This window comes from Leifsonia soli, from assembly GCF_013408745.1.
Lineage (GTDB): Bacteria > Actinomycetota > Actinomycetes > Actinomycetales > Microbacteriaceae > Leifsonia > Leifsonia soli.
In genome coordinates, this window is sequence record NZ_JACCBJ010000001.1 from 57,672 (window position 1) to 170,269 (window position 112,598).

Sequence of the window (112,598 nt, forward strand, 5' to 3'; positions counted from 1 at the left end):
ACACCCTCGTCACGGCGATCATCACGCCGCTGTACGACGCCACCGCCTGGTCATACCTCGACAAGCTGTTCGAGTCGGTCATGAAGGGCAGCGCGTCCGTGGCCTTCTCCTTGGCGGACACCTACAACAACCGTCAGGCCGACGGCACGTACTCCGACAACTCCACCGAGGCGTTCGTCGCCATCAACTGCCTCGACTACACGTACGACGCCGACCCGGCGCTGATGCGCCAGCAGGCGGCGGAACTCGCCAAGGCGGCCCCGGTCATCGGCCCGTACATGGCCTACGGCGACATCGGCTGCGCCAACTGGCCCTATAAGGCGACCGGACAGCGGGGCCCGATCTCGGCGGACGGCTCCGCGCCCATCCTCGTCGTCGGCACCACGAACGACCCCGCGACCCCGTACGTCTGGGCGAAGAACCTCGCCTCCGAACTGCAGAACGGGCACCTGCTCACCTACAAGGGTGAGGGGCACACCGCGTACAACAAGTCCAACTCGTGCGTGAACGACACGGTGGACGAATACCTCGTCAAGGGGACCGTGCCGGCGGAGGGGAAGACCTGCTGATCCGACAGGGTCCGATGTCCGGGTGAGTGGTGCAATTTTGCAGGGAATGAAATAATCGTAGGCGTGTCAGTGGCCCCCGATTCCACGGTGAACGAGCTCGGACTCCGCGAGCGGAAACGCATAGCGACCCGCCGCGCGATCCAGCTCGCCGCCGTCGAGCTCGCCAGCGAGCGCGGGTTCGACCGTGTCACCATCGACGAGATCAGTCACGTCGCCAACGTCTCACCGCGGACCTTCTTCAACTACTTCCCGTCGAAGGAGTCCGCGATCATCGGAGAGCTTCCGGAGCTCCCCGACGAGCAGACCGTCGAGGATTTTGTCTCAGCCGGCCCGAGCCAGCCGATCCTCGACGGGATCAGCACCCTCCTCATCGCCGCGATCGACGTGGGCGAGCCCGTCGACGGCGAGGACGACGACGCTCAGCAGGCGCCGGAGAGCGTCCACCGGCTCCACACCCTGCGCCGTGCCCTGCTCAAGGACAACCCGGAGCTGTTCGCGCTGCGGATGGCCAGCATGCACAAGTTCGAGGATGCGCTGAGCGGTGTCGTGCAGCGCCGTCTCGCTCACGACGATCCCGCCCTCGCGGCCGATGAGGAGGCGCTGCACCAGCGTGCCCGGCTGGTCACCTACGTCGCGTTCGCCGGCATGCGGCACGCGTGGTCGTGCTGGGCCGATCACGGAGGGGTCGAACCTCTCTCCGACCGCCTGCGCAGCTCGTTCGAGCAGCTCTCGGCGCTGGGAACGCAGGTCCGCTGACCCGGAGCCGGCATGGTCCGCAGCATGCCGCGCGATCGGGTAAGCTATCTTCCTGTGCGCCGGGCGGTAGCCCGGCCCACGCCGCCCTAGCTCAGTCGGCAGAGCATCTCACTCGTAATGAGAAGGTCAAGGGTTCGATTCCCTTGGGCGGCTCCATCGCATCCCTCTCCCGCGCTCGAGGATTCGCTCGTGCGCCCGCGCCCTGCGCGGAGTAGCCTGAAGGCACAAACTGAGGATCGATCAAGTCTGCCCGAGGCTGTCATGGATGCAACATCGAAGTCCCGCCGGGCGCGTGCGCTCGGGTTGCTCACCGCGGTGCTGAGCGCACTGCTGCTGGTCGGGGGAGGCGTTGCGGGCCCGGCCTCCGCGGACACGATGCCGCCCGATCCGAACGATCCCGCCTCGCCGCCCACGGTCGGGGCGACCGCGCTCCCGACCGTGCAGATCGACGGCGTCGCCTGGGCGCAGACGGTGGTCGGAGACACGGTCTACGTCGCGGGCAAGTTCGGCACCGCGCGTCCGGCCGGTTCGCCCGCCGGCTCGAACACCACCCCGCGGAGCAATTTCCTCGCCTACAACATCACGACCGGCGCGCTCATCACGAGCATCAACGTGCCCCTCAACGGGCAAGCCCTCGCGATCGCCGCATCGCCGGACGGCTCCCGGGTCTACATCGGAGGCGACTTCACGAGCGCGGGCGGCGCCACGTACTACCGCATCGTGGCGATCAGCACCGCGACCGGCCAGCCCATCGGTTCCTTCCGGCCCGTCATGGAGAGCCAGGTCCGGGCCATCGCCGCGACGAACACGGCCGTCTACGCGGGCGGGACGTTCTCGAGCGTCAACGGCGTCTCCCGCGGGTACATCGCGAAGATCGACGCATCCAACGGATCGCTCGTCACCTCGTGGAGCGCGTCGGCCGACAACGTGGTCGATGCCATCGCGGTGAGCCCCGACGGCAACCGCGTCTACGCGGGAGGCCGCTTCAAGAACGTCAACGGGGCGGCGCACTACGGGCTCGCGATGCTCAGCGGCTCGACCGGCTCGGCTCTGCCGTTCCCGGCGAACAGCGTCGTCAGAGACGCCGGGGCGAACGCCAGCATCACCTCCCTCCAGGCGACGAGCGACCGCGTCTACGGGTCCGGGTACGTGTACGGCAGCGGCGGCAACCTCGAAGGCAGCTTCGCGGCGGACGGCGTGACCGGGGCCCTGATCTGGCTCGAGGACTGCCACGGCGACACGTACTCGATCGTCCCGCTCGGCAACGCGTTGTACGCGGCCGGTCACCCTCACGACTGCCGCAATGTCGGCGGCTTCCCCGAGACCAATCCGCGTACCTTCCACCACACGATCGCCTTCTCGAAGGCCCGCACCGGGACGCTGACCAACGACGGCAACGGCTCGTACGCGAACTTCCGGGGCCAGCCGTCGCCGACCCTCCTCAACTGGTTCCCCGACTATGTCACCGGTTCGTACACCGGGCAGGGTCAGGCCGCCTGGAGCGTCGCGGGGGACAGCCGCTACCTGGTCGTCGGCGGGGAGTTCCCGGCCGTCAACGGCACAGCTCAATACGGGCTCACCCGGTTCGCGGCCGACTCGGTCGTCCGCAGTACGACCGGCCCGAACAACAACACGGCGCTGACGCCGAACGCCACCTCGCCCGCCGCCGGACAGGCCAGGATCAGCTGGACGGCGACCTACGATCAGGACAACGTCGCGCTCACGTACGCGCTCGCTCGGGACGGCGACACCGCGCATCCCGTGTCGCAGGTGACGCGGACCTCCACCTTCTGGAACCGGCCGGCGATGTCGTTCACCGACACGGGCCTCGCCGGCGGCAGCGCGCACACGTACACGCTCACGGTGACGGACCCGGACGGCAACCGGATCGCCCGCACCGGCAACCGTGTCGTGATCGCCGGCGGGGGAGCGAACCAGCCGCCGACGGCGAGCTTCACGGCCGGGGCCAACGGCCTCGCGGTCGCCGTCGACGGCAGCGCGTCGAGCGACCCGGACGGAGCGATCGCGTCGTGGAGCTGGAACTTCGGGGACGGCGGAACGGCAGGCGGGTCCACCGCCGGACACACCTACGCGAACGCGGGCACCTACACGATCACCCTGACCGTCACGGACAACGTCGGCGCGACGGCGTCGACCACGCGCCAGGTGACCGTCGCCGCGACGAGCGGCAGCAGCATCGCGAAGGACGGCTTCGAACGGACGGTCGCCAGCGGCTGGGGATCGGCGGAGACCGGGGGCGCCTGGACGGCGGCCGGCACCGCATCCTTCTACACCGTCGCCTCGGGCACGGGCCGCATGAACGTCCCGGCCGGCTCGACCCGGACGGAGACGCTGGGCAGCGTGTCGTCCAGCCGCACGGACACCACGGTCACCGTCACGACCGACCTCGGCCCCTCCGGCGGCGGGATCTTCATCTCGGCGATCGGCCGCCAGGTCGGCTCGGCGGCGTACGAGGGGCGCGCGTGGCTGAGTGCCAGCGGAAGCGTGCAGGTGCAGCTGCTCGCCAACGGCACGACCCTGCAGGCGGTTCCGGTGAGCGGGCTGACCTACAGCGCCGGACAGCAGCTGTCGCTTCGCGTGCAGGTGGTCGGCTCGTCCCCGACGACCCTGCGTGCCAAGCTCTGGTCGTCGACGCAGGCCGAGCCGGCCGCCTGGCAGGTCACCGCGACCGACTCCACGGCGGGTCTGCAGTCGGCGGGCGGCGTCGGCCTCCGCGCCTACCTGTCCGCCTCGGCGACGGCCACCCCGGTCAGCGCGCGCTTCGACAACTACCTCGTCACCGCGGTGCCCTGATCCCGGGCGCGTAGCAGCATTCAGAATCGCCAGGTAACATACCCGGATGCACGAATCGGATGAGCCGGTCACCGGACCCGACCCGTCGACACCCCCGACCTCTCCCACTCCGTCCGCCGACTCCGCAGCCGACTCGGAGCCGCCCGCGACCGCGGGCTCCGGACGTCGCGCCGCGGTGCGCCCGGCGAAGGCGTCCGGTTTCTCGGGCGTCGCCGCGGGCGTCCTCTCGGCGATCCGGAAGCACCCGAAGACGTGGATGGCCGCAGCGGCCGCCGTCGTCTTCCTGCTGCTCGGAACCGGCAGCGTCGCTCTCGGTGCCACGATCGGCTCGCCGGCCGCAGCGGCCGGGCGGACTTCCACGGCGACCCCGACGCCGACGCGCACCTCCACGCCGACCCCGACGCCGACCGTCGACCCCGAGCGTCCCGTTCCCGCGAACCAGGCGGCGGCGACACGCATCCGCACCTGCTCGGTCGCCGGGCTCGCGGGCGACCGCCGGCTCGGCAACCTCGAGGCGCAGGTCGTCAACGCGAAGACGGGCCAGGCGTTGTTCGACCGCAACGGGACGAAGGCCGGACCGACGGCATCCGTGCTCAAGACGCTCACCTCGGCGGCCGCCCTGGCCACCCTCGGACCGGACTATCGGGTCTCCACCACCGTCGTGGCCGGCAGCACGCCAGGACAGGTCGTCATCGTCGGCGGCGGGGATGTGACGCTCTCGCGGCTTCCCGACGGCCAGGCGTCCTTCTACACCGGCGCGCCCAAGATCCAGGACCTCGCAAACCAGGTCAAGCAGGCGATGGGCGGCCAGCAGATCACCTCGATCGTCGTCGACGCCTCGCTCTTCGGCGCGCCGTTCTGGCAGCCGAGCTGGGACGAGCGCGAGGAGCGCGTCGTCGAGGGGTCGACTCCGTACATGACCGCCCTCATGGTCGACGGCGACCGCGACGACCCGACCGCGGTCGAGTCGCCGCGCAGCACCGATCCGGTGGGCCGGGCGGTGCAGTACTTCCAGCAGTACCTGGGCACCAACGTCGGCGTCAGTCAGGGCGTCGCAACCGCCGGCGCCCGCCAGCTGGGCGTCGTCCAGTCGCAGCCGGTCACCACGCTGATCGACCAGGCGATGCGCGTCTCCGACAACACGATCATGGAGGAGCTCGCCCGGCTCGTGGCCATCAAGAACGGCGCGGGCAACACCTTCGACGCCCTCAACGCCGGTGTGCTCGCCGGGCTCAAGGGCTACGGGATCGACACCGCGGGCATCCACATCGCCGACGGCTCCGGACTCAGTGGAGACAACGCGGTTCCCCCGTCGTACCTGACGCAGCTGTTCATCAAGGTCCTGAACCGTCAGAACGGACTCGGCGTCGTCTACGACAGCCTGCCGGTGGCCGGTAAGTCGGGAACGCTCGGGCCGGGTTACAACCGGTTCACCGGCGCCAACTCGGCTGCCCGCGGCGCCGTCCTGGCGAAGACCGGCTGGATCGACAACGGGTACACGCTGTCCGGCATCATCAACGCGGCCGACGGCACGCCCTTGACGTTCGCCGTCTTCGCGCTCGGACCGGTCAGCGACAACGCGAAACAGGCGATCGACACGCTCGTCACCGGGTTCTACAAGTGCGGTGACAACCTCTCCAACGGCTGAGCCGGCCGGCGCAGCGACCACGACCACCGGGAGGACGGGATGGGCAAGGCGCTCTTCATCGTCGACGTGCAGAACGACTTCACCGAGGGCGGGGCGCTCGGCGTCGCGGGAGGGGCGGCGGTCGCGGAAGGCGTCACGGCGTTCCTCCGCGAGCACGCCGACGACTACGCGGTGATCGTCGCCAGCCGCGACTGGCACGACGCCGACAACGACAACGGCGGCCACTTCGCGACGGACGACGAGCCGGACTTCGTGGAGAGCTGGCCGCCGCACTGCGTCGCGGGCACGCCCGGGGCCGACTACCACGCGGCGTTCGACACGTCGCGGGTCACGTTCCACGTCCTCAAAGGGCAGGGCGTCCCGGCGTACTCGCTGTTCGAGGGCAGGACGGAATCGGGCGCGACGGTGCACGAGATCCTGGACGAGCGGGGCATCCACACCATCGACGTGGCGGGGATCGCGACCGACTACTGCGTCCGGGCGTCCGCCCTCGACGCGCTGGCGCACGGTCAGCACGTCCGCGTGCTGACGTCCCTGGTGGCCGGAGTCGCTGAGGCGAGCTCGCAGGCGGCGCTCGCCGAACTCGCGCACGCCGGTGCCGAACTGGTGGACTGACCGGACGACGCCTGCCCGTGGACGCCCGGCGGCATCCACGGTACTGTAATTGCTAGCTCATCTAGTAATCAGGAGGCGTAGTGTCGAAGGAAGCTCCCGACCGGACGGCCGCTCCCCGCGTTCCCGCCCGCTGGCTGCGGATCGTCGTGCCGACGGTCCTGGTGTTGATCTGGCTGGTGCTCGCCGGAATCGGCGGCCCCACCTTCGGCAAGCTCTCCGGGGTCTCCAGCAACGACCAGGCCGCATTCCTCCCGGCCAGCGCCGAATCGACCGAGGTGCAGGACTGGCAGAAGCGGTTCACCGACTCCGGGTCCATCCCGGCGATCGTCGTCGTGGAAGCCGATGAGAGCATCCCGAAGAGCGAGCTGGGCACGACCTACGCCGACCTCGGTGCGAAGCTCGGAGCGGTCGACGGCGTCGAGGCGCCGCCCGAGGGGCAGACCACCAGCGTCGCGGGGCCCATCCCGTCGGAGGACGGGCGCGCGGTCGAGTACATCGTGCCGATCTCCGACTCGGACGAGCTCAAGACCGTCGTCGCGGATCTCCGCGCTGCGGCCGACGACGCCGTGCCCGACGGCGCCCGGGTGTGGGTGACGGGCCCGGCCGGGCTCACCGCGGACCTGGTCAACGCGTTCGGAGGCATCGACGGCATCCTGCTGCTCGTCGCCGTCGCGGCCGTGTTCCTGATCCTGCTGCTGGTCTACCGTGCCCTGCTGCTGCCGTTCCTGGTGCTGCTGACCTCGGTGTTCGCCCTGTGCGCGGCGATCCTCATCGTCTACCTCTTCGCGCTCTGGGGATGGATCAAGCTCTCCGGGCAGAGTCAGGGGATCCTGTCGATCCTGGTGATCGGTGCCGCGACCGACTACTCGCTGCTGCTCGTCTCGCGCTACCGGGAGGCGCTCGAGGTCGAGGAGTCGCGCTGGGTGGCGATCCTGCGGGCCTGGAAGGCCTCGTTCGAGCCGATCGTCGCCTCCGGCGCCACCGTCATCCTGGCCCTGCTGTGCCTGCTGTTCTCGGACCTGAACTCGAACAAGAGCCTGGGCCCGATCGCCGCGATCGGCATCGTGTTCTCGCTGTTCTCGGCGCTGACCCTGCTTCCCGCTCTCCTCGCCGTGTTCGGCCGGTCGGCATTCTGGCCGTTCCGTCCGGTCGTCGGGGCTCACGCGCACAAGCATGCCGACGGCGTGACCCTCACCGGGCTCGAGGGGGTGCGGGGCGTCTGGCGACGCGTCGGGGGTCTGATCGCCCGCCGGCCCCGGGTCACCTGGATCGTGTCGTTCGTCCTGCTCGTCGCGTGCGCTCTGGGGCTGACCCAGCTCAAGGCGAACGGCGTGCAGCAGACCGACGTGATCCTGTCGCAGTCCGACGCCGTCGACGGGCAGGCGGTGGTCGCAAAGCACTTCGACGCGGGCTCGGGATCGCCGGTGCTCATCGTCGCACCCGAGAGCCAGGGGGAGGCGGTGCTCACGGCGACCGAGAAGACGGACGGCATCGCTTCCGCCGCCTTCTTCACCGGCGGCGGACGCCCCCAGCCCGGTGCGACCCCGGAGCCGGTGGTCAAGGACGGCCATGTGCTGATCCAGGCGACCCTCGCCTCCGAGCCTGACTCGGCCGAGGCGGAGAAGGTGGTGAAGGGGCTCCGCGAATCGCTCTCCACCGACGGCTCCGTGCTGGTCGGCGGCGTGACCGCCATCGCGCTCGACACGAACGAGACCGCGCAGAGCGACCTGATCAAGATCATCCCGATCGTGCTTGCCGTGATCCTCCTCATCCTGATGCTGCTGCTCCGGTCGATCGTCGCGCCGGTGATCCTGATCGGCAGCGTCGTGCTGTCGTACGCGGCGGCGCTCGGCGTCTCGGCCCTCGTCTTCAACCACATCTTCGGGTTCCCCGGGGCGGATGCGGCGGTGCCGTTGTTCGGGTTCGTCTTCCTCGTCGCGCTCGGCGTCGACTACAACATCTTCCTGATGACCCGCGTGCGGGAGGAATCGCTGCGCATCGGCACCCGGCCCGGCATCCTGCGCGGTCTGGGACTGACCGGAAGCGTGATCACCTCGGCCGGGATCGTGCTGGCGGCGACCTTCGCGGCGCTCGCCGTCATCCCGATCCTGTTCCTGGTGCAGATCGCCTTCATCGTCGCGTTCGGGGTGCTCCTCGACACCGTCGTCGTGCGGTCGCTTCTGGTGCCGGCGGTGTCGTACGACATCGGCCGCACCATCTGGTGGCCGTCGAAGCTGGCGCGTAGCAAGATGCATAGCGAAAAGGCCGAAGTCTCGTCCTGATCGGACAGTCTGACCAGCTCAGACTGTGCGTGTTGCTCGATCATGAGCGGTGCGCGAAAGTGGCGTCATGACCATGACCACCACCGAGCGCGCCGCCGCGGCGCGCCCCGACGACGCGGCGCTGCTCCGGCGGCTGTACCGGACGATGGCGACCGTCCGGCGCCTCGACCTCGACGGGGTCGCGATGCAGCGCCAGGGCATCATCCCCGGCTACGCGCCGATGCGCGGTCAGGAGGCCGCCCAGGTCGGCAGTGCCGCCGCGCTCGACCTCACCCGCGACTTCGCCTTCCCGACCTACCGCGAGCTCGGCGTCGCCGTGGCCATGGGCGTCGACCCCGTCGCCTACCTGGCCTCCCACCAGGGCGCCTGGCACGGCGGGCTCTGGGATGCGGCGGCCGCACGCCTCGCTCCGATCAACGCCGTCGTCGGCGGCGCCGTCACCCACGCCGTCGGCTGGGCACTCGGCGCGAAGCTCGACCGCACCGGGGGAGTGGCCATCGCCTACTTCGGCGACGGCGCCAGCTCGCAGGGCGACATCCACGAGGCCATGAACACCGCGGGCGTCTCGCAGCTCCCCGTCGTGTTCTTCTGCCAGAACAACGGCTGGGCCATCTCCGTGCCGACCGAGCAGCAGGTCGCGGGCGGATCCGTCGCGGCGCGCGGCGCCGGGTACGGCATGCCGGGCGTGCGCGTCGACGGCAACGACGTCCTCGCCGTCTACGACGCGACCGCCGAGGCTCTGGAGCGCGCGCGCACCGGCGGGGGTCCGACCGTCATCGAGGCGATGACGTACCGCATGGGCCCGCACTCCACCTCCGACGACCCAGGCCGCTACCGCACCCTCGACGAGGAGCAGAGCTGGCTCGCCCGCGACCCGCTCGCCCTGTGCGAGCAGCAGCTCCGCCAGACCGGGACGGTCGGAGACGAGTTCTTCGCCGAGGTCGCCGACACGGCCGGCGCCCTGGCCGATCGCGTGCGCGACGACGTCGCCGCCCTGGGCGGACGCCCGGCGGAGGAGATGTTCGACTTCGTCTTCTCGGACCCGCCTGCGGCCCTGCTCGGGCAGCGGCGCGCGTGGGAGGAGTCACGCCTTGGCTGAGCTCACCACCATGCAGCGGGCGCTCAACCGCGCCCTCGACGACGCGCTCGCCGCAGACGACCGCACCCTCGTGTTCGGCGAGGATGTCGGAACGCTCGGCGGCGTCTTCCGGGTGACGGACGGCCTGAAGGCCAAGTACGGCGCCGACCGCGTCTTCGACACCACGCTCGCCGAGTCCGGGATCATGGGCATGGCGGTCGGGCTCGCCATGGCCGGATGGCGCCCGGTGCCGGAGATCCAGTTCGACGGCTTCTCGTATCCCGCCGTCGATCAGATCGTCAACCAGGTGGCGCGCATGCACTACCGCAGCCGCGGCGCCTTCGGGATGCCGATCACGCTGCGCCTGCCCAGCTTCGGCGGCATCCGTGCACCGGAGCACCACGGCGAGAGCCTGGAGGCGCTGTTCGCGCACGTGCCCGGCCTGAAGGTGGCGGCGCCGTCGACGCCCGCCGAGGCGTACACGCTGCTGCGGCAGTCGATCGACGACCCGGACCCCGTCATCTTCCTCGAGCCGAAGTCGCGCTACTGGCACAAGGACACCGTCTCGCTCGACGAGCCGGAGGAGTGCCTCCCGGTCGGGACCTCGCGCGTGGTCCGCACCGGCACGCACGTCACCCTGGTCGCCTGGGGCGCCATGGTCGCGCGCTGCCTGCAGGCGGCCGAGCTCGGCGCGGAGGACGGCGTGGAGATCGAGGTCGTCGACCTGCGCTGGCTGAAGCCCATCGACGCCGACGGGCTCGCCGCCTCGGTCGCGCGGACGCGCCGAGCCGTCGTCGTGCACGAGGCGCCGCTGACCGCCGGCCTCGGCGCCGAGGTGAGCGCCCTCATCACCGAGCGCTGTTTCGACGACCTGAAGGCGCCCGTCCAGCGCGTCACCGGATGGGACGTGCCGTACCCGTCGCCGGTGCTGGAGGATGAGTACCTGCCGTCCATCGACCGCATCCTGGACGCCGTCCAGAAGACCCTGGAGTACCGCCGTGGCTGAACGAACCTTCGACCTCCCCGATCTGGGCGAGGGCCTGCAGGAGGCGACTGTGCTGGAGTGGCTGGTCGCCGAGGGCGACCACGTCGAGCGCAATGCGCCGCTCGTCGAGGTCGAGACGACGAAGTCGGCCGTCGAGCTGCCGTCCCCGCAGTCCGGCGTCGTCGCGCGCTTCCACGTCGCCGAGGGCGAGGCTCTCGAGGTGGGCGCCCCGCTCGTGACCTTCACCGTCGAGGACGACCAGGCGGGCATCGTCGGAACCGTCCCGACGGAGGAGGCGCCGCGCCGCCGTGTTCGACTGTCGCTGCCGGAGGACTGAGCCGGGATGCGCATCCACGTCGAGAGGCACCCCGGCGACGACCCCGTCCTGCTGGTGCACGGCTTCGCCTCTACCGGCTCGCTCACCTGGGAGGCGACGGGCTGGGTCCGCGCGCTCGCCGAGGCGGGCCGTGGCGCGATCGTCCCGGACCTCCGCGGCCACGGCGCCAGCGAGGCGCCGCACGACGCCGACGCGTACTCGCCCGACCTCCTCGCCGGCGACCTGCTGGCCGTTCTCGACGAGCAGGATGTGGACCGCGTGGATGTGATGGGCTATTCGATGGGCAGCTGGGTGTCCCTGGCGCTCACCGCCCTCGCCCCCGACCGCGTGCGGCGGCTCGTGATCGGCGGAGTCGGCACGGTCGAGCAGTTCGGCCACTGGGGTGTCTCGGCGGTGCAGGCCGCCCTCCACGACGACGCCTCAGCGCTCGACCCGGCCAGCCCGCTTGCGCCGCTCCTCGCATCCCTCCGCCAGGCGCCGGGCATCGACCGCGAGGCGCTCGCCGCCTGCGCCGCCGGCATGGCCGCGCATCCGCTCCCGCTGGCGAGCTCCGTCCCGACCATGCTCGTCGTGGGCGACGCGGACCCGGTCACCGAGGGCGCCGACGAAGCGGCCCGGCTGCTGGGGGCCGAGCTGGTCGTGCTCCCGCGGCGCAACCACGTCACCACCCTGAGCGCCCGCGCCTTCAAACAGGCTGCCCTTCCGTTCCTGGGAGCTTCGGTCAGCGTGCCGTAGGCGCGTACCCTGCGTCGTACGATGTGCGAGGACCGAAGGAGGCCGCATGATCGACAAGCTCGACGCCGATCTGATCGCGCTGCTGACCGAGGAGCCGCGCCTCGGGGTGTTCGAGGCGTCCCGGCGTCTCGGGGTGGCGCGCGGGACGGTGCAGGCCCGCCTGGACCGCCTGCAGCGGTCGGGGGTCGTCCGCGACTTCGCTCCGACGATCGACACCGACCGGCTCGGGTACCCGGTGACCGCTTTCGTGACCGCGGAGATCGCCCAGGGCGACCGGGATGTCACCGTCGTCGAGCATCTGCGGGCCATCCCCGAAGTGCTCGAGGTGCACACCATCACGGGCGCGGGCGATCTGATGATCCGTGCGGTGGCGCGGTCGAACACCGACCTGCAGCGGGTGATCGACCGCATCGTCAGTGATCCGGGCATCATGCGGACGTCGACGGTCATCGCGCTCGCCACCAAGATCGACCACCGCGCGGTGCCGCTGGTGCAGGCCGCGGTCGCCGCCGAGAACGCGGACGACGACACCGACGAGAACGCGGACGACGACGCGAAGAACGAGGAGGAACGCGGCTGATGGATGAGAAGGCTCTGCTGGATCGTGTGCCCGACGGGCTCTACATCGGAGGGGAGTGGACCGCCGGATCGGCCGGGACGTTCCCGGTGTACGACCCGGCGACGGGCGACACCCTCAAGCGGATCGCCGATGCCTCGCCGGAGGACGGCATCCGTGCGCTCGACGCCGCCGTCGCCGCCGCAGACGACTGGGCCGCGACGCCGCCACGGGCGCGCGGCGAGATCCTGCGCCGCGCCTTCGACCTGCTGCAGGAGCGGCGCGACGATTTCGCCCTGCTGATGACGCTGGAGATGGGCAAGCCGCTCGCCGAGGCGAGCGGCGAGGTCACCTATGGCGGCGAGTTCCTCCGCTGGTTCTCGGAGGAGGCCGTCCGCATCACCGGACGCTACGGGAGCAACCCGGAGGGCACCGGGCGGATGATCGTCTCCCAGCATCCCGTCGGCCCGTGCTTCCTGATCACACCGTGGAACTTCCCGCTCGCGATGGCGACCAGGAAGATCGCGCCGGCGCTCGCCGCGGGATGCACCGTCGTCATCAAGCCGGCGGAATTGACGCCGCTGACGACGCTGTACTTCGCCCGGCTGCTCGAGGATGCCGGACTGCCCGCCGGAGTCCTCAACGTCGTCACGACGACCACCTCCGGAAAGGTCTCCGCCCCCATCATCGCCGACCCGCGGCTGCGCAAGCTGTCGTTCACGGGCTCGACGGAGGTCGGCCGGACGCTGCTGAAGCAGGCGTCCCAGAACGTGCTCCGCACCTCCATGGAGCTCGGGGGCAACGCGCCGTTCGTCGTGTTCGACGACGCCGACCTCGACAAGGCGGTCGACGGCGCGATGCTGGCCAAGTTCCGCAACATCGGCGAGGCCTGCACCGCGGCCAACCGGTTCATCGTCCATGAGGCCGTCGCCGACGAGTTCGCCCGGCGGGTGACAGAGCGCGTGAACGGCCTGAAGGTCGGCCGCGGAACCGACGACGGCGTCACCATCGGCCCGCTCATCAACGAGGACGCGGTCAGGAAGGCATCGGAGCTGGTCGAGGATGCCGTCCGTCGCGGGGCCGCGGTACTGACCGGCGGCTCCCGCGTCGGCGGCACAGGCACCTTCTTCGCGCCGACGGTCGTGGCCGACGTCGCGGCGGGCAGCGAGATCCTGCGCCAGGAGATCTTCGGTCCGGTGCTGTCCATCGTCCGCTTCTCGGACGAGGACGAGGCGGTGCGGATCGCGAACGACACCGAGTACGGGCTCGTCTCGTACGTCTTCACCAGGGACCTGGCCCGCGGACAACGGATGATCGAGCGCCTGGAGACGGGGATGATGGGCCTCAACGTGGGAGTCGTCTCCAACGCGGCCGCGCCGTTCGGCGGCGTCAAGCAGTCCGGACTGGGACGCGAGGGCGGATTCGAGGGCATCCGCGAGTACTTGAACACGAAGTACACGCTCACCCCGAACCCGTTCGGAGCCTGACGTGTCGCGATCAGAAGCGGTCATCGTCGACGTCGTCCGCACCCCCTCCGGGCGCGGCAAGCCGGACGGCGAACTGTCCGACATCCATCCCGCCGACCTCCTGGCGGGCGTGCTCCTCGAGCTGGTGGGGCGCACCGGCATCGACCCGGCGGTCGTGGACGACGTCATCGGCGGATGCGTCACCCAGTCGGGAGAGCAGGCGGGAAACATCACGCGCACGGCGGTGCTGAGCGCCGGCTTCCCGGAGAGCGTTCCGGCGGTGACCATCGACCGGCAGTGCGGATCGAGTCAGCAGGCGGCGGCGTTCGCCGCCCAGGGCGTGCTGTCCGGCGCGTACGACGTGGTCATCGCGTGCGGTGTGGAGTCGATGAGCCGTGCGCCGATGGGATCGAACGCGCAGGGCGCATCCCTCGGCGGCGAGCTGCTGAGGGCGCGGTATCCGGAGGGCCTGGTCACCCAGGGCGTCGCGGCCGAGCTGATCGCCGACCGCTGGGGGTTCAGCCGGGCGCAGCTCGACGACTACGCCGCCGACTCGCACGGCCGGGCGGCCTGGGCCGCGGCGAACGGCGCGTTCGAGGGCGAGCTGGTCGCCGTGCCGACACCGGACTCCGGCAGCGTCAACGCGGATGAGACCATCCGGCCGGGCACGACCGCGGAGAAGCTGGCGCAGCTGCAGCCCGTGTTCCGCACCGACCGCTTGGCGGAGCGCTTCCCGCAGCTGGAGTGGCGCATCACCGCGGGCAACTCCTCACCGCTGACCGACGGCGCCTCCGCCGCCCTCATCATGAGTGCCGACGCCGCGAAGCGGCTGGGCCTGCGCCCACGCGCCCGGTTCCACTCGTTCGCGGTCGCCGGCAGCGACCCCCTGCTGATGCTCACCGGCATCCTGCCCGCCACGCGCAAGCTGCTCGAGCGCAGCGGTGTGCGGCTGGATGAGATCGACGCGTACGAGGTCAACGAGGCGTTCGCGCCCATCCCGCTGCTGTGGCGGGAGGAGTTCGGCGCGGACCCGTCGCGGCTCAATCCGCGCGGCGGCGCGATCGCGCTCGGGCACGCGCTCGGCTCGTCGGGCACGCGCCTGCTGGCGACGCTGCTCAACGAGGTCGAGTCCCGCGGCGGCCGCTACGGCCTGCAGACGATGTGCGAGGGCGGCGGCACCGCCAACGCGACACTGATCGAAGTGCTGCGCTGACGGCGCGGCACCGGATGATACGAAGGAGAACCATGCAGCTCGACGGATGCTCGGCCATCGTCACCGGCGGAGCCAGCGGACTCGGCAACGCCACCGCGCACGCGCTCGCCGAGGCGGGCGCCCGCGTCGTGATCGTCGACCTCCCCCGCTCGGAGGGCGAGAAGGCCGCCGTCGCGCTGGGTCCGCACGCGCGGTTCGTGCCGGCGGACGTGACCAACGAAGCGGAGGTGCAGGCGGCGGTGGACACCGCGTCCGGACTCGCCCCGCTGCGCGTCGTGGTGAACTGCGCCGGGATCGCCACCGCCGAGAAGGTGCTGGGGCGTGACGGCGTCATCCCGCTCGAGCACTTCGAGCGCGTCATCCGGGTGAACCTGATCGGAACCTTCAACGTGGTGCGCCTCGCGGCGGCCGCGATCGCCCAGACCGAGCCGGTCGGCGAGGAGCGCGGCGTGATCGTCAACACTGCATCGGTCGCGGCGTTCGACGGCCAGATCGGCCAGCCGGCGTATTCGGCGTCGAAGGGCGGGGTGGCCGCCATGACGCTGCCGTTGGCGCGGGAGTTCGCGCGCAGCCTCATCCGCGTCATGACGATCGCGCCCGGCATCTTCGAGACGCCGATGATGGCGGGGCTGCCGCAGGCGGCGCAGGACTCACTGGCCGCCCAGGTGCCGCATCCCTCGCGGCTCGGCCGGCCGGCGGAGTACGCGGCGCTGGTGGGCGCGATCGTCGAGAACCCGATGCTGAACGGCGAGACGATCCGCCTCGACGGCGCGATCCGGATGCAGCCCAAGTAGCCCGAGCGCCCGACCCCCAGCTGACAGCTCCTGAGTTTTTCGGCCGCACGGCGGGGTGTCGGGCGGAAAAACTCAGGAGCTGTTGGCGTAGGGCGGGGGCTACACAGATCAGGCGCCCGAGTGCGCCTCCAGGAACGTGTAGACGTCGGAGTCGTCGACGCCGGGGAACGACCCCGACGGCAGCGGCGACAGGATGTGCGCGTGCAGCCGGGCGCTCGGCCACGCCTTGCCCGCCCAGCGGCCCGAGAGCGTGGCGGGCGGACGCTTGCAGCACGACTCGTCGGGGCAGCGCGACTCGGCCCGCACCGTCGTCTCTCGGCCGCGGAACCACTTCGCCTCGTCGAACGGCACGCCGACGGTGATCGAGAACCCGCCCTCCGCGGTCGTCCCGGTCTGGGTCGCGCACCAGTAGGTTCCCGCCGGGGTGTCGGTGTTCTGGTACAGCTCCGTCGTGCGGTTGGTGTGCGTGAAGGCCGTCCGTGCTCCCCACTTCCGGCAGACGACCTGGCCCTCGATGGATCCGGTCACATCCGTCGGGAGCGGCAGGCCGTCGTTCTCGTAACCCTTGTACAGTGCGCCGTCGTCGCCGACGCGGAGGAAGTGCATCGTCATGTCCAGATGGCTCGTCGCGAGGTTCGTCAGCCGCAGCGCCGCCGCCTCGTGGGTCACGCCGAAGGCGTCGCGGAAGTCCTCGACGGCGAGGTCCCTCTCCTTCTTCGCCTGCTGCAGGAAGGCGACCGCCGCCTCGCGGGGCATGAGGCAGCAGGCCGCGAAGTAGTTGATCTCCAACCGCTGCCGCAGGAAGTCCGCGTACGACTCGGGACGGGTGTGGCCGAGCAGCCGGTGCGCCATCGCCTGCAGGGCCATGGAGCGGAGGCCGTGGCCGCCCGGGATGGACGCGGGCGGCAGGTAGATCCGCCCGTTCTCGAGGTCGGTGATCGAGCGGGCCGACCGGGGGAGGTCGTTCACGTAGATGAGCTCGAAGCCCAGCTGCTCCGCCATCACGCTGACCTCGCGGTGCGTGAGTGCGCCGCGGGTGTGGCCGGACGCGCGGACGCGCTGCTCGGCGAGCTCCTCGATCTCGGGCATGTAGTTGTGCTGGGCGCGCATCCGCTCGCGCAGTTCGGTGTTCGCGCGCCGCGCCTCCTCGGGGGTCGCGATCGCCTCGCTCGCCCGGCGGCTCAGCTCGCGGTGCAGGCCGACGATGGCACGCAGGGTCTCGGTCGGGGTGCCCTTCGTCGGCTTGACCGCCGGCAGCCCGAGGGACGCGTACAGCGGTCCGCGCTGCGCCCGGGCGAGCTCGATCTCGAGGGCGGCGCGCTCGTCCGGCGGCTCGGCGGACAGCAGGTCCGCCGGCTGGACGCCGAGGGCGGCGGCGAGGGAACTCAGCAGCGAGATCCGGGGCTCGCGCTTGCCGTTCTCGATCAGCGACAGCTGGCTCGCGGCGACGCCTGTTGCGGCGCCCAGGTCGTCGAGGGTCATGCGGCGGCTGGTGCGGAAATGCCGGATGCGATGGCCGAGCGTGGCGACATCGATGTCGCCCGCCTCCACGGGAGTGCTCATGGCTTCACAATAGCGAAAGATTCGCGATTCTTACAGCGAATTTGTCGGGTCGAACCGTCGGAATCTCTCACATGCTGGAGGAGACACCACTTCTTACGACGAAAAGGACTCCGTCATGAGCATCGCCGAGCTGACCATCGCCGACACGGCCCCGTCCGACGGGATGGACGCCGTGCGTGCCTGGGTCGACGACATCGCCGCCCTCACCCGGCCCGACGAGATCGTCTGGTGCGACGGCTCCCTCGGTGAGGCCGACCGTCTGACCAAGCAGCTCGTCGCGGAGGGCAAGCTCATCCGGCTGAACCCCGAATGGCGGCCGAACAGCTTCCTCGCGCGCACCGACCCGGGCGACGTCGCCCGGGTCGAGGACCGCACCTTCATCTGCTCGGAGGACGAGGCGGACGCCGGCCCCACCAACAACTGGCGCGAGCCGGCCGCGATGCGCGCCGAGCTGCGCGACGTCTTCGCGGGCAGCATGCGCGGCCGGACCATGTACGTCGTCCCGTTCTCGATGGGGCCGGTCGGCGGTCCGATCTCGCAGGTCGGCATCCAGCTCACCGATTCCGCGTACGTCGCCGTCAGCCTCGGGATGATGACCCGGGTCACCGAGACGGTGCTCGATCTGATCGCGGCCGGGCAGGAGTGGGTTCCGACCGTGCACAGCGTCGGCTTCCCGCTCGTCGACGCGGACGGGACCCGCCACGACGACGTGGCCTGGCCGTGCAGCACGACCAAGTACATCGTGCAGTTCCCGGAGACCCGGGAGGTGTGGTCGTACGGCTCGGGATACGGCGGCAACGCCATCCTCGCCAAGAAGTGCTTCGCCCTGCGGATCGCCTCGGTGATGGCCCGCGACGAGGGCTGGCTCGCCGAGCACATGCTCATCGTCAAGGTGACATCGCCGGAGGGCCGCGTGTTCCACTTCGCCGCGGCGTTCCCGTCGGCGTGCGGCAAGACCAACCTCGCGATGCTGCAGCCGAGCATCCCGGGCTGGACGGTCGAGACCATCGGGGACGACATCGCCTGGCTGCGCCAGGGACCGGATGGCCGGCTGCGCGCGATCAACCCGGAGGCGGGCTTCTTCGGCGTCGCGCCGGGCACCGGCGAGACCACCAACCGCACCGCGGTGGAGACGCTGTGGGGCAACACGATCTTCACCAACGTGGCGCTGCGCGACGACGGCGACGTCTGGTGGGAGGGGCTGACCGACGAGCCGCCTGCCCACCTGATCGACTGGGAGGGGAAGGACTGGACGCCCGGCAGCGGGCGCCCGGCCGCGCATCCGAACTCCCGCTTCACCGTGAGCGCCGCGCAGTGCCCGTCCATCGCCGACGACTGGGACGCCTTCGACGGCGTTCCGATCGACGCGATCCTGTTCGGGGGACGGCGGGCGACGAACGTCCCGCTCGTCGCCCAGGCTCGCGACTGGCGGCACGGGGTGTTCATCGGGGCGACGATCTCCTCCGAGCGCACCGCTGCGGCGGAGGGCACGGTCGGCGAGCTGCGCCGCGACCCGTTCGCGATGCTGCCGTTCTGCGGCTACAACATGGCCGACCACTGGGCGCACTGGCTGGAGATGGGGGAGCGGCTCGGCGAGCACGCACCGGCGGTGTTCCAGGTGAACTGGTTCCGCACGGGCGACGACGGCCGGTTCCTGTGGCCGGGGTTCAGCGAGAACGCCCGGGTGATCGAGTGGATCGCGCGTCGCGTCGAGGGCAGCGCCGGGAGCGTGTCCACGCCGATCGGGCAGCTGCCGGTGGTCGAGGAGCTCGACCTGGACGGCCTCGACCTCCCGGAGGAGGACGTGGCTGCCCTCTTCGAGGTCGACCCGCAGAGCTGGCTCGCCGAGTGCGACCTGACCGACGAGTTCTTCGCCCGCTTCGGCACCCGCGTCCCGGCCGCCCTGCGCGCCGAGCTCGCCTCCCTCCGCTACCACCTCCGCGCCTGAGACCCCACCGTCGAGTACGCAAAAACTGCACGCTATCCGAGCGGATGGCGTGCAGTTTTTGCGTACTCGACGGGGGTCGGTCAGACGAGGAGCTGGTGCTTGGCGAGGTCGCGGTAGAGCGGGGTGGTTTCGACGAGTTCGGAGTGGGTGCCGCTGCCGATGACGCGGCCGTGGTCGAGCACCACGATCTGGTCGGAGTCGACGACGGTCGACAGCCGGTGGGCGATCACGAGTAGCGTGCGGTCCTCCGCCACGGCGTCGATCGCCTCGCGCATCAACTGCTCGTTGCGGCCGTCGAGGCTCGAGGTGGACTCGTCGAGAAGCAGAACGGGCGGAGCCGCCAGCAGCGCGCGCGCGATCGCGAGGCGCTGGCGCTCGCCGCCGGAGAGCATGATGCCGTCCTCGCCGACCGGGGCGCCGAGGCCGAGCTCGCTCCGCTCCAGCACCTCCGTCAGGTTGACGGCGTGCAGGACGTCGATGCACTCGGCGTCGGTCGCGTCCGGCGCGGCCAGCGTCAGGTTGTCGCGCAGCGATCCGGCGAGCACGGGCGCATCCTGCTCGACATAGCCGATCTGCGAGCGGAGCGAGACGCGGTCGAGGGTGCGCACATCCATCCCGCCGAAGCGCACCTCGCCCGCCTGCGGGTCGTAGAACCGCTCGACGAGGGCGAGGATGGTCGACTTGCCCGCGCCGGACGGCCCGACGAGCGCGGTGCGCTTGCCGCGCGGGACGCGGAAGCTGACACCCTGGAGCACCCCACCGTGCCGGTGGGCGCCCTCGTCGGAGCCCGCTCCGGCAGCGGCCTCCGCCTCGGCGACGACGTCCGCCCCGGTCAGCGCCTCGAACGCGAGCCGCTCCGGCGTCGGCTGCTCGACGGCGGCCGGCCCGGCGCCCGCACCGGTGGTCCCCTCCGCGCTGTCGGCCACAGTGGACTCCGGGTACGCGAACCGCACATCCACGAACTCGATCGCCGGCGCCTCCGGAGCCAGCGCTTCGTTCGCGGCTCCGACGGTGAGGGCCAGCGGCGCGATGTCGCGGTCGTGCTGGTCCTCGGTCGGCAGGTCGAGGATCTCCTGGATGCGCCCGAGCGCCCCGAGCGCCGAGTTGACCGCCGCGATGGCTCCGAACGCCTGTCCGAGCGGCAGGATCATCATGAACAGGAACAGGATGAAGGCGACCAGGTTCGCGACCGTGATCGCCCCGCTGGCGACGCGGAAGCCGCCGACGCCGAGCACGACCAGGAACGACACCTGCATCGCGATGCCGGCGACCGGCACGACGAGCGCCGAGATCTTGGCGACCCGGATGCCCATCCGCCACGCTCCGGTCGCATCCTCGTCGACGGCCGCGATCTCGCGCTCCGTCGCATTGGAGGCGCGGATGGTCCGCACGGAGCTGATCGCGCGCTCGACCGCCGCGGCCAGGTCGCCCACTTTGTTCTGCGCCTTCTGGCTCGCGACGCGGATGCGGCCGGACAGCAGCACGACGACCACGATGGAGACGGCCACGACGAGAACGGTCAGCCCGAGCAGCACGGGGTCGATGATGAGCATCGCGATGAGCGCGCCGATGAAGGTGAGCGCTCCGCCGATCGCCTCGACGAGCCCCTGCGTGAGCACGGCCCGCAGCAGCGTGGTGTCCGACCCGACCCGCGACACCAGGTCGCCCGTGCGGCGGGTGTCGAACTCGCTGATCGGCAGCCGCAGCATCCGCCCGACCAGCTTGCGCCTGGACGACAGCACGACGCCCTCGCCCGTGCGCTGCAGCAGGTAGTGCTGGTATCCCGAGATGAGGCCGGAGATGACGACCAGCGCGATGAGGCCCCACACCAGGCCGCCGAGCGGCTGCTGCTTTCCGACCACCTCGATGACCTGGCTGACCAGGAGCGGTTGCGCCAGGCTCGCCGCGGCGCCCAGGATGCTGAGCACGATGACGAACGCGAGGACGCGCTTGTGCTCCAGCAGGTAGGGGAGCAGCTGCGAGAACCGCGCGCGGGGGCCGGCGTCGTCGGTGGGCCGCCCGAAGCCGCGACGGCGGCGGGCGGGGGCTGACGTGGTGGACATGACGGTGTCTCCGTTCGGGGGAGGAGGAGGGGCGTCGGGGCGGGTGTTTTCCGCTCACTCCGAAGGTACTTCGTGTGAACTGCCTGTTTGCTGACATCGCGTGCCGTTGCCCCCTCCGAATGTCCGTGGTCGCGGCTACAGTGCTGAACTATGCCGACGCCCGTCATCGCCGCCCGTGATCTGGTCAAGAAGTACAAGGACGTCCCGGCCGTCGACGGCATCAGCTTCGAGGTGGAGCCGGGGGAGTCGTTCGGGCTGCTCGGGCCGAACGGCGCGGGCAAGTCCACGACGATGCGGATGATCGGCGCGGTCTCCACGCGCACGGCCGGCTCGCTGAGCATCCTCGGCCTCGACCCGGACACCTACGGTCCCGAGATCCGGTCGCAGCTCGGCGTCGTGCCGCAGGCCGACAACCTCGACACCGAGCTGCGCGTGCGCGACAACCTCATCGTGTACGGGCGGTACTTCGGCCTGCCGTCCTCCCGCGTGCGCGCGCGGGCGGACGAACTCCTGGCCTTCGCGCAACTCGAGGACAAGGCGAAGGCGAAGGTCGACGACCTCTCGGGCGGGATGAAGCGGAGGCTGACCATCGCCCGCGCGCTCATCAACGATCCGCGCATCCTGCTACTCGACGAGCCGACGACCGGGCTCGATCCGCAGGCGCGCCACATCCTCTGGGACCGCCTGTTCCGCCTGAAGGAGCAGGGCACCACCCTGGTGCTGACCACGCACTACATGGATGAGGCCGAACAGCTCTGCGACCGCCTGGTCGTCGTCGACAAGGGCACGATCATGGCGGAGGGTTCGCCCGCGGCCCTGATCCGCGCGTACTCGACCCGGGAGGTGCTCGAGGTCCGGTTCGGCTCCGAGCGCAACGCCGAGGTCGCGGAGCGGCTCGACGGCGTCGGCGACCGCATCGAGGTGCTGCCCGACCGCATCCTCGTCTACAGCGACGACGGCGAGGCCGAGCTCGTGCGCATCGTCGAGCGCGGGCTGCACCCGCTGACCAGCCTGGTGCGCCGGTCGAGCCTCGAGGACGTCTTCCTCCGCCTCACCGGACGGAGCCTGATCGAATGAGCGTCGCCGTCGGCTCCGCCGGGGGAGCGGCAGGCGACCCCGGCCCAGAGGCCCGCGCCGAGGCGCGGCAGGCGCTCGCCGCCGCCGTCCGCCCACGCCGCTTCGGCGCCTGGTACGTGGCGGAGCACCGCTTCCGGGTGATGCGCTCCTACCTGCAGACCGTGCTGGTCACGGGGTTCGGCAACCCGCTGCTCTACCTGCTCGCGATGGGCCTCGGTCTCGGCTCGCTGGTCAGCGCCAATCTGGGACCGAACGCGGTCGACGGCGTCAGCTATCTCGCGTTCGTCGCGCCCGCGCTGCTCTGCACGGCGGCCGTCACCGTCGCGAGCGAGGAGTTCACGTACCCGATCATGCTCGGCTTCAAGTGGAATCCGACGTTCTTCGGCATCAACGCGTCGCCGATCGCGCCCGGCCAGATCATCGACGGCGTCGTGATCGCGGTCGTCGCGCGCATCCTGGGGACCAGCGCCATCTACTTCGCCTTCATGGTGATCTTCGGGGCGGTGCCGAGCCCGTGGGGCTGGGTCAGCATCCTGGTCGGAACGCTCGGCGGTCTCGCGTTCGGCGCGCCCGTCATGGCGTACGTGGCGACGCTGGAGCAGGACACCGGCCAGATCGCCATGCTGATGCGGTTCGTGCTGCTGCCGATGAGCCTGTTCTCCGGCACGTTCTTCCCCCTGTCGTCCATGCCGCCGTCCCTGCAGTGGATCGGGTGGATCTCGCCGCTCTGGCACTCGACCGAGCTCAGCCGGGTGTTCACGTACGGGATGAGCGAACCGCTCTGGCTGTCCGCCGTCCACGTCGTGTACCTGGTCGCGCTCTTCGTCGCGTTCTGGCTGTGGAGCCGGCGCATCGCCGCGAGGAGGCTGAACAAGTGACCGCGACGGATCAGCGGCTGGCCGCATCCACTCCGCGTCCGCGGGCGTTCCGTGCGCTCTACGCCGGCAACGCGCGCTCGGTGATGCAGCGCGGCTGGTCCGCGACGCGCAGCACCAACTGGCTGGTGATCGTCTCGGGCTTCTTCGAGCCGATCTTCTACCTGCTCTCCCTCGGCATCGGCTTCGGCGCCCTCGTGGGCGATGTGCAGACCTCGTCCGGGCAGACCGTGCCATACGCGGCGTTCATCGCTCCCGCGCTGCTGGCGACGGCGGCGATGAACGGCGCCGTGTACGACTCCACCTGGAACGTCTTCTTCAAGATGCACTTCGCCAAGCTGTACGAGGGGATGCTGGCCACCTCGCTGGGGCCGCTCGACGTGGCGCTCGGCGAGATCCTGCTGGCTCTCCTCCGCGGGGCGCTGTACGCGCTCGGCTTCATGCTGGTGATGCAGGCGCTCGGTCTGAACCTGTCGTGGTGGGCGCTGCTCGCCCTCCCCGCCGTCCTGCTCATCGCCTTCGGCTTCGCGAGCTTCGGGATGGGCATCACCAGCTACATGAAGACGTTCCAGCAGATGGACTGGATCAACTTCATCCTGCTGCCGATGTTCCTGCTCTCGGCCACGTTCTACCCGATCACCGTGTACCCGGAGCCGGTGCAGGTGATCATCAAGGCCCTGCCGCTGTGGCACGGCGTCGAGCTGGTCCGCGGCCTGACCACGGGCATGGTCGACCCGGGGATGCTGTGGCACGTGCTGTACTTCCTGGTCATGATCGTGCTCGGCCTCATCCTGACCACCCGCCGCTTGCGCGCCCTCTTCCTCGACTGAACGGCGAGAGCCGCCGAGCGGTGACTCTGCCACCGGCTGCACCGATGGGAATATCACCATCGGCACGGGTGACGGTGATACTACCGTCAGGTAACTTGACGGGGATTTAGCCGTCATCTACGCTGATGGGAAAATTACCGTCATGGAGGTCGCGATGTCGCTGGTGGCGCGGATTGACTCCCCCGAATCCCTCGGGCGAGCAATAGAGCAGGCGAGGCTGCTGCGAGGCCTCTCTCAGCGCGAGCTGGCACGGATGCTCGGCACGGACCAGAAGTATGTGTGGGAGCTCGAGAACGGCAAGTCGACGGTCGCAATTCAGCGCCTGCTCCGGGCGTCAGACCTTCTCGGCGTCACGCTCCTCGCCGAACTCGACGAGAAGGGCACGGATCAGTGACCGAGCGTCTGCTGGCCGTCGAGTTGTACGGGATGAGACTCGGCGTCGTCACCGGAGACGATCGCCGGTTCGATTTCGAGTCCGAGCGCGGTGCGATCGAGTCGTTCGGCCTCGGCTCAACCGTGCTGTCCGAGTCCGTCCCACTCACTGTGGTGACGCGACCGGCCGGATGGAAGCGACGGCAGAATTACTTCATCGAGCTCCTTCCGGAAGGTGAGCAGCGCGAGTGGCTTGCCGCCGAGGCCGGGTTGAGGCCGTGGCAGCACCTCTCGCTCCTTGCGGCATTCGGTCGCGACGTCGCTGGCGCGGTGCAGCTCTGGGACCTCCACGACCCAGGAGAGCCGCGAACGCCTCGGCTACGGCCGCTTGATGACTCGGGGGTAGCTGAAGTCCTCCGTAATCGGCGGGCCATGCCGCTGGGAAACGTCCCTGGGGGTGGGAAGTCCAGCCTCGTGGGCGTGCAGCCGAAAGTTGTCCTGGCCCGCGCCAGGGGAACCTGGAACGGCGTGGAAGACGGCTACCCGTCCACCCACATTCTGAAGCCCATCCCCGAGGGGCATCCAGCACTGATCTTCAATGAGGAGTACGGGTCACGCCTCGCTCGAGCGCTCGGACTCCTCGACTACGAGGTCGTCCTCACCGACTTCGCGGGGGAGACCGCGCTCGTCATCGAGCGATACGATCGCGACGCCGCGCTGCCCGACGGGCGGTTGCATCAGGAGGATATGAATCAGGCGCTGGGCGCGCAGGGCAATGAGAAGTATCAGCGGCTCGGGGGAAAGGTGACTCTGCGGCGGATCGCCCAGGTCTTCTCGTCCCGCGGGGATGCGGACTCGCTGACTCGTCTAGCGCGCCTCGTGGCGCTTTCCGTGGCCACCGGCAACCTCGATGCACACGCCAAGAATGTCAGCATGATCCATCGGCCGGATGGGCGGGTGACGTTGGCGCCCGCGTATGACATCGTCCCGCAGGCGCATGAGAGCAACGATGGCGAGATGGCGCTCGCCGTCAACGACCGATACCTCCACGCTGCGATCACCGCGGAGGACCTGATCTCCGAGGTGAAGGGGTGGGGAGTGGTCGACGCGCGCGCGATTGTCTTGGACGCGCTTGACCGGGTGGCGCGCGCTGTCGAGACGCTGGAGCCCGACCCGCGGGCCCATCCGGGGGTCGCCGAGGACGTGGCGGAATTCACCCGCAACCTCCTTCGCGGCGATCCCGCCGGACGGGCCGCCTCAGCAGCCAGGAGATGAAATCGGTCAGCTCACGTTCGCGGTGAAGTCGACGTCGCGCGTCTCCTTCGACAGCAGGAGGGCGATGAGCGTCAGCACGCCGGCGAGCGACAGGTAGACGCCGACCCAGAACGTGCTGCCGTCCGCGAGGGTCCACAGCCACACCGCGATCGTCGGCGCGACGGCCGCGCCGAGCACGCTGGACAGGTTGTAGGCGATCGCCGAGCCCGTGTAGCGGACGTTCGTCGGGAACAGCTCGGGCAGTTCCGCGCCCATCGGCCCGAAGGTGAGCCCCATCAGCGTGAAGCCGATGATGAGCAGCGCCATCGTGCCGACCGTGCCGCCCGCGAACAGCGGGACGAACAGCAGCCCGAACACGATGATGCCGAGCGTGACCCAGATCAGCGTCTTCCGGCGGCCGAAGCGCTCGGCGAGCGGCCCGGCGACCAGCGTGAAGATGCCGAAGAACACCACGCCGATGATGAGCATGACGAGGAAGTCGTTGCGGCTGTACCCGAGGCCGGGCACGAAGCTCGCCGCGGCGAACGGCTTGCCGGCCTTCTCGGCCGCGGCCTGCGCCTGCGCGGCGGTCGAGGCGGTTGTGCCGTAGGTCAGCGTGAACGCGGTCATCAGGTAGAACAGCACGTAGGTGGCCAGCATGATGAACGTGCCGAGCACGATCTGCCACCAGCTGGTGCGGAAGACGCGCGCGAGCGGGAGCTTGGCGACCTCGCCGCTGTCGACGACCTTCTGGAACGCCGGGGTCTCGACCAGCTTCAGCCGGACGTAGAGCCCGACGATGACGAGCACGGCGCTCAGCAGGAACGGGATGCGCCAGCCCCACGCGGCGAACGCGTCGGCGGAGATCGTCAGGCTCAGGATGAGGAACAGCACGTTGGCGACGATGAACCCGATCGGGGCGCCCAGCTGTGGGAACGTCCCGTAGATGGCGCGCTTGCCTGCTGGGGCGTTCTCGGTGGCGAGCAGCGCCGCGCCGCTCCACTCACCGCCGAGCCCGAGGCCCTGGCAGAACCGCATCACGACGAGCAGGAACGGCGCCCAGAACTCCCAGCCCGGCACCTGCGCGGTCGGCAGGCAGCCGATGAGCACGGTGGCGACGCCCATGGTGAGCAGCGAGCCGACGAGGGTCCCCTTGCGGCCGATCCTGTCGCCGAAGTGGCCGAACAGGATGGACCCGACGGGACGCGCGATGAAGGCGACGCCGAACACGGCGAACGACGCCAGCAGGGCGGTCGTCGGGTTCTCGTTCGTGAAGAAGAGTGCCGGGAACACCAGCACGGCGGCGGTCGCGTAGACGTAGAAGTCGTAGAACTCGATCGACGTGCCGATGAGGCTGGCCAGGATGACGCGCCCGCGAGTGTTCGCGGGCGCAGGGGTGGTGACGGGTGCCGTCGTAGACATGCGTGTGAAGAGCTTCCGGTGGAGACGAGAGAGGCCACATGGCGTGCGCGGCGTCGATCGGGCGGAAGGCGCGCGTGGGCGGGGGTGGAAAGCGCTTGTGGCGCACCTTCTACCCTATGCGGCCTCCGCGTGGCCCGCCCAATCGGCCCGGTCGCTACGCTGAGGGCATGGAAACACTCTTCGCCGTGCTGCACGTCGTGACCGCCGTCTTCATCGTCGGTCCGATGGCCATCCTTCCCATGACGGCGATGCGCGCCGTCCGTGCGGGCGACGCCCGTCAGGTCGACACGCTCGCGAAGTCGACCAATCTGCTGTCGCTGCTCTCCCTGCTGGTGGTGCTGTTCGGGTTCGGCGTCATGGGCCTGGCCGACAAGAAGTACGATCTCAGCGTCACGACGCCGTGGATCCTCTGGTCGCTCATCCTCTATGTCGTCGCGCTGGCCCTGACCCTGTTCGTCGTCGTGCCGGCGATGCGCCGGGCCGCCGAGGCGCTGCGCGACGGCACGGCGTCCCGGTACCCGCAGATCGCCGCGGGGTCGGGGGTCGCGAGCCTGCTGCTGCTCGCCGTGGTCGTGCTCATGGTCTGGAAGCCGTAGAGGCATCCCCGCGCTGCGCGCTCGGCTCTTGACGCCGGGCGCGCATTCTTCTACTGTTGTATTCAACAAAACGGTTGATAAAGAAAGTGGTTGATCATGCAGGCTGAGGGCTGTCTCGACGCGGCGTTCGCGGCGCTGGCGGATCCGGTGCGACGGGCGATCATCGCCCGCCTCAGCCGGGGCCCGGCGACGGTGAACGAGCTGGCGGAACCGTTCGACATCACCCTGCAGGCGGTGTCGCGGCACATCGGCGTGCTCGAGGCGGCCGGCCTGGTCTCGCGAACGCGCGAGGCTCAGCGCCGCCCGGTGCACCTCGACGCGGCCGCGCTCGAACGCCTCACCTCCTGGATCGACCGCTACCGCCTCGAGGCGGAGTCGCGTTACCGCCGCCTCGACGCCGTCCTCACCACACATCAGACCAGCGACACCCCGAACAGGGAGAAGAGATCATGAGCAACCCCGTCGTCATCGAAGCCGTCCCGGGCACCTCGTACGCCGACCTCACGCGAGAGTTCGACGCGCCCGTCGCGGCCGTCTTCCGCGCACACACGGACCGCACGTCGTTCGCCGAGTGGATCGGTCCCCGCAGCCTCACCACCACCATCACGCAGTGGGACGTCCGCACCGGCGGCGGCTACGCCTACGAGCAGCGCGACACCGACGGAGCCGTCTATGCGTTCCGCGGCGTGTTCCACAGCGTCGTCGAGAACGAGCTGATCATCCAGACCTTCGAGTACGTGGGGATGCCGGACGAGGTGGCCCTCGAACTCATGCGCTTCGAGGAGCTGCCGGACGGCCGCTCCCGGCTCTCCTCCCGGTCGGTGATGAGCTCGCGCGAAGCGCTCGAGAGCATGATCGAGAACGGGATGGAGTACGGCGTCCGCGAGGGATACGAGAAGCTCGACGAGCTGCTGCTCCGCCAGGGCGCGTGAGGCAGCCGGGCGCCCTGACGACGGAGGGGGACGAAGACATGGCACTGACCTACCTGCACGCGGTGGCATCGCTCGACGGGTTCATCGCCGCCGACGACGATGACGTCGGGCCCCTGCACGACTGGTATTTCGACGGCGACCATCCGCTCGAGGTCGAGGACCACCCCGAGGTGCACAGCGGCCCGTTCCGGGTCTCCGCCGCCTCCGTGGACTATGTCAGCGGGATGTGGTCGCGACAGCGCGCGCTCGTCATCGGCCGCAGGCTCTTCGACCTCAGCAACGGGTGGGAGGGGCACCCGCCCGCGAGCGAGCACGTCGTCGTGGTCTCGCACCGGGCGAAGCCCGACGGCTGGCACCCGGAGGCGTCGTATCACTTCGTCGACTCGGTGGAGCGGGCGGTCGCGCTCGCCCAGGAGCTCGCCGGCGACGGCGAGGTCGGCGTGACCGCTGGCGACATCGGCGGTCAGGCCCTGGCGCTCGGGCTCATCGACTATGTGGCCATGGATCTGGTGCCCGCGGTCTTCGGCAGCGGGAAGCGCTACTTCGGCTCGTTCACGGGTGGACCGCTCGTACTCGACGACCCGGACATCGTGATCCCGGGCGAACGGGTGCTGCACCTGCGCTACCCCGTGCGCCGCGGGCCCGCCGCGCAGAGCACCGACCAGGAGGAATCATGACGAACCCGACGCCGCCCGTGCCCGCCGGGGCGATGATGCTCGAACTGGTGATGCTGCCGGTCGCCGACATCGACCGCTCGCTCGCGTTCTACCGCGACCGGGTGGGCTTCACGCTGGACGTGGACGTGCGGCCGGCGGAGGGCGTCCGCGTCGTGCAGCTGACGCCTCCCGGCTCCTACTGCTCGGTCACGATGACCACCGGGATCGGGCAGGCGCCGCCGGAGCCCGGCTCCGTGCGGGGACTGCACCTCGTGGTCGCCGACATCGAGGCGGCGAGGGCCACCCTGGTCGAGCGTGGCGTCGACGTCTCGCCCGTCCAGGACATGGGCGGAGTGTTCTACGCCTGGTTCGCCGATCCCGACGGGAACACCTGGGCGCTCCAGCACATGCCCTGGCGGGCATAGACCGGAGCGCCCGGACACCGCGGCGCGTCGAGGTGCGTCAGCCGCGCAGGGAGCGGAGGGTGAGCGCGGTCGCGAGTGCCGCGTGCGCGGCCTCAGCGCCCTTGTCCTCCTGCGAGTCCGCGAAGCCGGCGCGGGCGAGGCCTTGCGCCTCATCGTCCAGCGTGAGGACGCCGAAGCCGACCGGCTTGCCGGTGTCGATGGCGACGCGGGTGAGGCCGTCGGTCGCGGCGGCCGATACGTACTCGAAGTGCGGTGTGCCGCCGCGGATGATCACGCCGAGCGCGACGACGGCATCCGCCCCCGCATCCAGCGCCGCCTTGCTGACGACGGGCAGCTCGAAGCTGCCGGGCACGCGGACGAGCGTGTGGGTCGCGCCCGCCGCATCCAGCGTCCGCTTCGCGCCGGCGATGAGGCCGTCGCTGATCGTCTCGTGCCAGGTTCCGGCGACGATGACGACGTTCAGGCCGCTCCCGTCGATCCGCTCCTCCGCGTTCGGGGCTCCGGCTCCGCTCATCGTGCAGTCCTCTCCGCCGCGAGTCCCGCGGCCGTCTCGGTGGCCGGGGACACCGTGTCGATGTCCCCGATCGCGTGACCCATGCGGTCGCGCTTGGTCTCCAGGTAGCCCTCGTTGAAGGCGCCGACGCCGACGACGAGCGGCACGCGCTCCTCGACCTCGATGCCGTGCTCCTCGAGCTGGCGCACCTTCTCCGGGTTGTTGGTCAGCAGGCGCACGGACTCGATGCCGAGGTCCTGCAGGATGGCGGTGGCCGCGCCGTAGTCGCGGGCGTCGATCGGCAGGCCGAGGGCCAGGTTGGCGTCGAGCGTGTCGAGCCCCTCCTCCTGCAGCTTGTACGCGCGCAGCTTGTTGATGAGCCCGATGCCGCGGCCCTCGTGCCCGCGGAGGTAGACGACGACGCCGCCCTCCCGCTGGATGGTGTCGAGCGCGGCGTCGAGCTGCGGGCCGCACTCGCACTTGAGCGAGCCGAACGCCTCGCCGGTCAGGCACTCGGAGTGGACGCGGATGAGCGTGCCGTCGCGCTGCGGGGTGCCAGCGACGATCGCGACGTGGTCGGCGCCCGTCATGCGGTCGCGGTAGGCGCGCATCCGGAACGGCCCGTGCGTGGTCGGGACGGTCGTCTCGACCTCGAAGATCACACGGGAGGTCTCCGGGATGGGCGCCACCGTCTCCAGCGGCTGGTCGCAGTGGAACTCCTGCAGGTACGCGATGAGCGCCTCGATCGTGACGACGAGCACTCCCTCGCGCTGCCCGAGCTCGATCAGGCCGGGGAGGCGCATCATCTCGCCGTCGTCCGCGACGATCTCCGCGATCGCCCCGACCGGGGTCATCCCGGCGAGCTTCAGCAGGTCGACCGCGGCCTCGGTGTGCCCGTCGCGCTCGCGGACTCCGCCCTCCACCGCGCGCAGGGGCAGGATGTGTCCCGGCCGGTGAAGACTCGACGGCGTCGAGTCGAGGTTCGCCAGCACGCGGAGGGTGTGGGCGCGGTCGGCAGCGCTGATCCCGGTGGAGAGGCGGTCCGCCGCATCCACGCTGACCGTGTAGTTGGTGCCGCGGGAGTCCTCGTTGTTGGCGACCATCACCGGCAGTTCCAGGCGGTCGGCGATCTCGTTCGTCATCGGCGCGCAGATGAAGCCGGACGAGTTCTTCACCGTCCAGGCGATCCACTCCTGGCTCGCGAGCTCGGCGGCGAGGACGACGTCCCCCTCGTTCTCGCGGCTCTCGTTGTCCACGACGATGACCGGTCGGCCGGCGCGCAGCTCCTGGAGGGCCTCGGGGATGGTGGCCAGGCTCATGATGCGCTCCGTTCGCTCAGTGCCGGTTCGAGCGCGAGCATGCGCTCCACGTGGCGGGCCAGGATGTCCGTCTCGATGTTGACCCGGTCGCCGACGACCCGGTCGCCCAGGGTCGTCGCGGCCAGTGTCTCGGGGATGAGGGAGACCTCGAACCAGCCGTCCTCGCGCCCGCCGCCCACGGCGCTGACCGTGAGGGAGACGCCGTCGATCGCGATCGAACCCTTGCGCGCGACGAGCGGTGCGTGCTCGGGGTCGAGGCTCAGCCGCACGACGCGCCAGGCGCTTCCGTCGGTGATCGCCAGCACGGTGGCCGTGCCGTCGATGTGACCCTGGACGATGTGGCCGCCCAGGCGGTCGCCGACCTGCGCGGCGCGCTCCAGGTTGACGCGGCGGCCCGGCCGGACGCCGTCGAGGGTGCTGATCGCGAGGGTCTCGGCCATCACATCCGCCGTGAACGTCTCCGCGTCCTTGCCGATCACCGTCAGGCACACGCCGCTGACCGAGATCGAGTCGCCGTGCTTGGCGTCGCTGACGGCGAGCGGACCGCGCACCGTGACGCGGGCGGCGTCCTCGCCGTGCTCGACGGCGGTGATCTCGCCCAGCTCTTCGATGATTCCAGTGAACATGGTGGTCAGCCCTCCTGGCCTGTGGAAATCGGGGATGTGGGGACGATGTCGGCACCGTCCGCGTCGACGCCCTCGTCGGCGGGGCGGGAGGTGCGGGGTGCGCCGTCGGCGACGGGGACCGCGCGGATGAGGAGATCGCCGCCGAGGCGCTCGACGTCGATCACGCGCAGGCGGCGCTGGTCGGCGATGGTCTCGACCCCGATGTCGCCGAGGGCGACCCGCGGGCCGCCCAGCAGCGTCGGGGCGAGGTAGATCGCGTACTCGTCGACGAGGCCGGCGGCGACGAAGGCGCTCGCCAGCGTCGGGCCGCCTTCGACGTAGACGCGGCGGAAGCCGCGCTGGTGCAGGTCGGCGAGCGCCTCCTCCAGGTCGTGCGTTCCCTCGAAGATCACAGGGTTGGGGTGGCGGAACACCGCGGCGTCCTTCGGGATGGCGCGGGTGCCCACCACGACGGGCGTCGGCTGGGTGCCCAGGAGCTCGCCCGCGTCGCCCCGCGCCGTGAGGCTCGGGTCGTCGGCGAGCACGGTCCCGGTGCCGACGACGATCGCGTCGGACGCCTCTCTCTGCTCATGCACACGCTGCCGGGCCGCGGCTCCGGTGATCCACTTGCTGCTGCCGTCGGCGGCGGCGGCCCGCCCGTCGAGGCTGCTCGCCCACTTGACGACGATGTAGGGCCGGCCCAGCCGGGCGGCGGTGAGCCAGTCGCCCAGGAACGCCTCGATCTCGTCGCGCAGCACGCCGCCGATCACCTCGACGCCGGCCTCGCGGAGCCGCTCGGCCCCGCCGCTGGAGTGGTGGCCAGGGTCGTCGGTCCCGTAGACGACGCGCGCGACGCCGGCCTCGATGAGCGCGACCGAGCACGGACCGGTGTGGCCCCAGTGGTTGCACGGCTCGAGCGTGACGACGGCGGTGGCCCCGCGGGCTCCGCCCTCGGGCAGCCGGCTCAGCGCATCCACTTCGGCGTGCGCCGTGCCGACGCCGCGATGCCAGCCCTCGGCGAGGACACGGCCGTCGGCGTCGAGGATCACGCAGCCGACCCGCGGGTTCGCGCCGGTCGCGGGACCGTTCGCGGCGAGCTCGAGCGCCGTGCGCATGGGGGCTTCCCACGTCATCCCGTTGCCATCCTGTCTCTCGTCGAGACGTGTCGCCGGGGTCGCGTGGGCGCCAGCCCATACGGGCTGCCCACCGTGCTTCCTCCCATCCGGACTGAGCGGGCCGGCTCTCGCCTGCACGCATTACCGTCGGTGCCGGAATTCCACCGGCTCAGCAGGGCGCCTGGGCGTCCCGCTCGCGGACTGTCACCGCCGGTTCGGACTTTCACCGACCCCGGAGCACGTATTTCGTTGTCGAGTCTAGATCAACGCGCCCTGACGCGGTCTATTCCCGGAAACGGCGCGACGCCGCGTTACGCGGCGGCAGCGGACCGCGGCTCGCCGGCAGGCTCGACGGGCAGGGGCTGCGTGAGCTGCACGAGCGCCCGCGCCGTGCCCTCGTCGACGATGAGGTCGGTGATCAGGCCTGCGGCGAGAGCGCCGCGGAGGCTGTGCACCTTGGAGGGGCCGGACACGATGCAGACCCGGCGCGGGACCCGCTTGATCAGGTCGATGTCCGGACCGCTCGCGCGCTCATTCAGCGGGATGCCGTGATGGCTGCCGTCCTCGCGGAAGAACACGGTCGCGACGTCGCCGACGACGCCCGAATCGTCGAGCGATGCGTAGTCCGCCTGGTCGAGGTAGCCGCCTGCATAGACGTGCGACCGGACCTCCGAGAACGGGGAGCCGAGGCCGAAGATCGCCACATCCATCCGCTCCTGGATGTCGAGGATGCGCCGGGTGCTGCGCTCGCGCCACATCGCGATCTTGGTCTGCGGGTCGTCGAACAGCGCGGGGACCGGGAACTCCTGGATCGTGCCCGAGTAGGTGTCGCCGAAGCGGCGGAGGATCTCGGACGCATAGAGCACGCCGGTCGTGTAGGTGTTGCCGGCGCCGTTGAGCTGGACGAACTCGACGTTGTGCAGCTCCTTCGGGATGAGGTGCCTGCTCAGAGCGCTCATGGTCGAGCCCCACGCGATCCCGACGGTCTGGTTGGAGTCGATGAACCGGTCGAGAATTCGTGCAGCGGAGATCGCGACGCGCTCCAGCCGGTCGACGTCGCTGATCGCGCTCGGCATGGGCACGATGTGCGCCGCGATGCCGAAGCGCTCGTGGATCGTCTGCTGGATGCGGCTCGCGCCTTCGTGCGGCTCGGCGATCTGGATGGTGACCAGACCGGACGACCGCGCATAGCTCAGCAGCCGGGAGACGCTGGAGCGCGAGGTGTGCATCTCGTGCGCGATGGCCTCCATCGTGAGGTCCTGCATGTAGTACAGGTGGCCCGCCTTGAGGGCGTCGCGGACCTTGTCGGGCAGATGCTCGGTCTCGGGCTGGGGCATTCGGGGCCTCTTTCTCCTCCGGCACGTTCGCTTCACGCGGATCGGGGGGTGTGCACGTATGTGCATCGAGCTTGATCGAAGTTGTGCCGACACGAAAACTATAGCTGCAGCACCACCCGACACCAGCAGAAAGCAGGAAAGACCGTGACGACGAAGTCGACCACCCGCACCGAGGTCCAGCGCCTCCGCGAACGCCCGCGAGCACAGGTGCTCGTCGTCGGCGGCGGCATCAACGGACTCGGCACCTTCCGCGACCTCGCCCTGCAGGGCGTCGACGTCGTCCTCGTCGAGCGCAACGACTTCGTTTCCGGCGCATCGGCGGCCTCCAGCCACATGATCCACGGCGGCATCCGCTACCTCGAGAACGGCGAGTTCCGCCTCGTCAAGGAGTCGGTGACGGAGCGCAACGGCCTGCTGAAGATCGCGCCGCACTACGTCAAGCCGCTCGAGACCACGATCCCGATCTTCTCCACCTTCTCCGGCATCCTCGCGGCCCCGCTCCGCTTCCTCACCCACAAGCAGGGCAAGCCGAAGGAGCGCGGCGCGTTCCTCATCAAGACCGGCCTGACCATCTACGACTCCTTCTCGCGCGACGGCGGCTCGGTGCCGCGGCACACCTTCCACGGCCGGAAGAAGTCGCTCGAGATCCTGCCGGCGCTGAACCCGGACCTCAAGTACACGGCGACCTACTTCGACGCCTCCGTGCACGACCCGGAGCGCCTCGCCCTCGACGTCCTCTCCGACGGTCTCGCCGCCGGCCCGCACGCCCGTGCGGTCAACTACGTCGAGGCCATCGGCGCCCGCGACGGCGGCGTGCTGGTGCGCGACCGCGAGACCGGCGAGGAGTTCACGATCACGGCGGACGTCGTCGTCAACGCCTCCGGTCCGTGGACCGACCTGACCAACGAGGCGCTCGGCCAGGAGACGCGCTACATGGGCGGCACCAAGGGCTCGCACATCGTGCTCGACAACCCGGAGCTCCTGGAGGCCTGCCAGGGCCGCGAGATGTTCTTCGAGAACAACGACGGCCGCATCGTCCTCATCTACCCGCTCAAGGGCCGCGTCATGGTCGGCACGACCGACATCGACGCGGACATGTCGGAGCGTGCAGTCATCACCGAGGACGAGATCGACTACTTCATCGAACTGGTCTCGCACGTTTTCCCACGCATCCCGGTCACCCGCGAGCAGATCGTCTACACCTTCTCCGGCGTCCGTCCGCTGCCGCACCACGACGACACGGCCCCCGGGTTCGTGTCGCGCGACTACCGGATCGTCCCCGGCACGGTCGCCGGCCTCGGCGACACCACGGTGCTCAGCCTGGTCGGCGGCAAGTGGACGACGTTCCGAGCACTCAGCGAGCACCTCGCCAACGAGACGCTGAAGGCGCTCGGCGCGACCCGCACCGTCGAGACCCTCGGGCTGCCGATCGGCGGCGGGGCCGGCTTCCCGACCACGCCGCAGGCGGAGCGCGACTGGATCGCCCGGTACGGCGCGGATGTCGGCGACGAGCGCGCCGCCATGCTGCTGCACCGCTACGGCACGAAGGCCACGTACGTCATCGACGCGATCGCCGGCTGGGACGGGGACGACGTCCCGCTCGCCGCCGCTCCGACCTACTCCCGTGCGGAGATCGACCACGTCGTCCGGAGCGAGCACGTCGTGCACCTCGACGACGTGTTCCTGCGGCGCACGAGCCTGGCGTTCACCGGCGCGGTCAGCCTGCCTCTGGTGCACGAGATCGCCGAAATAACGGCAAACGCGCTCGGATGGTCGCCAAACCGCCGTGCGGAGGAGGAAGATTCGTTCGTAGCGGACCTCGCCGACGCCCACCGGGTGCAGTTGAAGTCGGGGGACGGGAGCGAAGCCGCGGCGCTTCGATAATGCACGAACGTGCATGACACGGTTCTTGTCAAGGTGAGCGTGCCCGCAATAGCGTTCACATGCCCACCCTGACAAGAGCCACACCAGAACGCACGACAGGGTGCGGGTCAACTGAACAACTGGAAGGTCAACGTGGACAATATCGGTGTAGATTTCCTGTCCGAGCTGGTAGGCACAGCGATGCTGGTCCTGCTCGGTACCGGTGTCGTGGCGAACGTCGCCCTCATCAAGAACAAGGGCTTCAACGGCGGGTTCCTGATGGTCAACTTCGGTTGGGGCATCGCGGTGTTCTCGGGTGTGGTCGTCGCCTACAACTCCGGAGCGCACCTCAACCCGGCTGTGACCCTCGGACTCGTCGCCAACGGCGCCAAGACATTCGGCTCCGCGGCGGCGCACACCCTGGTGCCGGTCAACTTCATCACGGTGCTGCTGTACATCCTGGCTCAGCTGATCGGCGCGATCATCGGCGCCGTGCTGACGTTCCTGGCGTACAAGCGGCACTTCGACGAGGAGCCGGACCCGGCGAACAAGCTCGGTGTCTTCTCGACCGGCCCGGCCATCCGCGGCTACGGCTGGAACCTGGTCACCGAGATCATCGGCACGTTCGTGCTGGTCTTCGTGGTGATCGCGTTCGGCCACCAGCCCGGCCAGGCGGCCGGCCTCGCCGCCCTCGGGGCTCTCCCCGTCGCCCTCCTCGTGATCGGCATCGGCGCCAGCCTCGGTGGTCCGACCGGGTACGCCATCAACCCTGCTCGTGACCTCGGTCCGCGCATCGCTCACGCGATCCTCCCGATCAAGGGCAAGGGCTCGAGCGACTGGGCGTACTCGTGGGTCCCGATCGTCGGCCCGATCATCGGCGGTCTGATCGCCGGCTGGCTGGCGCTGCTGCTCCTCCCGCTCATCAAGTGACATCGGGGGCCGGCCGGGAGCCATCCCGCCGGCCCCTCCCCGTTCCACCCCCAAAGAACAAAGGAGTTACCTATGGCCGACTACGTCGTCGCCATCGATCAGGGCACGACCAGCACCCGGGCGATCATCTTCGACAAGTCCGGGTCGATCGTCTCGACCGGACAGCTCGAGCACGAGCAGATCTTCCCGAAGGCCGGCTGGGTCGAGCACAACCCGGTCGAGATCTGGAACAACACCCGCGAGGTCATCGGCCAGGCGCTCTCCAAGGCGGACCTGACCCGCCACGACATCGCGGCGGTCGGCATCACCAACCAGCGCGAGACCGCGGTGGTGTGGGACAAGAACACCGGCGAGCCGGTCTACAACGCGATCGTCTGGCAGGACACCCGCACCCAGCCGATCGTCGACCGCCTGGCGTCCGACGGCGGCACGGAGCGCTTCAAGGACATCGTCGGCCTGCCGCTGGCGACCTACTTCTCCGGCACGAAGATCGTGTGGATCCTGGAGAACGTCGAGGGCGCCCGCGAGCGCGCCGAGGCGGGCGACCTGCTGTTCGGCACGACCGACACCTGGGTGCTCTGGAACCTCACCGGCGGCCCGGACGGCGGCGTCCACGCGACGGACGTGACCAACGCGTCCCGCACGCTGTTCATGGATCTCGAGACGCTGAGCTGGCGCGACGACATCCTCGAGGTGTTCGGGGTGCCGAAGTCGATGCTCCCTGCCATCAAGAGCTCGTCCGAGGTCTACGGCCAGGTCGAGGCGTCCAGCCTCCTCCGCGAGGTGCCCGTCGCGGGCATCCTCGGCGACCAGCAGGCCGCGACCTTCGGCCAGGCCGCGTTCGACACCGGCGAGTCCAAGAACACGTACGGCACGGGCAACTTCCTCATCTTCAACACGGGCGAGGAGATCGTCCACTCGAAGAACGGTCTGCTGACGACCCTCGGCTACAAGCTCGGGGATGCGGCGCCGCACTACGCGCTGGAGGGGTCGATCGCGGTCACCGGCTCGCTGGTGCAGTGGCTGCGCGACAACCTCGGGATCATCTCCAGCGCACCGGAGATCGAAGAGCTGGCCAAGACGGTCGACGACAACGGCGGCGCCTACTTCGTGCCGGCGTTCTCCGGACTGTTCGCGCCGTACTGGCGGGCGGACGCGCGTGGCGCGCTCGTCGGCCTCACCCGGTACGTGAACAAGGGCCACATCGCCCGGGCGGTGCTGGAGGCCACGGCCTTCCAGACCCGCGAGGTGCTGGATGCCGTCAACGCCGACTCCGGCGTCGACCTCACGGAGCTCAAGGTCGACGGCGGCATGATCGCCAACAACCTGCTCATGCAGTTCCAGGCCGACATCCTCGGCGTCCCGGTGATCCGTCCGGTGGTCGCGGAGACGACGGCCCTCGGCGCCGCGTACGCCGCCGGCCTCGCCGTCGGGTTCTGGTCGGACCTCGACGACCTGCGCAAGAACTGGCAGGAGGACAGCCGCTGGACGCCGAACATGGCGCCGGAGGAGCGCGACCGTCAGATCCGTCTCTGGAAGAAGGCCGTCACCAAGACCTTCGACTGGGTCGACGACGACGTGCGCAACGCCTGAGCCGTTCCCCTCGAAGCGCCGTCCGGCATCCGCCGGGCGGCGCTTCGCCATTCGCCCGCCGACCTGGTTGCCACGACACGCCGTCCCGGCGCTCCGCCGACGGCGTGCCGCGTCAGCTCGATGCCGGCGGTGCGATGCGCGTCAGCAGCGGGGCGAGGTCGGCCAGGGTCGGGATGATGTGCACAGCGGCGGCGACGGCGTCGCGCTCGTCGTCGGGGGACGGCACGGCGTTGCGCCGGTTGAGCCACACCCCGGTGAGTCCGGCCCGGGCGGCGCCGATCGCGTCCGTCCTCAGCCGGTCGCCGACGTAGGCGGCCTGGTCGGGGCGGACCCCGAAGGCGTCGCACGCGAAGCGGAAGATCGCGGCTTCGGGCTTGGCGACCCCGACCTCCCCGGACGCGATCAGGTGGTCCATGCGGGCGTCGAGGCCGACCGCCTCCACCTTCCGGCCCTGGAAGGCCAGGTCGCCGTTCGTGATCAGGCCGAAGCGGACCCCCGGGAGGGCCGCCTGGAGCGCATCGAGCGCCGGCACCGCGTCGTCGTGCAGCGACCAGGCGGCGACGTAGTGCTCGAAGTAGTCGGCGAACCAGGCGCTCGCCTGCGCGTCGTCGAGTTCGACCCCGTGCCGGGCCGCGAAGTCGCAGGCGCGCGCCCGGCGCTGCCCCTCGAAGTCGAGGTCGCCCGCGAGGTAGGAGTGGTAGTGCTCCTCTTCGAGGTCGTGCCAGAGGGTGACCACCTCGTCCGCCTCGGCCGTCCCGTAGGGCGGGCCGAGAGTCTCGGCGTAGCGCAGGATGCCGGCCTCGACGGCGGCGCGATGCGCGAACAGCGTGTCGTCGAGGTCGAACAGCACGATCCGGAGGTCGCTCACGCGGGTGCCTGCACGTACGAGACGTCCGGCCAGTCGCCCGCCGCGCGTCCGGCGTCCGCCGGCAGAAGGGTGCCGCGCCACTCGTCGAACCGCTCGCCGCGCTGCTCGGCCCCGCCCGGGACGACGCCGTCCCAGCGGAAGCCGGCGCGGCGGGCCACGGCGGCGCTGGCGGCGTTGCCCGCCAGCGCGCGCCACACCAGTTTCCGCAGCGCGAGGCCGTCCGGTGCCGGTGCGAAACCGTAGCCGATCACCAGCGCGGCCGCCTCGGACATGATGCCGTGCCCGCGCGCCTCCGGCGCCATCCAGTAGCCGATCTCGCCCTGGTGCTCGCGGATGTCACCGATGCTGATCATGCCGACGAGTGCGCCCTCCGCCCGGACCGCCCACGTGCAGACCCGGCCGCTCGCCCAGCCGTCCGGGACGACGCTGGTCACGAATCCCACCGCGTTGTCGCGCGTGTACGGCGACGGCACGGTCGTCCAGCGGGCGATGGCCGGGTCGGCGCACACCTCGGCGATCCGGTCGACATCCGCGTGGCCGGGCGTCGAGAGCGTCACCCGCGCCCCCGTCAGGACGACCGGCGCCGGCATCAGCGGGCCCGTCTCAGCAGACCGATGCGGTCGTACGCCTTCTCGAGCGTGCCCTCCGCCACCTCGCTCGCGCGCTGCGCGTTGGTCGCGAGGATGCGGTCGAGCTCGCCGGGGTCGGCGAGCAGGTCGAGCGCGCGCTTGCGGACCGGGGCGAACTCCTCGACCACCACCTCCACGAGACCCTTCTTGAAGTCGCCGTAGCCTTTGCCCTCGTACTCGACCTCGATCGACTCGATCGTGCGGCCGCTCAGCGCGGAGTAGATCGAGAGCAGGTTGGAGATGCCCGGCTTGCCCGCGCGGTCGAACGACACGACGCCGTCCGTGTCGGTGACGGCGCGCATGATCTTCTTGCGGGTCACCTCGGGCTCGTCCAGCATCCAGATGATGCCCGCGCCCGACTCCGCCGACTTCGACATCTTCGACTCCGGGTTCTGGAGGTCGTAGATGCGCGCGCTGTCCTTCAGGATCATGGCCTGCGGAACGACGAACGTCGGGCCGAAGCGGCCGTTGAAGCGCTCGGCGAGGTCGCGGGTGAGCTCGACGTGCTGGCGCTGGTCGTCGCCGACGGGCACGACCTCTGCGTCGAAGAGCAGGATGTCCGCCGCCATCAGCACCGGGTAGGCGAACAGCCCGACCGAGGTCGCCTCGGCGCCCTGCTTGGCCGACTTGTCCTTGAACTGCGTCATGCGCGACGCCTCGCCGAAGCCCGTGATCGTGTTGAGGATCCAGGCCAGCTGGGCGTGGGCGGGCACGTGCGACTGCACGTAGAGGGTGGATGCGGACGGGTCGATCCCGGCCGCGATGTACTGCGCCGCGGTGCGGCGGGTCTTCTCGCGCAGCTCGGCCGGGTCCTGCGCCACCGTGATGGCGTGGAGGTCGACCACCGAGAAGAACGCGTCGTGCGTGCTCTGGAGCTCCTTCCACTGCAGGAGCGCTCCGATGTAGTTGCCGAGGTGCAGCGAGTCGGCCGACGGCTGCATGCCGGAGTAGAGGCGGGGGAGTGTCGTCATGGTTCTGCTTTCGAAATCTGGAGGGATGCGGATGCTTCGGGCCGTCAGAGCGCGTAGTCGACGACCACAGGCGTGTGGTCCGACCATCGCTCGTCGTAGGCGGCCGCGCGGTCGACCGACCAGCCCGTGACCCGCTCCGCGAGTGCGGGGGTCGCCAGCTGGTAGTCGATGCGCCATCCGGTGTCGTTGTCGAACGCCTTCCCGCGCCACGACCACCACGTGTACGGCCCGTCGACCTCGCCCGCGTGCTTGCGGACGATGTCGACCCAGCCGAGTCCGGCTCCGTCGTTGTACGCCGGGTCGCCCTCTGCGCCGAGGATGCGGTCGAAGTACTCGCGCTCCTCTGGCAGGAAGCCGGCGCGCTTGACGTTGCCCTTCCAGTTGCGGATGTCGAGCGTGCGGTGGCCGACGTTGAGGTCGCCCATCACCACCGCGAGCTCATTGTGCTTCTGCAGCTCGGGGAGCCGCGCCTCCATCGCGTCGAGGAAGCGGTACTTCTCGGTCTGCTTCTCCGTGCCCGCCTCGCCGGAGTGGACGTACGCGCTGACGACGGTGATCACCGTTCCGGCGACCTCGTAGTCGGCCTCCAGCCAGCGGCCCGCGCTGTCGAACTCGCTCGGGCCGAGCTCCACACGGTGGATGGACGCGCGGTGCCTGCTCGCGATCGCGACACCAGCGCGGCCCTTCGCGGTGGCCGGGTCGTGGACGATGTCCCACTCGTCGCCGAGCAGCCCCTGCAGGTCTTCGGACGAGGCCCGCACCTCCTGGATGGCGAGGATGTCGACGTCGCGCCCGTCGAGCCAGGCGCCCATGCCCTTGCGGAAGGCGGCGCGGATGCCGTTGGCGTTGATCGTGGCGATGCGCAAGCGACTCGAGGGCATGCTTCCAGCCTACCGGGGGCGGCCGACACCCAGCGGGCCCGCCGGTTCTCCGTCGAGCAGGTCATTCAGCCGCTGCTCGGCCCGCGCGACCCGGCGCTGCGCGGCGAGGCGGGAGAACCATCGTGCCGCCGCCAGCTCGTCCTGCGCCCGGGCCAGCTCCGACCGCGCGACGAGCACACGCGCCTCGTGCTCGGCGGCGGCGCGCTCCGCGGCTTCCTCCTCCGGGGTGACGGCCCGCGGCGAGAGGCCGCGGTCGAACATCCCGATCGCGATCCACGACGCCGAGAGCAGGATGACGCGCGAGATGAGGTTGAACCAGAGCAGGAGGCCGATGAACACGGCGAAGGTCGCCAGTAGCGGGTTCTTGTAGGTGCCGCCGAGGAGCAGCCCGCCGAGCGCGCTCAGTCCGGCGAGCACCAGTGCGCCGAGCAGCGCGCCGAAGAACAGGTTCCGCCACGGGATGGCGACGCGCGACATGATCCGGAACATCGCCCCCAGCGTCACGATGTTCAGGGCGACGGAGACCACGAGACCTGAGAAGCGGGCGGCCGCGTTCGTCCAGAACGAGTCGGACGAGAGCCCGGCCAGGTCCAGGATGAGCGTCAGCGCCTGCGTGCTCAGGATGCTGAGCAGCGCGGAGAACACGAACAGCACGCCGAAGACCAGCGCGAGCCCGAGGTCGCGCACCTTCTGCAGCACGTAGCTGGTGGTGTCGCGGCTGAGACGGAACACCGCGCGCACCGCCTGTCGCGTGTAGTACAGCCAGCCGATGGCCGTCCAGATCAGGCCGACGGCGGCGATGATGCCCGTCCAGCCGAAGGAGCTCGCGTTCCTGAGCTCGTCCTGCGGGATCGCGCCGACCGTCGTCGGGGTCTGGATGAGTCCGGGGACCGCCCGGTTGATCAGGGCGACGAGCGCGTCGAAGACGGCCTCGTTGCCCGCGAGCCAGAAGCTCGCGACCGAGAATCCCACCCAGACCGCGGCGAACACGGCGAACAGCGACTGGTACCCCATCCCGGCGGCGCGCAGATTGCCGTCCGAGTACGAGTAGTTGATGTACACGCGGTAGGGCCGCAGATCCTTGACCCACTTCGCCCAGCCCGTGACGCGGGCGACCGGGCGCTGGAACCGCCGCACCAGGGGGTCGGCGCGCTCCACCAGGCGCTCCTTCAGCGACTCCTCCGCCTCCGGCTCCACATTGCCCGCGGCGCGCTGGAGACCCGGGTCCGGCGGGGAGGGCTCGCCTCGGGACTTCTTGGCCACGCCGTCAGGATACCGAGGCCCTGGCCGGCCCGGAGATGCACGACGGCCCGCTCCGGTGCGGAGCGGGCCGTCGTCGAGGTCGTCGGGGGTGGATCAGGGCTTCCCGCGCATGATCGCCTGCTTCACCTCGGCGATCGCCTGCGTGACCTGGATGCCGCGCGGGCAGGCGTCGGTGCAGTTGAAGGTCGTGCGGCAGCGCCACACGCCCTCCTTGTCGTTGAGGATGTCGAGGCGCACCTGGGCGTTGTCGTCGCGCGAGTCGAAGATGAAGCGGTGCGCGTTCACGATCGCCGCAGGGCCGAAGTACTGGCCGTCGGTCCAGAACACCGGGCAGGACGACGTGCACGCGGCGCAGAGGATGCACTTGGTGGTGTCGTCGAAGCGGGCGCGGTCGGCGACCGACTGGATGCGCTCCTTGCCCTTCTCCGGCTTCGAGTTCGCGACGAGGAACGGCTGCACCTCGCGGTACGACTCGAAGAAGGGCTCCATGTCGACGATGAGGTCCTTCTCGAGCGGCAGGCCCTTGATCGCCTCGACGTAGATCGGCTTCGAGATGTCGAGGTCCTTGATCAGCGTCTTGCAGGCGAGGCGGTTGCGGCCGTTGATGCGCATGGCGTCCGACCCGCAGATGCCGTGCGCGCAGGAGCGGCGGAAGGTCAGTGAGCCGTCCTGCTCCCACTTGATCTTGTGCAGGGCGTCCAGGATTCGGTCGGTCGGGTACAGCTCGACGTCAAAGTCCTGCCAGCGCGGTTCCGTGTCCACATCCGGGTCGAAGCGGCGGATGATGAGGGTGACGGTGAACGACGGGACCGGGGCCTCGGGGGCCGGGGGAGTCTCGAGCACGGCGTTCGACATCAGTACTTCCTCTCCATCGGCTGGTAGCGGGTCACGACGACGGGCTTCCAGTCGAGCGTGATGTGGTCTGCCGCGTCCGACGAGTGCGGGTCGCCGGTGAGGTAGGCCATGGTGTGCTTCATGTAGTTCTCGTCGTCGCGCTTCGGGAAGTCGTCGCGCATGTGGCCGCCGCGCGACTCCTTGCGGTTGCGCGCGGAGTAGACGACGACTTCGGCGAGATCGAGCAGGAAGCCGAGCTCGACGGCCTCCAGCAGGTCGGTGTTGTAGCGCTTGCCCTTGTCCTGCACCTGCACCTTGCGGTAGCGGTCGCGCAGCTCGTGGATGGTCTGGGTGACCTGGGCGAGCGACTCGTCGGTGCGGAACACCTGGGCGTTCCGGTCCATCTCGTCCTGCAGCTCCTTGCGGATGGCGGCGATGCGCTCCGTGCCGGTGGAGGTGCGGAGCTCGTCGATCATGCCGCGGACGGCACCGGCCGGGTCTTCGGGCAGCGGCACGAAGTCGGCGGTCTTGACGTACTCCACCGCGTTGTTGCCCGCGCGCTTGCCGAAGACGTTGATGTCGAGCAGCGAGTTGGTGCCGAGCCGGTTCGAGCCGTGCACCGAGACGCAGGCGCACTCGCCCGCGGCGTAGAGGCCGGGGACGACGGTGGTGTTGTCGCGCAGCACTTCGGCGGCGGTGTTGGTCGGGATGCCGCCCATGGCGTAGTGCGCGGTCGGCATCACCGGGACGGGCTCGACCACCGGGTCGACGCCGAGGTAGGTGCGGGCGAACTCGGTGATGTCCGGGAGCTTGGTCTCCAGGACTTCGGCGCCGAGGTGCGTGCAGTCGAGCAGCACGTAGTCCTTGTGCGGGCCGGCGCCTCGTCCTTCCGCGACCTCCTGCACCATGCAGCGGGCGACGATGTCGCGCGGCGCGAGGTCCTTGATGGTCGGCGCGTAGCGCTCCATGAAGCGCTCGCCCGAGGCGTTGCGGAGGATGGCGCCCTCGCCGCGGGCTCCCTCGGTGAGGAGGATGCCGAGCCCGGCGAGGCCGGTCGGGTGGAACTGGAAGAACTCCATGTCCTCGAGCGGGAGGCCCTTGCGCCAGATGATGCCGACGCCGTCGCCGGTCAGCGTGTGCGCGTTGGAGGTGGTCTTGAAGATCTTGCCGAAGCCGCCGGTGGCGAAGATGATCGCCTTCGAGTGGAAGACGTGCAGCTCGCCGGTCGACAGCTCGTAGGCGACGACGCCGGCCGGCTGGGGGACGCCGTCGACGTCCGTCATGATCACGTCGAGCACGTAGAACTCGTTGAAGAAGTTGATGCCGAGCTTGACGCAGTTCTGGAACAGCGTCTGCAGGATCATGTGGCCGGTGCGGTCGGCCGCGTAGCAGGCGCGGCGCACCGGCGCCTTGCCGTGGTCGCGGGTGTGGCCGCCGAACCGGCGCTGGTCGATCTTGCCCTCGGGGGTCCGGTTGAACGGGAGGCCCATGTTCTCGAGGTCGATGACCGCGTCGATGGCCTCCTTGGCGAGGATCTCCGCGGCGTCCTGGTCGACGAGGTAGTCGCCGCCCTTGACGGTGTCGAAGGTGTGCCACTCCCAGCTGTCCTCCTCGACGTTCGCGAGCGCGGCGGCCATGCCGCCCTGCGCCGCGCCCGTGTGGGAGCGCGTCGGGTAGAGCTTCGAGATCACGGCGGTGCGGGCGTGCGGGCCCGCCTCGATCGCCGCGCGCATCCCGGCGCCGCCGGCGCCGACGATGACGATGTCGAACTCGTGGTAGTGGACGCCGTCGATGACGGTGGATTCAGTAGCTTCTGTTGTCACAAGTCTTCCGTTGTCGAAGGATCAGCGTGCCGGGCAGAAGGACGGCAGGTCGGCGGCGGCGGCACCGGCCGGGCACGGGTCGAACGTGAAGATCACGAGCGTTCCGAGCACGATCAGCACGACGACCGCGGCGAGGACGGCCCACTTCAGGACGCGGTTCACGACCCGGTTGTAGGCGTAGTCGTTGATGAGCGTGCGCATCCCGTTGCCGCCGTGGATCAGGGCGAGCCACAGCATCAGGAGGTCCCAGACCTGCCAGAACGGCGTGGCGTACTTGCCGGCGACGAAGGCGAAGTCGATCTGCTTGACGCCGTCGCCGAGGACGAGGTTGATCAGCAGGTGGCCGAAGATGAGGATCACGAGCACCAGACCGGATGCCCGCATGTAGATCCAGCCCCACTTCTCCCAGTTCTTGCCGCGGGAGGACCGGGCGGCGGGGGTGCGCGGCGCCTCGATGGTCGTCACGTCAGTTCACCTCCGAGAAGATGTGCACGAGCTGGACGGGCACGAAGCCGGCCATCAGGATCACCCAGAGCGCGATGACGATCCAGAACATGGCCCTCTGGTACTTGACGCCCTTGCTCCAGAGGTCGATCAGGATGATGCGGATGCCGTTGAAGGCGTGGAACACGATGGCCGCGACGAGGGCGATCTCGCCGAGTCCCATGATCGGGTTCTTGTAGGTGCCGATCACCGCGTTGTAGGCCTCGGGGCTCACGCGGATGAGCGACGTGTCCAGGATGTGGACGAGAAGGAAGAAGAAGATGGCGACGCCGGTGATGCGGTGGAGGACCCACGACCACATCCCCTCGCGGCCACGGTACAGAGTTCCGCCGGGCCGGGTCTTGGCCGGCTGCAGGGTCCCTGTCGCTTGGTCTGACACGGACAACCCTCCCTGGTTGCTGATCGCTGATGCGGCGCGGTGAGCGCAGCGCCAGTCTATGCCGGGAGGGGTCCAGCCGCCTCTTAGGGTGACCTCAGTTATCTCGACGTCGAGATAACCCGCCCTGTACGGCGGGATCGGCCCGGCGTACCGTCCAGCGCATGACACAGGACGAACCGATCATGCACGGAAGCACCGATGCGAGCGACGACGCCAAGGTCGCCGGCATCGTCGAGCAGGTCCGCGCGGACATGCAGCTGCGCAGCCAGGAGGACAGCGAGAAGACGCTGAAGCAGCGTCTCGACGAGTCCGGCATCCAGCTCCCGCCCGAGGAGGTCTCGCGGCTGGTGCAGGAGATCCAGAACGGTCCGTCGGTCGTCGACTGACCGACCCGCAGGCAGGCCGCCGGGCTAGAGCACGTCCGTCGAGCCGGTGATCTTCAGCGCGTCCACGACGGCCTTCACCCGCTGCGCGTTCTCGCTGGTGGTCACCAGCAGCGCATCCGGCGTGTCCACGACGACGATGTCCTTGACGCCGATCAGGCTGATCACGCGATTGCTCTGGCTCACCACGATGCCGCTGGACGAGTCGGACAGCACCCGGGCGTTCTCGCCGAGGATGGCGAGGTCCGACTTGCGGCCTCCCGAGTTGAGCTTCGCGAGCGACGCGAAGTCGCCGACGTCGTCCCAGTCGAAGTAGCCGGGGATGACCGCCAGCCGTCCGGCCGCGGCCGCCGGCTCCGCGACGGTGTAGTCGATGGCGATCTTCTCGAGCGCCGGCCAGATCCGGTCGACCGCGGGCCCTCTCTTCGCAGGGTCGTCCCACGCCTCCGCGAGCTCCAGCAGTCCGGAGAGCAGCTTCGGCTTGTTGCGGCCGATCTCCTCGAGCAGCTTGTCGGCCCGGGAGATGAACATGCTCGCGTTCCACAGGTACGACCCGTTCGCGAGGTAGCCCTCCGCCGTCGCCAGGTCCGGCTTCTCCTTGAAGGAGTCGACGGCCAGCGCGCTCGGCGCTCCCGCGATCTCCAGGCGCTCGCCGTAGTGGATGTAGCCGAAGCCGACCGCCGGCTCCGTCGGCTGGATGCCGATCGTCGTGATGTACCCGGCGCGCGCGGCGGCCGCCGCCTCCCGCACCGCCGACTGGAAGAGCGGGAGGTTGTTGATGACGTGGTCCGCGGCGAACGATCCGATGATCACGCCGGGCTCGCGGTGCTCCAGGATGGCGGCGGCGAGACCGATCGCCGCGGTGGAGTCGCGCGGCTCCGACTCGAGCACCACGTTCGGGTCCGTGAGCGACGGCAGCTGCGACTCGACGGCGGCGCGGTGGGCGCGGCCGGTGACGACCATGATGCGCTGCTCGCCGGAGAGCGGGACCAGCCGGTCCCAGGTGTCGCGCAGCAGCGTCTGGCCCGATCCGGTCAGGTCGTGCAGGAACTTGGGGGCGTCTGCGCGCGACAGCGGCCACAGCCGCGAACCGATGCCGCCGGCCGGGATCACGCTGTAGAAGCGCTCGATGGGCGGGCCCTGCGTGATCCTGCGCTTCTGAGTCATGCCGAAAGGATAGCGAGCGTCCCCGGACACCGGCTGTTCACGGCGACGACACCGGCGCCGCCTAACGTGCGGGTATGCGGGTCGCAGTGGTCAGCGAGAGCTTCCTCCCCACGGTCAACGGGGTCACGACGAGCGTGCTGCGGGTTCTCGACCATCTGGCGGAGGAAGGACACGAGGCGATCGTCATCTGCCCGGACGCGGGGGCGCCGGCGGAGTACGCCGGGTTCCGCATCCATCAGGTGCCTTCCGTCGCCTACCGGCAGTTCCCGGTGGGGCTGCCGAGCCCGCAGGTGCAGCGCATCCTCGCGGGGTTCGGTCCCGACGTTCTGCACGCGGCCTCCCCGTTCTTCCTGGGCGCGCAGGCGATCGCCGCGGCCAACCGGATGGGCGTCCCCTCCGTCGCGATCTACCAGACCGACGTGGCCGGGTTCGCCCGGAGGAACGGCCTCGGCGTCACCTCGGCCATCGCCTGGAAGTACGTCCGCTGGGTGCACGAGGGCGCCGACCTCACCCTGGCTCCGTCGGCGGCGAGCGAGTACGACCTGCGCACGGCGGGCGTCTCGCGCATCGCCCGCTGGGGCCGCGGCGTCGATCTCGTGCGCTACCACCCCAATAAGAGGAGGACGTCTGCGGCGGTCGCGCTGCGGGAGCGTCTCTCGCCGGACGGCGAGACCGTCGTCGGCTACGTCGGCCGCATCGCGCCGGAGAAGCAGGTGGAGCGCCTGCGCGCCCTGCGCGGGATCGGAGGAGTGTCGCTCGCGATCGTCGGCGACGGCCCCTCGCGCGACGCCGTCGCCCGCGAGCTCCGCGGCATCCCGGTCACCTGGCTCGGCCGCCTCGGCGGCGAGGACCTCGCCGCCGCCTACGCCGCCTTCGACGTGTTCGCCCACACGGGTTCGGAGGAGACGTTCGGCCAGACCGTGCAGGAGGCCCACGCCTCCGGTCTCCCGGTCGTCGCTCCCCGGGCCGGCGGACCGATCGACCTGGTCGAGCACGGGGTGGACGGCCTGCTGTTCCGCCCGTCGGACGACCGGGCGCTGCGCGCCGCCGTCGCCATGCTCGTCCGCGACGGCGCCCTCCGGAGGCGCATGGGGGAGGCGGGCCGACGGGCCGTGCTCGGGCGCAGCTGGGACGTGGTGTGCGGCGAGCTGACGCGGCACTACGAGCGCGTCATCCTGGGCGCTGTGGCCGCGACGGCGGTCCGGTGACGGCGGAGCGCTCGATCTCCCGGTTGCCCCACCCGTCCGCCGAAACGGAGGTCGGCCGGCCGTCGGGGCCCGACTCTGTCCTCCGTTCCTCGCGACGCGCCGAGCAGTGCGTGCTGATCGCCTCCGTTCTCTCTCGGCCCGTCCCGCGCACGAAAGGGAGGCGTATCCGGCGCGAGATCGCCGGATCGGCGCGAAAGGGAGGTGGATGGCGTGCGCACAGGCACGGGCTTCCTCAGCATCCAGCCGCCGGAGGGTTTGCGAGCGTACAGTGAGGTGGCCCCTCGGGCCGTCCAGCTCTCGAGTCGACACGACGTCGTCCGGACCACGGAGGTGACTCATGGCCAACCAGAATCGTCGCGGCATCCCGATGCCCTTCGTGACGCGCACCCGCCGGGTCGAGCCTCCCTCTCCGGCCGTCGCGACGTCGCCGGTCGAAGCGTCCGCCGGCCGGCGGAGCATGGTCGACAGTGCGATCTACGCCGACGGCGTCCGCGTCGCCTCCCCGACCTCCCTCGCCGAGACCTATGCGGCGCTCGACCGCACCCCGGGCGGTGTCGCCTGGATCGGCCTCTACCGGCCGAGCGAGCAGGAGCTGCTGTCGCTGTCGGAGGAGTTCAACCTCCACCCGCTGGCGATCGAGGACGCCATCGTCGCCCACCAGCGTCCAAAGCTCGAGCGGTACGACACGGTGCTCTTCGTCGTCCTCAAGGCGGCGAACTACCTGGACGTCCCGGAGGAGGTCGACTTCGGCGAGCTCCACCTCTTCGTCGGGCGCAACTTCGTCATCACGGTCCGCCACAGCGAGTCGCCGGACCTCTCGCACGTCCGCCAGAGGATGGAGAGCGAGCCGGAGCTGCTCGCGCTCGGACCGCAGGCGATCCTGTACGCCATCATCGACGCGGTGGTGGACGCGTACAGCCCGGTCGTCGCCGGTCTCGCCAACGACATCGACGAGATCGAGACCCAGGTGTTCGGCGGGGACGCCCTGGTCTCCCGCCGCATCTACGAGCTGTCGCGCGAGGTGATCGACTTCCAGCGGGCGACGCATCCGCTCTCGGCCGTGATGCTCGCGCTGGAACGCGGCTCGGTGAAGTACGGGGTGACCCAGGAGCTCGAACGCCGCCTGCGCGACGTCGCCGACCACCTCACCCAGGTGAATGAGCGCGTCGACGGGTTCCGCTATCTGCTTCGCGACATCCTGACGGTGAACTCGACGCTCGTCTCCGAACGGCAGAACGAGGAGATGACCCGGCTGGCGCACTCGAGCAACCGGCAGGGCGAAGAGGTCAAGAAGATCTCGTCGTGGGCGGCCATCCTGTTCGCGCCGTCGCTCATCGCCGGCATCTACGGCATGAACTTCACGCACATGCCGGAACTGGCGTGGCCGCTCGGGTACCCGCTCGCCCTCCTGGCGATGCTCGGGCTGAGCGGTCTGCTGTACTCCATCTTCAAGAGGCGCGGCTGGCTCTGAACCCCCTCCCCGAACGGGGGACGGGCTGCTCGAATGAGCACGTGCCAACCGCGTGAGCGTTTGTAACGCTTGCATGAAGAACCCGGATTTTCGAACGGAGTGGTTCGTCACATTCGGTAACGTGAACCGCAGAAGCCTGCGATTACCCGCGCGGCTACGCATCTTGGAGGAACAACCTTGACAATCACAGCCCGTAAGGCCGGCCTCGTCGGCCTGGCGGCGATCGGCGTCGTCTCGCTGCTCGCCGCGTGCTCGGCTGCCCCGTCGGACAGCTCGTCCGGTGGCGCCGCGAAGAGCGACTTCCTGCCCTGCATGGTCTCCGACTCCGGTGGATTCGACGACCACTCGTTCAACCAGCTCGGCTACGAGGGCCTGCAGCAGGCCGCGAAGTCGCTCGACGTGAAGTACAAGCAGGCCGAGTCGAAGAGCGAGAACGACTTCGCTCCGAACATCCAGAGCATGGTCGACGCCAACTGCAACCTCGTCGTGACGGTCGGCTTCCTTCTCAAGGACGCGACGGAGAAGGCCGCGAAGGCGAACCCCGACGTCGACTTCGCGATCATCGACGACAACGAGATCCAGGCGAAGAACGTCAAGCCGATCATCTTCGACACCGCCCAGGCCGCGTTCCTGGCCGGATACGCCGCCGCCAGCTACTCGAAGACCGGCATCGTCGGCACCTTCGGCGGCATGCAGATCCCGACGGTCACCATCTTCATGGACGGCTTCGCCGACGGCGTGAAGTACTTCAACGAGCAGAAGGGCAAGTCGGTCAAGGTCGTCGGCTGGGATGTCGACAGCCAGAACGGTCTCTTCACCGGTGGCTTCGACGCCAACGAGACCGCGAAGAACACCGCGCAGGGCATCATCGACCAGAACGCCGATGTGATCATGCCGGTCGGCGGTCCGATCTACCAGTCGGCCGCTCAGGCGATCAAGGACTCCGGCAAGCCGATCGCGATGATCGGCGTCGACGCCGACGTCTACGAGTCCGACCCGACCGTGAAGGACCTGCTCCTCACCTCGGTCATGAAGGGCATGAAGCCGGCGACCAACGATGTCGTCACCCAGGCCGCCAAGGGCAAGTTCGACGCGACCCCGTACGTGGGAACGCTGAAGAACGACGGCGTCGGCATCGCCCCGTTCCACGACTTCGAGTCGAAGGTGGACTCGGGTCTGCAGGGTGAGCTCGACAAGATCAAGGCCGGCATCATCGACGGCTCGATCAAGGTCACCTCGCCCTCGTCGCCCAAGCAGTAACAGCGACGAGAAACGCTCGACGGGGAGGTCAGCCACGGCTGGCCTCCCCGTTCCGTTCCATCCCTTGCCTTCCCTGCTCATCTGAGCACACACTGACATCTGCGCAGGAAGGTAGGGTGAGGATGCGCGACGAGGCCACCAGCCGTTCCGCGTGCCCCTCCTCACACAGGCTCTTCGCTCCGCCCGGGCGAGTAGAGAAGGAAACCCACCCGAATGAAGCTCGAACTCCGCGGGATCACCAAACGGTTCGGTCCCCTGGTCGCGAACAACCACATCGATCTCACGGTCGAACCCGGCGAGATCCACTGCCTGCTCGGCGAGAACGGCGCAGGCAAGTCCACCCTCATGAACGTGCTCTACGGGTTCTATCAGCCCGACGAGGGCGAGATCCTGTTGGACGACGTGGTCCAGCATTTTGCCGGTCCCGGCGACGCCATGAAGGCCGGCATCGGCATGGTGCACCAGCACTTCATGCTCATCCCCGTCTTCACGGTCGCCGAGAACGTCATGCTCGGCCACGAGCAGACGAAGTTCGGCGGCCGCCTCGACCTCAACGCCGCGCGGGCCAAGGTCCGCGAGATCTCCGCCCGGTTCGGCTTCGACGTGGACCCCGACGCACTGGTCGAGGACCTCCCGGTCGGCGTCCAGCAGCGCGTCGAGATCATCAAGGCGCTGTCGCAGGACGCCAAGGTGCTCGTCTTCGACGAGCCGACGGCCGTGCTGACGCCCCAGGAGACCGATGAGCTCATGGCGATCATGCGCCAGCTCAAGGAGCAGGGCACCGCGATCGTCTTCATCACCCACAAGCTGCGCGAGGTGCGCGAGGTCGCCGACCGCATCACGGTCATCCGTCTCGGCACGGTGATCGGCGAGGCGCAGCCGACCGCGACCAACGTCGAGCTCGCGTCGATGATGGTGGGCCGGGCGGTGTCGCTCACCGTCGACAAGAAGCCCGCGACGCCCGGCGATCCTGCCCTGGTCGTGAAGGATCTCTCGGTGATCGACCCGCTCGGGCAGATCGTCGTGAACAATGTCAGCTTCGAGGTGGCCGCCGGAGAGATCCTCGCGATCGCCGGCGTGCAGGGCAACGGCCAGACGGAGCTGACGGAGGCGATCATCGGTCTCCAGCCGCGGGTGCAGGGTGAGATCGTGCTCGACGGGAAGCCGATCCAGGGCAACAGCGTCCGCAAAGTGCTCGACGAAGGAGTCGGGTTCGTGCCGGAGGACCGCAACGAGGACGGCCTGGTGGGGGAGTTCACCATCCAGGAGAACCTCATGCTCGACCGTTCGACGGGCGAGCCGTTCGTCAAGGGCGGCAACATCCAGTTCTCGTACCTCAAGCAATTCGCCGAGGAGAAGGTGAGTGAGTTCGACGTCCGCACCCAGTCCATCGACGAGAAGGTCGGCCGGCTCTCCGGCGGCAACGCGCAGAAGGTCGTGCTCGCACGCGAGCTCAGCCGCGACCTGCGGCTGTTCGTGGCGGCGCAGCCGACGCGCGGCCTCGACGTCGGTTCGATCGAGTTCGTGCACAAGCGCATCGTCGCGACCCGGGATGCCGGCGTCCCGGTGATCGTGGTGTCGACCGAGCTCGACGAGGTCGCCGCCCTCGCCGACCGCATCGCCGTGATGTACCGCGGCGGAATCGTAGGAATCGTGCCGGGCAACACGTCTCGCGACGTGCTCGGCCTCATGATGGCCGGCGAATCGCCGGAGCAGTCAGGAGCAGCAGCATGACGGGGACCCCCACGCCCGGGCAGCCTGTGGCGCCGGCCCAGCCCGCGGAGCCGGGAAATCCGGCTCCCGCAGCCCAGGGCGATGAGCCGTCGCGCTGGAACCAGGCGGTCCGCGAGATCATGGGCGGCCCGGTGGTCATCTCGATCCTCGCGGTCGTCCTCGCCCTGATCGTCGGCGCCATCCTCATCGCAGTGACCGACCCTGAGGTGCAGCGCGCCGCCGGGTACTTCTTCGCGCGGCCCGGCGACACGTTCTCCGCTATCTGGACGTCGGTCTCCGACGCGTACGTCTCGATGTTCCAGGGCGCGATCTACAACTTCCGCCGGCCGTCTTTCAGTGCGGGGATCCGTCCGCTGACCGAGACGCTCACCTTCGCGACCCCGCTGATCGTCAGCGGTCTCGGCGTCGCCCTGGCGTTCCGCGTCGGCCTGTTCAACATCGGTGGTCAGGGACAGATCCTCATCGCCGCCGCCGCATCGGCGTGGGTCGGATTCTCGTTCGACCTCCCGCCCGTCGTGCACCTGGTGCTCGCCGTCGTCGCCGGCATCGCCGGCGGCGCGATCTGGGCCGGCATCGTCGGCCTGCTCAAGGCCAGGACCGGCGCCCACGAGGTGATCGTCACGATCATGCTCAACTACATCGCGTTCTATCTGATCTCCTACATGCTGCGCACGCAGGGGCTCCTGCAGGCGCCGGGGTCGAACAACCCGAAGGCGCCGGCGGTGCACCCCAACGCGGTCTTCCCGCCGCTGTTCGGCTCGCAGTACAACCTCACCTGGGCGTTCGTGCTGGTGATCGGCGCCACCGTGTTCGTCTGGTGGCTGATCAACCGGTCGAGCCTCGGCTTCCGCTTCCGAGCGGTGGGCGAGAACCCGAACGCGGCGCGGGTCGCCGGCATCAACGTGAAGAACGTCTACGTGTACGCGATGCTCATCGCCGGTGGTCTCATCGGCATCACGGGCGCCAGCCAGGCGCTCGGCGTGTTCCCCGCCGGCATCAGCTCCGGTGTGGATGCGGGCATCGGCTTCGACGCGATCACCGTCGCCCTGCTCGGCCGGTCGCGCCCGTGGGGCGTGTTCGTCGCCGGTCTGCTGTTCGGAGCGCTCAAGGCCGGTGGCTACACCATCCAGGCGGCCAATGACATCCCGATCGACATCGTGCTGATCCTGCAGTCCCTGATCGTCCTGTTCGTCGCCGCGCCGCCGCTGGTGCGCGCGATCTTCCGCCTGCCCACTCCGGGGAGCACTCCCCGGAGACAGCGTCCCATCGTCACGAAGGAGGTGGCGGCCAAGTGAGCACCACCGCCCCCGCCGTTCCCAACTCCTCGCCGATCGTCCTCGAGAAGGCGGAGATCCGCTCGTGGAAGGCGCCGATCGCGTTCGGCATCTTCGTGCTGATCAGCATCATCCTGTTCTTCGGGTTCTCCCGCCACGGGGAGAGCACCTTCCGGTTCTCGGAGAAATCGGACGCCGTCCGCCTGCCCACCCTGACGGTCGACAGCTTCGCGACCACGACGGTCGTGACCGTCCTCCTGCTGGCGCTGACCCTGTGGAGCGCGTACCTGTCCTACCGCGCGCGGAGGACGCCGATCTGGGTCGTGATCGTCTTCTCGCTGCTGTTCATGTTCGCGTTCCTGACCTGGGCCGACTCGGGCAGCCCGTACCCGGTGCCGGTGACCGGCCTCCTGCTCGGCACGATCAGCCTCGCCGTCCCTCTGGTCTTCGGCGCCCTCGGCGGCGTCGTGTCGGAGCGCGGCGGCGTGGTGAACGTCGCCATCGAAGGTCAGCTGCTCGCCGGTGCGTTCGTCTCCGCCATGACGGCGACGCTCACCGGCAGCTGGGCGGTCGGCCTCATCGCCGCGATGGTCGCCGGCGTCCTGGTGTCGTTCCTCCTCGGCGCGTTCGGGATCAAGTACCTCGTCGACCAGGTGATCGTCGGCGTCGTGCTCAACGTCCTCGTCATCGGCCTCACGAGCTTCCTGTACTCGAAGGTGCTCGCGGGCAACCCGCAGCTGCTCAACCACCCGCCGCGCCTGCCGAGCTGGCCGATCCCGGTGCTCAGCGAGATCCCCATCATCGGCAAGGTGCTCTTCGACCAGTCGATCATCGAGTACCTCATGTACCTCGCCGTCTTCCTGGTCTGGTTCGGTCTGTTCAAGACCCGCTGGGGCCTGCGTCTGCGCTCGGTCGGCGAGCACCCGGAGGCCGCGGACACGGTCGGCATCAAGGTCAACAGCACGCGGTTCTGGAACGTCGCTCTCGCGGGCGCCATCGCCGGCCTCGGCGGCGCGTACTACACGCTCGGATCGGTCGGGGCGTTCTCCAAGGAGATGACCGCGGGCCAGGGCTTCATCGCCCTCGCCGCCGTGATCTTCGGGCGCTGGGATCCGATCCGGGCCACCCTCGCGGCCCTGCTGTTCGGCTTCGCCACGAACCTGCAGAACGTTCTCAGCACCATCGGCTCGCCGGTGCCGAGTGAGTTCATGCTGATGCTGCCCTACGTCGTGACGATCCTCGCCGTCGCCGGGCTCGTCGGGCTCTCCCGGGCTCCGGCAGCGGACGGAAAGCCGTACATCAAGTCATGAGCGCCGTCGACCAGAACCCCGGGCCGATCGACTGGGACGCCCTGCGCTCCGCCGCGATCGAGGCCAAGTCGCACGCGTACGTGCCGTACTCGAAATTCCCGGTCGGCGCGGCGGCGCTCGTCGACGACGGCCGGATCGTCAGCGGCTGCAACGTCGAGAACGCCAGCTATGGTGTGACGCTGTGCGCCGAGTGCGGGCTCGTCTCGTCGCTCGCCATGACCGGCGGCGGCCACCTCGTCGCGTTCACCTGCGTGAACGGCGACGGCGACATCCTGATGCCCTGCGGACGCTGCCGCCAGCTGCTCTACGAGCACTCGGCGGAGGGGATGCTGCTCGAGACGGTCTCGGGCATCCGCACCATCGATGAGGTGCTGCCCGACGCCTTCGGGCCGCGCCAGCTCGCCGCCTACGCGGCCGAGCACGACAACGACTGAAGAGGAACACCTTCGTGACCGACCGTGCACCAGAGGTCGAGGCGTTCGACGCCGTCGACCTGATCAGGACGAAGCGCGACCGCGGCGAGCTCAGCACCGCGGAGATCGACTGGCTGGTCGACGCCTACACGCGCGGCTACGTCGGCGACGAGCAGATGTCCGCGATGACCATGGCGATCTTCCTCAACGGGATGACGCGGCGTGAGATCAAGGATCTCACCCTCGCGATGATCGCGTCGGGCGAGCGGATGGACTTCGCAGGGTTAGGCAAGCCGACCGCCGACAAGCACTCAACCGGGGGCGTCGGCGACAAGATCACCCTGCCGCTGATGCCGCTGGTCGCGACCTTCGGCGTCGCCGTGCCGCAGCTGTCCGGCCGCGGTCTGGGCCACACCGGCGGCACCCTGGACAAGCTGGAGAGCATCCCCGGCTGGCGGGCGAACCTCAGCAACGAGGAGATGCTCGCCCAGCTGCGCAACGAGGGCGGCGTGATCTGCGCCGCCGGGTCGGGCCTCGCTCCGGCCGACGGCAAGCTGTACGCCCTGCGCGACATCACCGGGACGGTCGAGGCCATCCCGCTGATCGCCTCATCGATCATGTCGAAGAAGATCGCGGAGGGGACCGGCGCGCTGGTGCTCGACGTGAAGTTCGGCTCCGGTGCGTTCCTGAAGGACATCGAGCGCTCGCGCGAGCTCGCCCGGACGATGGTGGAGCTCGGCCGGGATGCCGGCGTCGCGACGTCGGCGCTGCTGACCGACATGAACATCCCCCTCGGGCTCGCGATCGGCAACGCGAACGAGGTGCGCGAGTCCGTCGAGGTGCTCGCCGGCGGCGGCCCCGCCGACATCGTCGAGCTGACCGTCGCGCTCGCCCGCGAGATGCTGGCCCTCGCCGGACGCCCGGACGAGGACGTCGAGGCGGCCCTGAAGGACGGCCGCGCCATGGACAAGTGGCGCGAAGTCATCCGCGCCCAGGGCGGCGACCCGGATGCGGCGCTTCCGGTCGCGAAGGAGACGCACACCGTCGTCGCCGACCAGGACGGCGTCCTCGTGGAGCAGCAGGCGCTGCCGTTCGGCATCGCCGCCTGGCGCCTGGGCGCCGGGCGTGCCCGCAAGCAGGACCCGGTGCAGCACGCGGCCGGGATCGACCTGCACGCGAAGCCCGGCGATGAGGTCAGGGCCGGACAGCCGCTGTTCACGCTGTCGGCCGACGAGCCCGCTCGGTTCGAGCGCGCGCTCGAGGCGCTGGAGGGCGCCTACCGGATCGCGGCGCCCGGCACCGCGTACGAGCGCGGCCCGCTGATCGCCGACCGCATCGCCTAGGGTTGGACGCATGAGCGACGCCTGGAACGAGTACACGCTGGCCGACGGCACGGAGATCCGCCCGCTGCCGAAGGTCTCCCTCCACGATCACCTCGACGGCGGCCTCCGGCCCGCGACGGTGCTCGAGCTGGGGCAGGAGATCGGGCTCGAGCTGCCGGCGCAGGATGCGACCGAGCTGGGCCGGTGGTTCGCCGAGAAGTCGAACTCGGGCTCGCTCGTGGAGTACCTGAAGACCTTCGACCTGACCACGGCCGTGATGCAGACGCGCGAGGGCCTCGTGCGCGTGGCCCGGGAGTCGGTCCAGGACCTCGGGGCGGACGGCGTCGTGTACGGCGAACTCCGCTGGGCCCCCGAGCAGCACCTCTCCGGCGGCCTCAGCCTCGACGAGACCGTCGACGCCGTTCAGGAGGGCATCGAGCAGGGCATCGCCGACGTCCGCGGCGCCGGGGGACGCATCCGCATCGGTCAGCTCGTCACCGCCATGCGCCACAACGACCGCGGTCTCGAGATCGCCGAGCTCGCCGTCCGCCACCGCGACCGCGGCGTGGTCGGCTTCGACATCGCCGGCGCGGAGGCGGGCTTCCCCGCCTCCAACCACCGCGCCGCCTTCGACTACCTGGCGTCGGAGTTCTTCCCGGCCACCGTCCACGCGGGCGAGGCCGACGGCCTCGAGAGCATCCGCAGCGCGCTCCTCGACGGCCGCGCCCTGCGCCTCGGCCACGGCGTGCGCCTCGCCGAGGACATCACCGTGGAGCGTCAGGACGACGAGAACACCTACGTGACCCTCGGCACGCTCTCGCAGTGGGTGAAGGACCGCGAGATCGCCCTCGAGACGAGCCCGACGTCGAACCTGCAGACCGGCGCCATCGCCGCGTGGGGCGACGACATCCTCGACCACCCGTTCGACCTCCTCTACCAGCTGGGCTTCCGCGTCACCGTCAACACCGACAACCGGCTGATGAGCGGGACGACGCTGACCCGCGAGCTGAGCATCCTCGCGGACGCGTTCGCCTACGACCGCACCGACCTGGAGATCTTCCAGCTCAACGCTGCGGCGGCGTCCTTCCTGCCGCTGGAGGAGCGCGAAGAGCTCTCGGAGATCATCACAGCGGGTTTCGAGGGTTCGTAACCCCTCGGGCGTTACGCTGAAGATATGCCACTGCCACCGCTGCCTGATTCCGCCATCACCGTCGGCGCGCATGCCGCCGACTGGCGTGAGGCGGTCGAACTGGCAGGGGAGGCGCTGGCCCGTTCCGGCGCGACCGAGCAGGGCTATGCGCAGCGGATGATCCAGGTCATCGAGGAGTTCGGCGCATACATCGTGATCGCGCCGGGGCTCGCTCTGGCCCACGCCCGTCCGGGGCCGGACGTGAACGCGGACGGTCTCTCGGTCGTCACCCTCGACGAGCCCGTCGTGTTCGGGCACCCGCACAACGACCCGGTCTCGGTGGTCCTCGGGCTCGCCGTCTCCACGCCGGAGGCGCACGTGACGAGCGTGGCCGAGCTGGCGAACGTGTTCAACGACCCGGAGGCGATCCCGGCCTTGGCCGCCGCCACCGACGTGGCCGATGTGCAGCGCATCCTCACCCTCAGCGAGGAGGCATCGCGGTGAAGATCGTCGCGATCTGCGGTGTCGGCGTCGGCACCTCCGGCATCCTCAAGGTCAACGCCGAGCGCGTGCTCGACCGGCTGGGGATCGACGCCGACGTCACAGCGTCAGACGCCGCGCACATCGACGAGGCCGCCGCGGATGCCCAGGTCGTGCTGACCTCGCCCGAGCTGGTCGACCGCATCGGCCGGACGAACGCCGACGTCATCGTGGTGGAGAACTACTTCGACCTGGACGAGCTGGAGCGCAAGCTCGACGAAGCGCTCGGCTGACTCAGCCCTGCAGCAGGGCCTCGATCAGTCCAGGGAACCGCTCGTCCAGCTCGTCGCGGCGCAGCTGGATCGCGTGGGTGCGGCCCGAGACGATGGTGCGAGTGACGCCGGCCTCGCGCAGGGTCTTGAAGTGGTGCGCCATCGTCGACTTCTGGATGTCGAAGCCCCACTCGGTCATCGATTTGGGATGCGGCCGGCCGTCCGCGAGGACTCGGACGATCTGCAGGCGGATGGGGTCGGCCAGGGCGCGCAGCACCTCGACGAGCTGCACATCCGCCATGTCGGGGGTGGGGTAGTCGGTCATCTCACCACAACTGTTTGACAATCATCGAACAATAGCCGTACCTTAACGGTATGACGTTCATCGAACAATCGTACCGCAGATCCCTCCCGGCCCTGCTGGTGCTCGCCCTCGCCCTGTTCGTCGTCGGCACCAACGCGTTCGTGATCGCGGGACTCCTGCCGCGCGTGGGCGAGGGGATCGGCGCGACGGCCACCCAGGTCAGCTGGTCGATCACCACCTACTCTCTGGTCGTGGCGGTCGCCGCACCCGCAGTCTCCGTCCTCCTGCCGCGCGTGCCCCGAGCCACCCTGATGGCAGCCGGACTCGCGGTCTTCGCCGTCGGAACGGCCGCCTCGGCCCTCGCCCCGAACCTTCCGCTGTTCATCGCAGGTCGCACGTTCTCCGGCCTGGGCGGCGCCGCACTCGTGCCCACGGCAACCGCCGCAGCCGCCTCCCTGGCCCGGCCGGGCAAGCGCGGCCAGGCCCTCGCCATCGTGGGCGCCGGGTTCACGCTCGCCACGGCAGTCGGCTCGCCGCTCGGCACCGCCCTCGGCGGCGTCGCGGGGTGGCGCTTCGCACTCTGGTGCATCGTCGGCATCGCCGTGGTTCTCGTCGTGGCCATCCCGCTCGTCGTCCGCGGCGTGCCGGTTCCCCCGGCCGTCGGCCTGCGCCGGCGGCTCGCCCCGCTGGCGGACCTCCGTATCGTCGCGCCGCTCGCGACAACACTGCTCATGGTCGCCGGCTTCAACATCGTCTACATCTTCTCGGCAGCGGTGACCCACGCGTCCACCGGCGGCTCGGGGTCGCTGCTGGCCATCCTGCTGCTCGCCTACGGCGTCGCCGGCGTGGCGGGTAACTCCGTCGCCGGTCCGCTCACCGATCGCTTCGGGAGCAGGATCGTCGCGGTCGTCGCCCTCGCCGGCCAGGCGCTCACGCTGGTGGTCCTGGCGTTCACCGAGGCGTCCTTCGTCGCGTCCGTCATCGTGTTCGCGCTGTGGGGCGTCGCGGCGTTCGCGATCGCCATCCCGGTGCAGCACCGCCTCGTCCACGTCGATCCGGAGAGCTCGGCGCTCGCGCTGTCCTGGTACTCCACGGCGATGTACGTCGGGATCGCGATCGCGCCCCCGATCGGGACGCTCGCTCTGGCTGCGGGCGGCGCCGTCGCCGTTCCCCTCGCGGGTGCCGCGGTCACCGTCGGAGCGCTCGCCGTGTTCGTCGTCGGCTACCTCGCGCGGGCTCCGCGCCCGCTGACGGCCTGACGCGCCGGCACCCGACGCACCGGACGCTCCGACGCTCCGGACGCACCGGACGCTCCGACGCGGACCCGCCGAGACGGGCCTGCGTCGGAGCGTCATGATCAGCCGACGAGGCTGCGCATCGCCTCGGAAAGCGCGGCGACCCGGCCGGTCGCCGTTCGACGGCGCTCCTCGACGGTTCCCTCGTCGCTCGAGGCGTCGATGTAGATCTTGAGCTTCGGCTCGGTGCCGCTGGGGCGGACCATGACGCGGGAGCCGTCCTCCAGCAGGATGCGCAGCACATCGCTCGGGGGCAGGCCGCCGAAGCCGTCGCGCAGGTCGTCGATCTGCGTCACCCGCACATCCCCGAGGTGGCTGGGCGGCGTGGACCGCAGCGCTGCCATGATCTCGCCGATCCGCGAGAGGTCGGTCACCCGGAGCGAGATCTGGTCGCTGGCGAAGAAGCCGAACCGCTCGGCGAACTGCTCCAGACGCTCAGCGATGGTGACGCTGTCGGCGGCCAGCCCGTTCGCCAGGTCGAGCAGCGCGACGGCCGCAGAGATGCCGTCCTTGTCGCGGACGGTGTCCGGGTTCACCAGGTAGCCCAGTGCCTCCTCGTAGCCGTAGACGAGTCCGGGCGCGCGGGAGACCCACTTGAAGCCGGTGAGCGTGTCCGCGAAGTCCAGCGTGTACGCGCGCGCGACGGCGGCGAGGGCGGGTGAGGAGACGACCGAGCACGCCAGCGTTCCGACGGGTCCGCGCTCATCCGCCCGCTCCGCCGCGATCTCGGCGGCGCGCCAGCCCAGCAGCGCGCCGACCTCGTTGCCCGACAGGCGCCGGTAGCCGTCGGGGCTCGACGGGTCCGGCACGGCGACGGCGAGGCGATCGGCGTCGGGGTCGTTCGCGATCACCAGGTCCGCTCCGGCGTCGCGGGCGGTCCGGAACGACAGGTCCATCGCTCCCGGCTCCTCCGGATTGGGGAACGCGACGGTCGGGAAGGCCGGATCGGGATCGATCTGCTCCGTGACCGGCGTGGGGGAGGCGAACCCGGCGCGCGCGAACACCTCGCGCGCGGTGCGCCACCCGACGCCGTGCATCGCGGTGTAGACGAACGAGACCGCATCCCGTGGCGTCTCCGTGACGGCCACGGCGACGGTCGCGTCGATGTAGGCCCGCTCGACGTCGTCCGGCGCGATCTCGTACCGGTCGGAGCGCGGAAGCTCGGCGACGCTGCCCCGCGCGACGTCGAGGATGCGCGCGGCGATCTCGGCGTCGACGGGCGACACGATCTGCGAACCGTGATCCTCGCCGCCCAGGTAGACCTTGTACCCGTTGTCGTTCGGCGGGTTGTGGCTGGCGGTCACCATGACGCCGGCGCTGGCATCCAGGTGCCGGACGGCGAACGCGAGCACCGGCGTCGGCAGGAGGCGCGGGAGCAGGATGGCGCGCACGCCCGCTCCGGCCATCAGCTCGGCGGTGTCGCGGGCGAACACGTCGGAGTTCTTGCGGCCGTCGTAGCCGATCACGACCGACGGCGTTCCACCCTCGGCGTGCTCCAGCAGCCAGCGGGCGAATCCGGCGGCGGCCTGGGCGACGAGGACCCGGTTCATCCGGTTGGGACCGGCGGCGATGGCGCCGCGCAAGCCAGCCGTTCCGAACGCGAGCCGCTCGTCGAACCGCGAGTGCAGGTCGGCGACCGCCTCGGCCGAACCGGCCTCCGCGGCGACGATGAGCGCCTCCAGCTCGTCACGGGTCTCCGGGTCCGGGTCCTGAGCCAGCCAGGACCGCGCCTCGGCGAGCAGCTCCGGGGTGTCCTTCGTCGGGGGTGTCAGGTCGGTCACAGCGCCTCCACGATCTGGGCGAGAAGGGCGCTGATCACCGGCTCGGCGGCACGACCGGCGTCGATGACCTCCTGATGGCTCAGCGGCGTCTTCTGGATGCCCGCCGCCAGGTTGGTGATGAGCGACATGCCGAGGATCTCCATGCCCGCCTGACGGGCGGCGATCGCCTCGAGCGCCGTGGACATCCCGACGATGTGGCCGCCGATGGTCTTGGCCATCTGCACCTCGGCCGGCGTCTCGTAGTGCGGGCCGCGGAACTGCGTGTACACGCCCTCGTCGAGGGACGGGTCGATGGTTCGGGCGATGGCGCGGAGGCGCGGGGAGTAGAGGTCGGTGAGGTCGATGAACGTCGCGCCCTCGAGCGGGGAGTCCGCCGTCAGGTTGATGTGGTCGGAGATGAGGACGGGCGTGCCCGGCTTCCAGTGCTCCTTGATGCCGCCCGCGCCGTTGGTGAGCACCATCGTCGTCGCTCCCGCGGCCGCGGCGGTGCGGACGCTGTGGACGACGCGGCGCACGCCGTGCCCTTCGTAGTAGTGGGTTCGCGCGCCGATGACCAGCGCGTGCTTGCCGTTCGGCAGGCGGACGGAGCGCAGCGTCCCGACATGGCCCTCGAGCGCCGGCTTGCTGAAGCCGACGATCTCGGTGGCGGGAAGGGTGGCGACGGTCTCGCCGATCAGGTCGGCGGCACGGCCCCAGCCGCTGCCCAGCGTGAGCGCGATGTCGTGGCGCTCGACGCCCGTCTTCTCGGCGAGCTGACCGGCGGCCTCCCGCGCGATCTCGAACGGGTCGGCAGCGGGGTCGTCGAGCGGGTTCGTGATGGATTCCAGCATGAGCCAACTCTACTGAGCAGGCGGCTTTCCACAGGCCCGGCCCCGAATGCGCATCGGTGCACCCCATACGGAAGAATGGGGCGCATGGCGTACGAATTCGAGCGGAAACAGCGCATCGCGGTCCTCGGCGGCGGCCCCGGCGGTTACGAGGCGGCGCTGGCGGGTGCGCAACTCGGCGCCGACGTGACGCTGGTGGAGCGCTCGGGGGTCGGCGGTTCCGCCGTCATCACCGACGTCGTTCCCTCGAAGAGCCTGATCGCCACCGCTGAGGCGACCAACGCGCTCGCCGAGGCGGCCGACCTCGGCGTCCAGTTCTTCTCCCGCGGCGAGACCGGCAAGCCCGTCCGCCCCGAGATCGCGGTCAACCTCGCCGCCGTCAACAAGCGCCTGATGGGCCTGGCCCGCCAGCAGTCGGAGGACATGCGGGCGGAGCTGGTGCGCGCCGGGGTCCGCATCGTCACGGGGGAGGGGCGGCTCGACGGGTCCAGTGCGATCATCGTCTCCACCTCGAAGGATTCCGGCACCGACTTCGACCGGGTCGAGGCCGACACCATCGTGGTCGCGGTGGGCGCACGTCCTCGCGTCCTGGCCTCCGCGGTGCCGGACGGGGAGCGCATCCTCACCTGGACCCAGCTGTACGACCTGCAGACGGTGCCGTCGCACCTCATCGTGGTGGGATCGGGTGTCACCGGCGCCGAGTTCGCCTCGGCGTACACGGCGCTCGGATCGAAAGTGACCCTCATCTCGTCGCGAGACCAGGTGCTCCCCGGCGAGGACGCCGACGCCGCCCGCGTCATCGAGAACGTCTTCAAGCGGAACGGCATGCAGGTGCTGTCGAAGTCGCGCGCAGAGTCCGTGGTGCGCACCGACGACGGCGTCGTCGCCACCCTCACCGACGGTCGGACGATCGAGGGCTCGCACTGTCTGATGGCGGTCGGCTCCGTGCCCAACACGGCCGGCATCGGCCTGGAGGAGGCGGGCGTGCAGGTGACGAACTCCGGCAACATCCGGGTCAACCGCGTCGCGCGCACCTCCATCCCGAACATCTACGCGGCCGGCGACTGCTCCGACTCCCTGCCGCTCGCCTCCGTGGCGTCGATGCAGGGCCGCACCGCCGTCTTCCACGCCATGGGCGACGCGGTCAACCCGATCGAGCTGCGCAACGTCAGCTCCAACATCTTCACCCAGCCCGAGATCGCGACGGTCGGCTGGAGCCAGAAGCAGATCGAGGAGGGCATCGCGCAGGGCGACATCTACAAGCTGCCCCTCAAGTCCAACCCGCGGGCCAAGATGCTCGGCATCCGCGACGGCTTCGTGAAGCTCTTCGCCCGCACGGGCTCCGGAACGGTTATCGGGGGCGTCATCGTCGCCCCGCGCGCGTCGGAGCTGATCTTCCCGCTCGCGCTCGCGGTCGAGCAGCGCCTGACCGTCGACCAGGTGGCCCGGGCGTTCACCGTGTACCCGTCCCTCTCCGGCTCGATCACCGACGCAGCGCGCGCGATGCACATCGTGCTCTGACGGGAGGCCGGGGGGATGGAGGTCGGGCTCGTCATCGGGGTGCTCGCGGTGCTCACCATCGCCGCGGCCACGACCTTCGGGCCGCGCTTCGGGGTCGCGTCGCCGCTCATCCTGGTGGTCGTCGGCATCCTGGTGAGCCTGCTGCCCTTCGTGCCGGCGATCGAGCTGGAACCGGAGTGGATCCTCGCCGGAGTGCTCCCGCCCCTGCTCTACTCGGCATCCGTGTCGATGCCCGCCATGAACTTCCGGCGCGAGTTCGGAGCGATCGGCGGGCTCTCCGTCCTGCTGGTGATCGTGAGCTCCGTCCTGCTCGGGCTCTTCTTCGCCTGGGTGATCCCCGGGCTGGGTCTCGGGTGGGGGATCGCGCTCGGAGCGATCGTCAGCCCGACCGACGCCGTCGCGACCGGAATCGTGAAACGGGCGGGCGTCTCACCGCGCGTCGTCGCGATCCTGGAGGGCGAGAGCCTGCTCAACGACGCGACCGCCCTGGTGCTGCTCCGCGCGGCCGTTGCGGCCGCCGGTGCATCGTTCACCCTCGGCGCCGTCACGCTGTCCTTCGTGTACTCGGTGCTCGTCGCCGTCGTCTTCGGCGGGGTGGTGGGCTGGCTGAACCTGGTGGTCCGCGCCCGGGTGAAGGACGCGACCGTCAACACCGTCATCTCGTTCACCGTGCCGTTCCTCGCCTCGATCCCGGCCGAGGCGCTCGGCGCATCCGGCCTGGTCGCCGCCGTGGTCGCCGGCCTCGTGACCGGGAGCAGGGCGCCGCGCGTTCTCTCTCCCGAGCACCGGCTGTCGGATGCCCAGAACTGGCGGACGGTCGAACTCATCCTCGAGGGGCTCATCTTCCTGACGATGGGTCTGGAGCTGTTCGGCATCCTGCAGAAGGTGCAGAGCGATCATTCCGGCGTCGCCCCGGCCGTCGGCATCGCCGCGGGAGCGCTCCTGCTGACGATCCTGGTCCGCGCGGCGTTCGTCGCTCCGCTGCTGACTCTGCTGGCCCGGCGCAGCAAGCGCGGGCAACGCATCCGGCCCCGGCTGGAACAGCTGCAGGAGCACCTGAGCGATCCGGAGGCCGTGCAGCGGGGGATCGCCCAGCGCATCGCGCAGCCGGGCGAGCAGCGGGCGCTGGGCGCCGGATCGTCGGGGGAGGGCGAGGCCGGGGGTGATGCCGAGGTCGTCGACGAGTCCGGCGCCGGATCGGGAGCCGACGTCCCGGCCGAGCCGGAGCAGCAGCCGGCCGCTGCTGCCGCGGGTTCCGCCGCGACCGTGGTCCCCGAGCCGGCGTTCCCGGACCCGGCGTTCCCCGATCCGTCCTTCGGCGACCCGTCCTTCGGCGACCCGTCCTTCGGCGACCCGTCCTTCGGTGACCCGCCCTCGGGCGACCCGGGGAACCGCCGTCCGATCTCGGCCAAGCAGGCGGAACGCCGGCGTCGCCGGCTCGCCCGCCGCGGAGTCCCCACCGTCGAGAACCTGACCAGGTTCGGCACACGGCTCCGCCGCCTGATCGCCGACATCGAGTACTTCACGGGCGCACCGTTGGGCTGGCGCGAGGGGACCATCGTGGTCTGGGCCGGGATGCGCGGCGCCGTGACCGTCGCGGCAGCGCAGTCGCTGCCGGGCTCCACCCCCGGCCGGTCGGTCCTCGTGCTCATCGCCTTCCTCGTGGCCGCCGGCTCGCTGCTCCTCCAGGGAGGCACGCTCGGCCTCGTGCTGAAAGCCGTGAAGCCCGCGGCATCCGACCCCGAGGCGGAGCGTCAGGAACGCCGCAGGCTGATGGAGCTTCTCTACGACGCGGCGAAGACGATCCCGTTGCCGACCACGACGGAGCGGACGCCCGAGGCGTTCGCCGAGCACAAGAGGGCGCGCCTCGCCCGGCTCCGCGCCCAGCGCAACGCCCTCCTCGACGCCCGCGACGACGGCACGTTCAGCGCCGACGTCCTCGCCGGGGCGCTGAGCAACCTCGACGCCGACGAGATCAGCATCGACCTCAAGGGCGATCCGACGGAGGCCACCGGCTGACGCGCGTCGCCGCCGACGTGTGCCGCCGCAAACGGAGGTCTTTGCGCGCTCGGGCGTTCCGATCTCCTCCGTTTCCGGCATTCCGTCGGCGCGTCGACCCTCGACTCCTCCGTTTCCGTCAGGCCATTCCGCCGGTGGATGCGCGCTCCGGGCTGCGCTCCCGGCCCACGCGGATGTGTCCACACCCGCAGGCTGCCCCGGGCTGTCCACAGATCGCCGCTGTCGACCCCGTCGGTCATCCCCGCTCCGCAGGATGGAGGACATGGAATGGATGACGGAACTCGTGCGGCTCGGCGGTGCGGCGTCGATCGGTCAGCTGAGGGCGGCCGGGGTGCGGGAACGCGCTCTGTCCGCCGCCGTGCGCGACGGGCGTCTGGTGCGGCCGAGGAGTGGCCGTTACGCCCTGCCCGGGGTCGGCGATCCCACCCTCACGGCGCTGCGGGCGGGCGGCCGCCTCTCCTGCGTCAGCGCTGCACGCACGTACGGACTCTGGGGAGGCCACGACGAACGGACACATCTGCTGGTGCCGTCGCATGCGGGGCGAGCCGGAGCCGCCGACGGCCGGACGGTCCGTCACTGGGGTCGCGCAGAACGGCACGGCGAGGTGTGGCGCGTCTCGCTGGCCGACTGTCTGCGCAGCAGCGTCCGGTGCGCGGATGACGAGACCGCGGCCGCCGTGCTCGACACCGCGATCTCGAGTGGCCAGGCGACCCGGAACGGGCTGCGCCGGATGTTCGCCGACGAGCCGAAGCGCTCACGGCGTCTGATCGAGCTCGCACGCCCCGGCTCGGACTCCGGCGTCGAGTCCCTCGTACGGCAGCGCCTCACGGCTCGCGGGCACATCGTGGAGCAGCAGCTGGCCGTCGCCGGAGTTGGGCGCGTCGACGCACGAGTGGATGGCGTGCTGTACCTGGAGATCGACGGCTTCGAGTTCCACGCGGACCGCGCGTCGTTCGAGCGCGACCGCCGGCGTGACATCGCCATGGCGCTGAGGGGGCTCCCGAGGGTGCGGCTGTCCGCGCGGCAGGTCCTGCGGAGTCCGGATGCGATGGTCGCGACCATCGAGGAACTGCTGGGGTCGCTGGAAAGGGAGGGGTTCCGCCGTGCATCGGCGGCATGACGCACGAAAGGGAGGAGCGGCCGGCCGGATGGGGCCGGTGCTCCTCCCTTTCGGAAGGCTCGTGACGCGAGCGGGGAGGTCAGACGATGTTGAGGAGCAGGTGACCCGACGAGACCGTCTCGCCGACGCTCGTGTTGATGCCGGAGATCGTGCCGTCCTTGTGGGCGGTCAGCGGCTGCTCCATCTTCATCGCCTCGAGCACCAGCACCAGGTCGCCCTTGACGACCGGGTCGCCGTCGGCCACGGCGACCTTCACGACGGTCGCCTGCATGGGGGCGGTGACGGAGTCGCCGGTCGCGGTGTCGACCGCGTGCGCTGCGCCACGGCGACGCGGAGCGGGCGTCGCCGCCGGCTCACCGGCGCCGCCGGTGAGGAGTCGCGCGGGAAGCGAGACCTCGATGCGCTTGCCCTCGACCTCGACCACGACGTTGCTGCGGCGCTCCGCGGGCGACTGATCGCCGAGTTCGCCCGACCACGGCTCGATCTCGTTGACCCACTCGGTCTCGATCCAGCGCGTGTAGACGGAGAACGGCTCGCCGTCCTGTGGCGCGAATGCCGGGTCGCGCACGATCGCGCGGTGGAACGGGAGAACCGTCGGGAGGCCGGCGACCTCGAACTCGTCGAGTGCACGACGGGAGCGCTCGAGGGCCTCCTCGCGGTTGGCCCCGGTCACGATGAGCTTCGCCAGCATGGAGTCGAAGGCGCCGCTGATCACGTCGCCCGCCTGGATGCCGCTGTCGACACGGACGCCGGGACCTCCGGCGGCCTTGAAGACGTGGACCGGGCCGGGGGACGGGATGAAGCCGCGACCGGCGTCCTCGCCGTTGATCCGGAACTCGAACGAGTGTCCGCGCGGGGCCGGGTCGTCATAGTCGAGCTCGCCGCCCTCGGCGAGGCGGAACTGCTCGCGGACGAGGTCGATCCCGGTGACCTCCTCGGAGACGGGGTGCTCCACCTGGAGACGGGTGTTCACCTCGAGGAAGGACACAGTGCCGTCCTTGCCGATCAGGAACTCGCACGTTCCCGCGCCCTGGTAGCCGACCTCCTTGAGGATGGCCTTGGACGACGAGTACAGCTTCTCCGTCTGCTCGGGGGTCAGGAACGGCGCCGGCGCCTCCTCCACGAGCTTCTGGTGACGGCGCTGCAGCGAGCAGTCGCGGGTGGAGACCACGACCACGTTGCCGTACGCGTCGGCGAGGCACTGGGTCTCGACGTGGCGCGGCTGGTCGAGGTACTTCTCGACGAAGCACTCGCCACGGCCGAAGGCGGCGATCGCCTCGCGCGTGGCCGAGTCGAAGAGCTCGGCGACCTCATCGCGGGCACGGGCGACCTTCAGGCCGCGGCCGCCGCCGCCGAACGCCGCCTTGATGGCGACGGGAAGGCCGTAGACGTCGACGAAGTCGAGCACCTCGGCGGCATCCTTCACGGGATTCAGAGTGCCCGGCGCGAGCGGCGCGCCCACCTTCTCGGCGACGTGGCGGGCGGAGACCTTGTCGCCGAGGCGCTCGATGGCCTCCGGCGACGGGCCGATCCAGGTCAGACCGGCGTCGATGACGGCGCGGGCGAAGTCCGCGTTCTCGGCCAGGAAGCCGTAACCCGGGTGAACGGCATCGGCGCCCGACCGGCGGGCGACCGACAGGAGCTTGTCGATGACCAGGTACGTCTCGGCGCTCGTCGTCCCGTCCAGCGCGTACGCCTCGTCGGCGAGGCGGACGTGGAGGGCGTCCCTGTCCTGGTCCGCGTACACGGCGACGGAGGCGATCCCGCTGTCCTTCGCCGCACGGATGACGCGGACGGCGATCTCGCCGCGGTTGGCGATCAAAACCTTGGTGATACGTGGCACAGTTCCCTAGCCTATTGCTCGAAATGGGAGTGGATTTGGGCGATCCCCACAAAAATGGGCGTCCGAAGACTCCGGCAGCCTACAACGACGCGCGTCAGCGGTCGCGGTTCCAGAGCGAAGTCCACTCGACTCCGAGCTCGCGTACCAGCTCGCGCAGGGTCGAGAGCGAGAGGCCCACCACCGTGCTCGGATCGCCGTCCACCCGCGTGATGAACGGGCCGCCGAGGCTGTCGATCGTGAAGGAGCCCGCGACTTCGAGCGGTTCGCCGCTCGCCACGTAGGCGTCGATCTCGTCGTCCGTGACATCGGCGAAGGTGACGGACGCGACCGCGGTCGCGCCGGCTGCACCATTCTCGCGGCCGCCGCGGTGGTCGATCAGCCAGTGACCGGAGTGGAGGGTGCCGGTGCGTCCCCGCTGCTGCAGCCAGCGCTCGCGGGCGACTTCCGGAAGGTGCGGCTTCCCGTGGATCGCGCCGTCGATCGCGAAAGCCGAATCGCCGCCCAGGATCAACCCGTCGATGGGCGCGCCGTCGAGCGTGCCGCGCACCGCCTCCGCCTTAAGTCGGGCGAGCAGTTGCACCATGGCGTCGGCGCTCAGCGGGCCGTGCTCCGCCTCCGCCGCAGCGACGGCGGCCGGTTCGTCGACGTGCGAGGGGACGACCACCGGCTCGACGCCCGCGGCGCGCAGCAGCGCGAGGCGGGCAGGAGACGTGGAGGCGAGGTAGAGGCGCATGGTCACCTGTGGGATGCTCGAAGGATGCCCCAGAAGGACGAGGTCGAGCTCGACATTACCAACGTGGCCCACGGCGGGGTATTCGTCGCACGGCACGAAGGCCGGGTCGTCTTCGTGCCGGACACGATGCTGGGCGAGCGCGTGCGCGTCCGGATCGCGGACACCAGCCACGACCGCTTCTGGCGCGGAGAGGTCGTCGAGGTGGTGCAGGCGGCTCCGGAACGGCAGCCGCACGTCTGGGGAGCCGCCGCCGTCGAGCGGCAGCCCGCCGACCGCGCGGGAGGGGCCGAGTTCGGGCACATCCGGCTCGAGCACCAGCGCGAGCTGAAGGGGCGCGTGATCGAGGACGCCCTCCAGCGCACCGCGAAGCTGTCGGCCGACGCCATCGCGGTGGCGGGCGTCGACGGCACCCCGGTCCGCGTCGAGCCGGTCGACGGCGAAACCACCGACGGAACGGGATGGCGCACCCGCGTCCGCCTGCAGGTCGACGCCGCCGGCCGCATCGGCCCGTACGCGCAGCGCTCGCACACCGTCATCCCTGTCACCGATCTCCCGCTCGCGACCGCCGCCGTGCAGGAGGCCACTCCGTTCGGTCAGCTGTTCCCCGGCGCGGAGTCGATCGATGTCGTGGCCACCGGTCTCGGAGCATCCCACGTGCTCGTCAACGACCCGCCGGAGCGACGCGGCCGGCGCACGATCCGCCCCAGGCGGCGTCCGGTGCCGATCCGCGAGCGTGTGGGCGATCGCGAGTTCCGGCTGGACGCCCGCGGCTTCTGGCAGGTGCACCGCGGCGCGGCGCAGACCCTCACGCAGGCGGTGCAGTCCGCCGTCGACGAGGCGCTCTTCGACCCCCGCGCGGCGAACCTCGACCTGTACGGCGGCGTCGGCCTCCTCGCCGCGGCGCTCGGCGACCGTTTCGGCTCGACCCTCCGCATCACCTCCGTCGAGAGCGACGAGGCCGCGACGGACGACGCGGCCGAGAACCTCGCCGACTGGGTGGGCGCCTCGGCGATCACCGATCGCGTCGAGCGCTACGTCACCCGGCTCGCCGGCGACGCGTCAGCGGCCGAGCGCGCGCGGCTGCGCGCCGCGACGGTCGTCCTCGACCCGCCGCGGTCCGGGGCCGGCCGCGAGGTCGTCGATGCGATCGCCTCCCTGACTCCAGCGCAGGTGATCTATGTGGCCTGCGACCCCGTCGCCCTCGCCCGCGACCTCGCCTTCTTCGCCGGGCACGGCTACGAGCTGCGCGGGATGCGCGCCTTCGACCTGTTCCCGAACACCCACCACGTCGAAGCCGTCGCCGCGCTGACGCGCTGACGCGCGCACGACCCTCCCCATGCAATCACCCCCTACGATGGTCAACATGGTGCGGGTGGCAATCGTCGACGATCACGAGTCCGTGCGTCTCGGGCTGAAGGCGGCCTGCCAGGACGCCGGCTACGACGTGGTCCTGACCGCGCCGACGGTCGACGACTTCGTCGCCCAGCTCGGCTCGCAGGAGTGCGACGTCGTCGTCCTCGACCTGTCGCTCGGCGACGGCTCCAAGGTGACCGACAACGTCAAGCGCGCGCAGGCGACCGGGGCCGCCGTACTCGTGCACAGCATCGCCGACCGCGTCGCCAGCGTCCGCGAGGCGCTCGCCGCCGGAGCCGCCGGGGTCATCCCGAAATCGTCTCCCACCACGACGGTCATCAGCGCCATCGCGACGGTGGCGCGCGGCGACGTCCTCAACAACCTCGAGTGGGCGACCGCGATCGACGCCGACAGCGACTTCGCCAAGGCCCAGCTCGGCCGGCGCGAGCGCGACGTGCTGCACCTCTACGCCTCCGGCCTCCCGCTGAAGGCGGTCGCCGCGCAGCTGGGGATCGCGAACTCCACCGCCCGCGAGTATCTCGACCGCATCCGCGTGAAGTACGTGGAGGTCGGGCGTCCTGCGCCGACGAAGGTGGACCTCCTCCGGCGCGCCGTCGAAGACGGCATCCTTCCCGGGCTCGACCCCGAGACGGGCAATGAGCGCTCCTAGCGGGGTTCGCGCGGGGGCACCGCTCGAGCCGGCCAAACCCCGCAACCCCCTCAGCCGCGCGCGGATCGAGCGCATCGCCGACCGCACGGTGTCGGCCTTCGGGCTCGTCTTCGGCCTGCAGACCCTGCCGACGGCGCTCGGCCAGCTCAGTGCGCTCCGGGAGCCGTGGGGCGCCGTGTGGATGATCGCAATCTTCGGCGGCCTCGCCCTCACGGTGATCCTCGCGGTGGTGCAGCGCGGCGTGAAGATCGCGATGGGCGTGCTGTCGATCCTGTACCTCGCCGCGATCGCGACCTGGCCGTTGCTGGTCCGCGACCCGAGCGCGTTCAGCTCGGAGAAGCCGTGGGTGTGGTTCCTCTGCTCGGTGTTCACGGCGTTCGCGGCCGTCGCCTACCCACTCTGGCTCGCGATCGCGTACACGTTCGTCGCCCCCATCGCCTACGGCATCGTCCGGGCTCTGCCCGCGGGCGGCGGGGTCGGGGTCGAGCTGGCGGCGCTCGACACCATCTACGCCGTCATTCTGGGCGGGGTCATCCTCGCGATCATCGCCATGATGCGCCAGGCGTCCAGCGCCGTGGATGCGGCACAGAGCCAGGCCCTCGCCCGCTACGCGACAGCGGTACGCCAGCACGCCACCGAGGTCGAGCGCGTCCAGGTCGACGCCATCGTCCATGACAGCGTGCTGACGACGCTCCTCTCGGCCGCATCCGCCCGCACGCCGGAGCAGAAGGAACTCGCCGCAGCGATGGCGGCCGACGCCATCGGGCACCTGCACGCGGCAGAAGCGGCGACTCCGGAGGACCAGTCCCTGGTCGGCCTCGGCCAGCTCGCGGAGCGCCTGGTGACCTCCGCCAACGCGTTCTCCTCCCCGTTGGAGGTGGAGGTGCGCGACGTCGAGGTGCACATGCTGCCGGTGAACGTCGCCGAGGCGGTCTACTCGGCGGCCGTGCAGGCGATGGTGAACAGCATGCAGCACGCCGGCGGTCCGGAGGTGCATCGCAGCCTGTCGATCCGGGGAGGTGGCCCGGCGGCCACGGTCGAGATCATCGTGGGCGACGACGGCCGTGGATTCACCGAGGCGGAGGTCCCCGCGGAGCGGCTCGGCCTGCGCATCAGCATCCGCGACCGCCTCGCGAAGGTGGGCGGTCGCGCCGACATCCGGTCTCAGCCGGGAGAAGGCACGACCGTCACCATCCTGTGGCCCTCCGCCGAACCGCAGCCCGTCGGCGCTCAAGCACCCGGGTCGTCCCGCTTCGAGCAGGGGACACTCACGCCCGCCGACTCGCGCGAAGCGGAGGCGGCCGAGTGATCACCCTCAACCGCGTCCTCTTCCTCATCCTCGGCGCGCTCTTCTCGGCCTATCACCTCTTCCTCGCTCTGTCGTCGCTCTGGATGCCGCGCGACGCCGGCCCGATCGTGGTCGCGATGGCCCTCTACGCCGCCGCGACGGTGATGAGCCTGTGGCCGACCAGCCCGACCAGGATGCCGCTCTGGCTCGCCGCCTTCGACCTGGCCGTCTGCGTCGTCATCCCGATCCTCGTCACGAGCCAGCTCGATCCGTCGAAGGACAACGGGTACGCCACCTGGTACGTCGCGGCCGTCGGCACACTGATGACGATCTGCGCGGTCCGGCGGCAGCAGGTCGTCGCGTGGGCCGGTGTCGCGTTCCTGGCCGTGCAGACGGTCGTCTGGGCCGGGCTCGGCGCCCTGGCGGGCCTCGGCGTCATCGGCTCGGTGGTGTGGGTCGGCGTCGCGGTCGTGATCTCGGGTTCGCTCGCCAAAGCGGGCAGGGATGCGCTCCAGTTCGCCCGCGCGGAGCGCGAAGCGACCGAGTGGCAGGCCGCCCAGGAGGCGCACGTCATGGAACGTCAGCTGCGGCTCCGCCAGACCTACCGGGTCGCCGCTCCGATGCTCGCCGAGATCGTCCGTCGCGGAGGCGACCTCACCGAGGCCGAGCGCCGCGAGTGCCGGTACCTCGAGGGCGCGATCCGCGACGAGATCCGCGGGCGGCGGCTCCTGAACGACGATGTCCGGCGCGAGGTGATGGATGCGCGCCGCCGCGGCGTCGTGGTCAGTCTGCTCGACGAGGGCGGCATCGACGACCTCGATCAGCGCGGCCTCGAGACGGTTCTCCGGCGGCTGGCCGACGCCATCCGCGGGACGACGACGGACAAGCTGATCATCCGCACCGTTCCCCGGTCGTCGAAGACCGCCGTGACGGTGGTGGGCCTGCGCATGTCGGACGACGGCGCCGCCAACGCGCTGGGCGCCGAGTCGGAGGACGACGAGGTCGACCTCTGGCTGGAGATCCCGCGGCCGGTCGCCTGACGTCCGCTGATCCACGGACACGTCCCCGGACAAGGGGAAAGGGGCCGACACCCGAATTGTCGGCCCCTTTTCAAACCCCGAGTCAGGGCGACAACCCGAATATCGCCCTGACTCGCCCCCAAAGCACTCGCCTGCTTACCCTAGTCGGCGAGTGTTTGGCGGTGTGACTCACGAGGAGAGACACCTAGCAATATCTATATTGACTGCGCTCCCAGTAAATACATAGTCGTCATTTTGGAGGACACCTGGGGGACATTTCGGGACCCCCGTTCGGGGCGCACGCCGAAGAATCCGCATGTGCCCACCTTGGGGGACGCGAGAGTCGGGGTACAGATCAGCCCGAGAACGACCGCCATGCCCCCGCGCCCGGCCGGAGCTCGCCGCGCAGGCCCCGCTGCGTCCGCGCCCACGCGTCCGGTCCGGCCTCGGCCCTGAGCGCCTTGCCGGCCGCCGCCTGCTCGGCTGCCGCGGCGGTGAGGACGGCGGTGACCGCCGCGATCTCCTGCGCGGTCACGCCGCGCGTGAGGAACCGGAGCTGAGACGGGTCCAGCGGCGCGCCTCCCGCTGCCTCTGCGTCACTCACAGCGGGATGTTCCCGTGCTTCTTCGGGGGAAGCGTCGCGCGCTTGGTGCGGAGAGCCCGCAGCGCCTTGATGACCGAGACGCGCGTGGCCGCCGGCTCGATGACCCCGTCCAGCTCTCCGCGCTCGGCGGCGAGGAACGGGCTCGCGACGTTGTACGTGTATTCGTTGGCGAGCTTCGTGCGGACGGCCGCCACATCCTCACCGGCCTCCTCCGCACGCTTGATCTCGTTGCGGTAGAGGATGTTCACCGCGCCCTGACCGCCCATGACCGCGATCTCGGCGGTGGGCCACGCGAGGTTCATGTCCGCGCCGAGCTGCTTGGAGCCCATCACGATGTACGCGCCGCCGTAGGCCTTGCGGGTGATGATCGTCACGAGGGGAACGGTCGCCTCGGCGTAGGCGTACAGCAGCTTCGCGCCGCGCCGGATGACGCCGGTCCACTCCTGGTCGGTGCCCGGCAGGTAACCGGGCACGTCCACCAGCGTCAGGATCGGGATGCTGAAGGCGTCGCAGAACCGGACGAACCGGGAGGCCTTCTCGCCCGCGTCGATGTTGAGCGTCCCCGCCATGGCGCTCGGCTGGTTCGCGACGATGCCGACCGACCGTCCCTCGACGCGGGCGAACCCGATGATGATGTTGGGGGCGAACAGCGGCTGGATCTCGAGGAACTCGCCGTCGTCGACCACGCCCTCGATGATCGTCTTCACGTCGTACGGCTGGTTGGGCGAATCGGGGATGATCGTGTTCAGCCGGCGGTCGGCGTCGGTGATCTCCAGCTCCGGCTCCGCCTGGAAGGTGGGGAGCTCGGCCAGGTTGTTCTGCGGCAAGTAGCTGAGCAGGGTCCGCGCGTAGTCGAGGGCGTCCTCCTCGTCGCTGGCGAGGTAGTGCGCGACGCCGGAGACCTTGTTGTGGGTCAGCGCGCCGCCCAGCTCCTCGAAGCCGACGTCCTCTCCTGTCACCGTCTTGATGACGTCCGGGCCGGTGACGAACATGTGGCTCGACTTGTCGACCATGATGACGAAGTCGGTGAGGGCCGGGGAGTACACGGCGCCGCCGGCGGCCGGGCCCATCACGATGGAGATCTGCGGGATGACGCCGGAGGCCGCGGTGTTGCGGCGGAAGATCTCGCCGTACTTGCCGAGGGCGACGACGCCCTCCTGGATGCGCGCCCCGCCCGAGTCGAGGATGCCGATCATCGGCACGCCCGTCTTGAGCGCGTGGTCCATGACCTTGATGATCTTCTCGCCGGCGACCTCGCCGAGGGAGCCGCCGAAGATCGTGAAGTCCTGGCTGAACACCGCGACGTTGCGGCCGTGGATGGTTCCGACGCCGGTGACGACCGCGTCGCCGTACGGGCGCTTGGCCTCCATGCCGAAGGCGTGGGTGCGGTGGCGGACGAACTCGTCGAATTCGACGAAGGAGCCCGGATCGAGGAGGAGGTCGATGCGCTCGCGGGCGGTGAGCTTGCCCTTGGCGTGCTGCTTCTCGATCGCCGCCTCACCGCTTGCGGTGACGGCCTCGTGGAACCGTTCCTTCAGGTCGGCGAGCTTGCCGGCGGTGGTGGTCAGGTCGGGGTTCTGATCGGTCTGACGAGGTTCGGTGTCGGTCACGTCGTTCACTCTACCGGCCAGCCGAATGGCCGTGCCGTTGACGAAACCCTACAAATCCGCCGGCCTGCCCTGGCAGACTGGCCCAGTGCGAGAGACTGACTCCGTGGACTTCCGACGCAGCCGAACCATCGTCCCCGTGCTCGAGGTGCTCCCTGAGGCGGGATCCACCAACGACGTCCTGAGCGCAAGGGCCGGCGACCTCCCGGATCTCGCTGTGGTCGTCACCGCCAACCAGACCGGCGGTCGCGGACGCCTCGGCCGGGTGTGGGTGACGCCTCCGGACACCGCCCTGGCGATCTCGGTGCTGCTGAAGCCCGTCGGGCTGCCGCCGGAGTCCTTCGGCTGGTTCCCGCTGCTGGGCGGGCTGGCGATGAGCCGCGCGCTCGGCCGGTTCGTGCCGGGGGGAGTGCAGGTGAAGTGGCCGAACGACGTCCTGATCGACGGCCAGAAGGTCTGCGGCATCCTGACCGAGCTGCTCCCGGGGATGTCGGGGCTCGTGATCGGCGCAGGGGTCAATCTCTCGCAGACGCGCGAGGAGCTTCCGACCGACACGTCGACCTCCCTGGCGATCGCCGGGGCCGATGCGGTGGAGGCGGACGCCGTCCTCTCCGCCTATCTGATCCAGCTGACGACGCTGTACCGCGAGTTCCAGGCTGCAGGCGGAGATCCGCTCCGCAGCGCGCTGCGCGACGAGGTCGCCGAGGCGTGCCACACCATCCGCCGGGCGGTCCGCGTCCAGCTGCCGTCGGGCGACGACCTCCTCGGCACGGCGGTCGGCATCGACGAGAGCGGCCGACTGATCGTGGAGTCGGATGCGGGCCGCACCGCAGTGGCGGCGGGCGACGTGACGCACCTGCGGTATTAATGGAGGATGAGCAGCAGCCCGGACGGGATCCCCGCCCAGCCGCCCGAGCGGGTGATCGCCCGGCTGCGGTCGAACGCCCGTCGGCTGTTCTTCCCGAGCCTCGTGCTGATCGCTACTGCCGGGGCCGTGGGATTCCTCGCGGGACGGGTCGGTGAGGTCTGGGAGATCGTCCTGCTGTGGTCGGCCGCGGCCGCCGTGGTGCTCCTGCTGTTCCTCCTGCCGCTCGCGGCCTGGTTGAGCCGTCGCTATACGATCACCAACCGCCGTCTCATCCTCCGGCACGGCTTCTTCGTGCGGGTCCGCCAGGAGCTCCTGCACAGCCGCGGCTACGACGTGAGCGTGCGGCGGACGTGGCTGCAGAGCCTCTTCCGCTCCGGCGACATCCTCATCAACTCGGGTCTCGATCATCCTGTCGTTCTGAAGGATGTGCCGAAAGCCGATCAGGTGCAGCGCGCGCTGTCGGAGCTGATGGACCACTCGCAGACGGTCGTCGCGGTGCGGCGTCAGCAGTCGGAGTCAGTCTCCGACGAGACCACGGTCTGGGGTGCTCGCTAGGGTCGAGCCCGTGATCGGCGCCAGCTCGCGGCCGCGGGCGGGGACATGCTGCGTACCCGAGGCAGTGACCCGGTGCCCGGCGCGAGCGGCCGCACGCTCGGGCGAGAACACCCACCAGCGGTAGAACGCGAACCGGAAGACCGTGCCGAGCGCGAGGCCGACCACGTTGTTGGAGATGTTGTCCGCGAGCAGGCTCTGGTAGCCGAGCAGGTAGTGCGACACCCAGACGCAGAGAAGGGGAATGGCCATGCCCGCGAGGCTGACGATGAAGAACTCGATGCCCTCACGCGTCGCGTTCTCGTTGCGGTTGCCGGAGAACGCCCAGTACCGGTTGCCGACCCAGTTCGTGCCGATGGCGACCAATGTCGCGATCGCCGTGGAGAACAGGGTCTTGTGCGGCACGTTCACCAGCACGAAGAGCATGAGCAGGTTGAATACGAGCAGGTTGACCACGAAACCGACGGCTCCGACCGCGCCGAACTTGATCAGCTGCGGGAAGAGGCGCGCGCGGTGCGGTGCGGTGCTGGTGTCTGTCGTCATGCCCTGCCTGAGATGCGGGAAGATGGTCAATGCGTTCGTCACACTACGCGGACCAGGTTTCGCGTTCCTGTGAATATTCCCGGCCAGCATGATAAGTATCAGAGGAGCAGATGGTCCATGGCTAGTCACATCGTCGGAGTGATCGGCGGAGGTCAGCTGGCACGGATGATGATCCCTCCGGCCATCGAGCTCGGGGTCGACATCCGGGTGCTCGAGGAAGCCGAGGGGATGAGCGCGGACATCGCGGCCTCGGGCGTGGGCGACTACCGCGACCTCGACACCGTGCTGGCGTTCGCCGAGACGGTGGATGTGATCACCTTCGACCACGAGCACGTCCCGCAGGGGATCCTCCGGGAGCTGGTGTCGCGCGGCATCCCCGTGCACCCCGGTCCCGACGCCCTCCTCTACGCCCAGGACAAGCTGCAGATGCGGGCGAAGCTGAGCGAGCTGGGGCTCCCTGTGCCGGACTGGGCCGCTGTGGAGTCCGCCGACGAGCTCGGCGCCTTCCTCGCGGACCACGGCGGACGGGCGGTCGTGAAGACCGCGCGCGGCGGATACGACGGCAAGGGCGTCCGGGTGGTCTCGGACGCGAGCGGGGCCGACGACTGGTTCCTCGCGCTCGCCGAGGACGGCCGAGGAGGAGCGCTGCTCGTGGAGGAGCTCGTCCCCTTCCGGCGGGAGCTCGCCCAGCTCGTCGCCCGACGGCCGTCGGGCGAGATGGCGGTCTGGCCGGTGGTCGAGACCGTGCAGCGCGACGGCGTCTGCGCCGAGGTGCTCGCGCCGGCGCCCGGTGCGGCCGGCCGGGTGGCCGAGGCCGCGGCGGACATCGCCCGGCACGTGGCCGCCGGGCTCGGAGTCACCGGAGTGCTCGCCGTCGAGCTGTTCGAGACGACGGATGGGCGCGTCCTGATCAACGAGCTGGCCATGCGCCCCCACAACAGCGGCCACTGGTCGATCGAGGGAGCCGTCACCAGCCAGTTCGAGCAGCACCTGCGGGCCGTGCTCGACCTCCCGCTGGGGTCGACCGAGCCGCGCGCCGACTGGTCGGTCATGGTGAACATCCTCGGCGGGCCGTCGGAGGGCAGCCTCCAGGACCGCTACCCGGCCGCGCTCGCCGCGCATCCGGAGGCCAAGTTCCACGGCTATGGCAAGGAGCCGCGGCCCGGCCGCAAGGTCGGGCACGTGACCGTGGTGGGCGGGGAGGATCTCGAGGACGTCGTGTACCGCGCCCGGGCGGCGGCGGCCTTCTTCGAGGGCTGAGCCGAGGGCTGAATCGCAGGGGTGAGACGCAGGAGGGCGCGCCCGGTCAGCTCCCCTTCGGCTTGGCCGTCGCCGGGTGCACGGCCTGGCGGACGAGCTCCTGGATCTGCGCGTAGTCCGGCTCGGTCGGGTCGATCGTCGGGGGGACGAGCTCCAGCTGCTGCACGGGCAGCTTCCTGGTCTTCATGCCCAGGTCGACGAAGTAGCCCAGCATCGACTGCGGGATGTCGGTCTTCATCACCTGCGCGCCCGCGGTGGCGATGTCCTGGAACTTGGACACCACGTTGACCGGGTTGACCTGCTTCAGGATGGCGTCCTGCAGTTCGCGCTGGCGGGCCATGCGGTCGTAGTCGCTGGAGCCGTGACGGGCGCGGGCGTACCACTGGGCGTGATAGCCGTCGAGGTGGCGCTTGCCCGGCTCGATCCACTCGATCACCCCGTTGAGGTTCTCGTCGCCGCCGATCGGGATCCGGTCCTTCACGGTGATGTCCACGCCGCCGAGGGCATCCACGAGATCGGCGAACCCCTGCATGTCGATGAGCACGTAGTACTGGATCGTCAGGCCGGTGGCGCCTTCGAGGGCGTCGCGCATGGCCTCGATGCCCGGCTCGCTCTTGTTCTTCTTGGCGTTCGGGTACAGGTCCGGCTTGTACAGCTCCACCTCGGTGTAGATGGAGTTGAGCTGGCAGACGTCGACGTCGCAGCGGTCGTTGTAGCCGTAGCCGTCCGGGTACTCCGTGTGAAGCGGGGACGAGGCGGGGAACGGCACCGGGTCGAGGTCGCGTGGGAGGCCGATCGTGACCGCCTGGCCGGTGTTCGCGTCGATGCTGACGATGGACATGCTGTCCGGCCGGAGACCGTCGCGGTCCGGCCCGGCGTCCCCGCCGAGCAGCATGATGTTGTACCGGCCGTCGACGGGAGGCTGCGACGGTCCGGCCGAGAAGATGTCCCCGAGCGCGCCGCGCGCCGATCCGGCGACGACGGAAGCGTACCCGGCGGTGCCGGTGAGTCCGACCAGCACGAGCACGGAGAACGCGGCGATCCAGCCGCGCGCGTTCGGTGCGGTGCGGATGAGGCGCACGAGCCGCAGGGTGTCGAGCGTGAGCACCACCCACAGCACCGTGTAGGCGATCAGCAGCGTCTGGACGAGCGTCAGGCTGCCCGCCTGCGTGAACAGCGTGTAGATCGACGACGGGGACACGAGATAGACGACCAGCGTCACCACCGCGAGCAGCCAGAGCAGCAGGGTGGCCAGCACGCCGACGCGCCCGAGGACGCGGTTGCCCGCGACCACCTGGGCGGAGCCGGGCAGCAGGACGTTCATCGTGACCAGCCACCAGCCGCGCTTCGTCATCGTGTGGGATGAAGAGGCGTCGGGATGGCGCAGCGGCGTGGCGATCGTCATGGCGCGGTTCTCACAGCCGGGCTTGGAGGGCCCGGTTCTTCTGCTCGACGCTCGCCTCGAGGTCGGCGGCGAAGCGCGCGAGGGCCCCGGCGAGGGTGTCGTCGGAGGTGGCGAGGATCTTGACGGCGAGGAGGCCGGCGTTGCGCGCGCCGCCGATGGAGACGGTGGCGACCGGCACCCCGGCGGGCATCTGGACGATCGAGAGCAGGGAGTCGAGGCCGTCGAGCCGGGCCAGGGGCACCGGGACGCCGACGACGGGGAGAGTGGTGACCGCCGCCAGCATGCCGGGCAGGTGGGCCGCCCCGCCGGCGCCGGCGATGATGACCCGGACGCCGCGGCCGGCGGCCTCCTTGCCGAACGCGATCATCTTCTCGGGCGTGCGGTGCGCGGAGACGACCTCGACCTCGTGGGCGACGTCGAACTCGGTGAGCAGGCGGGACGCCTCCTCCATGACCGTCCAGTCGGAGTCCGATCCCATGACGACGGAGACCAGCGGTGATGTGGATGCGGGCATAGCGAACATGCTAGGTGCCGCCTCCTGCGCGGCCGGGTAGCCACGCGGGCGGTGCGCCGGACAGGGGTGCGCGCATCCAGGTGACCCCTGAACAGGTCACAGGAACCGCCCAGGCCGGATGGGTACCGTCGCCCGCCTATGACGGGTACAGGTGTAACGGTGGCAGAGAGGACGAAACAGACGACGGGCGGCCGTTTGGCGGCGCTGGACGGTCTGCGCGGCATCGCCGCTGTGGTCGTCCTGCTCCATCACGCCATGTACACGAACCCGGATTTCCCGGGCGCACCCGGCACGGGGTCGGCTCCGACGGGCTCCGCGATGTGGTGGATCAGCTACACCCCGCTGAAGCTCGCGACGGCCGGGGTGGAGTCGGTCGTCGTCTTCTTCGTGCTCTCCGGACTCGTCGTCACGCTCCCGGTGATCCGCAAGCGCGGCTTCGACTGGGTCGCCTACTTCCCCCGGCGCGCCGTGCGGCTCCTGGTGCCGGTGATGGCATCCGTCGTGCTGGCCGCGGTCTGGGTGATGGCCATCCCGCAGGTGTCGACGCAGCCGAAGGGCACCTGGCTGAGCAACTCCTCCACGCCGAGCTTCAGCTGGGAGTACATCGTCAAGGCCTGGGACCTCCTCGGCGGAGACGGGCAGATCAACAATCCGCTGTGGTCGCTCCGCTGGGAGCTGCTGTTCTCGCTCGCCCTGCCGATCTTCGCGGTCGCGGCGCTCGCCGTGCGGAAGTGGTGGATGGGCGGCCTCGCCGCCGCGTGCGCACTCACCTACCTCGGTGTGCACGCCGACTCCGGTGCGCTGCAATACCTCCCGGCGTTCTTCGTCGGCGCCGTCATCGCGGTCCGCCTGGAGGCGGTGCGCAACGTCGCCGACCGCATCAACACCCACTGGTACCGGCACCCGCTCTGGGCAGGCCTGACGGTGGCCAGCCTCCTGCTGCTCATCGCACCGTGGCTGGTCGGACCGAACGTGGGCGAGATCCCCGAGCTGGAGCCTGCGCTGAAGGGTCTGGTGCCGCTCGCCGCCGCCGGTCTCGTGGTGGCCGCACTCGGCTGGAAGCCGTTGCGCGCCGTGCTCGACACGCGCCCCGTGCAGTTCACCGGGACGATCTCGTTCAGCCTGTACCTCGTCCACGTGCCGATCCTCATCTTCAGCACCTACCTGTTCGCGGACGAGCCCTGGTACGTGCCGCTGCTGTTCGGCATTCCCGTGGCCGTCCTGGTCGCGGTCGGCTTCACCTGGCTGATCGAGAAGCGGAGCCACGGCTGGTCGAAGGCCGTCGGGAACTGGGCATCCGAGCGCTACCGCACGTGGTTCGGTCGCGACGGCGAGGAGGAGTCGCGGAACTCCGGTGCACGGACCGACGATCGGACTCCGCAGGCGGCGGGTCAGAGGTCGGCGTGAAGCTGCCAGACGCGCTCGGCGGAGTCCCGCCAGCTGAACGCCCGTGCCCGGTCGGAGGCCAGCACGCCGAGGCGCGCCCTCAGCTCGGCATCTGACAGGACCCGGCCGATGGCCGCCGCGAGGCGCTCGGCATACGGCTCGTCGTCCTCACCCGGAGCCGGGCGCTCGACCACGACGCCAGCGCCCGCGGCGACCTCGACGAGGGCGGCGTCGTCCGAGTGGAGGACGGGCAGCCCGAACTTGAACGCTTCGACGATGGGCAGACCGAAACCCTCGGCGACGCTCGGGTAGACGAACAGGGTGGCCCGGTCGAGCGCGACGGCGAGGTCGCCGTCGTCGAGGCGGCCGAGCGGGCGCACGCGGTCTTCCGGCAGCCCGGCAGCGGCGGCGACACCGGTCGCCGAGCGCTCGCCGACGCGGTCGGGACCGGCGATCAGCAGCGGGATGCCCTGCGCCTCGGGGCGCGCGACGGCGCGGATCAGCGGGGCGATGCCCTTGCGCGGCTCCACCGTTCCGAGCGTGAACGCGTACCGCTCGGGAAGCCCGAGCCGCTCCGCGCGCTCGTCGGCGTCCGGAGGCAGCCGCAGGGCGGTCGCGGGCGCTCCGCCGATGACCCGGATTCGGTCGCCGAAATCGATGAGGTCGCCGAGCCGGTCCGCGACGGCGTGGGTCGGGACGACGATGGCGTCCGCGTGCTTCCTCGCCCGCTTCGCCATCGCCTTGGTCCACAGGGCTGCGGCGGATCCGAGGGCCTCGGGATGCGTCCAGGCCAGGGTGTCGTGGATCGTCACCGCGATCTGCTGCGGGGTGTCGAGCTGCCCGTGCTTGCGCAGCGGCGCGAGGAGGGTGGGGGCGTGCAGCATCCCCGGGTGCCCGCCGACCGCGAGCCCCGACTGCCAGGCCAGGGCGAGCTCCCGCCGCGCGAGGGGCAGGCGGGTGACCGCCGCGACGCCCGGCAGGCGGTCCCGGACCGCCTGCAGCTGCTCGTCGCCGATGTTCGACACGACGGCCTCGACGTCGCAGTCCCGCGGCGCCGTGGCGATGAGCTGACGGGTGAGCTCCTCCGTGTAGCGGCGCGCGCCACCGGGCTCGTCTCCGACGAGCTCGTCGACGATCACCCGGAGTGTGGTCATCCGGCGAAGAGTCCGTCCGCCGTCGCCGCCGCGAGGGCGTCCTGCCACGGCCGCATGGGGGAGAGACCTGCTCGCGCCCAGCCGTCATGGCCGAGCACGGAGTACGACGGGCGCGGTGCCGGCCGAACGAAGGTCGAGCTGTCGGTGGGCTTCACCCGCTCGGGATCGAGGCCGGCCTGCGCGAAGATCGCGCGGGCGAACCCGTACCAGCTGGTCTGGCCGGAGTTGGTGCCGTGGTACACCCCCGCCGGGGCGTCGCTGTCGAGCAGGGCGACGATCTGCGCGGCCAGGTCGCCCGTCCAGGTGGGCTGGCCGAACTGGTCGTCCACGACGCTCACGGTCTCGTGGCTGCCCGCGAGCTTCACCATGGTCTTCGCGAAGTTCGCCCCGCCTGCGCCGTAGAGCCACGCGGTCCGGACGACGAACGTGCCATCGGGATGCGCGGCCAGCGCCAGCTCCTCACCGGCGGCCTTGGTACGGCCGTAGGCGTTGATCGGGTCGCGGGGGGTGTCCTCCGCGTACGGCGCCGTCGCGTGCCCGTCGAAGACGTAGTCCGTCGAGACGGTGACGAATCGCGCTCCGCCGCGCCCAGCGGCGATCGCCAGGTTCTCGGTGCCCAGCGCGTTGATGGCGTAGGCGTCGTCCTCGTGCGTCTCCGCGTCGTCCACCTTCGTGTAGGCCGAGGCGTTGACGATCACGTCGTGACCGGCGGCCGCGGCGAGCACGGCGCCCCGGTCGGTGACGTCGAGGTCGGCACGCGAGAGCGCCGTGACCTCGCGGCCGGCCAGCGCCTTCTGCAGGTCCTGGCCCAGCATCCCGGCCGCACCGGCGATGAGGATGGACATCAGTTGTCGAGTGCCGCGCGGGCCTTCAGGGGCTCCCACCAGGCCCGGTTGTCGCGGTACCACTGGACGACGTCGGCGAGGCCCTGCTGGAACGGCACCAGAGGCTCGTAGCCGAGCTCGGAGCGGATCTTGGAGATGTCGACCGAGTAGCGCAGGTCGTGGCCGAGGCGGTCGGCGACGCGGTCGACGTACGACCAGTCCTTGCCGGTCGCGTCGAGCAGCAGCTGGGTCAGCTCCTTGTTGGTGAGCTCCGTTCCGCCGCCGATGTTGTAGATCTCGCCGGCGCGGCCGTTCACGAGCACCATCGCGATGCCGCGGGTGTGGTCGTCGACGTGCAGCCAGTCGCGGATGTTGTTGCCCTCGCCGTAGAGCGGGACGTGCTTGTCGTCGATCAGGTTCGTCACGAACAGCGGGATGACCTTCTCGGGGAAGTGGTACGGCCCGTAGTTGTTCGAGCAGCGCGTGATCGACAGGTTGAGCCCGTGCGTGCGGAAGTAGCTGCGCGCGAGAAGGTCGCTGCCGGCCTTCGACGCCGAGTACGGCGAGTTCGGCTCGAGCGGGCGGTCCTCCGCCCAGGAGCCCTCGGCGATCGAACCGTAGACCTCGTCGGTCGAGACGTGCACGAAGCGCTTCAGGTTGTTCCGCAGCGCCGCGTCGAGCAGCTGCTGGGTGCCGAGCACGTTGGTCTCGACGAAGATCGAGGCGTCGCGCACCGAACGGTCGACGTGCGACTCGGCCGCGAAGTGGACGACGGCATCCACCGTGGGGAAGAGCTCGTCGAGCAGCCCGCCGTCGCGGATGTCGCCCTTAACGAACGTGTAGCGCGGAGAGTCGGCGACCGGCGCCAGGTTGGCCAGGTTGCCGGAATAGGTCAGCGCGTCGAGCACGACGACCTCGGCGCCCTCGAGGCCGGGGTAGGCGTCCTGCAGCGTGCGGCGGACGAAGTTGGAGCCGATGAAACCGGCCCCGCCAGTGACGAGAATCTTCATAGGGAGTCCAGGCTCTTTTCTGTCGGGAAACCGCCTGAGAGTCTACAGGTCACAGATTGGTAGACTCCCGTGGTGCAGATCCGCGAGCTCTCGATCCCCGACACCTATGAGATCACCCCTCGGCAACACCAGGACGACCGGGGCCTGTTCTTCGAGTTCTACCGGTTCGACCGGCTCGAGGAGGTCGTCGGCCACTCGCTCGATCTCAAGCAGGCCAACACCTCGGTGTCGCGCAAGGGCTCCGTTCGCGGCATCCACTTCGCCGACATCCCGCCGAGCCAGGCCAAGTACGTGACGGCTCCGCACGGCGCCGTCCTCGACTTCGTGGTCGACATCCGGGTCGGCTCGCCGACGTTCGGCCAGTGGGACTCCGTCCTCCTCGACGACACGGACCGCCGGGCGATCTACGTCGCCGAGGGCGTCGGGCACTGCTTCGTGGCCTTGACCGACGGCGCGACCGTCAGCTACCTCGTGACCGACGTGTACAACCCGACGCGGGAGCACGGGATCAATCCCCTCGACGAGCAGATCGCCCTCGAGTTCCCCGTCCCGGCCGACGAGCTCCTGCTCTCGCCGAAGGACACGGATGCGCCGGGCCTCGCCGAGGCCGCCGAGAGCGGTCTGCTCCCCAGCTGGGACGCGGCGCGAGCCTTCTACGCGTCCCTCGACAACAAGTAAGGAATCGTTCCACACATGCGCGGAATCATCCTGGCCGGCGGATCCGGCACCCGGCTGTGGCCCATCACAAAGGGCATCTCGAAGCAGCTGATGCCGATCTACGACAAGCCGATGGTCTACTACCCGCTGTCCACGCTCATGATGGCAGGGATCAACGAGATCCTGATCATCACGACGCCGGAGTACAACGAGCAGTTCCGCGCCCTCTTCGGCGACGGCTCGCAGCTCGGCATCCGGATCGAGTACGCGGTGCAGCCCTCGCCCGACGGTCTCGCGCAGGCCTTCATCATCGGCGAGGAGTTCATCGGCGACGAGTCCGTGGCCCTCGTGCTCGGCGACAACATCTTCCACGGCACCGGCCTCGGCTCGGCGCTGCACAACCACACAGAGGTCGACGGAGCGGTGATCTTCGCGTACCAGGTGAGCGACCCGAAGGCGTACGGAGTCGTGGAGTTCGACGACGACTTCAAAGCGATCTCCATCGAGGAGAAGCCGGCGCAGCCGAAGAGCACGTATGCCGTTCCCGGCCTCTACTTCTACGACAATTCGGTCGTGGAGATCGCCAAGACGATCGAGCCGAGCGCGCGCGGCGAGCTGGAGATCTCGACTGTGAACGAGCGCTATCTGCAGGCGGGCAAGCTGCAGGTGCAGGTACTCGACCGCGGCACCGCGTGGCTCGACACCGGCACATTCGAGTCGATGATGCAGGCCTCGGAGTACGTGCGCGTGATCGAGGACCGCCAGGGTTTCAAGGTCGGCTGCATCGAGGAGATCGCCTGGCGCGCCGGTTGGATCGATGACGCGGCGCTCGCCGAGCTGGCGGCTCCGCTCGTCAAGAGCGGCTACGGCCGGTACCTGATGCGCCTCGTCGAGGGGTGAGCGCGCGGGGCTAGGGTCGCCGGGTCAGCAGCCAGGCGCGCGCCGCGAGGGCGGCGCGAAGCACGGCGCGCACCGGCGCGAGCAGCGGCCCGCGGTACTTGTTCGCGAGGAAGCGGTACGCGCTCGCGTGGTGCACGCGCACCATCCGGCGCGACTCCGCTTGCGTCGACAGGCCGCCAACGTGCACGACCGACGCGGCAGGCTCGTAGCGGTTGCGGAACCCGGCGCGGCCGACCCGGTAGCCGAGGTCGACATCCTCGAAGTACATGAAGTACCCCTCGTCGAACCCGCCGAGCTCCTCGAAGACCGACCGGCGCACGAGCAAGCACGCGCCGGACAGCCAGCCGACATCGCGAGCGCTCACCTGGTTCTCGGAGCGGTAGGCCTTCGTCCAGGGGTTGGCCGGCCAGACGCGGACGAACAGGGCGTGCCCGATGCCGGTGCGCAGCGACGGGATGCGGCGGGCGGACGGGTAGAGCGTCCCGTCCTCATTCAGGATGCGCGGTCCGACCGCGCCGATGGTGGGATCGGCGTCGAGCCGTTCGCGGAGTGTGTCGAGAGCGTCCTCGCCGACCAGGACGTCCGGATTGCAGATCAGCACCGCGTCGACCGAGGCAGAGAGAGAGGCCACGGCACGATTCACGGCACCGCCGTAGCCGAGGTTGTCAGAGAGCGGCAGCACCTGCGCTCCGTGTGCATCGGCTATTCGCTGGGTCTCGGCCGTGTCGCCCGACGCGTTGTCCGCGATCACGACCCGGACGCCGGCGCGGATCTCATTGTCGAGCGAGGACAGGAAGGAGTCGAGCTGCCCGCTGGAGTTGTAGCTGACGGTCACGACGGCCGTCGCCTCAACTGATCGGAGCACCATGACAGCGTACTTCATGACCCCTGAGCGATGCTCCCAAGCGGGTATGGGAAGATTACGGACGGCAGCGACCAGTAGCAGTGATGTAGGGCGAAACTCAGGAAGACGAACGACGTGGCATCTGTAGGCAAACTCTTCACACGCGCGGTCGAGCGGGGGCCCCGTGTCATCGTCCGAAAGGCCCGGACCGGCTCGCTGATGCTCAAGAACCACGGTCTTCGGGCGACTCTCGGCTACCTCCGCGGCAAGGTCAATGCGGTCACCGGCAGCCAGAAGCCTCGCCTGCTCGTCGACCTCCGCGATGCCGCGGCCGTCGACTGGACCGAGCTGCCCGGCCGTATCACCGATCCCGTCACCGTCGTCGATCGCCCTTCGCGAATCGCGTGGATCATGTCTCCCCCGGGCAAGGAGAGCGGCGGACACCAGAATCTCTTCCGCTTCATCAAGTTCGCGGAGGAGGCGGGTCACCGCTGCGATGTTTACCTGTACCACGCGGGAGAAGTCGCGGTCGATCTCCAGGTCGTCCGCGGGATGCTGGAGTCCTCCGAGGCGTACCCGCATCTCGAGGGTGAGATCCGGGTCTGGGACCGGACCACCGGCGTGGCCGACGGCACCGACGCGATCTTCGCCACCGGCTGGGAGACGGCGTACCCTGCCTTTCTCGACCCGGGCAACGCCCGCCGGTTCTACTTCGTACAGGATTACGAGCCTCTCTTCTACCCGCTGGGCTCCGAAGCTCTCCTCGCCGAGAACACCTATCGCTTCGGTTTCCACGGGATCACCGCGGGCGGCTGGCTGGCCCACAAGCTCAGCAGCGAGTTCGGCATGAAGGCCGACTCCTTTGACTTCTCCGTGGACCGCAGCCTGTACCGGTTCGAGAACACCGATCGGCGCAACGAGATCTTCTTCTATGCCCGCCCGGTGACCCCGCGCCGTGCGTTCGAGTTCGGTCTGGTCGCCCTAGAGGACTTCGCCCGGATGCGCCCGGACGTGACGATCAACCTAGCCGGCTGGGACGTCTCCAACTGGGAGATCCCGTTCGATTACACCAACCTCTCGAGCCTGCAGCTGAGCGAGCTCAACGCGGTGTACAACCGTTGCGCGGCCGGTCTCGTCCTTTCGTTGTCCAACATGTCGCTGCTTCCGCTCGAACTGCTCGCGAGCGGTGTGGTGCCGGTCGTCAACGACGGACCCAACAACCGGATGGTGTCCGACAACCCCTTCATCGAGTACGTCCCCGCATCTCCCGTCGCGATCGCCCGCAAGCTCGCCGAGGTGATCGACCGTCCGGATGCGCCGGAACACGCCCGCCGCATCTCCCAGTCGGTGGCCGGTACCACGTGGGCAGACTCCGGGAAGACGTTCGTGACCGCGTTCGAGAGGGCGATGCGTGGATAGGGCAGCTGTCATCGGGGCCAACGGGTTCCTCGGCTCCCACCTCGTCGACGCGCTCGCGCGCGAGGGCTTCGACGTGACCGCGTTCGATCGCTTCTCGGCGCGGCCATCGTTCCAGGCGGTCGCCCGCACGGTGACGGGGGACTTCCTCAGCCGTTCGGATCTGGAGGAGGCGGTGACCGGGCAGCGCTACGTCTTCCACTTCCTCTCCACGACGACTCCCGCAACCGCTGCCGGCGATCCCACGCTCGACATCCGCACGAACGTCGCACAGACGGTGGAACTGCTGGAGAGCTGCGTGAACGCAGGTGTCGAGCGCGTCTTCTACGCGTCGACCGGCGGTGCGATCTACGGCGATCAGGGCAAGCCGGAGTACTCCGAGGCCGACCGTGCCCTTCCCGTTTCGCCCTACGGCATCGGCAAGCTCACCATCGAGCACTACCTGGAGTACTTCCGCCTGTCCCACGGGCTCGACTACACCATCCTGCGCATCTCGAACCCCTATGGGACCAGGCAGCACGCGAACCGCAAGCAGGGGATCATCCCGATCGCGCTGCGTCGTATCGCCAACGGTGAGCCGGTGGTCCAGCTCGGCGACGGGAGCATGGTCCGCGACTACATCTACGTCGAAGACCTGGTACGGATGATCCTCCCGTTGATCGGCAGGCCCTCCCGTCATCGGCTCTACAACATGGGCAGCGGGCACGGCTCGACGGTCAGCGAGATCCTGTCCACCCTCCGCGAGGTCACCGGTGTGGACTTTGCTGTGGAGGTGCGCCCCAGCCCGCCGACCTTCGTTCAGCGGGTCGTGCTCGACACTGCAAGGTACAACGACGAGTTCGGTCCGCTGGAGCGCCCTCTGGGGTTGCACGCAGGGATCGCGCGCACCTATGAAGAGATCAGGAGCCAGCGTGTCTGACGCCGAGCCCGTGGACGTGACGATCGCCATCCTCACCTACAACGGCGAGGAGTACCTCGCCCGCATCCTCGAGATGATCCGGCGCCAGGACTACCCCGGGTCGGTGGAGGTGCTGGTCATCGACTCGGGGTCAACGGACCGGACGCTGAGCATCGTCCGCTCGTTCCCAGAGGTGCGGCTCCATGAGATCCCGAATTCGGAGTTCGGTCACGGCCGCACCCGGAATCTGGCTGCGCAGCTGGCCACGGGCCGCTTCGTCGCCTACCTGACGCACGACGCGATCCCCGCCTCCGAGTCATGGTTGCGCGAATTGCTCGCACCGTTCGAGCTCGATGAGAAGATCGTCGGCGTGATGGGAAAGCAGATCCCCCGTCCCGGCTGCTTCCCCTTGCTGAAGTACGAGATCAAGGGTGTGTTCGCCGGGTTCGGACCCGACTTCGGCACTTCGGTTTTCTACAAGGACGACTTCGTGCGCGACGAGGGCGTGATGGGCGCGATCAGCTTCTATTCCGATGTCAACTCGGCAGCCCGTCGCGACTTTTTGCGGGACGTCGTTCCGTACCGGGACGTGCGCTACGCCGAGGACCAGCTCTTCGGGCGCGACCTTCTCGAAGCGGGCTACCGCAAGGCGTACGCCGGCCGCGCGGCGGTCGAGCACTCAAACGACCTCACCCGAGCCGAGTACAAGCGCAGGGTCTTCGACGAGACCGTGGGGCTCCGGCAGATCGGGTTCCCGATCCCGCCCATGACGAAGTCCGCTCAGCTGCGGCTCACGGCGCGGGGGATCGTGGGGGACACGCTGCGGATCCTTCGGGACCCGGACTTCTCGTGGCGCCGCAAGCTCTACTGGCTGGCGCTCAACCCGCCCTATCAGGTCGTGAAGTGGCAGAGCTACCGCGACTCCACCCTCATCGATGTGAACGACGAGAAGGCCGTTCGCGCCGGCTCTCTGGAGCATTCCCGCAAGACCTCGGCGTAGGCAGGTCAGCGGAGGGCGCGCGCCACCTCTGCGGCGATGCGCTGGCGGCTCGTGCGTTCACGGACCCCGCGCATCGTCTCGAGGCCCGACTGCCATGCTGGCGAGCCGAAGTCGTCGCGCAGCCGCTCAAGTTCGGCGACGATGGCCGCATCGTCCGGCTCGCCCGCGATGAGATACGGGTAGTCGTCGCCCAGCCAGTGCAGCGCCTCCACCTGGCCGCGCTGAATCAGGATGTTGCACCCCGCATGCGCGGCCGTGAACCCTTTGAGGAACGGCTTGTGCAGGTCGGCTGCCCGGAAGCGGCGAACAGCGTAGTGGAGGTTGAACTCGGGCACGCGGGCAAGCCAGGCGGGGTCCTGACGAGACGTGTCGACCAGCACCGGGGTGACGATCTCCTCGATTGCCGGCGAGAGAACAGCGTTGACGAGCTCTCCGAAATACCCGGCGCGCAGCCGATCGGCCGGCCGGTCGCCGGCCGCGGCCGCATCCAGGCGAGGATCGACGTGGTGGTTCACCAGCAGCACCTCGATGCCCGGGTGGTCGCGTTGGAGATCGAGGAACGCGGTGATCGAAGCGGCCACCAGAGCGTCGGCGAATCCTGTCGTCGGTGGCGGAGCTTCATCCACCACGTCGAACAGCATCCGGTTGCCCGCGTCCCTCAGCGCCTGGAGACGTTCCGCTGTCGCGACCTTCAGGGCGCCCTTGGTCAGGAACAGGGTCGCATTGCGGAAGTCGTCGGTCAACGGCCGGTAGGACACCTCGGCGGTGCGACCGAGCGCGTCGGACGCCAGCAGGGAGAGCTGCTCCCCTCGCATCACGGTCGAACCTGCTCCTGCAAATTCCTCGGCGTACACGAAATGGATCCGGCGCACGCGTGTGAACATGGCGTCGAGTCTAGCCCGGTAGAGTTGTTGGGATTTCTCTGCCGGCCGACAAGGACGTCCTCCCGGCACCCACCCGAAGAAAGAGGCCCCATGACACCGCGCCGCGCGGTCTATACCGCCCTGCTGGGCGACTACGAAGAAATCAGCGAGCAACCGGTCGCCGCGCAGACCGACATCCCGTTCATCTGCTTCACCGACCGCGATGATCTCGTCAGCGAAACGTGGACCATCGTCAAGGTCGACATCCCGTTCCGCTTCGACCTCGTGCGCAGCCAGCGGCACTACAAGATCCAGGGACATCCGATGTTGGAGGAGTTCGACGAGACTCTGTACATCGACAACTCGGTGCTGTTGGAGGCGACGCCGGACACGATCCTCGACGAGTGGCTGAGCGATGCTGACTTCGCAGCACTGCAGCACAGCTGGCGCGACCGTGTCATCGATGAGTTCGATGAGATCGTCCGGCTCAACTACGACGACGCCGGACGGGTCAACGAGCAGCTGCTCCACTATGCGGAGGCCTACCCGGACGTCTTGCTCGAGCATCCGTTCTGGAACGGAATGCTCGCGCGGCGCCGGACGCCCGAGGTCGCCGAGACCATGCGGATCTGGTTCGAGCACGTGCTGCGGTACTCGCGCCGCGACCAGCTGTCGGCGAACGTGGCGTTCTCGATCGGTCCCGTGGCGGTGAAGCCAATCGCGCAGGACAACAACGTGTCGACCTGGCACCGCTGGCCGGTCGACGTGAAGCGACGGGCCGCGATGAGCACGGTCACTGGCCGACGCACGGGACCGCTGCTGGCCGAGGTCGCGCGTCTGGAGCGCGAGGTCGCCGCCCAGGTGTCGCGGGCCGACGAGCGAGAGCGGGAGACGGAGGACGCGACTCGCCGCGCAGCGGAGGCGGAGCAGTTCCGTGCTCAGGCGGAGGAGCGCATGACGCAGGCAGAGGCGCGCGCAGCCGAGGCAGAACGGCGTCTCGCGAGCATGGCGGCCAGCTTCTCATGGCGGCTGTCCAGACCGATCCGGATCGTCGGAATGGGCGTGCGCCGCATCAAGTCTGGAGGGCGGACCGATTAGGGTTCTCGTCACCGGCGCGGCCGGTTTCATCGGAAGCAACCTCGTCGAGGGCCTGCTGCAGCGCGGCGACGAGATCGTCGGGCTCGACGCGCTCACCGACTACTACGACCCCGCGATCAAACGCGCCAATGTCGAGCGCCTCTCGTCACCTCGTTACCGCTTCATCGAGGGCGATGTCGCCGATCTGGATGGAGAGACGCTCGCCGGTTACGAAGTTGGAGCTGTTCTCCACCTGGCCGGCCAGCCGGGAGTCCGCGGCTCCTGGGGTGAGCAGTTCGGGGCATACACACACGCAAACGTGCTCTCGACGCAGCGTCTGCTGGAGGCCGTCAAGGCCGTTCCCGGCGTCCGTCTGATCTACGCGTCCTCCTCCTCTGTCTATGGGCAGGCGGAGACGTACCCGACGACCGAGGAGACCCTGCCCGCTCCCTACAGCCCGTACGGTGTGACGAAGCTGGCCGGGGAGCATCTGGTGGGGCTCTACCGGGCGAACGACGGTCTCGACACCGTCGCATTCCGGTTCTTCACCGTGTACGGACCGGGCCAGCGGCCGGATATGGCCTTCACGCGCTTCCTCAGGGCGGCGCGCGACGGCGAGAGCATCCGGGTCTTCGGAAACGGTGAGCAGATCCGAGATTTCACGTACGTCGGCGACATCACCTCCGCGCTGATCGCTGCTCTCGACGCCGATCAGCCGCTTCCGCCCGTCATGAACCTCTCCGGTGGCTCGAGCGTCTCGGTGAACGAGGTCCTCGACGTCGTCCGCTCCGTCACCGGACTCGATGTCGCGGTGAGGTACGAGCCGCACGTCCGTGGCGACGTGTTCCGCACGGGCGGCTCCAGCGAGAAGGCGCAGACCGCGCTCGGTTGGCATCCTCGGACGACTTTGGAGAGCGGACTCGAGCGCCAGTGGGGCTGGGTCCGCGGGCTGGGTGCCTGACGCTCAGGAGTCAAGCGACTGTGACTCTTGTCGCGCCGGGAGACTTCGGGGTCTCGGCCGGACTTCAGGCTTCGCGAGCCGGCTCGTCGACGGCGACCCGGACATCCAGCCGGACCAGGCCGGAGCCGTGCTGCGGCTGGTCCACCTCGAAGGTCGCGGCCGGGTTGAGCCGGTCGAGTGACCGTCCTGCCTTCTCTTCCAGGCTGCCGCGGACGATGTAGTTGCCCGAGCCCAGCGTGTGGTTGGGGAACGAGAAGTCGACCGAATGGTCGCCCGGCGTGGTCGGCAGGTCGATGTCGAGCATCTTCGTGTTGACTCCGTATACCGGCTGGCCGGTCGAGGTCTCGATGGCGATGCCGGCGACGAGCGGGTTCTGCGGAGCCGAGAGCGTGTAACGGTACCGCAGGGTGAGATCGCTCGCGGCTCGCACGATGATGCGCTCCTGGTCGAACTCCGCCGAGGCGACGTCGATGCCGGCGATCCTGGCCTCTGGCTCGACGAGCTCGCCGCCGTGGACGCGCTCGTGCTCGAGCCGCTCCTGCTCGAAACCGAAGCGGAGCACTCGGAGTCCGTCGGCGGGATCGCCGTCGAAAAGCATGTTGCCGTGGTTCAACACGACCACGCGGTCGCAGAGGCGGCCGACCTGCTCGGCTGAGTGGCTGACGAGAACGATCGTGCGGCCCTCGCGCTGGAACTCCTCGATCTTGTCCATGCACTTGCGCTGGAACGGCTCGTCGCCGACGGCGAGAACCTCGTCGACCAGGAGCAGGTCGGGGTCGACGTGCACGGCGACGGCGAAGGCGAGCCGCACATACATGCCGGAGCTGTAGAACTTGACCTGCGTGTCAATGAACGACTCGATGCCGGAGAAGTCGACGATCGCGTCGAAGTACCGGTCGGTCTCCTTGCGGGTGAGGCCGAGGATCGCCGCGTTCAGGTAGACGTTCTCGCGCCCGGTCAGATCGGGGTGGAAACCGGCGCCGAGTTCCAGCAGGGCGGCCATGCGGCCACGTCGCGTGACCGAGCCGGTGGTCGGCTGGATGATGCCGCCGACGACCTTGAGCAGTGTGCTCTTGCCGGAACCGTTGTGGCCGACGAGGCCCACCGTGCTTCCGACCGGAATGTCGAGGTCGATGTCGCGCAGAGCCCAGAAGTCGTCCTTGTGACGACGTGAGGCGCTGAAGTTGACCAGACGCTCCTTGAGCGACTTGTCCTTGTGGAGGACGAATCGCTTGGAGACACCGCTGGCGCTGACGAGGGAGGGCATGGACATGTTCTCAGAGCTCCTGTGCGAAGTTGCCCTGCAGGCGGGAGAAGACCCGCTGCGACAGCCAGAGCAGGACGATGCTCACGACAAGGGTGATGAGGAGGCGGATGCCGAGGTTGGGCGGCCAGGTCTGGGCGAGCGCGCCCGTGCTGGTGGACCCGGCCGTCCACAGCGCCTTCTGCATCGCGATGACGGCGATGGTGACAGGGTTCGCCAGGTAGATCTGCTCGAGCCAGTTGCCGTGCAGCAGCTTGTTCACGTACGTGAATGAATAGACGATCGGCGATGCCCAGAAGAGGATGAGGATCGCGATCTCCACCAGGTGCTGGGTGTCGCGGAGATAGACGTTCACCGCCGAGAGGAACAGGCCGATCGCGGTCGCGAAGACCACGAGCGTCACCACGGCGAGCGGTGCGAGTAGCAGGTTCAGGTTCCAGGCGAACGGGACGGAGGCGAGCAGCGCGATCGCGATGACCAGCACGACGAGCTGGACGAGGAAGTTGAACATCGCGCCGCCGATGGCGCTCAGCGGGAAGATCTCGCGAGGCAGATACACCTTCTTGACCAGCCCTGCGTTCGCCAGGATGGCCGTCGTGCTTCCGGTGACAATCTCGGCGAAAAGGCCCCACATGGTCAAGCCGATGAACACGAAGATCGCGAAGTCGGGGGTGGCGCGGGCGGCGCCGAGGACCTGGCCGATCGCGAAGTAGTAGATAAGCAGCTGCGCGAGCGGGCGGAAGAGGCTCCACACGATGCCGAGGGAACTGTCCTTGTAGCGGGCCTTGAGCTCGCGCCGGACAAGCAGTCCGAGCAGCTCGCGGTGGGCCCACACATCGGCGAGCGAACGGCGCGTGCCTCGGACGAAGCCGGACTTCTGTCCGACGTGCTCCATCGGGAGCGTCTCGATCACCGCTGCGCGCGTGTCCGCATCCACAGGTGTAGTCATTTGGTCTACCTCGAATGGGATCTGGGGTGCGACGGGACACCCCGAGCACGGAGAAGAGTCTAACGCCGAGCGACCCGGGAGTTTGCCGAGGATGGGGGTGTGGCTACGCCGCCGCCCCCGTCGGGAAGGCGGCGCCGAACGACGCCGCGACGTCCAGGTAGGTCTGTCCTCCGGCCAGCTGGGCGAATCGTGCCATCGACGAGACGGGATGCTTCTTCCCGTCCCCGTTGAGGTAGTAGATCGAGCCGTCAGGTGTGCGGATGAACGCCGTTGCGTCTATCCCCTTCTTCACCAGACCGCAGGTGAACTGGTCGAGTTGTACCGTCGTGAAGGGGTAGAGCGGGGCAGTGGTCGCGCTCAGCGCATGGATGGAGCCCCCGGCGCTCACGTATTTCGTGGTCCCGCACTGCACTCCGAAGTTGAGGAGCGTAGACGAGGTGGGGTAGGCGGCAAGGCGGTCGTCCGACGTGAAGGTGAACGACGTGAAGCCGGCCTCGGTCGCGGGGTCGAAGGTCGAGAACGGGATCTTGTTGGTGACTCCGTTGACCAGATACACGGTGGCGCTGCTCACATTGCGCACGAGCGTGCCCGATTCGAGCGCCACGGGCCCGACGGGCAGGGACGCGATCACCGACTGGGGAACGGTCGTGATGGTAGGCGTCTTGCCCGCCGACAGTGCGAGCAGTGCGTTCCACGAGCTGATCGGGCGGATGTCGTTGGGCATCACGAGGTAGACGGTGCCCCCCGACGCGGACATGATCGCGGTGCCTGCCTGGATGGGCGCGGCCGTCGGGTACAGGCCGAGGATCGCGGCCGGCACCGTCAGGGTCGCGAACGACGCGCCGCCCACCCCTGCGGGCCAGGTATGGATGCCGTCGCCGGCCACGACGCTGATCGAGCCGTCCTGGGCGGATTTGAATGCGCCGGTGAAGGGAGCCCCCGCCGGCAGAAGCGCGATGCTCTGCGAGCTGAGGCTGCCTGCCGCCTTCGAGGTCACCGCCAGCGTCGCCGCGCTCGGGTCGATCGGAGAGGCCTTGCCTCCGGTCAGGATGACGCCGCCGCTTCCGCCCCGTAGGGACACGACCGCGTCGTTGCGGACGACGGGCTGCCCGAACGGGAGATAGCCGACAGCCCCGGCGGACAGACTGTTGACCCCCGCGTTGATACCCGCTTGCGACAGCGAGGTCGAGTCCAGCACCTCGTGCTTCGAGCCGCCTGCGATCTGATAGAGCGGTCCGCCCGCCGAGGTGATGAGCGGGGTGGCGTACGGCCCCGTGACGAAACGAGCCGCCTGCTGCGCGTTCAACTGGACGTATCCCGTGGAGTCGCAGGATCCGCCGTAGTCGGAGACCAGTGAACACGAAGTGATGGGCAGCTTGATCCCTGAGTCGAAGAAGTAGATCGACCCGTCCGGCCCGCGGATGATGCGAGACGCGGCCTGGGCTGTCCTGAACTGATCGAGGTAACTCTGCCCGACGTAGGCGACCGAACCGAGCGGTGAGAGCGCCTGGAGCATGTCCTGATTCGTTACGGGGTACTTGGTGCTGCCAGAGACCAGGTAGACCGACGGATTGGCCACCGTGCGTATCAGGCTCGAACTGAGACCGAAGGTCTGCAGCTCGAGGGCGCTTCCGTTGAAGACATCCTGGTCGCCGGGGAACACACCGGTACTGCCGTACTGCCACAGTGTGTAAGTGGACCACCCCGCGGGGAGGGTCCCCGCGCCATCGGAGAGGTTGCTGGGGTACCGGGCGATGAAGAGCGGGCTCGCAGAGAAAGCCGAGCTGTTCCCCGTGCAGGTAATCCACCAGTTCGTCGTGGAGTAGATGGCAGGAAGGCGACCCGTGCGCAGCCGGACGGTGTTGGAGAAGTCCGCGATCCAGTTCACCATCGCCGCCTGGCTCAGCCCGTAACACGTCGGTCCGTAGGGGTTGTACTCGATGTCGAGCAGGGGAGGCATGGTCCGACCGTCGGACGTGCCCTGGCCGCCGTGGTCCAGGAACCAGTTGGCCTGGGCTGCGCCGGTCGACGTGTTCGGCGTCGCGAAGTGGTAAGCCCCGTGGAGCAACCCGGCGTTGTAGGAGCCGGCGTACTGGGAGGCGAACTGGCTGCTGACGTAGTCCGTGTCCTCCGTCGCTTTGACGTAGGCGAACTTCGCCCCCTGGGACGCGATCCGCGACCAGTCGGCCGTGCTGAGAACCTGCCAGCCGCTCACGTCGAGGCCGTCGATGCCGGGAGGTCCGCCGATCACCGAAAGCGTCTGGGTCTGCTTCTTCGATCGAGGAAAATCGGGGTCGAACGTCTCGAGCGTGGATCCCATGCTGTGGTTCCGCGCGGCGTTCTGCGTCGCCAGCGACGGGTCGGGTGCGATCACCTGGCTGCCAGGGCCGGTGGACTCCGTGACGGGGTCGGTGATGCCGGTCACCGTGTCCGGAGAGGGGGACCCCGTGACCGTACTCGGCGTGGCAGGTGTCGTGCCGGTCTGCATGGCTGTGATGCCGATGGTCAGGGCAGCGATCACCGCGATTCCTGCCGTCCCTGCCATGAGCGTCCGCGAGCTGGAGCGCATGGGGACTCCGTTCCGTTTGTCGGTATGCCAGGCAGACTAGTACACGCGTTCCACCCCTCCCTGTCGCCGCGCAGGTCAGACCTTCGTTTGGCGGACATCCGTCGTCGGGCGCCCCCCTCATTGGGGACTTCATCGCGTTCATCCACGCCTCGATCGATTGACGCCGAGGGTACGCTGGGAGAGCCGCCGGCTGCGCGCCCCGACATGAGGACCTCATTATGCGACCACGATCCCTCCGGCCCGCCATCGTCGGCGGCGTCGTTCTCATCGGGTGCCTGCTGTCCGCGTGCAGTTCCCCTGAAGGAGCACCGGCCGCGACGAGCACGCCCGGTACGTCGCCGTCCTCATCGGCCTCGAAGGCCTCCACGCCGTCGCCGAGCGCGACGATCGAGCCCGTCGTGGTCGTCGCCGCCGTGGACCCGGATGGCAAGCACCTGACGGCCTCTGGATACGTGCAGGGGCTGGTCGAGGAAAGCGGTACCTGCACCTTCGTGTTCTCGCGCGAGGGCTCCGCCGATGTCCCGGTGCAGCACGACGCCGTCGCCGACAGGCAGACCACGTCCTGCGGCACGGTGCAGCCGGACCTGTCGCAGTTCACCCGCGGGACGTGGAACGTCGTCCTCCGCTACGCGAGCGGCGGCCGGACCTACACCTCGCAGGCCAGCCAGGTGGAGGTCCCGTGATGCGTGCGCGGTGGATCGTCGCAGCCGTAGTCGGCGCCCTTGTCGGCGGCCTGATGACCGTGACGGGCGGAATGACGACTCCGGCCCCACAGGCGAGCGCTGCGGACGCCCGCAACTTCGACCCGGGCAACATCATCAGCGATGCCCTGTTCTTCGACGGCGGTGCGTTGAACGCGAGTCAGGTGCAGGCCTTCCTGAACGCGAAGGTTTCGTCGTGCCGCCCGGGCTACACGTGCCTCAAGGACTACACCCAGGCGACCACGAGCAAGGCCGCCGTCTCCGGACGCTGCGACGCCTACAACAGTCAGGGCGTGGAATCCGCTGCGATGATCATCGCCAAGGTCGGAGCCGCGTGCGATGTCAGCCAGAAGGTCATCCTGGTGCTGCTCGAGAAGGAGCAGAGCCTCGTCAGCGACACCTGGCCCGGCACCGGGCAGTACCGGAGCGCCACCGGATACGGCTGTCCGGACACCGCAGCGTGCGACAGTCAGTACTACGGGTTCTTCAACCAGGTCTATAACGCAGCGCTGCAGTTCAAACGCTATGCCGCGTCGCCCGACAGCTGGAACCACATCGCCGGGCGGGTCAATCAGATCCGGTACAGCCCGACGGCCTCCTGCGGATCGAGCGCTGTGTACATCCAGAACCAGGCGACCGCGGGGCTCTACAACTACACCCCGTACCAGCCGAACGCTGCGGCTCTCGCCAACCTGTACGGCACGGGCGACGGGTGCAGCGCGTATGGCAATCGCAACTTCTGGCGGCTTTATACCGACTGGTTCGGATCGACCACCGGCGTCGCCAACCTCGCCCGCACCCTCGACAACTCGACGGTGTACGTGCTCAGCGGTACCAGCAAGTATCCCGTCGGCGGCCTCGACCTTCTCAGCGCGCTCGCTCCGCTCGGGCCCGTCGCGTATGTCTCGCAGAACTACCTCGACAATTTCGCCACCGGCCCGCAGGCGGGACGCGTCCTCCGAGCCGCAAACGGGACCATCTACTTCTTCGACTCGGGGATGAAGCTGGCCTTCGGCAGCTGTGGCCTGGTGACCGACTATGGCGGTTCGTGCTCCGGAACCGGATACATGCAGTTGACGGATGCGCAGCTCGCGCTCTTCCACACGGGACCTAACATGACGTCTGTCATGGGCACGACGACGGGCGCTCGCTACTACGTCACGCTCGGCACGAAGCGGGAGATCCTCGACGACGCATCCCAGACGGCTGCCGGGATCCCGCTCGGCTTCAACGTGCTCTCGGATGCCTCGCTCGGCGGCCTCGCCCTCGGCACCCCGATCCTGCGGGACCAGGCGTTCGTGCAGAGCCGCGGAACCATGAGCTATTCGTTCCTCTCCGGTGGTGCGGCGTACGGCGTCGCTACGGGGGCGACAAGTGTCGCTGGGCTTCCGGGGCGCGTGAACGGTACCCTCTCGGCGGCGAGCATTACGAAGATCCCGGCCAGCCCGACGCCGTTCGCGGGCGTCATCTCTGTCGCGGGCAGCAGCACCGTCTCGGTGCTGACCTCCGGCGGTCGCCTCGACTGGGTCGGCGGTGGGGGCGGCACGCTCTCGTCGGTTCCCGTGACCACCACGATGCTGGCGACTTACCCCGCGGTCGGCAGTGTCGACGTGGGGTCCTTCCTCAAGGGGTCGACGCCGACTGTCTACGTCGTCGGCCCGAGCGACCTGAAGCCCGTCTCCTCGTGGGACGCTCTGGTCGCGCTGACGCCGAAGGGGAGTGACCCCGTCATCCGGAACGTCGCCGACTCGGTGCTGACGACGTTGCCGAAGGGCCCGACCGCCCTCACCTCCGGAACGCTCGTCCGCAGCAACGCCGATGCGACGGTGTACCTGGTCAACGGGCTGACGAACAAGATCCCCTTCACCTCGTTCGACCTGACGTCGTCGATCGGGATCAACGGCTTCTCCTTCGTCTCGGACGCCGTCCTCGCCGGGTATCCGAAGTCTGCCGCGTTGCTCGGCTATGGGATCACCTGTGGCACCACCGATTACGTCGCGGCGTCGGGGACACTGCGCGCACTCGACGGAACGACCAGGCCGTTGTATCCGCTCACCTTCACGAAGCTCGACAGCTACACCTGCGCCCAGCTGGCCGTCGGTAAGCCGGCGACGAAGTTCGTCCGTACGCCGAACGGATCGATCTATCTGCTCGACGGGGGCACGAAGCGACCGATCTCCTCGATGGATCGCTTCAATGCCCTCGGAGGTGCGGCGGGCTGGGTCGACGTGACCGCGGGACTGGCAGCCACTATCCCCAACGGCACCGCCGCCTGATCAGCGGCTCAGTGCGACCGTCTGGGGGAGGAATCTCCTGTCGACGCCCTTCAGCGCCTTGACCGCCACGATCGAGGCCCCGACGATGACCACGATGAAGGCGGCGCACAGCACGATCCACGTGCCCGGCGGCTGCCACTTCGGGTGCAGCAGGAGCACCGGCAGGTAGACGGCGTCACCCACCACGTATCGCTTGATCGTCACCGCGAACGCGAAGAAGTGTCCGAAGGCCATGAACCAGACGGCCATGGTGGCGACCCGGCGGAGCGGAACCGCGGGGATGCCGTAGCCGGAGCGGTCGAGCACGATGCCCGCAGCAAGGAGGAGGGTGATCACGATGGCGAGCGTGTATCGACCCTGCCAGATGAACCCGGCTCGCGTGATGACCGCCGCCTGTGCGATGGCGGGAACGAGCACCAGAGCGGCGACGAGCAGGATGAGCGACCAGCGGCGGGCTCCGATCCCTATGGCCAGAGCCGCCACCACAGTGCCGAGCATCAGCGACGCCCAGACGATGAGGGTGAACGACGGGGCCGGGGTGTCGACCCATCCGAAGAAGCCGATCCAGCCGATCCCGTAGTCGAACGTGTGCTGGATCATGTACGTGAACCCGTCGCGGAAGGTGGTCCCCGCACCGTTGAACTGCTGCGGCTGAGCCGTCAGCGACGGGTGGATGTAGTACAGGAACTCGAGGATGCAGGCGAGCGCGGCTAGCCCGATCGCGACCCACACCGACGGCAGCCGGACAAGACGCTTGAGGATCGCCCGCCGAGAAAGCAGCAGTGCGGTGACGACCACCATCAACACCCAGAGCAGCGAGATGTTCCGCGTGGCCGTCAGCAGCACCGTGGAGAGCACGATCCCGCCCAGCAGCTCGATGAGCCGGGCACCCCGGATCATGCGCGACCCGACGACGACGAGCCCGGACAGCAGCGCTCCGGCGGAGATCGCCTCGATGCCGTTCGGGTTCAAGGTGCCGCCCAGGTAGAACACCATCGGTGTGGCCGCCACGAACGCGGCGAAGTACGCCCAGCGGGGCCGGGCGAGCTGACTCAGCGCCATGAAGATGAAGCCGAACATGGTCGCGCACATCAGCGAGTTCATCCCACGCATGGCGTAGAGGGCCTTGCTGCCATCGAGGAACAGGCTCGGCAGGCCCGTGACTGCGTAGAACACGGGACTGTTCGCGGCGGCGGTGTGGCCTGTCTCGACGATGCGGTCCGGGTCGCCTGTGATGGGGGGGACGCAGCTCGCGGGCACGTTCGGCCGGAAGGCGTAGCAGCTGACGCCCAGGATCCAGGTGTCGACGTATTCGGGCACCTTCGCCTCGGACATCCGGCGATTGCCGTCCCAGGGCTGAGTGAAGACCTGCCCGCGGGCGACGGCAGCCGCCCGCACCAGGTGCGTCGGTTCGTCCGGCGAGGAACCGATCGGGGATGCCAGGTTCCATAGCAGCATCGGCAGCAGCGTCAGGACGAACCCGAGGCCGAAGACACCCCAGCGGTTGCCGGTGATAGTCGGGATGAAGCGTCGCCTGGTCGGGCTCTCGGCCATCAGTGGGGTGAACCGCCTTCCGTCGTCGGGAGCATATGAGGGTGGCATCACCCACCCCAGGTTAGGGCATGGTCCGTGTGAGATGCTGGAGGCGCCATGACAGCCTCCGCGCCGACGATCTCCGTAGCTCTCTGCACCTACAACGGGAGCGCATACGTGGAGCAGCAGCTCCGGAGCATCCTGCAGCAGACCCACCCAGTGGACGAGGTCGTGGTGGCCGATGACGGCTCGGGCGACGACACGCTCGCCGTCGTCGAGCGGGTGTTCGAGGGCGCAGGCGGCACCCCACGGCTCGTCGTGCTGCCCGGGGTGGGGCGGCACGGAGTGACCGCGAACTTCGAGCGGGCGATCCTGGCCACCACGGGCGATCTCATCGCTCTGTGCGACCAGGACGATGTGTGGCGCGCCGACAAGATCGAGCGCATGGCCGCCATCTTCGAGGACCGTCCGGACCTGCTTCTGGCCTACAGCGACGCGAGGCTGATCGACGCGGCGGGGCGTGACCTCGGCGGCACTCTCTTCGGCCAGCTCGAGGTTGATGACGGACTGCTGGCCCGGATCGCTTCGGACGGGGCATTCCCCGAACTCCTCCGGCGAAACACCGTCACGGGTGCCACCGTCGTCTTCCGCCGCGCCCTCGTGGCCGACGCCGCGCCATTCCCTGAGCTGTGGGTGCACGACGAGTGGCTGGCGATCCTCGCCGCTGCACTCGGGTCCGTCCGTGGCCTGGGTCTGCCGCTGATCGACTACCGCCAGCACGGTGCCAATCAGATCGGTGTCCAGGCTCCGACCGTACGGCGGAAGATCGCCAGGGTCCTCCAAGCTCGGGGCGACAGGAACAGGAACCTCTGGCGCCGGTCCGAGCTGTTGCGTGAACGGCTCATCCTGCTCTCCCCGCGCGTCCGTGCCCGGGACCTCGAGCTGGTGGACGGTAAGCTGCGACACGAGAAGTTCCGAGCCCAGCTCCCCGGCAACCGCGTGCGCCGGGTGATCCCGGTCCTCCGAGAGGCGGCCACAGGTCGCTATGCGCGGTTCGCGAGCCGTGGAAATGCAGACATCTTCAGGGATCTCCTTCAACCCTCATAAAGCAAAGGCGGCAGATGCTCCAGAGTGCGACAGAAGCAGATATGCGTCGGCTCCGGCTCCCGTCGGCGGCCATCTGGGCGACTGCCGGAGTCGAGGTCGTGCTGGTCGTCCTCGGAGGGGCCACGGGCGTCCAATGGCCGTTCTTCCTGGTCAGTGCGCTCCTGGTACTGCTCGCGCTCGGGCAGTTCCTCGGATGGGCTCTTGCGCTCGCCACCGAGATCATCGGAGCCTTCGCAGTGCTCGCCCTCCTCATGCCGCTCTACCCTGTGGCGCACCTCGGGCTGGAGTGGTCGAACATCGTCGTGTGCGCCGTCCTCGCGTCCGGCGCGCTGGCGGTCATCTCGAAGCGCAAGGGAGCCCTCCGCGTTCCCGGCCGCTCCGCCACCTGGCTGTTCGCTGCGACCATGGTCGTCCCCGCGCTGGGTGTCGCCGCCACCGTCTTCTCGATCGTCGCCTACGGCGGCGGTCATGTGTCCTGGGTGATGGGCAACGACTCGGTCTGGAACACCGTAGCCGCCCGTCTCTTCGTGACCGACGGCGGCCTCGTCGCCTCGGTGCACCCGAATCCCAGCCCGTTCAGCAACGAGCTGATGGCTTCGGCGATGGCCCCCGGCCGCGGGCGTCTCGCGCCGTCCGATCTGCTCGGGCACGACATCCTGAGGATCATCCAGCTGTGGCTCTTCCTCACCTTCCTGGCAAGCGCCCTCTCGTCGCTGGTGGTCGCCCGCGAAATCGCGCCCGAGCGACGCTGGGCGCGTGCGATAGCTGCAGTCGCCGCCGGTGTGATCCCGTTGCTGTGGTACGTCAGCGGATTCTCGTACAGTTACGGGTTCGTCAACGTCACGGTGTCGCTCGTCGTCATGCTCTGCATCTGGATCGTGTGGCGGGAGTCCGGGAGGCGTCCCCTTGTCGGCGTGAGCAGTCTCCTGCTCGCGACCACGCTGATGCTCGCCGTCTGGGCGCCGCTTGCGCCCATTCCTGCCTTGCTGGTGGTCACCGCCGCAGTCGCCGGCTGGCGCGACTGGCGTGTCGCGGTTCGCTGGCCCGGGGCGCTCCTCATCGGGCTCGCCGTCCTCCAACTGCTGGCCTATGTCCTTCTGGTCACCCTTCCTGACCTGCGCCGTGACGGGCAGGCTCTGGGCGGTGGAGGAGCGATGGTTCCGATCGGTCCGGCGTCGCTGGTCATCGCCGGCATCGTGACATTCACACTGGCGAGCATCGGTGCGGCCGGCCGCCGCCAGCGCCGCACATTCGCGGGCGTCTGCGTCATCATCGTCGCCGGGGGAGCGGCCGTCGCCTGGCTCTCCCACCAGGCAGCGGCACGCGGAGGGTGGGGCTACTACTCGGCCAAGCTCACCTGGCAGCTGACCATCCTCGCCCTGGTGATCGCGGCGGCGCTGATCGTGGGCTGGCTCAATGTGGCGGGCAAACGGATCATCGAGTCAACCGCGATCTTCGTCGCAGCGGGCGCTATCGTCACCTTCGTGGCGGGACAGGTGCCGCCCTCCGTGTGGTCGGCGCGCCAGGTTCTCCCGGCACTGAGCATCGGCCGCGTCGGCGGGATCAGCGCCAACGATCAGGAGGCGGCGGTCCTGTTCGCTATCTCGGACCCCGGCAAGAAGTCGCTCGCTGTGCAGTACTACACGGACCCGTTGCGGGATCTCTTCATCAACGGATGGCTGATCCAGGAGCACTCGGACCTCAGCGCCGATCCTATGCGCGACAACGCATACTTCCTCGACACCAGCAAGATCGACCAGGTGTGCTCGGTCGTCAACCAGTGGGGCGGCCATGTGGACGTCTACACCCGGAACCCGCAGCTGCAAGACGAGCTTGCGACACAGTGCCCGGATGCCGATATCACGGTGCGCACCGGCGAGGTGGGCACCTCTTCGAGGTGACCCCGGTGGAGTTGCTCAGTGACGCTCGCCGTCCGGATCGCTCGACGTCGCCTCGGATCGGGCCTCGAGGTCGTTGATCCGAAGTCGGAGCAGCACGACCTCTTCGGCGAGTGTGCGCGTCTTGTCTTCCAGGGTGGTGAGTTCGGAGCTGTGCTGGATGCATACCAAGAAGAGAACCGCAATGCTGACGAAGAACACCAGGTTGACCGGCGCGCCGACACCGAAGACCTCGGCAGCCCAGTTGAGCACTTGAGGGAATATCCCGACGATCAGGGCGACGACGCCGGCGAGCAGCCACCACACGGCATGCCGCTCGCGCATCCGCTTGCGGCGCATCATCTCGATGACAACGGTCAGGGTGATGAGGGCGGCGACGATGCCCAGGATGTACGCGGTGAGGGTCATGCTTCCACCTGCTGCTCGGGACGCGCGATCGGACGGAAGAGGGCGAAGCCCAGCGCAAGGAACACGCGGCCGAGGTAGGTGGCCGCCTTAAGCGGGTTGTGGGACGGAACTCCTGCGGTTCGAGGACGCATCGACACGGGGATCTGAGTGATGACACACCCCGCGCGCATCGCGATCACCAGCGCCTCGATGGTGTCGCCGAGATACTCGGCGGGATAGTTCGACGCGAACAACGCGACCGCTTTGGGACCGCTCGCCTTGAAGCCGCTCGTGGTGTCTGTGAGGGTCGTCCGTGCCGAGCGGCTCAGCGTGGAGGAGAGCACCTTCATCGCCCACTTGCGGGGGCCCTTGACCTCGTACGCACCGCTACCGGCGAAGCGGGCGCCGATCACCAGGTCGGCATCGGCGAGGGCGGTGAGGAGCTGGGGGACGTTGGCGGGGTCGTGTTGACCGTCCGCATCGATTTGGATGACGTTCCGGAAGCCGTGGCTAATTGCGTACTTGAACCCGAACCGCATGGCACCGCCCACGCCGAGGTTGAACGGCAGGACCGCGACGGTCGCCCCCGCCTCCTGCGCGACGATCGACGTCGCATCAGTGGAACCGTCGTCGACGACAAGGCACGCGACGCCGGGGAGGGTGGTCAGGATCTCGCTGACGGTCGCTCCTACGGAGGCCTCTTCGTTGTACGCGGGAACGACGATGAGGGTCTGCTCCAGCGGTGTAGCCATGATGCCGGAAGTCTAACAGTGGCGCGGTCCGGTCACCGGGAGGGGGACCATCCCGTGATCGCGTGACGGGCAAGCGAGCGCAGCCCGCGCGCGTTGCGCAGGGCGGAGGGAACGCGTGTGACGGCATTGAACCGGGAGGACCAGTGGGCGCGCGCGACCTGAGCCGCGCGCCGCCAGCCGCGTTCGTCGAGGACGGCCGCACTGCTGAGGAAGAACGCGCGCTCCTCGTCGAAGCGTGTGCCGTCGCTCGCCGTCCAGGAGGAGACGCTGGCGCCATGCCGGCGGTAGCGGAAGACGGCGTCCGGCAGCACCACCAGGGCTCCGCCGTCGAGGACGATCTCGAGCTGCAGGTTGAGGTCGAGCACCACCTCGAAAGCAGCGTCGAAGCCGTGCCGGCGTACGGCGTCGGTGCGCCAGAGGATCGATGGGAAGTACGTCCAGTTGCCCCGCAGCAGGCTCACGGCGAGCTCCTCACCGCGCATGATCTGCTCGCCGGGCGCCTTCGGCCGGTACCAGCCCTTCACCCGATCAGGGAGTGGGAGACACGGCCGGCCCTCGCCGTCGATGACCGTCACCGTCGGCTGGAAGTAGGCGGCGTCCGGATGACGTCCCACCGCTGCGCGCATCGTGGCGACGTATTCGGGCTCCAAGAGGTCGTCGCAGCCCATCAGCACGAAGTGCTCAGAGCGGACCAGCTCGACCGATCTGCTGAAGTTCCCGCTGACGCCCAGGTTGACCTCGTTGCGAAGGTAGACGATGCGGTCGTCGCCCAGCCCGGACACCCATTCGCCGGGTGCAGTGTCCGGGTAGACGTCATCGATGACGACCAGCCGCCAATCGCGGTCGGTCTGGGCCAGGACGCTCTGCACCGCGTCGCGGAACACCCCTGGGTCGCCGTAGAACGGCATCATGATGTCGATCGTCACTGCGTCCAGGCTTTCGTCATAGGGTTGGCTTGCCGCGCGCACCGCGGTCGGCATCCATCCTTTCACGCGTCATCCTGGGAGAGACCCATCACCGCCTTCGAGCCGCTGAACGAGCCCATCCCGGACGTCGAGGCCCCGACAGCTCCGCGGTCGGCGCGCTCGTCTGTCGTCTTGATCCTGGGGGCGACGGCGATCTCCGGAATCGCGGGCTACGTCGTCACGTGGCGCGTCTACACCGAGGTCGGCGCGGCCGGCTACGGCGTGTTCTCGGTGTTCTGGTCCGCCCTGTTCCTGGTCGTCGGGATCCTCTTCGGCCTGCAGCAGGAGTCGACAAGGGCGACTGCCCAGACGGTCGTCACCGAGGGTGCGGAGGTCGGAGCGCGCGGCGCCACGCGTCGCACGTCGCTGTGGGCGTTCGTTTCGGCTGCCGCACTGATAGTCGGTCTCGCGGTCGCCGCCACCAGTGTCCTGTGGGCGGTCCCGAGTCTCGGTACGGCGAATGCGGGCCTCTCGTGGTTCGTCGCGCTCGGCGCTGCGCTCAACTGCCTGGTGGCCGGAGCTTCCGGCGTCATGGCGGGAGCCGGGATGTGGCGCCAGCTTGCCGCGATCGTGGCTCTCGACGGCATCTTGCGCGTGGCCGGAGTCGTCGCGGTGCTGAGCGTGACACACAACATTGTCCCGCTTGCTATTGCCGTCATCCTGCCGTTTCCGGTGTCGCTGATCATCGTCTTCCTCACGTCGCCGCGTGCGCTCGTCGGGAATGCCCGTGTCACCATCGGTGTGCGAGCACTCGTCGCCAACACGGGCCGCACGATGCTCGCAGCCTCCGCAACGGCGGTCCTCATCAATGGGTTTCCGTTGGTGCTGTCGTTCTTCTCCGGTCCGGCGAACCACTCCGACCTGGGATCGCTCGTCCTGGCGGTGACTCTCACCCGGGCGCCGATCCTGGTGCCGCTCACCGCACTGTCCAGCTTCCTGGTCAGCAGGTTCTCTCATCACCCCGAGCGTGCGGCACGTACGATGGCCTACCTGTTCGCGGGGATCGCCGTTGTCATCCTCGTGCTGTGCGCCGTAGCGTGGCTGATCGGCGAACCCGTGATGCATCTCCTCTTCGGACCGGAGTTCGACCTGTCGGCGGGCGTGCTGGTGGCGCTCATTGCGTCCTCTGGACTCATCGGCGCGCTCTTCGTCAGTGGCTCTGCAGTGCTCGCCCGGAATCTGCACGGGCTCTACGCGCTGGGCTGGTTGGCAGCCTCCGTCGTCACCCTCGCGTTGCTGTTCGTGCCGTTGCCACTTGCAGGCCGCGCCGCGCTCGCCCTCGCCGCCGGGCCCGCCGTCGGCCTTGCTGTGCATCTCATCGGCCTGCGGGTGGTCGGCGACGGCGTCAGCTCGCGTCGCGGTGCGGCAGCCGCAGCCGCCAGCTCATCCC

At 69.4% G+C, this 112,598-nt stretch carries 105 protein-coding genes, 1 tRNA gene and 1 riboswitch (3 of these 107 running past the window's edge); of the genes, 65 read left to right on the forward strand and 41 right to left on the reverse strand.

The window, feature by feature from the left end; translation table 11 throughout:
- The 15 genes from BJ963_RS00260 to BJ963_RS00330 all read left to right on the forward strand — a co-directional run.
- A protein-coding gene (locus tag BJ963_RS00260; RefSeq protein WP_179453771.1) for an alpha/beta fold hydrolase crosses the window boundary here: on the forward strand, positions 1-569 show its 3' portion. 1,006 nt of this gene lie to the left of the window's left edge; 569 of the gene's 1,575 nt are visible here — the last part of the coding sequence; its start codon lies beyond the left edge, outside the window; the stop codon is at positions 567-569.
- 69 nt (positions 570-638) lie between these two features.
- Positions 639-1,325: a TetR family transcriptional regulator gene (locus BJ963_RS00265; protein ID WP_179453773.1), complete on the forward strand. Its 687-nt coding sequence runs from the start codon at positions 639-641 to the stop codon at positions 1,323-1,325.
- A gap of 80 nt (positions 1,326-1,405) precedes the next feature.
- Positions 1,406-1,481, forward strand: a tRNA-Thr gene (locus BJ963_RS00270).
- A gap of 105 nt (positions 1,482-1,586) precedes the next feature.
- A complete protein-coding gene (locus BJ963_RS00275) occupies positions 1,587-4,139 on the forward strand; it encodes a PKD domain-containing protein (protein WP_179453775.1) in 2,553 nt (850 codons plus the stop codon).
- Positions 4,140-4,185: 46 nt separating this feature from the next.
- On the forward strand, positions 4,186-5,787 hold the full coding sequence (locus tag BJ963_RS00280) for a D-alanyl-D-alanine carboxypeptidase/D-alanyl-D-alanine-endopeptidase (RefSeq protein WP_179453777.1): 1,602 nt from the start codon (positions 4,186-4,188) through the stop codon (positions 5,785-5,787).
- Positions 5,788-5,826: 39 nt separating this feature from the next.
- Positions 5,827-6,402: an isochorismatase family protein gene (locus BJ963_RS00285; protein ID WP_179453779.1), complete on the forward strand. Its 576-nt coding sequence runs from the start codon at positions 5,827-5,829 to the stop codon at positions 6,400-6,402.
- 80 nt (positions 6,403-6,482) lie between these two features.
- Positions 6,483-8,684, forward strand: coding sequence for an MMPL family transporter (locus BJ963_RS00290; RefSeq protein WP_179453781.1), 2,202 nt, complete (start codon positions 6,483-6,485; stop codon positions 8,682-8,684).
- 67 nt (positions 8,685-8,751) lie between these two features.
- Positions 8,752-9,783: a thiamine pyrophosphate-dependent enzyme gene (locus BJ963_RS00295; RefSeq protein WP_179453783.1), complete on the forward strand. Its 1,032-nt coding sequence runs from the start codon at positions 8,752-8,754 to the stop codon at positions 9,781-9,783.
- Positions 9,784-9,793: 10 nt separating this feature from the next.
- Positions 9,794-10,768, forward strand: coding sequence for an alpha-ketoacid dehydrogenase subunit beta (locus BJ963_RS00300; protein WP_179457977.1), 975 nt, complete (start codon positions 9,794-9,796; stop codon positions 10,766-10,768).
- Positions 10,761-11,084: a biotin/lipoyl-containing protein gene (locus BJ963_RS00305; protein ID WP_018189959.1), complete on the forward strand. Its 324-nt coding sequence runs from the start codon at positions 10,761-10,763 to the stop codon at positions 11,082-11,084. The genes BJ963_RS00300 and BJ963_RS00305 overlap by 8 nt, the downstream gene beginning before the upstream one ends.
- A 6-nt stretch (positions 11,085-11,090) precedes the next feature.
- On the forward strand, positions 11,091-11,819 hold the full coding sequence (locus BJ963_RS00310) for an alpha/beta fold hydrolase (RefSeq protein WP_179453785.1): 729 nt from the start codon (positions 11,091-11,093) through the stop codon (positions 11,817-11,819).
- A 46-nt stretch (positions 11,820-11,865) separates the two neighbouring features.
- Complete coding sequence (locus BJ963_RS00315; RefSeq protein ID WP_179453787.1) at positions 11,866-12,399, forward strand: Lrp/AsnC family transcriptional regulator; 534 nt, start codon at positions 11,866-11,868, stop codon at positions 12,397-12,399.
- On the forward strand, positions 12,399-13,862 hold the full coding sequence (locus tag BJ963_RS00320; protein WP_179453789.1) for an NAD-dependent succinate-semialdehyde dehydrogenase: 1,464 nt from the start codon (positions 12,399-12,401) through the stop codon (positions 13,860-13,862). Before BJ963_RS00315 ends, BJ963_RS00320 begins: the two co-directional genes overlap by 1 nt.
- A gap of 1 nt (position 13,863) precedes the next feature.
- Complete coding sequence (locus BJ963_RS00325) at positions 13,864-15,054, forward strand: acetyl-CoA C-acyltransferase (protein WP_179453791.1); 1,191 nt, start codon at positions 13,864-13,866, stop codon at positions 15,052-15,054.
- 32 nt (positions 15,055-15,086) lie between these two features.
- Positions 15,087-15,848, forward strand: a complete 762-nt coding sequence (locus BJ963_RS00330) for a 3-hydroxyacyl-CoA dehydrogenase (RefSeq protein ID WP_179453793.1) — start codon at positions 15,087-15,089, stop codon at positions 15,846-15,848.
- A 108-nt stretch (positions 15,849-15,956) separates the two neighbouring features.
- Here BJ963_RS00330 and BJ963_RS00335 read toward each other — a convergent pair whose 3' ends face one another.
- Positions 15,957-17,411 carry an XRE family transcriptional regulator gene (locus tag BJ963_RS00335; RefSeq protein WP_179453795.1) on the reverse strand — a complete coding sequence of 485 codons (1,455 nt, stop codon included), beginning with the start codon at positions 17,409-17,411 and terminating at the stop codon, positions 15,957-15,959.
- Positions 17,412-17,526: 115 nt separating this feature from the next.
- Here BJ963_RS00335 and BJ963_RS00340 point away from each other — a divergent pair, with 115 nt between their 5' ends.
- Entirely contained in the window at positions 17,527-19,359 is a 1,833-nt protein-coding gene (locus tag BJ963_RS00340) for a phosphoenolpyruvate carboxykinase (GTP) (RefSeq protein WP_179453797.1), read from the forward strand.
- 80 nt (positions 19,360-19,439) lie between these two features.
- Here BJ963_RS00340 and BJ963_RS00345 read toward each other — a convergent pair whose 3' ends face one another.
- Positions 19,440-21,422: an ABC transporter ATP-binding protein gene (locus BJ963_RS00345; protein WP_179453799.1), complete on the reverse strand. Its 1,983-nt coding sequence runs from the start codon at positions 21,420-21,422 to the stop codon at positions 19,440-19,442.
- Positions 21,423-21,572: 150 nt separating this feature from the next.
- On the opposite strand from BJ963_RS00345, the gene BJ963_RS00350 reads away from it, so the two are divergent.
- From BJ963_RS00350 to BJ963_RS00370, 5 genes are all read left to right on the forward strand, one after another.
- Positions 21,573-22,499 carry an ABC transporter ATP-binding protein gene (locus tag BJ963_RS00350; RefSeq protein WP_179453801.1) on the forward strand — a complete coding sequence of 309 codons (927 nt, stop codon included), beginning with the start codon at positions 21,573-21,575 and terminating at the stop codon, positions 22,497-22,499.
- Positions 22,496-23,377: an ABC transporter permease gene (locus BJ963_RS00355; RefSeq protein ID WP_179453803.1), complete on the forward strand. Its 882-nt coding sequence runs from the start codon at positions 22,496-22,498 to the stop codon at positions 23,375-23,377. Before BJ963_RS00350 ends, BJ963_RS00355 begins: the two co-directional genes overlap by 4 nt.
- On the forward strand, positions 23,374-24,204 hold the full coding sequence (locus tag BJ963_RS00360) for an ABC transporter permease (RefSeq protein WP_179453805.1): 831 nt from the start codon (positions 23,374-23,376) through the stop codon (positions 24,202-24,204). Before BJ963_RS00355 ends, BJ963_RS00360 begins: the two co-directional genes overlap by 4 nt.
- A gap of 142 nt (positions 24,205-24,346) precedes the next feature.
- The gene (locus tag BJ963_RS00365) at positions 24,347-24,598 is read left to right on the forward strand and encodes a helix-turn-helix domain-containing protein (RefSeq protein WP_246297963.1); all 252 of its coding nucleotides are present in this window, start codon (positions 24,347-24,349) and stop codon (positions 24,596-24,598) included.
- On the forward strand, positions 24,595-25,851 hold the full coding sequence (locus tag BJ963_RS00370) for a type II toxin-antitoxin system HipA family toxin (RefSeq protein WP_343037198.1): 1,257 nt from the start codon (positions 24,595-24,597) through the stop codon (positions 25,849-25,851). The genes BJ963_RS00365 and BJ963_RS00370 overlap by 4 nt, the downstream gene beginning before the upstream one ends.
- Positions 25,852-25,857: 6 nt before the next feature.
- On the opposite strand, the gene BJ963_RS00375 is transcribed toward BJ963_RS00370, so the two are convergent.
- The gene (locus tag BJ963_RS00375) at positions 25,858-27,252 is read right to left on the reverse strand and encodes an MFS transporter (protein WP_179453807.1); all 1,395 of its coding nucleotides are present in this window, start codon (positions 27,250-27,252) and stop codon (positions 25,858-25,860) included.
- Between the two features lie 167 nt (positions 27,253-27,419).
- Here BJ963_RS00375 and BJ963_RS00380 point away from each other — a divergent pair, with 167 nt between their 5' ends.
- The 5 genes from BJ963_RS00380 to BJ963_RS00400 all read left to right on the forward strand — a co-directional run bounded on the left by BJ963_RS00380 (position 27,420) and on the right by BJ963_RS00400 (position 29,861).
- Entirely contained in the window at positions 27,420-27,848 is a 429-nt protein-coding gene (locus BJ963_RS00380; RefSeq protein ID WP_179453809.1) for a DUF2269 family protein, read from the forward strand.
- Between the two features lie 96 nt (positions 27,849-27,944).
- A complete protein-coding gene (locus BJ963_RS00385) occupies positions 27,945-28,301 on the forward strand; it encodes an ArsR/SmtB family transcription factor (protein ID WP_179457980.1) in 357 nt (118 codons plus the stop codon).
- The gene (locus BJ963_RS00390; RefSeq protein WP_089913459.1) at positions 28,298-28,780 is read left to right on the forward strand and encodes an SRPBCC family protein; all 483 of its coding nucleotides are present in this window, start codon (positions 28,298-28,300) and stop codon (positions 28,778-28,780) included. The genes BJ963_RS00385 and BJ963_RS00390 overlap by 4 nt, the downstream gene beginning before the upstream one ends.
- Positions 28,781-28,818: 38 nt before the next feature.
- Positions 28,819-29,457 (forward strand): dihydrofolate reductase family protein, encoded by a 639-nt coding sequence (locus BJ963_RS00395; RefSeq protein ID WP_179453811.1) that lies wholly within the window; start codon positions 28,819-28,821, stop codon positions 29,455-29,457.
- Entirely contained in the window at positions 29,454-29,861 is a 408-nt protein-coding gene (locus BJ963_RS00400) for a VOC family protein (RefSeq protein WP_179453813.1), read from the forward strand. The genes BJ963_RS00395 and BJ963_RS00400 overlap by 4 nt, the downstream gene beginning before the upstream one ends.
- A 37-nt stretch (positions 29,862-29,898) precedes the next feature.
- Here the strand turns inward: BJ963_RS00400 and ribH are convergent, their stop codons facing one another.
- The 5 genes from ribH to BJ963_RS00425 all read right to left on the reverse strand — a co-directional run bounded on the left by ribH (position 29,899) and on the right by BJ963_RS00425 (position 34,730).
- Positions 29,899-30,375 (reverse strand): 6,7-dimethyl-8-ribityllumazine synthase, encoded by a 477-nt coding sequence (ribH, locus tag BJ963_RS00405; RefSeq protein WP_179453815.1) that lies wholly within the window; start codon positions 30,373-30,375, stop codon positions 29,899-29,901.
- Positions 30,372-31,673, reverse strand: a complete 1,302-nt coding sequence (ribA, locus tag BJ963_RS00410; RefSeq protein ID WP_089913448.1) for a GTP cyclohydrolase II — start codon at positions 31,671-31,673, stop codon at positions 30,372-30,374. Before ribA ends, ribH begins: the two co-directional genes overlap by 4 nt.
- Entirely contained in the window at positions 31,670-32,299 is a 630-nt protein-coding gene (locus BJ963_RS00415) for a riboflavin synthase (protein ID WP_179453817.1), read from the reverse strand. Before BJ963_RS00415 ends, ribA begins: the two co-directional genes overlap by 4 nt.
- A gap of 5 nt (positions 32,300-32,304) precedes the next feature.
- A complete protein-coding gene (ribD, locus tag BJ963_RS00420; RefSeq protein WP_179453819.1) occupies positions 32,305-33,411 on the reverse strand; it encodes a bifunctional diaminohydroxyphosphoribosylaminopyrimidine deaminase/5-amino-6-(5-phosphoribosylamino)uracil reductase RibD in 1,107 nt (368 codons plus the stop codon).
- 72 nt (positions 33,412-33,483) lie between these two features.
- Positions 33,484-33,637, reverse strand: a riboswitch (FMN riboswitch).
- 67 nt (positions 33,638-33,704) lie between these two features.
- A complete protein-coding gene (locus tag BJ963_RS00425) occupies positions 33,705-34,730 on the reverse strand; it encodes a sugar-binding transcriptional regulator (RefSeq protein WP_179453821.1) in 1,026 nt (341 codons plus the stop codon).
- A gap of 144 nt (positions 34,731-34,874) precedes the next feature.
- Here BJ963_RS00425 and BJ963_RS00430 point away from each other — a divergent pair, with 144 nt between their 5' ends.
- From BJ963_RS00430 to glpK, 3 genes are all read left to right on the forward strand, one after another.
- Entirely contained in the window at positions 34,875-36,614 is a 1,740-nt protein-coding gene (locus tag BJ963_RS00430) for an FAD-dependent oxidoreductase (protein ID WP_179453823.1), read from the forward strand.
- Between the two features lie 132 nt (positions 36,615-36,746).
- Positions 36,747-37,523: an aquaporin gene (locus tag BJ963_RS00435; RefSeq protein ID WP_179453825.1), complete on the forward strand. Its 777-nt coding sequence runs from the start codon at positions 36,747-36,749 to the stop codon at positions 37,521-37,523.
- 72 nt (positions 37,524-37,595) lie between these two features.
- Positions 37,596-39,116 carry a glycerol kinase GlpK gene (gene glpK / locus BJ963_RS00440; protein ID WP_179453827.1) on the forward strand — a complete coding sequence of 507 codons (1,521 nt, stop codon included), beginning with the start codon at positions 37,596-37,598 and terminating at the stop codon, positions 39,114-39,116.
- 112 nt (positions 39,117-39,228) lie between these two features.
- On the opposite strand, the gene BJ963_RS00445 is transcribed toward glpK, so the two are convergent.
- From BJ963_RS00445 to sdhC, 9 genes are all read right to left on the reverse strand, one after another.
- Complete coding sequence (locus BJ963_RS00445) at positions 39,229-39,984, reverse strand: HAD-IA family hydrolase (protein ID WP_179453829.1); 756 nt, start codon at positions 39,982-39,984, stop codon at positions 39,229-39,231.
- A complete protein-coding gene (locus BJ963_RS00450) occupies positions 39,981-40,574 on the reverse strand; it encodes a GNAT family N-acetyltransferase (protein WP_179453831.1) in 594 nt (197 codons plus the stop codon). Before BJ963_RS00450 ends, BJ963_RS00445 begins: the two co-directional genes overlap by 4 nt.
- On the reverse strand, positions 40,574-41,584 hold the full coding sequence (gene trpS, locus BJ963_RS00455; protein WP_089913421.1) for a tryptophan--tRNA ligase: 1,011 nt from the start codon (positions 41,582-41,584) through the stop codon (positions 40,574-40,576). The genes BJ963_RS00450 and trpS overlap by 1 nt, the downstream gene beginning before the upstream one ends.
- A 44-nt stretch (positions 41,585-41,628) precedes the next feature.
- A complete protein-coding gene (locus tag BJ963_RS00460) occupies positions 41,629-42,465 on the reverse strand; it encodes an exodeoxyribonuclease III (protein WP_089913419.1) in 837 nt (278 codons plus the stop codon).
- A gap of 9 nt (positions 42,466-42,474) precedes the next feature.
- Positions 42,475-43,728, reverse strand: a complete 1,254-nt coding sequence (locus BJ963_RS00465) for a YhjD/YihY/BrkB family envelope integrity protein (RefSeq protein WP_179453833.1) — start codon at positions 43,726-43,728, stop codon at positions 42,475-42,477.
- 93 nt (positions 43,729-43,821) lie between these two features.
- Positions 43,822-44,583 carry a succinate dehydrogenase iron-sulfur subunit gene (locus BJ963_RS00470; protein WP_179453835.1) on the reverse strand — a complete coding sequence of 254 codons (762 nt, stop codon included), beginning with the start codon at positions 44,581-44,583 and terminating at the stop codon, positions 43,822-43,824.
- Positions 44,583-46,385, reverse strand: a complete 1,803-nt coding sequence (gene sdhA / locus BJ963_RS00475) for a succinate dehydrogenase flavoprotein subunit (protein WP_089913411.1) — start codon at positions 46,383-46,385, stop codon at positions 44,583-44,585. Before sdhA ends, BJ963_RS00470 begins: the two co-directional genes overlap by 1 nt.
- 21 nt (positions 46,386-46,406) lie before the next feature.
- Positions 46,407-46,850: a succinate dehydrogenase hydrophobic membrane anchor subunit gene (locus tag BJ963_RS00480; RefSeq protein WP_089913409.1), complete on the reverse strand. Its 444-nt coding sequence runs from the start codon at positions 46,848-46,850 to the stop codon at positions 46,407-46,409.
- Between the two features lies 1 nt (position 46,851).
- The gene (sdhC, locus tag BJ963_RS00485; protein ID WP_089913406.1) at positions 46,852-47,268 is read right to left on the reverse strand and encodes a succinate dehydrogenase, cytochrome b556 subunit; all 417 of its coding nucleotides are present in this window, start codon (positions 47,266-47,268) and stop codon (positions 46,852-46,854) included.
- Positions 47,269-47,429: 161 nt separating this feature from the next.
- On the opposite strand from sdhC, the gene BJ963_RS00490 reads away from it, so the two are divergent.
- Entirely contained in the window at positions 47,430-47,654 is a 225-nt protein-coding gene (locus BJ963_RS00490; protein WP_179453837.1) for a hypothetical protein, read from the forward strand.
- Positions 47,655-47,678: 24 nt separating this feature from the next.
- Here the strand turns inward: BJ963_RS00490 and BJ963_RS00495 are convergent, their stop codons facing one another.
- Positions 47,679-48,818 carry a mannose-1-phosphate guanylyltransferase gene (locus tag BJ963_RS00495; protein WP_089913400.1) on the reverse strand — a complete coding sequence of 380 codons (1,140 nt, stop codon included), beginning with the start codon at positions 48,816-48,818 and terminating at the stop codon, positions 47,679-47,681.
- Between the two features lie 74 nt (positions 48,819-48,892).
- Here BJ963_RS00495 and BJ963_RS00500 point away from each other — a divergent pair, with 74 nt between their 5' ends.
- From BJ963_RS00500 to BJ963_RS00550, 11 genes are all read left to right on the forward strand, one after another.
- Positions 48,893-50,026 carry a glycosyltransferase family 4 protein gene (locus BJ963_RS00500; RefSeq protein ID WP_179453839.1) on the forward strand — a complete coding sequence of 378 codons (1,134 nt, stop codon included), beginning with the start codon at positions 48,893-48,895 and terminating at the stop codon, positions 50,024-50,026.
- A gap of 337 nt (positions 50,027-50,363) precedes the next feature.
- Positions 50,364-51,497: a magnesium and cobalt transport protein CorA gene (locus tag BJ963_RS00505; RefSeq protein WP_179453840.1), complete on the forward strand. Its 1,134-nt coding sequence runs from the start codon at positions 50,364-50,366 to the stop codon at positions 51,495-51,497.
- Positions 51,498-51,674: 177 nt separating this feature from the next.
- Positions 51,675-52,757: a BMP family lipoprotein gene (locus BJ963_RS00510; protein ID WP_179453842.1), complete on the forward strand. Its 1,083-nt coding sequence runs from the start codon at positions 51,675-51,677 to the stop codon at positions 52,755-52,757.
- A gap of 213 nt (positions 52,758-52,970) precedes the next feature.
- Positions 52,971-54,491, forward strand: coding sequence for an ABC transporter ATP-binding protein (locus tag BJ963_RS00515; protein WP_179453844.1), 1,521 nt, complete (start codon positions 52,971-52,973; stop codon positions 54,489-54,491).
- A complete protein-coding gene (locus BJ963_RS00520) occupies positions 54,488-55,786 on the forward strand; it encodes an ABC transporter permease (protein ID WP_179453846.1) in 1,299 nt (432 codons plus the stop codon). Before BJ963_RS00515 ends, BJ963_RS00520 begins: the two co-directional genes overlap by 4 nt.
- A complete protein-coding gene (locus tag BJ963_RS00525; RefSeq protein WP_179453848.1) occupies positions 55,783-57,075 on the forward strand; it encodes an ABC transporter permease subunit in 1,293 nt (430 codons plus the stop codon). The genes BJ963_RS00520 and BJ963_RS00525 overlap by 4 nt, the downstream gene beginning before the upstream one ends.
- The gene (locus BJ963_RS00530; RefSeq protein ID WP_089913380.1) at positions 57,072-57,509 is read left to right on the forward strand and encodes a cytidine deaminase; all 438 of its coding nucleotides are present in this window, start codon (positions 57,072-57,074) and stop codon (positions 57,507-57,509) included. Before BJ963_RS00525 ends, BJ963_RS00530 begins: the two co-directional genes overlap by 4 nt.
- 14 nt (positions 57,510-57,523) lie before the next feature.
- Positions 57,524-58,831 carry a thymidine phosphorylase gene (locus tag BJ963_RS00535; protein ID WP_179453849.1) on the forward strand — a complete coding sequence of 436 codons (1,308 nt, stop codon included), beginning with the start codon at positions 57,524-57,526 and terminating at the stop codon, positions 58,829-58,831.
- 10 nt (positions 58,832-58,841) lie between these two features.
- The gene (locus tag BJ963_RS00540; protein ID WP_179453851.1) at positions 58,842-59,960 is read left to right on the forward strand and encodes an adenosine deaminase; all 1,119 of its coding nucleotides are present in this window, start codon (positions 58,842-58,844) and stop codon (positions 59,958-59,960) included.
- A gap of 24 nt (positions 59,961-59,984) precedes the next feature.
- Positions 59,985-60,443 carry a PTS sugar transporter subunit IIA gene (locus BJ963_RS00545; protein WP_089913375.1) on the forward strand — a complete coding sequence of 153 codons (459 nt, stop codon included), beginning with the start codon at positions 59,985-59,987 and terminating at the stop codon, positions 60,441-60,443.
- Entirely contained in the window at positions 60,440-60,712 is a 273-nt protein-coding gene (locus tag BJ963_RS00550; protein ID WP_089913372.1) for a PTS sugar transporter subunit IIB, read from the forward strand. Before BJ963_RS00545 ends, BJ963_RS00550 begins: the two co-directional genes overlap by 4 nt.
- 1 nt (position 60,713) lies before the next feature.
- On the opposite strand, the gene BJ963_RS00555 is transcribed toward BJ963_RS00550, so the two are convergent.
- A complete protein-coding gene (locus BJ963_RS00555) occupies positions 60,714-61,016 on the reverse strand; it encodes an ArsR/SmtB family transcription factor (protein ID WP_089913369.1) in 303 nt (100 codons plus the stop codon).
- Positions 61,017-61,066: 50 nt separating this feature from the next.
- Between BJ963_RS00555 and BJ963_RS00560 the strand changes: the two genes are divergently transcribed.
- The gene (locus BJ963_RS00560) at positions 61,067-62,254 is read left to right on the forward strand and encodes an MFS transporter (protein ID WP_179453853.1); all 1,188 of its coding nucleotides are present in this window, start codon (positions 61,067-61,069) and stop codon (positions 62,252-62,254) included.
- A gap of 98 nt (positions 62,255-62,352) precedes the next feature.
- Here the strand turns inward: BJ963_RS00560 and BJ963_RS00565 are convergent, their stop codons facing one another.
- Positions 62,353-64,071 (reverse strand): phosphohexomutase domain-containing protein, encoded by a 1,719-nt coding sequence (locus tag BJ963_RS00565; RefSeq protein WP_179453855.1) that lies wholly within the window; start codon positions 64,069-64,071, stop codon positions 62,353-62,355.
- Positions 64,068-64,901 carry a purine-nucleoside phosphorylase gene (locus tag BJ963_RS00570; protein WP_089913361.1) on the reverse strand — a complete coding sequence of 278 codons (834 nt, stop codon included), beginning with the start codon at positions 64,899-64,901 and terminating at the stop codon, positions 64,068-64,070. Before BJ963_RS00570 ends, BJ963_RS00565 begins: the two co-directional genes overlap by 4 nt.
- An 84-nt stretch (positions 64,902-64,985) precedes the next feature.
- On the opposite strand from BJ963_RS00570, the gene BJ963_RS00575 reads away from it, so the two are divergent.
- The 3 genes from BJ963_RS00575 (at position 64,986) to BJ963_RS00585 (ending at position 69,558) form a co-directional block, all read left to right on the forward strand.
- Positions 64,986-66,419 carry an NAD(P)H-quinone dehydrogenase gene (locus BJ963_RS00575; RefSeq protein WP_089913358.1) on the forward strand — a complete coding sequence of 478 codons (1,434 nt, stop codon included), beginning with the start codon at positions 64,986-64,988 and terminating at the stop codon, positions 66,417-66,419.
- Between the two features lie 15 nt (positions 66,420-66,434).
- Entirely contained in the window at positions 66,435-68,438 is a 2,004-nt protein-coding gene (locus BJ963_RS00580; RefSeq protein WP_179453857.1) for a cation:proton antiporter, read from the forward strand.
- A 262-nt stretch (positions 68,439-68,700) separates the two neighbouring features.
- Positions 68,701-69,558 (forward strand): type IV toxin-antitoxin system AbiEi family antitoxin domain-containing protein, encoded by an 858-nt coding sequence (locus BJ963_RS00585; RefSeq protein WP_179453859.1) that lies wholly within the window; start codon positions 68,701-68,703, stop codon positions 69,556-69,558.
- Positions 69,559-69,637: 79 nt separating this feature from the next.
- Here BJ963_RS00585 and BJ963_RS00590 read toward each other — a convergent pair whose 3' ends face one another.
- Both BJ963_RS00590 and BJ963_RS00595 read right to left on the reverse strand, forming a co-directional pair.
- Complete coding sequence (locus BJ963_RS00590) at positions 69,638-71,401, reverse strand: ATP-binding protein (RefSeq protein ID WP_179453861.1); 1,764 nt, start codon at positions 71,399-71,401, stop codon at positions 69,638-69,640.
- Between the two features lie 94 nt (positions 71,402-71,495).
- Complete coding sequence (locus BJ963_RS00595; protein ID WP_172824350.1) at positions 71,496-72,134, reverse strand: Maf family protein; 639 nt, start codon at positions 72,132-72,134, stop codon at positions 71,496-71,498.
- A 24-nt stretch (positions 72,135-72,158) separates the two neighbouring features.
- Here BJ963_RS00595 and BJ963_RS00600 point away from each other — a divergent pair, with 24 nt between their 5' ends.
- Genes BJ963_RS00600 through BJ963_RS00615 form a run of 4 tightly spaced genes read left to right on the forward strand, consistent with a single transcriptional unit; the run spans position 72,159 to position 76,485 of the window.
- A complete protein-coding gene (locus BJ963_RS00600; RefSeq protein WP_179453863.1) occupies positions 72,159-73,451 on the forward strand; it encodes a class I SAM-dependent RNA methyltransferase in 1,293 nt (430 codons plus the stop codon).
- Positions 73,452-73,497: 46 nt separating this feature from the next.
- The gene (locus BJ963_RS00605) at positions 73,498-74,157 is read left to right on the forward strand and encodes a response regulator transcription factor (RefSeq protein ID WP_018190023.1); all 660 of its coding nucleotides are present in this window, start codon (positions 73,498-73,500) and stop codon (positions 74,155-74,157) included.
- Positions 74,144-75,466, forward strand: coding sequence for a sensor histidine kinase (locus BJ963_RS00610; protein WP_089913341.1), 1,323 nt, complete (start codon positions 74,144-74,146; stop codon positions 75,464-75,466). Before BJ963_RS00605 ends, BJ963_RS00610 begins: the two co-directional genes overlap by 14 nt.
- Positions 75,463-76,485 carry a hypothetical protein gene (locus tag BJ963_RS00615; RefSeq protein ID WP_179453865.1) on the forward strand — a complete coding sequence of 341 codons (1,023 nt, stop codon included), beginning with the start codon at positions 75,463-75,465 and terminating at the stop codon, positions 76,483-76,485. Before BJ963_RS00610 ends, BJ963_RS00615 begins: the two co-directional genes overlap by 4 nt.
- Before the next feature lie 334 nt (positions 76,486-76,819).
- Here BJ963_RS00615 and BJ963_RS00620 read toward each other — a convergent pair whose 3' ends face one another.
- Both BJ963_RS00620 and BJ963_RS00625 read right to left on the reverse strand, forming a co-directional pair.
- The gene (locus BJ963_RS00620; RefSeq protein ID WP_179453867.1) at positions 76,820-77,068 is read right to left on the reverse strand and encodes an acyl-CoA carboxylase epsilon subunit; all 249 of its coding nucleotides are present in this window, start codon (positions 77,066-77,068) and stop codon (positions 76,820-76,822) included.
- Entirely contained in the window at positions 77,065-78,687 is a 1,623-nt protein-coding gene (locus tag BJ963_RS00625) for an acyl-CoA carboxylase subunit beta (RefSeq protein ID WP_089913333.1), read from the reverse strand. Before BJ963_RS00625 ends, BJ963_RS00620 begins: the two co-directional genes overlap by 4 nt.
- 94 nt (positions 78,688-78,781) lie before the next feature.
- Between BJ963_RS00625 and BJ963_RS00630 the strand changes: the two genes are divergently transcribed.
- Together BJ963_RS00630 and BJ963_RS00635 are read left to right on the forward strand one after the other, a co-directional pair.
- Entirely contained in the window at positions 78,782-79,543 is a 762-nt protein-coding gene (locus tag BJ963_RS00630; RefSeq protein ID WP_179453869.1) for a biotin--[acetyl-CoA-carboxylase] ligase, read from the forward strand.
- 6 nt (positions 79,544-79,549) lie between these two features.
- Entirely contained in the window at positions 79,550-80,098 is a 549-nt protein-coding gene (locus tag BJ963_RS00635) for a PH domain-containing protein (RefSeq protein WP_218856991.1), read from the forward strand.
- Here the strand turns inward: BJ963_RS00635 and BJ963_RS00640 are convergent.
- Positions 80,060-80,638, reverse strand: a complete 579-nt coding sequence (locus BJ963_RS00640) for a GtrA family protein (protein WP_179453871.1) — start codon at positions 80,636-80,638, stop codon at positions 80,060-80,062. The genes BJ963_RS00635 and BJ963_RS00640 overlap by 39 nt on opposite strands.
- 12 nt (positions 80,639-80,650) lie before the next feature.
- Between BJ963_RS00640 and BJ963_RS00645 the strand changes: the two genes are divergently transcribed.
- Positions 80,651-81,898: a 5-(carboxyamino)imidazole ribonucleotide synthase gene (locus tag BJ963_RS00645; protein ID WP_281363841.1), complete on the forward strand. Its 1,248-nt coding sequence runs from the start codon at positions 80,651-80,653 to the stop codon at positions 81,896-81,898.
- A 46-nt stretch (positions 81,899-81,944) separates the two neighbouring features.
- Here the strand turns inward: BJ963_RS00645 and BJ963_RS00650 are convergent, their stop codons facing one another.
- Positions 81,945-83,303, reverse strand: a complete 1,359-nt coding sequence (locus tag BJ963_RS00650) for an LCP family protein (protein WP_089913322.1) — start codon at positions 83,301-83,303, stop codon at positions 81,945-81,947.
- Between the two features lie 10 nt (positions 83,304-83,313).
- Positions 83,314-83,817: a 5-(carboxyamino)imidazole ribonucleotide mutase gene (gene purE, locus BJ963_RS00655; RefSeq protein WP_089913319.1), complete on the reverse strand. Its 504-nt coding sequence runs from the start codon at positions 83,815-83,817 to the stop codon at positions 83,314-83,316.
- 159 nt (positions 83,818-83,976) lie between these two features.
- On the opposite strand from purE, the gene BJ963_RS00660 reads away from it, so the two are divergent.
- Positions 83,977-85,224, forward strand: a complete 1,248-nt coding sequence (locus BJ963_RS00660; RefSeq protein ID WP_343037199.1) for an acyltransferase family protein — start codon at positions 83,977-83,979, stop codon at positions 85,222-85,224.
- On the opposite strand, the gene BJ963_RS00665 is transcribed toward BJ963_RS00660, so the two are convergent.
- From BJ963_RS00665 to rfbB, 3 genes are read right to left on the reverse strand one after another with little or no spacing between them, the layout of a single operon-like run.
- Positions 85,209-86,357, reverse strand: coding sequence for a glycosyltransferase family 4 protein (locus BJ963_RS00665; protein WP_179453875.1), 1,149 nt, complete (start codon positions 86,355-86,357; stop codon positions 85,209-85,211). The genes BJ963_RS00660 and BJ963_RS00665 overlap by 16 nt on opposite strands.
- Positions 86,354-87,202, reverse strand: a complete 849-nt coding sequence (rfbD, locus tag BJ963_RS00670) for a dTDP-4-dehydrorhamnose reductase (RefSeq protein WP_179453876.1) — start codon at positions 87,200-87,202, stop codon at positions 86,354-86,356. Before rfbD ends, BJ963_RS00665 begins: the two co-directional genes overlap by 4 nt.
- A complete protein-coding gene (gene rfbB / locus BJ963_RS00675; protein WP_089913306.1) occupies positions 87,202-88,191 on the reverse strand; it encodes a dTDP-glucose 4,6-dehydratase in 990 nt (329 codons plus the stop codon). The genes rfbD and rfbB overlap by 1 nt, the downstream gene beginning before the upstream one ends.
- Before the next feature lie 72 nt (positions 88,192-88,263).
- Here rfbB and BJ963_RS00680 point away from each other — a divergent pair, with 72 nt between their 5' ends.
- Both BJ963_RS00680 and rfbA read left to right on the forward strand, forming a co-directional pair.
- Complete coding sequence (locus BJ963_RS00680; protein WP_179453878.1) at positions 88,264-88,869, forward strand: dTDP-4-dehydrorhamnose 3,5-epimerase family protein; 606 nt, start codon at positions 88,264-88,266, stop codon at positions 88,867-88,869.
- Between the two features lie 15 nt (positions 88,870-88,884).
- Positions 88,885-89,748, forward strand: a complete 864-nt coding sequence (gene rfbA / locus BJ963_RS00685) for a glucose-1-phosphate thymidylyltransferase RfbA (RefSeq protein WP_089913303.1) — start codon at positions 88,885-88,887, stop codon at positions 89,746-89,748.
- 10 nt (positions 89,749-89,758) lie between these two features.
- Here rfbA and BJ963_RS00690 read toward each other — a convergent pair whose 3' ends face one another.
- Positions 89,759-90,631: a glycosyltransferase family 2 protein gene (locus BJ963_RS00690; RefSeq protein WP_246297966.1), complete on the reverse strand. Its 873-nt coding sequence runs from the start codon at positions 90,629-90,631 to the stop codon at positions 89,759-89,761.
- Positions 90,632-90,811: 180 nt separating this feature from the next.
- Between BJ963_RS00690 and BJ963_RS00695 the strand changes: the two genes are divergently transcribed.
- From BJ963_RS00695 to BJ963_RS00705, 3 genes are read left to right on the forward strand one after another with little or no spacing between them, the layout of a single operon-like run.
- Positions 90,812-92,011 (forward strand): rhamnosyltransferase WsaF family glycosyltransferase, encoded by a 1,200-nt coding sequence (locus BJ963_RS00695; protein ID WP_179453880.1) that lies wholly within the window; start codon positions 90,812-90,814, stop codon positions 92,009-92,011.
- A complete protein-coding gene (locus BJ963_RS00700) occupies positions 92,004-92,927 on the forward strand; it encodes an NAD-dependent epimerase/dehydratase family protein (protein WP_179453882.1) in 924 nt (307 codons plus the stop codon). Before BJ963_RS00695 ends, BJ963_RS00700 begins: the two co-directional genes overlap by 8 nt.
- Positions 92,920-93,906: a glycosyltransferase family 2 protein gene (locus tag BJ963_RS00705; protein ID WP_343037200.1), complete on the forward strand. Its 987-nt coding sequence runs from the start codon at positions 92,920-92,922 to the stop codon at positions 93,904-93,906. Before BJ963_RS00700 ends, BJ963_RS00705 begins: the two co-directional genes overlap by 8 nt.
- A 5-nt stretch (positions 93,907-93,911) precedes the next feature.
- On the opposite strand, the gene BJ963_RS00710 is transcribed toward BJ963_RS00705, so the two are convergent.
- Positions 93,912-94,649, reverse strand: a complete 738-nt coding sequence (locus BJ963_RS00710) for a hypothetical protein (protein WP_179453884.1) — start codon at positions 94,647-94,649, stop codon at positions 93,912-93,914.
- A 114-nt stretch (positions 94,650-94,763) separates the two neighbouring features.
- Between BJ963_RS00710 and BJ963_RS00715 the strand changes: the two genes are divergently transcribed.
- Both BJ963_RS00715 and BJ963_RS00720 read left to right on the forward strand, forming a co-directional pair.
- Positions 94,764-95,867 carry a glycosyltransferase domain-containing protein gene (locus BJ963_RS00715; protein WP_179453886.1) on the forward strand — a complete coding sequence of 368 codons (1,104 nt, stop codon included), beginning with the start codon at positions 94,764-94,766 and terminating at the stop codon, positions 95,865-95,867.
- The gene (locus BJ963_RS00720; RefSeq protein ID WP_179457984.1) at positions 95,863-96,807 is read left to right on the forward strand and encodes an NAD-dependent epimerase/dehydratase family protein; all 945 of its coding nucleotides are present in this window, start codon (positions 95,863-95,865) and stop codon (positions 96,805-96,807) included. Before BJ963_RS00715 ends, BJ963_RS00720 begins: the two co-directional genes overlap by 5 nt.
- Before the next feature lie 64 nt (positions 96,808-96,871).
- Here the strand turns inward: BJ963_RS00720 and BJ963_RS00725 are convergent, their stop codons facing one another.
- From BJ963_RS00725 to BJ963_RS19015, 3 genes are all read right to left on the reverse strand, one after another.
- Entirely contained in the window at positions 96,872-98,074 is a 1,203-nt protein-coding gene (locus BJ963_RS00725; protein WP_179457985.1) for an ABC transporter ATP-binding protein, read from the reverse strand.
- A 10-nt stretch (positions 98,075-98,084) separates the two neighbouring features.
- Positions 98,085-99,020: an ABC transporter permease gene (locus tag BJ963_RS00730; RefSeq protein ID WP_179453888.1), complete on the reverse strand. Its 936-nt coding sequence runs from the start codon at positions 99,018-99,020 to the stop codon at positions 98,085-98,087.
- A 103-nt stretch (positions 99,021-99,123) separates the two neighbouring features.
- Positions 99,124-101,589 (reverse strand): lysozyme, encoded by a 2,466-nt coding sequence (locus tag BJ963_RS19015; protein WP_246297967.1) that lies wholly within the window; start codon positions 101,587-101,589, stop codon positions 99,124-99,126.
- 218 nt (positions 101,590-101,807) lie between these two features.
- On the opposite strand from BJ963_RS19015, the gene BJ963_RS00740 reads away from it, so the two are divergent.
- Together BJ963_RS00740 and BJ963_RS00745 are read left to right on the forward strand one after the other, a co-directional pair.
- Positions 101,808-102,272, forward strand: a complete 465-nt coding sequence (locus BJ963_RS00740; RefSeq protein ID WP_179453890.1) for a hypothetical protein — start codon at positions 101,808-101,810, stop codon at positions 102,270-102,272.
- Positions 102,272-104,566, forward strand: coding sequence for a hypothetical protein (locus BJ963_RS00745; RefSeq protein WP_246298122.1), 2,295 nt, complete (start codon positions 102,272-102,274; stop codon positions 104,564-104,566). Before BJ963_RS00740 ends, BJ963_RS00745 begins: the two co-directional genes overlap by 1 nt.
- On the opposite strand, the gene BJ963_RS00750 is transcribed toward BJ963_RS00745, so the two are convergent.
- The gene (locus BJ963_RS00750; protein WP_179453894.1) at positions 104,567-106,120 is read right to left on the reverse strand and encodes a DUF2142 domain-containing protein; all 1,554 of its coding nucleotides are present in this window, start codon (positions 106,118-106,120) and stop codon (positions 104,567-104,569) included.
- Positions 106,121-106,216: 96 nt separating this feature from the next.
- Here BJ963_RS00750 and BJ963_RS00755 point away from each other — a divergent pair, with 96 nt between their 5' ends.
- A complete protein-coding gene (locus tag BJ963_RS00755) occupies positions 106,217-107,206 on the forward strand; it encodes a glycosyltransferase family 2 protein (protein WP_179453896.1) in 990 nt (329 codons plus the stop codon).
- 41 nt (positions 107,207-107,247) lie between these two features.
- On the forward strand, positions 107,248-109,107 hold the full coding sequence (locus BJ963_RS00760) for a hypothetical protein (RefSeq protein WP_179453898.1): 1,860 nt from the start codon (positions 107,248-107,250) through the stop codon (positions 109,105-109,107).
- A gap of 15 nt (positions 109,108-109,122) precedes the next feature.
- On the opposite strand, the gene BJ963_RS00765 is transcribed toward BJ963_RS00760, so the two are convergent.
- The 3 genes from BJ963_RS00765 to BJ963_RS00775 are packed head-to-tail and all read right to left on the reverse strand — an operon-like array spanning position 109,123 to position 111,169.
- Positions 109,123-109,512: a DUF2304 domain-containing protein gene (locus BJ963_RS00765; RefSeq protein ID WP_179453900.1), complete on the reverse strand. Its 390-nt coding sequence runs from the start codon at positions 109,510-109,512 to the stop codon at positions 109,123-109,125.
- On the reverse strand, positions 109,509-110,243 hold the full coding sequence (locus BJ963_RS00770) for a glycosyltransferase family 2 protein (RefSeq protein ID WP_179453902.1): 735 nt from the start codon (positions 110,241-110,243) through the stop codon (positions 109,509-109,511). The genes BJ963_RS00765 and BJ963_RS00770 overlap by 4 nt, the downstream gene beginning before the upstream one ends.
- 32 nt (positions 110,244-110,275) lie before the next feature.
- A complete protein-coding gene (locus tag BJ963_RS00775) occupies positions 110,276-111,169 on the reverse strand; it encodes a glycosyltransferase (RefSeq protein WP_179453904.1) in 894 nt (297 codons plus the stop codon).
- A gap of 261 nt (positions 111,170-111,430) precedes the next feature.
- Between BJ963_RS00775 and BJ963_RS00780 the strand changes: the two genes are divergently transcribed.
- Positions 111,431-112,598, forward strand: the 5' portion of a protein-coding gene (locus BJ963_RS00780; RefSeq protein WP_343037202.1) for a polysaccharide biosynthesis protein. The gene runs 14 nt beyond the window's last position; only the first 1,168 of its 1,182 coding nucleotides appear in the window; it begins with the start codon at positions 111,431-111,433; its stop codon lies off the right edge, out of view.
- On the reverse strand, positions 112,554-112,598 hold the end of the coding sequence (locus BJ963_RS00785) for an O-antigen ligase family protein (protein WP_179453906.1). 1,245 nt of this gene lie beyond the right edge of the window; only the last 45 of its 1,290 coding nucleotides appear in the window; its start codon lies off the right edge, out of view; it ends in the stop codon at positions 112,554-112,556. The genes BJ963_RS00780 and BJ963_RS00785 overlap by 59 nt on opposite strands.

What these genes read in the sequence shown, in the direction of transcription:
- BJ963_RS00295 (WP_179453783.1), top strand. Translation starts at nt 8,752, where the DNA reads ATGACCATGACCACCACCGAGCGCGCCGCCGCGGCGCGCCCCGACGAC.
- BJ963_RS00495 (WP_089913400.1), bottom strand. Translation starts at nt 48,818, where the DNA reads ATGACTCAGAAGCGCAGGATCACGCAGGGCCCGCCCATCGAGCGCTTC.
- BJ963_RS00500 (WP_179453839.1), top strand. Translation starts at nt 48,893, where the DNA reads ATGCGGGTCGCAGTGGTCAGCGAGAGCTTCCTCCCCACGGTCAACGGG.
- BJ963_RS00390 (WP_089913459.1), top strand. Translation starts at nt 28,298, where the DNA reads ATGAGCAACCCCGTCGTCATCGAAGCCGTCCCGGGCACCTCGTACGCC.
- BJ963_RS00505 (WP_179453840.1), top strand. Translation starts at nt 50,364, where the DNA reads ATGGCCAACCAGAATCGTCGCGGCATCCCGATGCCCTTCGTGACGCGC.
- BJ963_RS00600 (WP_179453863.1), top strand. Translation starts at nt 72,159, where the DNA reads ATGCCCCAGAAGGACGAGGTCGAGCTCGACATTACCAACGTGGCCCAC.
- purE (WP_089913319.1), bottom strand. Translation starts at nt 83,817, where the DNA reads ATGCCCGCATCCACATCACCGCTGGTCTCCGTCGTCATGGGATCGGAC.
- BJ963_RS00380 (WP_179453809.1), top strand. Translation starts at nt 27,420, where the DNA reads ATGGAAACACTCTTCGCCGTGCTGCACGTCGTGACCGCCGTCTTCATC.
- BJ963_RS00335 (WP_179453795.1), bottom strand. Translation starts at nt 17,411, where the DNA reads ATGAGCACTCCCGTGGAGGCGGGCGACATCGATGTCGCCACGCTCGGC.
- ribH (WP_179453815.1), bottom strand. Translation starts at nt 30,375, where the DNA reads ATGAGCGGAGCCGGAGCCCCGAACGCGGAGGAGCGGATCGACGGGAGC.
- BJ963_RS00750 (WP_179453894.1), bottom strand. Translation starts at nt 106,120, where the DNA reads ATGGCCGAGAGCCCGACCAGGCGACGCTTCATCCCGACTATCACCGGC.
- BJ963_RS00585 (WP_179453859.1), top strand. Translation starts at nt 68,701, where the DNA reads ATGGAATGGATGACGGAACTCGTGCGGCTCGGCGGTGCGGCGTCGATC.
- BJ963_RS00545 (WP_089913375.1), top strand. Translation starts at nt 59,985, where the DNA reads ATGCCACTGCCACCGCTGCCTGATTCCGCCATCACCGTCGGCGCGCAT.
- BJ963_RS00415 (WP_179453817.1), bottom strand. Translation starts at nt 32,299, where the DNA reads ATGTTCACTGGAATCATCGAAGAGCTGGGCGAGATCACCGCCGTCGAG.
- BJ963_RS00460 (WP_089913419.1), bottom strand. Translation starts at nt 42,465, where the DNA reads ATGCCCTCGAGTCGCTTGCGCATCGCCACGATCAACGCCAACGGCATC.
- rfbA (WP_089913303.1), top strand. Translation starts at nt 88,885, where the DNA reads ATGCGCGGAATCATCCTGGCCGGCGGATCCGGCACCCGGCTGTGGCCC.
- BJ963_RS00770 (WP_179453902.1), bottom strand. Translation starts at nt 110,243, where the DNA reads ATGGCTACACCGCTGGAGCAGACCCTCATCGTCGTTCCCGCGTACAAC.
- BJ963_RS00755 (WP_179453896.1), top strand. Translation starts at nt 106,217, where the DNA reads ATGACAGCCTCCGCGCCGACGATCTCCGTAGCTCTCTGCACCTACAAC.
- rfbD (WP_179453876.1), bottom strand. Translation starts at nt 87,202, where the DNA reads ATGTCCATCCTCATCGCCGGTGCGGCCGGGATGCTGGGCCAGGACCTG.
- glpK (WP_179453827.1), top strand. Translation starts at nt 37,596, where the DNA reads ATGGCCGACTACGTCGTCGCCATCGATCAGGGCACGACCAGCACCCGG.
- BJ963_RS00515 (WP_179453844.1), top strand. Translation starts at nt 52,971, where the DNA reads ATGAAGCTCGAACTCCGCGGGATCACCAAACGGTTCGGTCCCCTGGTC.
- BJ963_RS00575 (WP_089913358.1), top strand. Translation starts at nt 64,986, where the DNA reads ATGGCGTACGAATTCGAGCGGAAACAGCGCATCGCGGTCCTCGGCGGC.
- BJ963_RS00425 (WP_179453821.1), bottom strand. Translation starts at nt 34,730, where the DNA reads ATGCCCCAGCCCGAGACCGAGCATCTGCCCGACAAGGTCCGCGACGCC.
- BJ963_RS00490 (WP_179453837.1), top strand. Translation starts at nt 47,430, where the DNA reads ATGACACAGGACGAACCGATCATGCACGGAAGCACCGATGCGAGCGAC.
- BJ963_RS00555 (WP_089913369.1), bottom strand. Translation starts at nt 61,016, where the DNA reads ATGACCGACTACCCCACCCCCGACATGGCGGATGTGCAGCTCGTCGAG.
- BJ963_RS00650 (WP_089913322.1), bottom strand. Translation starts at nt 83,303, where the DNA reads ATGACGATCGCCACGCCGCTGCGCCATCCCGACGCCTCTTCATCCCAC.
- BJ963_RS00450 (WP_179453831.1), bottom strand. Translation starts at nt 40,574, where the DNA reads ATGCCGGCGCCGGTCGTCCTGACGGGGGCGCGGGTGACGCTCTCGACG.
- BJ963_RS00595 (WP_172824350.1), bottom strand. Translation starts at nt 72,134, where the DNA reads ATGCGCCTCTACCTCGCCTCCACGTCTCCTGCCCGCCTCGCGCTGCTG.
- BJ963_RS00530 (WP_089913380.1), top strand. Translation starts at nt 57,072, where the DNA reads ATGAGCGCCGTCGACCAGAACCCCGGGCCGATCGACTGGGACGCCCTG.
- BJ963_RS00350 (WP_179453801.1), top strand. Translation starts at nt 21,573, where the DNA reads ATGCCGACGCCCGTCATCGCCGCCCGTGATCTGGTCAAGAAGTACAAG.
- BJ963_RS00395 (WP_179453811.1), top strand. Translation starts at nt 28,819, where the DNA reads ATGGCACTGACCTACCTGCACGCGGTGGCATCGCTCGACGGGTTCATC.
- trpS (WP_089913421.1), bottom strand. Translation starts at nt 41,584, where the DNA reads ATGACGACACTCCCCCGCCTCTACTCCGGCATGCAGCCGTCGGCCGAC.
- BJ963_RS00560 (WP_179453853.1), top strand. Translation starts at nt 61,067, where the DNA reads ATGACGTTCATCGAACAATCGTACCGCAGATCCCTCCCGGCCCTGCTG.
- BJ963_RS00695 (WP_179453880.1), top strand. Translation starts at nt 90,812, where the DNA reads ATGCTCAAGAACCACGGTCTTCGGGCGACTCTCGGCTACCTCCGCGGC.
- BJ963_RS00690 (WP_246297966.1), bottom strand. Translation starts at nt 90,631, where the DNA reads ATGAAGTACGCTGTCATGGTGCTCCGATCAGTTGAGGCGACGGCCGTC.
- ribD (WP_179453819.1), bottom strand. Translation starts at nt 33,411, where the DNA reads ATGACGTGGGAAGCCCCCATGCGCACGGCGCTCGAGCTCGCCGCGAAC.
- BJ963_RS00520 (WP_179453846.1), top strand. Translation starts at nt 54,488, where the DNA reads ATGACGGGGACCCCCACGCCCGGGCAGCCTGTGGCGCCGGCCCAGCCC.
- BJ963_RS19015 (WP_246297967.1), bottom strand. Translation starts at nt 101,589, where the DNA reads ATGCGCTCCAGCTCGCGGACGCTCATGGCAGGGACGGCAGGAATCGCG.
- BJ963_RS00635 (WP_218856991.1), top strand. Translation starts at nt 79,550, where the DNA reads ATGAGCAGCAGCCCGGACGGGATCCCCGCCCAGCCGCCCGAGCGGGTG.
- BJ963_RS00275 (WP_179453775.1), top strand. Translation starts at nt 1,587, where the DNA reads ATGGATGCAACATCGAAGTCCCGCCGGGCGCGTGCGCTCGGGTTGCTC.
- BJ963_RS00765 (WP_179453900.1), bottom strand. Translation starts at nt 109,512, where the DNA reads ATGACCCTCACCGCGTACATCCTGGGCATCGTCGCCGCCCTCATCACC.
- BJ963_RS00315 (WP_179453787.1), top strand. Translation starts at nt 11,866, where the DNA reads ATGATCGACAAGCTCGACGCCGATCTGATCGCGCTGCTGACCGAGGAG.
- BJ963_RS00665 (WP_179453875.1), bottom strand. Translation starts at nt 86,357, where the DNA reads ATGACCACACTCCGGGTGATCGTCGACGAGCTCGTCGGAGACGAGCCC.
- BJ963_RS00740 (WP_179453890.1), top strand. Translation starts at nt 101,808, where the DNA reads ATGCGACCACGATCCCTCCGGCCCGCCATCGTCGGCGGCGTCGTTCTC.
- BJ963_RS00760 (WP_179453898.1), top strand. Translation starts at nt 107,248, where the DNA reads ATGCGTCGGCTCCGGCTCCCGTCGGCGGCCATCTGGGCGACTGCCGGA.
- rfbB (WP_089913306.1), bottom strand. Translation starts at nt 88,191, where the DNA reads ATGAAGATTCTCGTCACTGGCGGGGCCGGTTTCATCGGCTCCAACTTC.
- BJ963_RS00385 (WP_179457980.1), top strand. Translation starts at nt 27,945, where the DNA reads ATGCAGGCTGAGGGCTGTCTCGACGCGGCGTTCGCGGCGCTGGCGGAT.
- BJ963_RS00310 (WP_179453785.1), top strand. Translation starts at nt 11,091, where the DNA reads ATGCGCATCCACGTCGAGAGGCACCCCGGCGACGACCCCGTCCTGCTG.
- BJ963_RS00375 (WP_179453807.1), bottom strand. Translation starts at nt 27,252, where the DNA reads ATGTCTACGACGGCACCCGTCACCACCCCTGCGCCCGCGAACACTCGC.
- BJ963_RS00570 (WP_089913361.1), bottom strand. Translation starts at nt 64,901, where the DNA reads ATGCTGGAATCCATCACGAACCCGCTCGACGACCCCGCTGCCGACCCG.
- BJ963_RS00640 (WP_179453871.1), bottom strand. Translation starts at nt 80,638, where the DNA reads ATGACGACAGACACCAGCACCGCACCGCACCGCGCGCGCCTCTTCCCG.
- BJ963_RS00580 (WP_179453857.1), top strand. Translation starts at nt 66,435, where the DNA reads ATGGAGGTCGGGCTCGTCATCGGGGTGCTCGCGGTGCTCACCATCGCC.
- BJ963_RS00540 (WP_179453851.1), top strand. Translation starts at nt 58,842, where the DNA reads ATGAGCGACGCCTGGAACGAGTACACGCTGGCCGACGGCACGGAGATC.
- BJ963_RS00725 (WP_179457985.1), bottom strand. Translation starts at nt 98,074, where the DNA reads ATGCCCTCCCTCGTCAGCGCCAGCGGTGTCTCCAAGCGATTCGTCCTC.
- BJ963_RS00280 (WP_179453777.1), top strand. Translation starts at nt 4,186, where the DNA reads ATGCACGAATCGGATGAGCCGGTCACCGGACCCGACCCGTCGACACCC.
- BJ963_RS00345 (WP_179453799.1), bottom strand. Translation starts at nt 21,422, where the DNA reads ATGTCCACCACGTCAGCCCCCGCCCGCCGCCGTCGCGGCTTCGGGCGG.
- BJ963_RS00605 (WP_018190023.1), top strand. Translation starts at nt 73,498, where the DNA reads ATGGTGCGGGTGGCAATCGTCGACGATCACGAGTCCGTGCGTCTCGGG.
- BJ963_RS00400 (WP_179453813.1), top strand. Translation starts at nt 29,454, where the DNA reads ATGACGAACCCGACGCCGCCCGTGCCCGCCGGGGCGATGATGCTCGAA.
- BJ963_RS00355 (WP_179453803.1), top strand. Translation starts at nt 22,496, where the DNA reads ATGAGCGTCGCCGTCGGCTCCGCCGGGGGAGCGGCAGGCGACCCCGGC.
- BJ963_RS00715 (WP_179453886.1), top strand. Translation starts at nt 94,764, where the DNA reads ATGGATCCGGCGCACGCGTGTGAACATGGCGTCGAGTCTAGCCCGGTA.
- BJ963_RS00610 (WP_089913341.1), top strand. Translation starts at nt 74,144, where the DNA reads ATGAGCGCTCCTAGCGGGGTTCGCGCGGGGGCACCGCTCGAGCCGGCC.
- BJ963_RS00300 (WP_179457977.1), top strand. Translation starts at nt 9,794, where the DNA reads ATGCAGCGGGCGCTCAACCGCGCCCTCGACGACGCGCTCGCCGCAGAC.
- BJ963_RS00320 (WP_179453789.1), top strand. Translation starts at nt 12,399, where the DNA reads ATGGATGAGAAGGCTCTGCTGGATCGTGTGCCCGACGGGCTCTACATC.
- BJ963_RS00645 (WP_281363841.1), top strand. Translation starts at nt 80,651, where the DNA reads ATGCGGGAAGATGGTCAATGCGTTCGTCACACTACGCGGACCAGGTTT.
- BJ963_RS00365 (WP_246297963.1), top strand. Translation starts at nt 24,347, where the DNA reads ATGGAGGTCGCGATGTCGCTGGTGGCGCGGATTGACTCCCCCGAATCC.
- BJ963_RS00730 (WP_179453888.1), bottom strand. Translation starts at nt 99,020, where the DNA reads ATGACTACACCTGTGGATGCGGACACGCGCGCAGCGGTGATCGAGACG.
- ribA (WP_089913448.1), bottom strand. Translation starts at nt 31,673, where the DNA reads ATGAGCCTGGCCACCATCCCCGAGGCCCTCCAGGAGCTGCGCGCCGGC.
- BJ963_RS00745 (WP_246298122.1), top strand. Translation starts at nt 102,272, where the DNA reads ATGCGTGCGCGGTGGATCGTCGCAGCCGTAGTCGGCGCCCTTGTCGGC.
- BJ963_RS00330 (WP_179453793.1), top strand. Translation starts at nt 15,087, where the DNA reads ATGCAGCTCGACGGATGCTCGGCCATCGTCACCGGCGGAGCCAGCGGA.
- BJ963_RS00285 (WP_179453779.1), top strand. Translation starts at nt 5,827, where the DNA reads ATGGGCAAGGCGCTCTTCATCGTCGACGTGCAGAACGACTTCACCGAG.
- BJ963_RS00470 (WP_179453835.1), bottom strand. Translation starts at nt 44,583, where the DNA reads ATGTCGAACGCCGTGCTCGAGACTCCCCCGGCCCCCGAGGCCCCGGTC.
- BJ963_RS00340 (WP_179453797.1), top strand. Translation starts at nt 17,527, where the DNA reads ATGAGCATCGCCGAGCTGACCATCGCCGACACGGCCCCGTCCGACGGG.